Source organism: Mycobacterium sp. P2_H7 (assembly GCF_056403275.1).
This window is the reverse complement of the sequence record NZ_JBFUFU010000020.1, coordinates 1-90128: the sequence shown is the minus strand read 5'-3', so window position 1 is coordinate 90128 and position 90128 is coordinate 1. Positions and strand designations below refer to the sequence as shown.

Sequence of the window (90128 nt, the reverse complement as noted above, 5' to 3'; positions counted from 1 at the left end):
ACGGTGGTGTGTTGGCCGTGGGGGCGGCGGGCGACGTCGGCGTCCCAGCCGGCGTCGACGAGGCTCATGAACGCRTCCACRTTGGTGGGGAACGGAACGTCACCCTGGTGGTCGGCGATCAGTTTGTCGCGGTGGGATTGGTGTGCGGCCTCGAATTKCGCGGCGTCGATGCGGGGCAGCCGGATCCGGTAGGTGGTGTAGTTGTCTTCGACGGTCTTGCTGAATTCCGGCCCCCGATCGGGGCGGGAAGGCTGCTCGGGTTTCGGTGCCAGGCTGATCGCTTTGATCAGTTGGGTGACGGTCGCGGATTCGGCCAGTTCGGCGTAGTGCTCATCGGAGCCGTCGGCGCCGCGTTCGGCGATGACACCGACCTGATCCAGTGACAACCGGCCGTCCCGTAACCCGTCGGTGCAACGCGGCAGTTCGTCGAGTCGTCGGGCGACGGCGACCATGGTCTCGGCGTTACGGGTGGAGACCCCGGTTTTCCAGGCCACCAGTGCCGGTACCGATTTGGCGCCGGTCATACCGGCCAGGTCCTCGCGCTCCAACTGCGCGACGATCGCCACGATCTTGCCGTCGATGGCATTGCGCTGACCGCACAACTCGCTGAGCTCCCCGAACAGCACCTCAAGGCGCTCCTTGGGAGCCAAAGACGCTGTCGCGGTGGACATGCCAAAATTCTCGCAGAGTGGTACGACAAGTCCGGATGACCAGCCGTTCCGTCAGTGCAGATTGGGGCCGAGCTCAGTGAGCGGTGACGCGCTCGGACAGGTCGTCGTCGAGCGCAACCCGTACCAGCGCGGCCGCCAGATGGGCGGGGCGGCCGTCGGATAGTTCGAGCAACCTGGCGGGGTCCTCGGGTAGGCCGAGTCTCTGTGCGCCGGCGATTGCGCGATCATCGAAATATGGCTGTGCCCAAGGCCATACGCTCTGAACCTCACGAAGGAAGATGTCGGCGCCGGTCGGGCCGATACCGTCGAATTGCTTTAAGGCGCTGGATACGGCATGCGTGTCGTGACCCGATTCGTCGGCGAGCCGTCTCAGGTCTCCTGAATACGTCTCGCGGACCCGTGTAGCCAGCGCGGTCAGCCGGCTTGCAGAGCTTTCGTCGTATCGCGCGTAGCCGGCCCGCCCGAATGCCTCGATCAGCGTTTGTCGGTCTGTACGTAGCACCGCGGCGGGAGTACGTACGCCGCACCGGAAGACTTCGCCCGCTGCGGCCACTGCGACATCGGCGCCGATCGGCTTACTCGCGAGCATGGCCAAGACGAGCAACTGGAACAGCGGCTTGGGCTTATTCCGCAGCGTGATTCCCGCTCGGTCGGCGAACGTCCCTCCGACCTGCCTCAGCAGGCCAGAGACCGTGGCGGCGTCGTCTGCCATCTCGCTCGCGTACCCGGATTACTTGGGCGCCAACCCCGTCGCGTACGTGATGCCGCGCGTCACCCATGGGCGCAGCTGGCGTGCCGTGCGCACACCTTCGGCTCCGACGCGTATCCAGCCCCGGGTCTCGCGGCCGGCCATCACCATGGGCTCGACGTGCTCGCGGGCCACCAGGGCCGCAGTCTCCTCGAGCGGCACCCGAACCATCAGGCCACCGTGACCACTGGCGGCCACCGCCATATTGCCGTTCACCAGAAACGCCAGACCGCCGAACATCCGCTTCTCGTCGATGTTCGGGGTGGTGGCCAGGATCTCGCGAATCCGGTTGGCCAGATCCTCGTCGTAGGCCATGTCAGGTGAGGTCGATGCGGATGGTCAGCAGATCGCTGCCCACCACCCGGACCACCGCACTGTTGAGCTGCGGCAGACTGGCCAGCCGCGCACTCGCGTCATCGTCGGGCAGCAGATGCGCGGTGCCGGTACGCCAGCGCCCCTGTAGCCGGACACGAACTGCGGGATCGGCCTTGATGTTCTTCACGTAGTCGGATTCGGTGCCGTGTTCGGAGACCAGCCAGAAGGCGTCGTCGATGACGCGCCCGCCGACGGCAGTACGCCGCGGCTGGCCCGATTTGCGCCCCGTGGTTTCCAGCATGGTGACCGGGAGTCGCCTGCCGACGGGGTTGAGGACGTAGCGCTGAACGGTGTGCACGATGCGGCGTTTGAGGGTGGGCAGGTCGGGCACGTCAGGCCTCCTGGGTCGGTGTCCAACCCAGTCTAGGGCCCAGCCGTTGTGCCAGGTCCGCGATGATCTGCGAGTAGTCCTCGGGCTCGAACGAGAACGGCAGCGCGAACGTCGCCTCGTCGGCGCGGGCGAAGCCGGCATGTGCGGACAGCTGGTCGGCCAGTTCGTCGGACGTGCCGACGTAGTCGGGGGAGAAGAGCATTCCACGAGGGCCCTGCGGGGTCTTGGTGCGTTCGAACCGCGCCACGGCGTACTCCCGGTAGCGGCGGATCTGGTCGTCGGTGGCCGAATCGGTCGGGATGACCACCAATCCCTGCGACACTCTGGCTTTTTCGGGTTCGGGGTGGTGCGCACGGTAGGCGTCGATGTGTTCGGCCTGGATGGTCGCGAAGTCCCGAGACTCGGTGCCCTCGATACTCACGACGGAACTGGTCAGGTAGTTGATGCCTTGGGTGCCGGCCCAGATCGCCGACTCACGGCCGCCGCCGTACCAGACCCGGCCGGCCAGTCCTGCGGAGTGCGGTTGCACCGATCGGACGAACTGCTCGATACCCGTCACGCCCTCGAAGTCGCTGACCGGTTCGCCACGCAGCGCCCGCAGCAGCCGCAGCACCCGCTCCTTCGAGAAGTCCTGCACATCATGGGATTCCGGGTACAGGCCGGCCTTGTAGTGGTCATAGAGCATCGGGGTGCCCACCGACACCCCGGGGTTGATCCGCCCGCCGGACAGGATGTCTACGGTGGCCAGATCCTCGGCCAGGCGCACCGGGTTCTCCAGACCCAGTGGGATGACCGCGGTGCCCAACTCGATCCGGGAGGTGCGCTGGGTCGCGGCGGCCATGATGGCAACGGGCGAGGAGATGCCGGGTTGGAAGTGCCTGCAGCGCAACCACACGCTGTCATAGCCGAGATCCTCGGCGCGTTCGATCGTCTGCAGCGTCTCCTCGATACCGGGACCGGGGCTGTCCACGTCGAACCGACCGATGGTCAGGAACCCGAGCTTGCGTAGCGGCATGATTTCCTCCTCGCGAGCGTGCGCATTTGTACGCGACACACCGTGTCAGACCGTACAAACACGCACGCTCGCGAGGTTATGCCACTAGGCGGCTTGGGTGGCCGCGGCGACGGGCTCCAGCGCCAGCGCGACGATCTCGGCGACATCGGTCATCGGCCTGACCTCCAGCTCCGCCAGCACCTCGGCCGGAACCTCGTCCAGGTCGGGCTCGTTGCGTTGCGGGATGAAGACGGTCTTCAGCCCGGCCCGTTGCGCCGCAAGCAGTTTCTGCTTGACGCCGCCGATGGGCAGCACCCGGCCGTTGAGGGTGACCTCACCGGTCATGCCGACATCGCCGCGGACCTGGCGTCCGGTGGCCATGGAGACCAGTGCGGTCACCATCGTCACACCTGCCGACGGACCGTCCTTGGGCACCGCGCCCGCGGGCACGTGCACGTGGATCTGCCGGTCCAGCGCCTTCGGATCGACACCCAGCTGTTCGGCGTGGGCACGCACGTAGGACAGCGCGATCTGCGCGGACTCCTTCATGACGTCACCCAGCTGGCCCGTGAGCTTGAGCCCCGGCTCGGCGTCGACCGACCCGGCTTCGATGTAGAGCACATCGCCGCCCAGGCCGGTGACTGCCAGACCGGTCGCCACACCGGGCACCGCGGTGCGCTCGTCGGAGTCCGGTGTGAAGCGCGGACGGCCCAGGTACTCAACCAGATCCGGCTCGTCGATCTCCAACGGCTCAGCCGAGGCGGCCAGCTTCGTCGTGACCTTTCGCAACGCCTTGGCCAGCAGTCGCTCGAACTGCCGCACACCCGGTTCGCGGGTGTAGTCCGCCGCGATCTTGCGCAACGCAGCGTCGGTCAGCGTCACCTCCTCAGACGTCAACGCCGCACGTTCGGCCTGCCGGGGCAACAGGTAGTCGCGCGCGATGGCGACCTTGTCGTCCTCGGTGTAGCCGTCGATCTGGATAAGTTCCATGCGGTCCAGCAGGGCCGACGGGATGTTCTCGATGACGTTGGCCGTCGCCAGGAACACGACGTCGGACAGGTCCAGGTCCAGCTCCAGGTAGTGGTCGCGGAACGTGTGGTTCTGCGCCGGGTCCAGCACCTCGAGCAGCGCCGAGGACGGATCGCCACGGTAGTCCGAGCCCACCTTGTCGATCTCGTCGAGCAGCACCACGGGATTCATCGAGCCGGCCTCGCCGATGGCCCGCACGATGCGGCCCGGCAGCGCGCCGACGTAGGTGCGACGGTGTCCGCGGATCTCGGCCTCGTCGCGCACACCGCCCAGGGCGACGCGAACGAACTTGCGGCCCAATGCCCGTGCCACGGATTCACCCAGCGAGGTCTTACCGACACCGGGAGGGCCGGCCAGCACCATGACGGCGCCGGAACCGCGTCCACCGACGACGGACATGTTGCGCTGGGCGCGACGAGCGCGGACCGCGAGGTACTCGACGATGCGGTCCTTGACGTCGTCCAGACCGTGGTGGTCGGCGTCCAGGATCTCGCGGGCCGCTGTGAGGTCCGCGGAATCTTCGGTCGTCACGTTCCACGGCAGTTCCAGGACGGTGTCCAGCCAGGTGCGGATCCAGCCGCCCTCGGGGCTCTGATCGCTGGAGCGTTCCAGCTTGCCGACCTCGCGCAGCGCGGCTTCGCGCACCTTCTCCGGCAGGTCGGCGGCCTCGACTCTGGACCGGTAGTCAGCTTCTTCTCCAGACCCGTCGGGACCCAATTCGCCCAATTCCTTGCGGATGGCGTTGAGCTGCTGGCGCAGCAGGAATTCCTTCTGCTGCTTGTCCATTCCCTCGCGGACGTCTTCGGCGATCTTGTCGTTGACCTCGACCTCGGCCAGGTGTTCACCCGTCCAGTCGATGAGTTGACGCAACCGCGCGGTCACGTCCTCGGTCTCCAGCAGCTCCCGCCGCTGCACGTCGGTCAGGTACGAGGCGTATCCCGCGGTGTCGGCCAGCTGTGACGGATCGGTGATCTTGTTGACCACGTCCACAATCTGCCACGCCTCGCGGCGCTGCAGCATCGCCAGCACCAGCTTCTTGTATTCGGCAGCAAGGGTTTTGGTGTCCTCGGTGACGTCGGCCTCCGCGGCTTCTTCGACCTCGACCCAGAGCGCCGCACCGGGGCCGGTGGTGCCGGAGCCGATATGTGCGCGGCGCTCACCACGCACGACGGCAGCTGCGCCGCCACTGGGGGCGCGACCGACCTGCACGATGGACGCGATGACGCCGTAGGTGGGGTAGCGATCATCCAGGCGCGGCGCGATCAGCAACTTGCCGGACTGGCTTGCTTGCGCGGCATCGACCGCGGCGCGTGCGGCGTCGTCCAGTTCGATCGGCACGACCATGCCGGGCAGCACGATCGGCTCGCTGACGAACAACACCGGAACTGCAGTGGCTTCAGACATCCATCCTCCAAAGTTGAACCTGACCGACTCAACTCTGTGTGGCGGTCCTTTGTTCCCACCGCGACGCGGCTCTCTTGGCGATGACCACGGTGATCAGGATCAGCACACCGGTCAGGGCGAGTGATGCCACCGTGTTGACACCCTTCCCGACGTCGACAGACAGCGAAAAGATGATGCCCAGACTCAGGAACATGCCCAGCAGCAGGCCGACTCCCCATATCGCCGAGAGCAGAACATGCACACGGTGCTTGAACGCGTCCTCACCCGGTTCCGGCGGTTCTTCGGTGGATCGAACCCGCTCCGCCACCACCTGGGTCAGCGGCGTCCCGATCACACAGCTGCCCAGGAAGATGACCCCGCCGATACCTCCGACCAGGGTGTCGCCCACCATCAACAGCCGGGCATTCGACGTCGCGAGTCCGACGGCCAGGCTCAGGCCGAAGTTCAGCATCAGATAGCCGGCAAAGGGGTCGAGTCGGCGGGCCTTGATCGCGTCGTAAGCGACCTTGATCCCGGCCAGCACGGTGGCGGTGAGCAGCGCCACGTACTCGGAGAAGCCCAATGCGCGGAGGCCGTAATAGGCGCCCAACGCCGGCCCGATGTCGAGCAGCATCCCGCGCAGGACCGGTCGCATGGAATGTGCTTGCCCCGGATCTACTTCCCGTCGCTCCGCTTGCCCCGGCTCGGTCACTGCGCCGACGGTAGGTCGCGACCCTGGGAGGTCGCTGGCAGCGGGCTACCGGGCGCGGTCCAGCCAGCGCGCGATGCGCGGCTCGAAAATCGTCAGCAGGGTGGCGACGACGAGCCACAGCGCCGCGATCGCCAGGGTGGTGTGCCACGCGTCGCGGGAGAAGCCGTCGTCCTCCTCGTGGTGGAAGAAGGGAGCGATGATCCCGAACTGGATCGCCGGTGCGACGGCGATGCACAGCGCGAGACCGGTTGTGGCGCCGAAGGCTCCACGCAGAAGTAAGGCCCGCGGAGTGCGTACCGTCGGCGCGCCGTGATGGTGGGCCAGCAAGATGAGCAGCAGCATCACACCGATGACGACGGCGAGTACATCCCAGTCGCCGCCGCCGAAGATGAAGGCGACGGCGCCCGCAACCGTGGCCAGGGCGAGCGCACCCGGATCCACCCGTGCCCGGGCGCTCTCGTCGTCGACGGTCATGGCGTCACTGTAAAGCCGCGGTGGACGTTATTCACCTGTGAATCGCCGTGGGGCGGAATACCTGTCGGCCGCACCTCGTCATAGCCACCATGAGTAGAGCTGTGCAGTTCGATCACTATGGGGATGTCGAGGTTCTGCAGGTGCGGGACGTGCCGCGGCCGGTACCGGGTGACGGTGAAGTGCTCGTCGAGGTGAAGGCCGCGGGCATCAATCCGGGCGAGGTGATGATACGCAACGGCTTGGTGCACGAGCGCTGGCCGGCGACGTTCCCGTCGGGTCAGGGGAGCGACCTGGCGGGCGTCGTCGTTGCACAGGGGCCTGGCGTGAACGACTTCGCCGTCGGCGACGAGGTGCTCGGGTTCTCGCTGCGGCGCTCCAGTCACGCCCAGTACGTGACGGTGCCCGTCGATCAGCTCGCGATCAAGCCCGCGGGCGTGCCGTGGGAGGTGGCCGGATCGCTGTATGTGGCGGGCTCCACGGCCTATGCGGCGGTCGGGTCGGTGGGTCTGAACGCGGGGGACGTCGTGGTGATCGCCGGTGCGGCCGGCGGTGTCGGCACCATCGCGGTGCAGTTGGCCGCGCGCGCCGGCGCGACAGTCCTCGGTATCGCGGGACCGTCCAACGACGGGTGGCTGCGCGAGCACGGTGCGATCCCGGTCAACTACGGGGACGGACTGGCCGACCGGCTGCGGCAGGCGTCACCGTCCGGAGGGGTCGACGCGTTCCTCGATTTCTTCGGTGGCGGCTATGTGGCACTGGCCGTGGACGAACTGGGCGTCGCACGTGAACGGGTCGACACCGTCATCGATTTCGCCGCGATCGAGCAGTACGGCGTGCTGGGTGTGGGTAGCGCGGAGGCCACCACCGCGGCGGTGGTCGCCGAGCTCGCCGGCTTGGTTGCGGCCGGTGAGCTCGAGGTTCCCATCGCGAAGGTCTATCCCTTGAATGAGGTGCGCGCGGCGTATCGCGATCTGGAGGAACGCCATACCCGCGGCAAGCTGGTGCTGCGGCCGTGAGTGCAGCTGATCCACTGACGGGCAAGGTCGTTGCCATCACCGGCGCCAGTAGCGGGATCGGTGCGGCCACGGCGCGACACCTGGCGGGGCGCGGCGCCAATGTCGTCCTGGGTGCGCGCCGAGCCGATCTGCTGGTGGCCCTGCAGGATTCGTTGCGGGCCGAGGGTGCCGCTGTCATCCACAAAGTGGTCGATGTGACGCGACCCGAGGACGCCGAGCGACTGGTGGCCGCGGCCGTCAGCGAATTCGGCCGCCTCGATGTGTTGGTGAGTAACGCGGGTATCGCGTCGCTGGGCCCGGTGGCCGACGGTGATCTCGCGGCGTGGTCGGCGATGATCGAGGTGAATCTGCGCGGAGTGCTCAACGGGATCGCCGCTGCGACGCCGGTGTTCCGGCGGCAGGGGCACGGGGATTTCGTCACCATCGTCTCGACGGCGGGGCTGAAGATCGTGCCGAACATGGGGGTGTACGCCGCGACCAAGAACGCGGTACGCACGGTGCTGGAGGCGTTGCGCCAAGAATCGACCGACGGGGTCATCCGCACCACCAGTATCTCCCCGGGCTACGTGCGCACCGAACTCGGCGGCCCGGAAATCACTTCCGGTATGCCGGAATTCGCCATCGCCCCGGAGGCGGTGGCCCGGGCGGTGGCGTTCGCCATCGAGCAGCCACGCGACGTCGAGATCGGTGATCTGACCATCCGCCCGACGGTTCAGGGCTGACACACAAAAGCAGGGAGCCTGCCGCTCGGGGGGTTGCGGCAGGCTCCCTGTGGTTCTGTTGGTGCTAGGTGACGGACTGCGCCCCGAGCACGCGCTGGATGTCGGGCTTCATCATCTGAAGCTGCTGACCCCAGTACGCCCAGGTGTGCGTTCCGTTGGCCGGGAAGTTGAACACGCCGTTGTTACCGCCCGCAGCGATGTAGCGATCGCGGAAGGTGACGTTGGTGCGCAGCGTGAACCCTTCGAGGAACTGGGCTGCCATCAGGTTCTGTCCGGCCGTCCCGGAATCGAGATCCGACGGCGTACCGGTGCCGCAGTAGATCCAGATGCGAGTGTTGTTGGCGACCAACTGATTGATGTTGATCATCGGGTCGTTGCGCCGCCACGCCGGGTCTGACGACGGACCCCACATGCTCTCGGCGTTGAACCCGCCGGCGTCGTTCATCGCCAGCCCGATCAGCATCGGCCACCAACCCTCGGACGGGTTGAGGAAGCCCGACAGCGTGCCCGCGTAGATGAACTGCTGCGGATGGTAGATCGCGTAGGTCAGGGCAGCGCTGCCCGCCATCGACAGACCTACCACGGCGTTGCCGGTGCGCGACACGCCCTTGTTGGTCTCCAGGTAGGCAGGCAGTTCCTGGGTCAGGAACGTCTCCCACTTGTAGGTGTAGTTCTGGCCGTTGCCCTTCGACGGCTGGTACCAGTCGGTGTAGAAGCTGGACTGGCCGCCGACCGGCATGATGGTCGACAGACCCGACTGGTAGTACCACTCGAACGCCGGGGTGTTGATATCCCAACCGCTGTAGTCGTCCTGGGCACGCAGACCGTCGAGCAGGTAGACCGCATGCGGTCCGCCGCCCTGGAACTGGATGCGGATGTCGCGTCCCATCGCCGCCGACGGGACGTCGAGGTATTCGACGGGCAGACCCGGCCGCGAGAATGCTCCTGCTGTAGCCGAACCCCCCGCGAAGCCGATCAACCCGGGCAGTGCGACGACGGTCGCGGCGACCACCGCCGCCCGGCGGAGCCACTCTCCACGAATCTTTCTGATGAACTTCATAACGGCAACAAACCCACCTTTCATCACGAGATCTAAGCAATTGCCGCTGCTTATCTTCGTGAGAAAGTGAATCACGCGCCCCAAATGCCACACGTGTAACACGACGCGCGGCGATATCGCGGTTGGCTAACGATTGAGACTCGGGCCTGAGACCTCGTCGTGACTCGCCGTGACTTACTCCGACGAGGCGAGCGCCGCACGCGCGGCGCTGCGGCGCTCCTCGATGGCGCGGCCGATCTCCTGGAGCAGCAGTGGCTTTCGCGCCACCAGTTGCTCGATGTGAGCACGGTTGATCTGCAACACGGTGACCTCATCCAGCGCGTGAGCGCCGGCCACCACCGGCTCGCGGGTGAGTGCTGTCTGGCCGAGGAAGTCACCCGGCTCGGCTGTCCGGACGGTCACGATCGAACCGTCCGTGCGGACCGCGGTGAGCCGGGCCCGGCCCTTGACGATGAAGGTCATCTGGCTTGGAATCTGGCCGGGGGCCTGCAGCGTCTCATCGGCGCCGTAGCGGGTCAACCGGACGTAGGGCAGCACGTCACCGAACTCGCTCGCCTGCAGGCGCAGCGTCGACGCGACCACCTTCAGTGCCTCGTCGATCCGGTCCGGTACGGCGAAATCATCCTCGGCCTCGTCCAGGTGCAGGTCCGCTCGTCGGGTGGCGTACCAGATCCATCGTAGGAACGTGGCCCGGGCGGCGCCGTCGTCGGCGGGGGAGCGTAACGGGATGGTCGTCTTGTACTGAAGACCGCCCATGGCAACGGCTTTCGGCCGCGCGTCGGGCCGGAGCTGGGGGAGGTTGGCCGCCACCCGGGTCAGCACGGCGCACACCTCGTCGGGCGCGTCATCCAGGGCGAACACGCTGACCACCGAGATCGAGTGATCACCGGGCGGCCGGCTCTGATTGGTGAACGACGCAGCCGCCAGGACCGAGTTGGGCATGATCTGCATGCCGCTGCCGGTGTCGATATGCGTTGCGCGCCAGTTGACCTCGACCACCCGACCCCGCGCCGACGGGGTGTCCAGCCAGTCGCCGAGCTGGAAGGGCTGCTCGAACAGCAGCAGCAGGCCTGAGACGATCTGGCCCACCGAATTCTGCAAGGCAAGGCCGAGCACGATCGAGGTGATCCCGAGCGCAGTGAAAAGGCCGCCGACGTCGGCACCCCAGACGTAGGAGAAGATGATGGCCAGCCCTACCGCGATCACCGCGAATCGGGCGACGTCCAGGAAGATCGACGGAATCCTCTTGCGCCAGCTGCCTTCCGGCGCACCCTGGAACAGGGCGGCGTTGAAACCGGACAGCAGCAGCACCAGGATGACGAAGCCGAACACCGTGGCGATGACGCGAACCGGGGTGGCGTCGGCGTCCACCTCGTTGGCCTTGGTCAGCAACAGTAGCAACGCACCCAGTGGCAGGATGAAATTGCGCAGCAAGCCCACCGCGCGGGCCAGGGCGCTGCCGCGCCGGATCAGCGCGTTGCGGAGCTCGGTGAGGAACACCAGGGCAACCGGCAGGCCGACGGAGATCCCGATGGCCCAGAAGAACCACGCCGCGTCCAGCAGATCGGTCACGGTCTGCGCTCCGTGAGCCGCCACACCGGCTCCGAACCACTGGGGACGGCGATCTCGCCGGCGGCGACGAACAGGTTCGGATCGCTGACCGCGTCACGCACCCCCGCGGTCACATACACGCCCGGCTGCGACGTGCCGCTCTGCACCTGGTTGGCCAGATCGACTGTCGCGCCCCACATGTCGTAGGCCAGGCTGGACCGGCCGACCAGTCCGCTGGTCACGGTTCCGGTATCGATACCGGCCCGCAGTTGCAGATTGCTGCCCGTCTCGCCGTTATAGCGGTCGACGATGCGCTGCATCTCGATCGCGAAGTCGACCGTGCGCCGCACATTGTCGAGCCGGGGGACGTTGAGCCCACAACTGGCCAGGTAACCGTTGTGCAGGGTGCGCACCCGTTCCACCCCGAGACTCTCGGCCGCGGCGTCGAACTGGCGTACCAGGCGGTTGACGATGGCCAGCGAGGCATCCGAGCTGAGGTCTGCGGACAACTCGTCCAGGCCGGCGATGTCGGCGAAGATCACCGTGACGTCCTGATGGTCCTGGGCGATGGTCTCCTCGCCCTCCCGGTATCGGGCCACCACCTGTTCGGGCATCAGCGAGAGCAGCAGGCGGTCGTTCTCCCGGCGTTGCTCGTTGAGCAGATCCTCCTTGATCGCCAGGTTTCGGCTCATCCCGTTGAAAGCCACCGTGAGGTCACCGAATTCGTCCTTCGACTGGACCGGGACCGTGACCCCGTAGTCACCGGAGCTGATCTGCTGGGCGCCCGCCTCCAGCCGCCTGATGGGACGGATGAACAGCCGGGCCAGCAGCATGGCCGCGATGGACACCACGAAGATGATCGCGGCGGTGGACAACACCAGGGTGCGGGTGAACCTCGATACCGGGGCGAACGCCTCGGAGGTGTCGATCTTGGCGATCACGACCCAGTGCAGGCCGTTGATGTCGACCGGGGCGTACGCCTGCAGCGTTTCCTTGCCGAGGTAGTCGCGCGCGATCAAGGTGCCCTTCTGGCCACGCTGGGCCAACTTGGTGGCGTCGCTTCCGACGGGTTGCACCAGGGTGTTGCCGTCCTGGCGGATGGAGTCCTCTGCGATGTCAGGTGGGGTGCCCGCATTGATGACGTCGCGCTTGAACTTCTGGGGATCCTGGGTGAACAACCGTGAGTCCGAGCGCATCAGGTCGTCGGGACCGACAATGTAGGTCTCGCCGGTCTTGCCCATACCGGACTCTTCCCAGCGCTTGTCCATCGTCATCAGCCGGTTGATCTTGGAGATCGGGAACTGCAGGGCCAGCACGCCTTCGACGTGCCCGACATCGCCGACGGGCGACACCAGCCAGGCGGTGGGAGACGGCGCCGGCTGATAGTCGCCGAAGTCGGTGATGGCGACATAGTCAACGGCGTTGGACTGCATCGCCTTGAGATAGGCCTCGGTCAGATTGCCGCTGCGGTATGGGCCGTTGAGGACGTTGGTGCCCAGGTCGACGCCCTTGTAGGCGGTGTAGACGACGTTGCCCCGGGGGTCGATCAGCAGGGCATCCTCGAATTCGAACCGGGTGACGATCTCCCGGAAGAAGTCGTTGTAGCTCGCGTTGGCGGCCGACCATTGGCTGCCGTCGCGGGCGTCGTCGAACTCGATGGCCTTGTCGAAGTCGTCGAAGGGTGTCGTGTAGTTGGCCTGTAGGTACTTCTGCGCATTCGACGCCGGCATCAGCGCGGAGACGTCGACCACGTCGCCGGTCTGCTGGTCCTCGACCTTGGCGAATTGGTTGTTGTAGTAATTCGACAGCGCCTGTTGCTGTTGCGGGCTGATGGTGGCATTGGCCAGCTGATCGAATCCCGCGGTGAATGCCTGCAATGCCTGTGTGGTGGTGGACCCGCGCGAATAGATGACCAACGAATTCTTGAGGTCCGATATCTGGGTGGCCAGTTGCCGGGTCTGTGATTGCCGAATTTCGGTGAGCCGGTCGAATACCGAATTCCGCAGGGATTCTCGCCCGGACTGGTAGCCGATGACCCCGACCACGGCGGCCGACAGGATGCTGGTGGCCAGCAGCATCACCAGCAATTTGGACTGGATGCTGACACGGGACAGAAACCGGCGGCGACCCAATTTTGTGGGGAGCGCGGCGTCATCCGAATCGGAATGCGGCGGGCTTTCGGCTGTCGTCGTCATCGGTGGGAAAGCTTAGGCCCGTTGTTCACTCGGTCTCCTGCTGTTGGCAGATATTCACGACGGCTCGACGATGACCCATCCGTGCGGCGGGACCACCACATCTGCAACGAAATCCGGCGGTGGCGCACCCGAGCCGGCTGCGATGTGACCTGGCCGGGGCAGGGTGACAGGGAACGGTTCATTGCTGACGTTGAGTGCCACCGTCAGCTCGCCGTCGTCCGCGTGGGTGCGGTACACGTAGCCGGTATTGCTCACCTGGATCGCTTCGGTCCGCGCGGTGTGCAGCCATGCGTGCCGGCGCCGCAGCCCGATGAGGTACTGGTGCAGCGCCAGAACGTCGCTGTAACCGGTTGGGCGCTCGGAGAATTCGGGTCGGACCGCGTCGTCGCCGCCGACCCGTTCCTCCTTGACGGCCTGCCAACCCCATTCGTCGCCGGCGTAGATGCTCGGCGTGCCTCCGGTGGTCAGCAGCAGCACCAGGGCGTGTTCCAGATGGCGGGGTTCGTCGAGCTGGCTGGCTATCCGGGTGACATCGTGATTGCCGACGAAGGTGAGCGGCACGAAGGTGTCCAGGAATTCGCTGTGGCGCTGCAGCGCCCAGTCCAGCTCGTGGAAATTGCCGTCGTTGAGGCTGCTCCAGATCGCCTTCCACAACTCGTATTGCGTGACGGAGTCGAAACCGGCGGCCCGCACCTGCGCGGGGTAGTCGCCGTGGATCACCTCGCCGACGAACCACGCCTGCGGATGGCGGGCTCGGACGGCGGGCAGCACCGAAGCCCAGAACCGGTCCGGGACGGCGTAGGCGGCGTCCAACCGCCAGCCGTCGGCACCGCGGTCCAGCCAGTGCGCCATCACCTCGACGGTGTAGTTCACGACGTCGGGGTTGCCGTGGTTCAGCGCGATCAGTTCACCGTGGCCCTCGAAGGTGCCAAACCCGTCGCGCCCCTTGCGAAACCAGGCACTGTCGCCACCGTCGAGTGCGTTCCGGTAGCGCGGGAAGTCGGTGCCAACGTGATTGAAGACGCCGTCGAGCAGCACCCGCAAGCCGCGCCGGTGCGCCTCCTGCACGAGCAGGTCGAAATCGGCGTCGTCCCCGAGCCGGGGATCGATGCGGTAGTGGTCGGTGGTGTCGTAGCCGTGGGTGCGGGAGGCGAACACCGGGCCCAGCGCAATCCCGGAGCAACCGAGTTCCACCGCGTGGTCCAACCATTCGACGATCCGCAGGAGCCGGTGCTCGCCCGGCTGCGGTGCCGGCTCGGCGGGAAAGGCGCCGACGAATCCCAGCGGATAGATCTGCCACCAGATCGCGTGGGTCACCCACTCCGGATCGGTCACGGCCGGAACTTCGCTTCGTAGAGTGCGTGCATGCGTTCGGTCAGCTCGGCGGCCGGTCCGTCGGTGGCGATACCGGGGGCGACGGCGGTGATGGGCAGGGCCGCGACCGGTGAGGCCGGGGTGCCCCAATCCGCGCACCACTGGCTCAGCTGCGCCGACGACGCCGCGTACACGATGCGGCCGAGGCCGACCCAGGCGTGCGCGGCCGCACACATCGGACAATGCTCGCCGGAGGTGTAGACCGTCGCAGCGCTGCGCTGCGACGGGGTCAGGTGCTCGACGGCCCACCGCGCGATCGCAAACTCCGGATGCTGGGTGGCGTCGCCGCCCTTGACCCGGTTGCGGTCCTCGAACACGGTCTGGCCCGACTCGTCGACCAGGATCGATCCGAAGGGTTCGTCGCCGTCATCGAACGCCACCCCGGCGAGTTCGACGCAGCGGCCCAGATACTCGAGGTCGCGCGCACTGATGGCCACGCACCGGAGCCTACTCAACCTCGGCGCGACGCCCTACGCACAGATGTGGCTAGAACTGATGACATACCTGCGGGACGGTTTCGAACGCCGCCGCAGAACCCCAACACCAGGCGGCGTAGGCGGCTGCAACCGCGACACGATCGATATCCCGCTGGCTTCCGCCGGCCGAACGCACCGACTCGGTGACGGCGAACTTGATGATATCGACCAAAGCCGCCATCGGTTCGTCCGACCGGTGAGTGGATGTGGACATGGATACGGACACTGATCCCCCAAACGGCGAGGGGCCGTCGCGCAGTCGCCCCGTTGCGAAGCGCGAAACCCCTGCCTGCTCAACACCTTAGTCCTGTGTCCGGTGGTCGCGCTCGAGACGCGCCTTTAGTGGCAGCAGTCTTTCGCGGTTGTTACCACATCGAGACGGCACGCACACGACGCGTTAACCGGGACATCGGCGCGCGCCCGCGCGAGCTCGAGCTGTCGGCCGATGATGGTGGCCTCGGCGTCCCGGCCCAGCCGACGCAGGCATTCGTGGTAGCCGTGCAGGCTCCAGACGTTGCCGGGATGCTGGCAGGACCGGCGCAGGGTGTCGTCCAGCCCCAGGTCGGCCGCGTAGACGGCGGCGGCGTCCTCGACCCGGCCCTGTTCGAGCAGTAACGCGCCGTAGGCGTGCCGGGTCGGTTGCATCCAGCCCCACGGTTCGTCGTAGGGCAGGGCGTCATCGAGGGCGATCGCCGTCCGCAGATGGGTGAACGCCTCGTCGAAACGTCCCTCGCGGTAAGCGATTTCGCCGTCCAACATGGCGACGGCGATGGCCAGGATGTCGCGGCTGGTGTTGTTGAACAGATACCGGGTGTCCGGGACGGCCGCATACGCCGCTGCCAGAGCTTCCCGTTCGGCGTGGGCCTGGGGGAGCTGGCCTTTCGCGGCGTGAGCGACCCCGCGGCCGTAATGGATGGTGGCTGTGGTGGTGCAGTACAGCTGCGGATCGTCGGGCAGCGGTGTGGCGATCAGGTCGTCCCAGCGCCCGAAGCGCACCAGTACATGAACCGGCAACGGCACGAACGCCTCCAGCCAGTCGGCCATCGGTGGGGACTCGATGGCCAGCAGCTCCGGCGTCAACTGCCCGGACAATTCGTCGGCCGCCTCCAGGGCCACCCGGGACTGCCCCTCGAACATCGCCGAGTACACGACGAAATGCAGATCGTGGGCGCGGTACAGGGAGTAGAAGTTCAGCGGGCCCGCGCGCCGGACGAATTCGCGGTCGGCATGTACCGCGGCCCGGTTTGCCAGGATCGAGGCCCGGTAGTCACCGCACAGCACGTCGATGTGACTGGGCATGTGTTGCAGGTGGCCGGCGTCGGGTACCAGGCCCCGCAGCAGGTCGGCGGCGGGCAGCGCTTTTTCGGGGTGTGCCGACATCTCGCACGCGTGCAGGTAGAGGTGCAGGACCCCGGGATGGGACTGGCCGGCCGGGGTGGCGAGGGCGTCGTCGAGGATGCGGGTGGCTTCCAGGACCCGTGAACCGGGCGCGGGGTTGCCGGTGGCGCTGTCCCACAACGCCCACGCGGTGACGTTGAGCAGCGCGTCGGCGGCCAACGCGGCGACGTCGACATCATCGGGATGCTCCGCGGCGACGCGGGCCATCGCGTCGGCGTAGGCGATGTGCCCGGCCGCGAGGGCGTCGGTGTCCTGCGGGTCGGCGGTGAGGAACCGGGTGGCGAGCGCGTCGATCAGGGCCCGTTCCACCGCGGAGGCCCGCCCGCCGGCCGCGTGGGTCAGTTCGGCATGGGCCCGCGCCAGCGAGGTGGCCAGGTCGAGTGGATCGAACGCCTCCCATGCCTTGTTGTAGTTCGGGCCCACCGAGTAGGCGATGGCCCAGCGGGCGATGGCCAGATCGGGGTCGAGCTCCAGCGCGCGCTCGAAACAGTGCACCGCTTCTTCATGATTGAAGGCGTAGGCCCAGACCATGCCGCGGTCGAACCAGATTTGGACCGCGGGATCGGAGGTGTCGACTCGGCGGTGATAGGTGCCGAGGTCGTAGTACGGCTACTCAATGCGGCGGAAACTCCACAAATCACAGCGGTCGGAACTACCTCAGGCGGTGACCAGTTCCGGTGCGGCGGGTGCCGGGGTGCGTCGGTCGGCGAGTTCGCGCCGGGCCGTCGCGACCACCGCCAGCACGCAACCCGAGCCGGCCCACACCAGAAGTGTGACAAGGGGGGGTCAGCGCGCCGTGGCCGTCGAAATACTCGACACTGCGCAGCAGCGATACCCCGGAACCCTGCGGCACGATGTGGTTGAACGTGGTGTAGAAGCCGGTGAGCAGGGGCCGGCCGACGGGACCGGCGGCGGCGGCATTGCCGACGATGACGAGGAATGCCGTCAGCGTCATCGAGGCGACGGTGCCGAACGCCGCGGCCACTCCGGTCACCGCGCCGCCGACGGCCATGGCGTAGAGCCACAGCGCACCGAACACCTGCCACGGGTGTCCCGTCAGCGCGCCGAGTGCGGCGTCGACGTAGATCGTCACCACGCCGGCCAGCATCGCGGCGTACGCGGACAAGGTGAGGGTGCGCAGCGCCAGGGTGGAGGCCCGGCGCACCGGGCCGACCATCCGGCCGAACGCCGCAGCCCCGACCGACGCGCCGATCGAGACGAAGATGACGGCGTAGAACTCGACCGTGCCCGACGGGTCGCCCGGCGACGTCGGGGCGATATCGGCGACTGCCGGTGCCAGACCGGTTTTGCGGCCACGGCACGGCCCACGGTTTCGGCTGCGGCAGCGACGCTGCGCCCACCGCCGCCGGCGACATAGATGTTCAACGAGCCAGGGGAGTCGACGACGAAGGCGGCGTCGGCCGTGCGCTGCGACACCTGATCGCGTGCCGCCGCGGCGTCGGCCACCGCGGTGATGTCCAGGGACTGCTGCCCGCGCAGCGCGTCGGTGATCTGGGCCGGTGCGGCGACGGCCACCGACAGATGGTGCAGCGTCGGCTTGGCGAACGCGCCTGCGTTACTGGCGATCATGGCCAGCACCAGGATGGTGAAGGTGACCATGGCCAGTGCGACGTTGCGGACGTGGGTGCGGGTCAGTTGTGGTTCCTGCGCGGTGGGCGCGGGCGAATGGTGCTTGCCCATGGTCAGGGCCTTTCAGAGTTGGGGAGGGTGAGCAGCGCGTTGACGGTGTCGAACGCGGCGGCGACCCGGTCGCGGAGATCACGGGCGTCGGCGGGGGCGGGGTCGTCCATCCAGGAGCGCAGCACTTCCATGAAGCCGCCCAACAGGAATCGGGTCACGCCCTCGACGGTCAGGCCGGCAATCGGGGTCACCACGGCCATGCCCTGGGCGGCGATCTCGGCACAGGCCGGTGCCAGCTCGGCGCGGAACGCCGCGATGACGGGTTGCATGACGGCGCTGGGAATGACGTTGCGATACATGGCGCGGTGTTCACCGGCGAAGTCGAACAACCGCATGATGCGCACCCGCGGATCGCTGTCGGTATCCGCGGTGGCCTGTGCGAACGCCACCGTGAAGGCGGCCGCCACGGCGTCGTCGCGATCCCGGAAATGCTGATAGAACACCTGCCGGCTGACACCGGCGCGGCCCACGATGGTGGCCACGGTCAATTCGTCGACCGGGTGTTCATGGGCGAGGGCGAACGCCGCCTCGTGCAGGCGGGTGCGCACGCGCTCGGCGCGAGGGTCGACGCTGTGCGTACGTGGTGCCATGAGATCAGCGTAAACGGTTTCGTAGACAACTGACCACGAAAAGATAGGTTAGCTATGGCACCCCCGGACCTGGTGTGATGGCCGTCTCCGGCCTACGGTGGGCCCATGATCAGGTGTGTTCGGTTGTGGACCGGTGACGACGGTGGCTCGCACGTGGACGTGGGCACGCTGGACATGACGCCCGGCCGCAACGCCGATCTGGTGTCGGTGGCGATGTCGGCCGCGCATGTCACCGTCGAGGAGACCGCCGGTGGTGGATCACTGGCCTGGCACACCGCACCCGTGCGTCAACTGGTGGTGACGCTGGCGGGCACGCTGCGTTTCCGCACCCGCGACGACGAGGAGTTCACCCTCGCCCCCGGCGACGTACTCCTTGCCGAGGACACCACGGGCACAGGGCATCAGTGGGAACTCGTCGACACTGATCCGTGGCGCCGGATGTACGTCGTGCTGGCGCCCGGCACCGAGGTCCCGTTCGTCGCCGACTGACCCACCCCCTTGGGCGGCCGCGAACGTGAATTACCCGCCTATAGATCGCGAATTTATAGGCGGGTAGTTCACGTTCGCGCGGACCTGCCCGGCTAGTGGCCGGCGACGACGTCGGACTCGTCGACGACGACGGGGTCCTTCGAGCCGGGCAGCAGCGAGTACGCGGCGCAGACGATTCCGAAGAACAGGTAGCCCAGGGCCACTTGCGGATTGGCGGCCCAGGCCACCTCGGGGGCATGGATCAGGCCGATGAAGGACAGCGCGGCCCCGACGACAGAGGCGATGGCGGCGTACAGGAACTTCTTCTCCAGGATGAACGCCACCATGGTGCCCAGGATCAGGCCGACCAGCACCGCGCCCTCGCCGAGGGTCTGTAATCCGTCATAGACGACACCCGCGCCGTTGAGCTTTTCCAGGCCGACCGCCGACGCCGACGTGCCCGCGGCGTTGAGGGCGTTGTCGATCAGACCGCTGGCCCACTGCGCCAGGTTGGGCAGGATGGCGGCCACCACCGCGACCGCATGTAGCCGCGGCACCGCCTGGAATGCCTGCGCGCCGATCAGCAGGCCGATGTAGAGCAGGATCGGCACGATGGCCGGCACCGGCAACAACGCGTCCAGCACACCGAAAAGGCCCAGGAAGCAGAAGATTCCGATCACCACACCACTGGCCAGCGAGTACCCGGCCCGGCCGCCGGCGTCTTTCCACCCGGGGTGACCGATGTACACCGCAGGTGGGAACGGTGAGCCGAACGCCGACCCGATGACCGCGCCCGCACCGTCGGCGAGCAGCACGCTGCGCAGGTTGTAGTTGTCGCCGGCGGCCGCCGCGCTCTCCACGTTGCTCATCGCCTCGGTGAAGTTGTAGACGCCCAGCGGTATCGCGGTACCCAACAGCGGGGCCAGATGCGACAAGCCGGAGAACAAGAGATCCAGCCGTAGGTCGGGGATGCCGATCGCGATGTCCGAAACCGCTTGCCCGACATCGGGTGCGGACATGTAGCCACCGATCCAGCCGATGGCGGTGCCGACCAGCAGGGCGGCCAGACCGACCGGGATCCCGAACGGCAGCTTCATATCGGTGAAGAATCCGATGAGGATGATGGCCAGCACCGGCAGGCCTATCCAGGCCACTTCCCACATCTGCGCGGCGGGCCGCATCGAGATGAAGGTGATGGAGATGCCGGCCAGGGTGCCCAGCATCGCCGCGCGCGGGGTCAGCTTGCGGATGTAGGGCCCGACAAACGCGCCGATCATCACGATGACACCGATCATGAAGGCCCACGCCAGCCCGGATTCCCAGGCCAGCATGGCGTCCTTGGTGTTCAGGTACACCGGCAGCATGACGACGAACACGACGATGAACATGTGCGGCACGCTGGGTCCGTACGGCAGAGCCGTGACGTCCGTGCGGTTCTCGCGCCGGGCGAGCCTGCGGGCCAGGAAGGTGTAGTAGAGGTTGCCCAGGATCAGCGCCACGCCGAGCGCCGGCAGCACGGTGCCCAGCACGTCGCCGGGCGCCACGTTGATCACACCGATCATCAGCCCGGTGAGGGTCAGGACGTTCACCAGGATGTTGAATCCCAGCCCGAAGAATGCGTTGGTGTCGCCGCGCGTCCACCACGGGATGGAGAACGCAGGTTTCGGGGTGTCGGGGGCGGCCGGGGGATCGGAGACGTCGGTCGACATGGGTGGGTCCTCTCAGGCGGCGTTGGTCGTGAGTTGCTGCAGTGCGGGAATGACGGCGGCGGTGTCCGCCACCCACCCGAAAATGCCCCCCTGGGCCTTGATCATCTCCAGCCCCACCCGCTGGAAATCCGGGAAATACGAACCGACACAGTCGGATACCACCAGGCATTCGTAGCCACGGTCATTGGCCTCGCGTGTGGTGGTGTGCACGCACACTTCGGTGGTGACACCGGTGACCAGCAGTTGGGTGATACCCGCCTCGGTCAGCACGTCCTGGAGTGGGGTCGCGTAGAACGCACCCTTGCCGGGCTTGTCGATCACCACTTCGCCCTCGATCGGCGAGAGTTCGTCGACGATGTCGTGACCGTATTCACCGCGAATCAGGATGCGCCCGTACTTGCCAGGGTCGCCGATCCGTTTCGACGGCGCACCGCGAGACAGCTTGGCGGGCGGGCAATCCGAGAGATCGGGTTCGTGGCCCTCTCTGGTGTGGATCACCAGGATTCCCGCTTCACGCGCCGCGGCGATCAGCGCGGCCAGCGGTGGGACCACCTTGAGCAGTTGGTCGACGTCGTTGCCCAGGCTCTCGCCGAACCCGCCGGGCAGCAGGAAGTCGCGCTGCATGTCGATGACGATGAGCGCGGTGCGGTCGGGCACGAGCGAGAACGCCGACGGCTCGGCGGGGACGGTGACGGTCACACCTGCTCCTTCACGGACGAATCGGCCGCGGTGGCGGCGGGTCTGGGTTCATCGAGGATCTGAGCGGCCAGCGTCAGCGCGATGTCATCGGAGAGCGCATTGCCCAGCAGCATCGCGCTGTAGGGCCGGCCGTCGCTGGTGACGCCCAGCGGCACCGCGACTCCCAGCAGGTCGAGCAGATTCCCGAAATGCGTGTAGTGGCCCAGCATCGTGTTGCAGTCGATGGGTCGCTGCTGCACCTGCTCGACGGTGAAGGTGGTGCCGATGGTGGGTACCACCAGGATGTCCATGTCCTGCCAGAGCCGGCCCACCTCGGCCTTGAGTTCCTGCAGGCGCTGCAGGGCGGCGAACGCGTCCACCGCCGTGTAGGTCAGCCCGCTGCGGAAGATGTCCCGTACCACCGGATGGATCGAATCAGGCTGGGCGGCAAGGAAATCACCGAATTCGACCAGCCGCTCGGCCACCCACGGACCCTGATACAGCAGCGCGCCGGCCGCCAGGAACGGCTCCAGCGACACCTCGACGATGACGGCCTGGCGTTCCAGGTGCTCCCGGAAACCCAGGTGTGCGGCGCGCATGGCGTCGTCGCCGAAGAATTCCAGTTCGGCGACCGGAGGCAGGCCGACCCGGATGGGTTCGCCGTCGTGGCGCGGCCCGCGGTCCCGGGACCACGCGTCGGCGTCGTCGCGGCCGGCCATCACGTCGAAGACGCGGTCCACGTCGTCGATGCAGCCGGCCATCACGCTGAGGCAGTCCAGTGACTTGCACGCCGGCACCAGTCCGACGGTGCTGATCAGTCCGCGCGAGGGTTTGAAACCGACCACGCCGTTGAGGGCGGCAGGCACCCGGCCCGATCCGGCGGTGTCGGTGGCGACGGCGAACGGCACCTGCCCCAGGGCGACGGCCAGCGCGGAACCCGAGCTCGACCCGCCCGAGATCAGTTCGCCGCCGAAGACACTGCGCGGCACGGTGTACGGCGTTCGGGTGCCGTTGAGGCCGGTGGCGAACTGGTCCAGATTTGTCTTGCCGACATAGAGCGCCCCCGCGTCGAGCAGGCGCTGCACGGCGGGCGCGGTGTGGTCGGCGATGTAGGCGTAGTCCGGGCAGGACAGCGTGGTGGGCACGCCGGCCACATCGATGCTGTCCTTGACCCCGAACGGCACCCCGTACAGCGGCAAAGTCCTTGCCCCGGGCCGATTCTCGATCTCGGCGGCGGCGGCCAGCAGCTCGTCACGGGGCACCGTGGACAGCCAGGTGCCGTCGTCGCCGCGGGCGGCGATGGCGTCGGCCACCCGGGCCGCCGTCTTGACGGGGGAACCGGTGCCACCGGCATGCGAATCGAGGATCTCGGCTATCGACGGCCCGATCGACGGCCCGTCAGACGGTCCGCCGGAGGTCATTCCCCGGTCGCTGCGCTCCTGCCCGCCGGAGGTCATTCCCCGGTCGCTGCGCTCCTGCCCGCCGGAGGTCATTCCCCGGTCGCTGCGCTCCTGACCGCCGTATCCCATTCCCATGACTGTCGATTGTCGACAGAATGATGGCGATCGCGGTACGCGCGTGTGTCGATCGTGTTAGCGATGTTCGGCGAGGTCCTCAGGGAGATCCAGGTAGCGCAGATGTCCGTGATCCTCCAGTGCGGCGAGCACCGTCCCGGCATCGTTGGACTCGAGTGCGGTGAGAATGGCCCGGTGCCGGTCGACGCCGTCGCCGGCGCGGTGGTGGCGGGCCTCCTCGCGCAGGTTCATCGCCATCGGCAGCTGCAGTTTCAGCAGGATCGGCTCCAACGCGATGTCCAGTTGCCGGTTGGCCGCAAGCCCGACAACCGCGGCATGGAACCGGCGGTGGGCGTCATCGCGGTCCAGCATGTCCACCGCACGGGACATTTCGTCGAGGGCGCGGCGTACCGGCTCCAGGGCCGACGCCGGGTCGGCGAGCGGCATCGCGATCTCGATGGCGTGTCGCTCCAGCACCTGCCGTAGGTCGAACAGTTGCAGGATGTCGGTCGGTGACCAGTCGGTGACCCGCGATCCACGCCGGGGGAGATGCTCGACCAGACCTTGCTGCGCCAGCCGCCGCAACGCCTCGCGCAGCGGTGCCCGGCTGATCCCCAGATCGGCGCACAATTGCTCTTCGACGATCTTCTCACCGGCGCCCAAAGCCCCGCGCAGGATCGCGTCACGCAACCGGTCGCCCGCCACATCGACGAGCGTCGCGGGCAGTTCCTGCCGCGATCCGTCAACTCGGGGTGCCGCCATGCCACGCCATCGTAGGAACTTTTGCCTCCGGGTGCTGGCTGCGGCGGCATCGAGGTACTCGACACGGCACCTAGAACGTGTTCTAGTTCTTTCATGCTGGACTTCACCCTCGAGGACCTCAGTGCCGAGGACGTCGAGCGCCTACGCACCATCTACCGGCCGTTGACCGAGTCGGTGCGCGAATTGATCGACGCCACGATCCGCTCGTCGGCTGCACCAGATGTGGTGGCCGCGGCCAAGGCACAGATCGACGCTGCCACCGCGGCGCTGCGCAGCGACCAGCTCGACGGCCCGTTCGGGGTCCGGTTCACGGCGCACGGCGACCGGATGCCGTGGGGCAACGCGGTCATCGGGCTACGCAACCCGATCGCGCCACCCCTGACCGTGCACCACCACGACGACGGATCGGTGTTCGCGGATTTCACCCTGGGCGCGGCGTACGAGGGCCCGCCCGGACACGTGCACGGTGGCGTGGCCGCACTCCTGCTGGACCATGTGCTCGGCGAATCCGCCAGTCCGGCCGTCAGCCCCCGGCTCACCGGCACCATCAGCATCCGCTACCTGCGGCCCACGCCGCTGGGCGATCTGCACATCGAGGCACGGATCGTCCGGACCGAAGGGGTCAAGACGTTCGCGGTCGGGACGATCGCCGATGCGCAGGGTCCGACGGTGCAAGCCGAAGGCGTGTTCATCCGGCCGAAGTGGGCCAGGGACTAGCCGCAAGGTCCGCGGGACTGACGGCGGCGATGTCCACCACGACCCGGGTGATGGTGGCCAGTTCGGCGACCAGCACGCGGGCGGGGCCGTCCTCCGCGCGCAGCAGCGGTGCGGCGTCCCGGACCGCGACCGCGGCGGTGCCGAGTTGCTCGGCGTCCACCCGCCACGGTGCGGCCGGCGTCGCCGGATTGCCCATCAACGCTTTGACGTAACCGTCGATGGTGCTGACGAACTCGCGATTCAACGTGGGCGACGGGTGGGCCGGCAGCGTGGCCTCCAGGGTGGCGCAACTGGTGGTGACGGCATTGAGCGAGGCGCGAAATGCCCGCAGCCACCGGCGTATTGCGGGGTCATCGGTGCGGGTCGCGCCGGCGGCGGCCTCGAACGCGGTGCGTGCGCTGGCCGCCCGCTGCCAGGCGGCCGACAGTGCCTCGGCGGGGTGGTCGAGGTCGTGCACGAAGGCCTTGATCACCGCCGCGGCATAGTCGATTTCGGTCTTCAACAACTCGCCGGCGCGCTGCCGCAGCCGCACCAGCGCGTTGTCGGGCAACCCGACGTGCACGATCACCGACAGTGCGCCGCCGACCACCGTCGCGAACCAGCGCTGCTCGATGGTGGCGGCGTTGACACCGCCGCCCACGTCGAGCAGGAAGATGATGGCCGCCGCAAGCGCCGCACTGACCACCAGGTAGCCGAATCGTCCTGCCGAATACGCAATTCCGAGAAAGAACACGGCGAGCGCAGCAGATGCCAGGCCGCCGGGATGCAGCAGCACGGTGAACGCGGAGGCGCCCACGACGCCGATGGCGTTACCGGTGATCCGGCCGATGCACCGGGTGTAGGTGTGTGCGGTCTCGGGCCGCAGCACCATGAGGACCGTCACCGCGATCCAGTACCCGTGTTCGGCGCCGGAGGCCCGGCCCATCGCCACCCCTGCGGTGGCGGCGACCGCCAGCCGGACGGCGTGCCGGAGGATGGGTGAGCGCCAATTCAGCTGCGCCCGAATCAGACCGGCCGCGGCCGCCCAGGCGTGCGGGAGTCCCGGCCGTCGCAGCTGTGCGACCTGCTCGGGTTCGAACTGTCCCAGGCGCAGTTCGACCGCTTCGGCGAGCTGAAGCGAAAGTCGTTGGGCGACTGTCTGGGTGGCTCCACCGAGAGCGCCGGCTGCGGCATCCATCCGGGTCAGCGCGGGTCCGATGGCACGCCGCGGCGCGCGCCGGGCGATGAGTTCGAGGAGGTCGGCGGCGGCGTACAGGGCGTCCTCGGCGGCCTTGTCGCGCGGGCCTTCCCGGCCGAGTGCGGTCAGTGTCACCGCGATCCGCTCCGGCAGGCCGTACCACCCGCGGTAGGCCGGCGGCCTGCGGCGGGCCTGGGATTCGCTGAGCGTGAAGGTTTCCCGCAGCCGGATCAGTGGGTGTCGATCGACCTGGGCGTCCGGGTCGGTGGCCAGTCGCCGGGCGTCGGCGCCCAGGCAACGGTAGGCGTCGGTCAGTGCCGCCCGCTGGCCGCGCCAGCGACTTTGTGGCCACAGCGCGATCATCGCCGCCTGCGCCAGCCCACCGAGCAGGGCCAGGCCGCTCGCCGTCAGCACTGCGGCGGTACCGCCCGCGGTGGGCGAGGCGGTGACGAGTAGCACCGCGGCGCCCGCCGCCACCATCCCCGCGTTCGCGCTCAGCGCCCACTGCATGCCGGCCGCGAAGCACCACGCGGCGACCGCCACCAGGAACACCGGCGTCCAGGACGCGGTGAGTCCGCCGACGGCCACGGCCAGCGCCATCTCCACCGACACGGCGAGAACCAGCGGTATCCGGCTACGCGGACTGTCCTGCAGTGCCGTCGCCCCGGCCATCGCCGCCGCGCCCCCGGCCGCGATCGCCGTTCCCGGCGAACCGAGGTACAGCGCGACGGCCGCCACCGCCAGCACGCCCAGCAGGCTGCGCGCCACCGCGCCGAACTCGTACAGCGCCAACCCGAGGGACTTACCCTTCGCCACGCGTTCATTGTCGTATGCCTGGTGGCCCACCGGGCGTAACCGACGCAGTCGGCGGATTCGCGTCACGCGCGGTTGTTACTTTCTGATGGTGGAAAAGGTGATGGTGACGTTGCGGCGGGCCGACGCGGACGAGCAATGGTGCCGGCGACTGCGAACCAGGGTGGCCTCGGCGCTGTCGGAACTGGACCTGCCCGGGGTCACCGTCAACGTCAGGGACGATCAGGTGCGGGCGTCGCTGATGACGCTCACGACGCTGGATCCGCCCGTCGTCGCGGTGGTGAGTATCTGGACCCAGCAGTACTACGGTGCGGCCGTCACGGCGGCCCTCGACCTATTGGCCGCTGAATGTGATTGGCTGGCAGCGTATCTGGTCACCGAGTCGGTTCCGATGCCCGGACCTTCCGGGCCGCCGAGTGCGCGGACCCCGGGCTTGGCCAACGTGGCGTTGCTGCGTAGACCTGCCGATCTGGACCAGCAGACCTGGCTCGCGCGTTGGCATGTCGACCACACGCCGGTCGCGATCGCCACCCAGGCGACCTTCGGCTACACCCAGAACACGGTGGTGCGCGCACTCACCGAAGGCGCGCCCCGCATCGATGCGATCGTCGAGGAGCTGTTCCCGATCGAAGCGGTATCCGACCTGCACGCGTTCTTCGGTGCGGCCGACGACGCCGACCTGGGAGACCGGATGGGGCGGATGGCGGCCAGCGTCGCGCGGTTCGGCGCGGACCGCGATATCGACACCGTGCCCACCAGCCGCTACGTGCTGTGGGCCCCGGCGAATACGCTACAGCCGTGACATTGCTGATCTCCGATGACAACAGGGTCCGCACGCTGACCCTGAACCGGCCCGAAGCGCTCAACGCGTTCAGTGAAGCGCTGTACGACGCGACCACCGAGGCGCTGCTGGCCGCGGCCGACGACCCCGAGGTGTCCGTCGTGCTGCTGACCGGAGCCGGCCGAGCCTTCAGCGCGGGCAACGACCTGGTCGAGATGCAGAAGCTGGTCACCGACCCCGATTACCAGCCGGGCAAGTACGGCTTCCGCGGGATGATCGAAGCGCTGGCGGCGTTCCCGAAGCCGTTCATCTGCGCGGTCAACGGCGTCGGACTGGGTATCGGCACCACCATCCTGGGCTACGCCGATCTGGCGTTCATGTCCTCGACGGCGCGGCTGAAGTGCCCCTTCACCAGCTTGGGTGTGCCGCCCGAGGCGGCCTCGTCCTACCTGCTGCCGCGTCTGATCGGCAGGCAGAACGCGGCGTGGCTGCTGTTGTCGTCGGAGTGGATCGACGCCACCGAGGCGCAGCGGATGGGCCTGGTGTTCAAGGTGTGCGAACCCGAGGAGCTGTTGGCCGAGGCGCGTAGGCATGCCGATGTGCTGGCCTCACGTCCGCTGAACAGCCTGCTTGCGGTGAAGAAGACCATGCTGGAACCGATCCGGGTGGGTATGGCGGAGGCCAGCGAGCGGGAGAACGCACTGTTCGCCGAACTGCTCGGTCAGGCCGCCAACGTCGACGCGCTGGCGTCTTTCGTGGACAAGCGGGGCTAGGCCCTTCTGTCACACGCCGGTGTGCACCGAGCATTCGCGGGACGCCGCGAGCATGGCGCGCAGGGTCCGGCGGCACCGGCCGCAGTCGGAGCCGGCGCCGCACGCGTCGGCGATCTGCTTGGACGTGGTGGCACCCGCGGCGACGGCATCGTTGACCGCTTGGGTGGTGGCACCGGTACACAGGCAGACGAACATCGGGCTCAGACCCCCACCGTCATCAGATGGGCGAACTTGCCGACGAACAGGGACGGGTAGGCCCCGAAGCCGGCCCGCGACATCCACTCGGCCGCCGCATCGGGATGGTCGATCCAGCGGCGCGCGCTGGTTTCGTTCTCGATCTCCTGCAGGATCAGGACCTCGTGGCCGTCGTCGAACGCGTGGTACACCCAGATCTTGCGGACGCCGGACTCCCGAAACCGGTCCAGCGCACCGCGCAGTTTGTCCATCAGCTCCTCGACGCTGTCCACGGTGGTGACCACGCCGACGATCACCGCGGCGATGGCTTCCTCGTCGCCACCGGGCTCGGGGTCGAACAGGTCGATCTTCTCCACGACCTCGCCGGCGAAGATCGCGGGGATGTCGTCGACACCCGAAATGTCGAAAAGGTCGAAAATCGCCGGTGACCGTAAAACTTCCCGCACGGAATTCGGATGCGAGACGCCGATGGTCACCAGAATTCGTCCGGGCTCCCAGATCGACGTGTAAAGGACGACGTGGTGGGCGTCGATATTCGCCAGCGATTCCTGGCGCCCCTTCAATGAATTCCACATCGATTCGGGATCGTCGACCCGATAATCGGCGGCCAAGATGAGCGAATGTAAATGATATTCGCCCATTGCGCACCACCTTTGCCTCAATGCAGGGCCGGGTGTCCGGCGCGGTCCTCGGTAAGTTAGGTGAGTGTACCCTTAGTTAGGGCAGGCAGTCCATTCATGCACCGCTGACTAGGGTTAGCCTCACCTATAACCAGCGTGAACCGAGCCGAAGTCGGGTCGAAAACGCCGCCGAAGCCCTCGCTCCCGTACCTGTACTCGACTAGATTCAGGGGGTACGGATGTAGTGACACTTGACCAGCCCTCAAGGTGTTTTAGGAGCGACATGCAAGGCGATCCGGAAGTTCTGAAACTGCTCAACGAGCAGTTGACCAGCGAACTCACGGCGATCAACCAATACTTCCTGCATTCAAAGATGCAAGACAATTGGGGATTCACCGAATTGGCGCAACATACGCGCGAAGAATCCATTGAAGAAATGCATCACGCGGAATGGGTCACCGACCGAATTCTGCTCCTCGACGGGCTTCCGAATTATCAGCGGTTGTTCTCGCTGCGTGTCGGCCAGACGCTGCGTGAGCAGTTCGAGGCCGATCTCGCGATCGAGTACGAGGTGGTGGCGCGGCTGCGGCCGGGCGTCATCATGTGCCGCGAGAAGCAGGATGCCGTGTCGGCCAACCTCCTTGAGCGGATCCTCGGCGACGAGGAGAAGCACATCGACTACCTGGAGACGCAGCTCGAGCTCATGGAGAAGCTCGGCGAGGCGCTGTACTCGGCGCAGTGCGTCTCGCGTCCGCCCGGTGGCGGCGCGGACTGATCTTCGTTTCGACACGGCCGCCGGCTCGCAGGAGCCGGCGGCCGTCTCGCTCGAGAAACTAGAACGCGTTCCAATTTTGGCGCGTCGGGCGTACGGTGACTGTCATGAGCCGTATCGGAGACTTCGCCGACGATGATGCCGCCGCCTGGGTGCTCAAATCACCCGAGATCGGCGTGGCCATGGCCGGTTTCACCAACGCGGTCTACACGAAGAACCGGCTGCCGATGCGGGTCCGAGAGCTCGCCCGAATGGTGATCGCGCTGGACAACGAATGCGTGGTGTGCCAGAACACCCGCGATTCCGAGGGCATCGCCGCCGGCGTCGACGAGGACCTCTACGACCACGCTCACGACTGGCAGACCTGGCCCGGCTACAGCGCACAGGAGCGGGTCGCGGCCGAATTCGCCGAGCGGTTCGCGCGCGACCACACCGCCCTGCGCGACGACGAGGAATTCTGGGCACGCTGCTCGGCGGAGTTCGACGACGAGCTGCTGACCGACCTGGCGCTGTCCTGTGCCATGTGGCTGGGGATGGGCCGGATGCTGCGCACCCTGGACATCGGGCAGTCCTGCAAGATCACCCTCTGATCCGTCGCGGGGCGAGCGTAGCGACGGGAGAAGAGGTTTGGGAGCTGGAGCCGCCACCGCGGCGGCCGCCGCATTCGTCTGGCTCGGCATGGTGCTGGCCATCTCCTTCCTCGAAGCGCCGCTGAAGTTCCGCGCCCCCGGCGTCACGCTCCCCGTCGGGCTCGGCATCGGGCGCCTGGTGTTCCGAGCGCTCAACGCCGCCGAAGCGGCGCTCGCCTCCGTCATCGTCGTGGCACTGGCGGTGTCCCCGTCGCCGGTTGTCGTCGCCGCGGCCGCCGTCGCCATCGGCGCGCTGGTGGTGCAACTCGTAGCGGTGCGGCCGCGCCTCACGCGCCGCTCGGATGCGGTTCTGGCAGGGTCGGACACGCCGCGATCCGACGCGCACCACGCCTACGTCGGCCTCGAACTGGTCAAGGTGATCGCTCTGCTCGTCGCCGGTATCGCACTGTTGTCACGGTGAGCACGACGACCACCAGAAGCACGGCGAGCCACGGCCAACTTCCGTGCTGGTGCACCCAGCCGGCCAGGACGGACTGGATGCGTCCGGCGGCGGTGACCACCGGGTCGGTCACCGGTATCGCCGACCCGAACAGCCGGATCTCGTAGACGCCGTAGTAGGCCACGTAGGCGCCCACCAGGATCAGCAGCAGGCCGCTGATTCTGTTGACATAGGGCACAATTCGGCGCATCCGGTCCAGTACCGCGGAACTGGCGAACGCCACCGACACCGCCAGTGTCCCGACGATCAGCGCGAAGCCGCCCGCATAGGCCAGGTACACCAACGCCGTGCTCTGCACGGAGCCCGCCCGCGCCGCGCCGGCCGTCACCGCCAGGAACGGGCCCACCGTGCAGGACAGCGAGGCCAGGGCGAAACCGGCGCCGTAGCCGAACATGGAGCCCAGTCGCACCGACGGCGCCCATCGCGCGCCCGCGCCGAACGGTACTCCGACCCGACGCCCCACCAGGAGCCACAGGCCCAGGCCGAGCAACGTGGCACCGATGAACACCGTCACGTAGGGGAGATAACGCTGGATGGTGGAGGCCACCGACACGGCGAGCGTGCCGAACCCCGCGAACACCACCACCACACCCAGCGTCATCGCCGCCGTGGCGGCCACCGCCCTGGCGAGTGCTCGCCCCGGTGCGCCATCGCTGCGCACCACCAATGCCAGGTACGCCGGCAGCATGGCGAACCCGCACGGGTTCAGGGCGGCGACCAGTCCGGCACCGAACGCCAGACCGAGCAGATCGGCGTCCACTCAGCTCAGGGCGGCCACGCGGTCGGAGAGTTCCTGTTCGGACATCGCCGAGGTCGGGTTGTTGACGAATGACGTTGTGCCATCCGGCTTCACGAACAGGTAGGCCGGCTGCCACGGCACATTGAACCGCGACCAGATGGACCCGTCGGCGTCGTTGAGGTTGGTGAAGCCCAGGTTGTACTTCGAGACGAAACCCTGCATGGCCGACACATCGGAGCGCGCTGCCACGCCGACGAAGGTGACCCCGGGATGCGTCGCGGCGACATGACTGACGCTGGGCGCCTCCTGATTGCAGAACGGGCACCACGGTGTCCAGAACCAGAGCACGGCCGGGCGGCCCTGCAGGCTCGAGCCGTTGAACGGGCTGCCCGACAGGGTGGTTCCGGTGAATTGCAGACGGTCGTCGGCCAGGGCCGGGGGAGCGGTGACACCGGCGAGCAGCGCGGCTGCCATGACGATGAGCCAGAGGTGACGGATTCGGGAGGTCATACCGGTAGCACGTACCCGGTTGCGGTCCGGTTCAGTCAGATCTGCCCGGTGGCGTCGTAGATCCAGGACATGTCGGACCGGGCGAGGTCGTCCATCCACGTCGACGGCGCGAAGTTCACCAGCGCGCCCATGTCCCAGTAGTCCTTCCACAACGTGATCCGGTCGTTCTCCACCTGGTGCACGGTGACGAAACGCAGCACGGCGGTCTCGCCGGTCGGCCACTCCCAGGTCTCGGAATGCTCGTACATGACACTGCCGCCATCGGCGACCAACAGCCCGTCGTGATTGACGTAGGAGGCCAGCGGCTCCAGCCCGATCTTCAACCGTTTGACGATGTCCTCCGGGCCACGGGCGGACGCCGCGGGGCCGACCGGCATGTCGGCGTAGAGGCAGTCGTCGGCGAGGTGGGACTTGACCGCATCCCAGTCGCGCTCGGACAGCGCCTTCCACATCTGCCTGACGGTATCTTCAGCTGACACTGGACAATTCGCCTTTCTCCGTGCGCAGCGCGGGGGCCCGGTGCGCGGCACGCAGGAACCGTCCGGTGCGCCGCCTGCCGACGAGCTCGCTGTACTTGCCGCCGGCGAACACCGCGCGGCCACCGACGTACACGGCGCGCACGGTGTCGTCGTTGCGGTTCACCATGCGCGACAGCCCGCCGTACTGGTCGACGGGCTGTTCGGCGTAGGCCTCCAGGGCGGAGTCGAGCCGGGCCGGGTCGACGATGACGAGGTCGGCGCGATCCCCGATCCGCAGGTGGCCGGCGTCGAGGCGGTACCAGTCGGCCAGCTCACCGGTGAGCCGGTGCACGGCGGCCTCGATGGTCATGAACGGCCTGCCGGCCCTCTCGGCGTCGTGGACATGGCGCAGCAGCCGCAGACCCATGTTGTAGAAGGCCATGTTGCGCAGGTGCGCACCCGCGTCGGAGAAGCCGATCTGGATTCCCGGGTCCCGCGCAAGCTTTTTCAGCACGTCCGGACGGTGGTTGGAGATGGTGGTGCGCCAGCGCAGCTCGCGGCCGTGCTCGAGCACGAGGTCCAGGAACGCGTCTACGGGGTGCACGCCGCGGTTGGTGGCCACCTGACCGAAGGACCGGCCGACCACCGTCGGATCCGGGCACGCGACGATGTCGGCGTCGAAGAAGTCGCGTTGCCACACCCGGACACCGAACTTGTTCTCGTAGTCCTCGCGGAACTTCCGCCGGTACGCGGGATCACGCAGCAGCTCATCGCGTTCCGCCTCGTCGCGCAGATGCAGCGCCGCGGCGCCGGTGCCGAATTCTTCGAAGACCACGAGGTCGATGCCGTCGGCGTACACCTCGAACGGGACCGGGAGGTGCTGCCAGCGGAAATTGCCGCCCAGTGCGTTCACCGCCCGCGCCAGCGGGCCGAGGATCTTCACGGCGTAGGGGTTGGACTTCACGTCGGCGGCCGAGAGCAGGCTGGTCTTGAGCGGGTTGCGGAACAGGCCGAGCGACTGTGCCAGCTGTGATCCCAGATTGAGCGGGTTGGTGATGTCGGGACCCGACTGCAGAACGCGGCCGGTGCGCCGCAACAGCGATTTGAGCCTGCGCAGCTCGCGCGGTTTGGCATAGGTGGACGGCAGGGTGCGAGACCGGCAGACTTCGCCGTCGATCTTGTCGAAAAGCAGCTGCTGCGAGGACATTCCGACGAATCCGGCGTCCAGCGCCTCCGCGAGCATGCGTTCCATCTCGGCCTGCTCGCGCCGGGTCGGACGTTCGTTGCCGCGGGTGGCCCGGTCCAGGCCCATGACGGCGGTGCGCATGTCGGAATGCCCGAGGAAGGCCGCCACGTTCGGACCCAGCGGCAGCTTCTCCAGGGCCTCGACGTAGCCGTCGGCGCTGCTCCACGTCTTGTGCTCGTCGACGGCGGCGATGACGTGTTCGCGGGGGATCGCCTCGACGCGGCCGAACAGGTCCCCGGCATCCTCGCCGCCGACGTGAACGGTCGACAGCGAGCAGGAGCCGAGCATCACCGTGGTCACGCCGTGGCGCAGCGACTCTCCCAGTGCCGGGCCGCCGAGGATCTCGACGTCGTAGTGGGTGTGGATGTCGAGCATGCCGGGCAGCACCCAGGTGCCGTCCGCGTCGACGACATCGGGGCACCCGGCGGCATCGAGTTCGTCGGCGCTGATCGCCACGACATGGCCGTCGCGGATGCCGATGTTGCGGACCGCCGACGGGGCGCCCGTTCCGTCGAACCAGCGGCCGCCGCGGATGATCGTGTCAAAAGTGTTGCGGGTCACGTTCGTGCTCACCCCGCCATCAGAACAGCGCGGCGGGACGGGTGTCAACGAAAATCGTGAACAGATTCCTGAAATTGTCTACAAATCTCGTCGACCTGCGGTTATGGCGCGGACCACCCATCAGGGCAGCGGCCGTCGATGTCGGTGAACCCGTATTCGGCGGCCAGGGCGGCCGAGGTGACCGACCGCTGATTCCACCGCCGCCGTTGCGGGTCGGCGGCGATCGCCGCGACCCCGCGGCCCACGAATCGGGGGGACTCGGACTGGGCGAAACCAGGCGGTGCTGCGGGGTAGCCGTCGGCGCGTTCGATGTCCAGGGCGTGGTGCCAGTCCTTTTCGGACACGCCGTAGGCGTCGAGCATCATCTCCGAACGCAGCCAGCCGGGGGTGACGGCCACCGCGGTGGCGCCGAAGGCCGACAACTCGTGGCCCTGGCTGTAGGCCAACCGGTTCACGGCGACCTTGGCCATATCGTAGAACACCGACAGCCGGTAGTTCTCTGCATTGTATTCGGTTGTGCCGTCGGTGATTTCGACGACGAGACCACCGGGCCGGGTGACCAGTAGCGGGGTCAGACAGTGCGAGGTGATCAGGTGGGTGTCAATACCGAGGCGCAGAATGCGCAGCCCGTCATCGAGGTCGTGCTCCCACATCGGCCTGCCCCACGTCGACGGCGGACCCTTGAGCACCTCGGCGCCCCAGATGTCGTTGACCAGGATGTCGATGGCGCCGAACTCGTATCGGAGTCGCCTGGCCAGACCCTGAACCTGGGCGACATCGAGATGGTTCACCCGGATGGCCAGCCCGGTGCCGCCCAGCGCGGTCACCAGTTCGGCGGTCTCCTCGATGGTCTCGGGGCGCTCGTAGTCGGAATCCTCATTGCCCGCGACGCTGCTGCGACCGGTGCAGACGACGGTGGCGCCCGCCTCACCGAGCGCGGCGGCGATCCCGCGGCCGGCACCACGGGTTGCGCCGGCAACGACTGCAACCCGGCCACGCAAGGATCCAGCCGTCATCGACTGAGTATTGCCTGTCCAGAAACACGCCAGGGTGCTTTAACGAATCCGGTGCATACTCGCGAGGGTGACCCCGATGCAGCGCTACATCGCCGAAGAGATTGCCACCGACCACGTCGACGGGCTGATGTCCCGGCGCGAAGCGCTCCGCAGGCTCGCGCTGCTGGGCGTCGGTGCCGGCGCGGCCAGCGTGCTGATCGCGGCGTGCAGCGACAAGAAGGCAGAGACGCCGGCTTCGACGTCGACGACACCGTCCGGCACCTCCGCCGCCGTCGCCCCGCCGCCCGGCTCCGAGCACACGCTGCCGACCGCGCCGATCAACTGGACCGGTCCGCAGGGCGAGCTCGAGGCGGCGTGGAGTGAGGCGCCCGACCCCAAGGGTGGGGTGCTCATCGTGCACGAGAACAAGGGCCTCAACGACTGGACGCGATCGGTCGCCGGCCGGTTTGCGGGCAGCGGGTACTCGGCGCTGGCCATCGATCTGCTCTCGCCCCAGGGCGGGACCGGCAGCTTCACCGACCCCGCCGCCGCCACCGCCGCGCTGGGCAAGATCCCGGCCGCCGATCTGGTGGCCAACCTGAAGTCCGGGGTCGAGGAACTGGGCCGTCGCGTTCCCGGCCGCAAGCTGGCCGCGGTCGGCTTCTGCATGGGTGGCGGCCTGGTCTGGCAGACGCTCGCGGCCGGCGAACCACGGCTGGCCGCTGCCGTCCCGTTCTACGGCCCGACGCCGGAGAATGCCGACTTCGCAGGCTCCAAAGATGCTGCGGTGCTTGGGTTCTACGGTGCGCTCGACGACAGGGTGAACGCCACCCAGGCCACCGCGAAGGCGGCGCTGGAGAAGGCGGGCATGGTCCACCACCTGGTCACCGAACCCGACGCCAACCATGCGTTCTTCAATGACACCGGTGAGCGCTACAACGCTGCGGCCGCCGCGGATGCCTGGCAGCGGGTGCAGGACTGGTTTACGAAGTACCTCACCTGAGCAGGTCGTTCATGAGCCGTTAAGGGACTCGTCGGGTGGGCGTGTTCGTCAGCACACGGGCTGCCGATCTGATGGACACATGCGGGTTGTCCAGGTCGCGAACTTCTATGGCCCACGGTCGGGGGGCCTGCGGACCGCGGTGGACCGGCTCGGCGCCGAATACTGCGCGGCAGGTCATGAGGTGTTCCTCGTCGTGCCCGGCGCGCACCGGGATCGGCAGGTGCTGCCGTCGGGAGTCGTACGGCTGTCGCTGCCCGCGGCGCTCATCCCGTTCACCGGTGGGTATCGCGCGGTGCTGCCCGGCCCCGTGACCGCGCTGCTGGCCGAACTGTCGCCGGATGCCCTGGAGGTATCGGACCGGCTGACCCTGCGGTCGCTGGGCCCATGGGGGAGGCGCCATGGCGTCGCCACCGTGATGATCTCCCACGAACGGCTCGATCGCCTTGTCGGACAGGTTCTTCCGAGTCAGGCGGCCCGTGGGGTGGCCGATTTCGCGAACCGTCGCACCGCGTCGAACTACGACGCCGTGGTGTGCACCACCGGCTTCGCCCGTGCGGAGTTCGACCGGATCGGCGCCCGCAATGTCGTCACCGTCCCGCTCGGCGTCGATCTGGAGCAGTTCCATCCGAACAGGCGCAGTGCGCAGGTGCGCGGTCAATGGGCCGAGCCGGAGCAGACCCTGTTGGTGCACTGCGGCAGGCTCTCGGTCGAGAAGCACGCGCATCGCAGCATCGACACCCTTGTGGCGCTGCGTGATTCGGGTCTCGATGCGCGGCTGGTGGTGGTAGGGGAGGGTCCGCTCCGGGCCCGGCTGGAACGTCAGGCTGCGGGGCTGGCGGTCGATTTCACCGGCTACATCGGCTGCCGTGACACGGTGGCGGGCATCCTGGCTTCTGCGGATGTGGCACTGGCACCCGGACCCCACGAGACCTTCGGGCTCGCCGCGCTGGAGGCGTTGGCGTGCGGTACCCCGGCAGTCGTGTCGCGCACCTCGGCGCTGGCAGAAATCCTCACCGAGGACAGCGGCGCCACCGCGGACAACGATCCGGTGGCGATCGCCGACGCGGTGACGGGAGTCATCAGCCGTCCGGAACTGCTGCGCAGGCACAGCGCGCGACGCCGCGCCGAGCAGTTCACCTGGCCGCGTTCGGCCGCGGGCATGCTCGACGCGCTGGGTGCGGCCGCCGGGTAGTTTTACGGCCATGTCAGGCGGCACCGGAGGGCAGGAGCGTCGCGACCCGGGAGTTGTATCCGGAGGGCAGGAGCGTCGCGACCCGGGTGTTGTATCCGGTGTCGACGACACCGCACGTACCCGTACGTTGTGGTTCGCGCTGCTGCTCACCGTCACCAACGGGTTCCTGGACGCACACACGTACTACGCCCGCGGGCACGTGTTCGCCAACGTTCAGACCGGCAACGTCATCTTCTTCGCGCTGGACATCTCGGAGCAGCGCGTCGCCGCGGCGATGGCCCATGTGTGGCCGATCCTGGCCTTCATCGCGGGTGTGTCGGTGGCCGCGCACATCAAATCCGGTCGGGCGGAACGGTATATCCCGCACCCGCTGCGCTGGACGATGGGCGTCCAGGTGGTGGCGCTGGTGGTCATCGGATTCGTGCCGTCCTCGGTGCCGCACAGCTATGTCACCGTGCCGATCTCGTTCCTGGCAGCCGTGCAGATCGGCCTGTTCCGCAACATCGGGGATCTGGCTTATCTGCCGGTGGCGACCACCGGCAACCTGATGCGCTTCGTCGAGTCGGGTTACGACGGGTTGGTCGATCGCAAACCGGGGGCATTGAAGGCGTGGGGGATCTACGCGGCGCTCATCGGGGCGTTCGCGGCGGGAGCGGTACTCGGCGCCGTGCTCAGCCGGGCCTGGGACGTGCACGCCATCTGGGTGGCCGCCGGGATTCTCGCCGTGACGTTGGTGCTGTTCATTGTCGATCGGGACGCGATGCCGTGACATACGATCCACCGGTGAGACGTCGCGCTGCTTGTTACCTGCCGCTCCTGATCGCCGCGGGCCTCACCGGCGCGGGACCGGCTGCGGCCGCACCCGACCAGCCGGGCTGCGCCTACACCCTCGCGCAACCGGTGGTGACCCAGGTGTCGGGCACGCCGATGGTGACCAGCGCGGTCACGGTCGCGGCATGCAACCAGTCCAACTCGATGTTCCAGGTGGCCTGCCTGCAGGTGCAGGGTTCCGGCGCGGCGCCGCAATGCGCGTCGAAGGAGGGTCCGGTCGCCGCGGAGGTCTTCGCCCCGTACCGGCCCGGCGCGACCTATGTGGCCAGCGGTCGGGGCTGCTCCACGGCCGGCAGCCCGGCCTTCTCGGTGTGCAACTCCGTGGGGCCGGTGACCGTCACGTTGTGACGCGCCAGGTCCGGCAGGTCGGTGGGATCCCACCGGTATCCACATCCGCGGACGGTCCGCAAGGCCTCGGCGTAGCCGCCGAGTTTGGTGCGCAGGCGCCGGACATGGGTGTCCACCGTGCGGCCCGACATCTGAGGGTCGCGCCACACCTGCGCCATGAGCCGGCCCCGCGAGACCGGCTGACCGTGGTGGTCGGCCAGATGCCGCAACAGGTCGAACTCCCGGCGGGTCAGCCGTAGCGGCACGCCGTCGACGCAGGCGTCGTTGCGGCCGATGACCAGTCCGTTCGGGGGCATCGGTGCGCCGGCACCGCTGGGCCGGGCCGCGCCGACCTGCGCGGGCCGAACCCGCACACCGGGGATCGAGCGGGCGATGATCCGGCCGTATTCGTCGGCGAGTTGAGCCGTGCGGAGCGGAAGCTCGACGAAGCCGGCCGGCACGTCGAACGTCAGCACCACCTGCACCGTGGCGCCGCGTTCGGCCTGCGGCGCGGACGCGGCTTGGTACATCGTGACAATCTGTCCGCTGATCGGCGGCCCGTACAGGGTTTACCTCGCGATGTTCCCAAGTCAGAACGCGGGGACCACCTGACCGGCGTATGCGGAGGCGATGAATTCCCGGGTCGACGCGCTGTTCAGGGCCGTCGCGAGCACACCCATGTCGGGGTCGTCCGCAGTGCCGGGCGCCGCCACCAGGTACTCGGCATAGGCCGGGTCGGCGCGGTCGCAGTGCAGGGCGGTGGAGGTGTCGACGTTCGATTCCATGGCTTGGTTGCCGAACAGGAACACCACGTCGAAATCCTCGCGCGCCGACGGCAACGTCCAACTGGTCAGTTCCTTGAACACCAGACCACGCGGGTTGGCGCGCACATCGGCGACCGACGCCAGAGTCCCTGCCCCGGTGACGCATTCGATCAGACCCAACTGATCCAGCATCCGCAGTGACCGGTCGGCGTTGACCGGATCGGACGGCAGGGCCACCTCGGCGTAGTCGGCCACCGCGGCCACAGCGCCGAATCGCGTCGAGTACAGGCCGAACGGTTCAATGTGGACCGGTACCACCGGAACCAGTGCGTTACCGGTGCGCTCATTGAACTCCGAGAGAAACGGCAGGTACTGAAAGTAGTTGGCGTGTAGCCGTCCTGCGGCCAGCCAGTCGTTGGGTTCGTCGAACGAGTCGAACACCGTCACCTGAAGGTCGATCCCGTGGGCGGCGAGGTCCGCGCGGACGTTTTCCAGGATCTCGGCGTGCGGCACCGGCGTGGCGCCCACTCGCAGCGGGCGCAGACCCCTGGTGGCGAACGACCGGACCGAACTTGTCGACATGGTCGGCAACACTACTGATGACGCGGGCGTTCGCAAGGCTCCGAATGTGTCGGATTGTTACGGCCTTTGACGCAGGGTGACCGTAGCCGTGGCCGCGACGGCGGCAGCCGCTTACGTTCTCGCGCATGTCCGAAATCACTGCCCTACCTGAAGATCTCACCGGGGCTGCGCCCGCCGAACGGAAACTGCGCGGCAATCTGGGTGTGGCATCGATCGTGTTCATGGTGGTGGCCGCGGCCGCACCGCTGGGCGTCGTCGGCGGCGTCTTCCCGCTGGGGATCGCCAACGGCAACGGCGCCGGGTTCCCGGCGACCTTCATCGTCTCGACGGTCATCCTGCTGCTGTTCGCTGTCGGCTTCACGGCACTGACCCCGTTCGTCGAGGAGGCAGGTGCCTTCTTCTCGTATATCCGTCATTCCCTTGGCTTCTCGGTCGGCATCGGTTTCGGCTTCCTGGCGCTGGTCAGCTACGTCGCACTGGAGGCCGGGGTGTACGGCCTGCTCGGACCGGCCGGGGTCGGCGTCGTCTCACTGTTCGGCGGCCCCGCGATCCCGTGGTGGGCACTGGCGGCGATCGCGTTCGTGATCACGACGTTCCTGGGCTACCGCAACATCCAGTTGTCCAGCCGCGTGCTCGGTGTGCTGCTGACGGCTGAGATCGCGGTCATCCTCGTCCTCGACCTGGTCATCGTCGCGCGTGGCGGCGGTGACGACGGGCTGTCCACCGGTGTCGTCAATCCCGCCACGGTGTTCTCCGGATCGCTCGGAATCGGACTGCTGTTCGCGATGCTCAGCTACATCGGCTTCGAGGCCACGGCGATCTTCCGCGACGAGGCACGCGACCCGGAGCGCACCATTCCGCGCGCCACCTACGCCGCGCTGATCCTCATCGGGGCGTTCTACGCCGTCACCAGCTGGGCGCTGATCTCGGCGTGGGGCGATGACCAGGCCGTCGCCAAGGCAACGGATTCCGGGGGCACCTTCCTGTCCGACATCGCGCAGACCTACATCCGCACCGCGGGCAACGACATCATCACGGTGCTCTACTTCACCAGCCTGTTCGCCTGCATCCTGGCGTTCCACAACGTGGCCTCGCGCTATGTGTTCGCGCTGTCGCAGCACCGCGTGCTGCCGCAGTCGCTCGGTATTGCGCACGCCGAACACGGGTCACCGCACAAGGCGTCGCTGTGGATTTCGGGCGTCGTCGCGATCAGCATCGTGGCGGCCGTGTTGTTCCAACTCGATCCGGTCACACAGTTCTACACGTGGTTCGCGGCGGCCACCACGGTCGGTTTCGTGGTGCTGCTGATCGCCACCAGCGTGGCGGTGCTGGTGTTCTTCGCACGTGACCGTCGCGGCCACTCGCAGTGGCGGGTGCGAATCGCGCCGGCGATCGGCCTGGCCGGACTCGTGGGCACGCTGGGGCTGATCCTGACGAACCTGGAGGGGCTGGCCACCTCGAATGCGTTGGGCTGGGGCATCATCGGTCTGCTGGTGGTGTCGTTCGTCGTGGGGGCTGTCATCGGCCGTCGGGTCAGGGACTCCCCAGGGGTCGTCGTGACTCCCTGACCCGGTTGCGGGTAACGCCGTCGCGGCGGGTGTCGATATCCCAGTAGGAATGGCGGCCGACCGGCAGTGACCTGCTCCGCCTTCGATCTGCCTGTCGCCTGGTGCCGTCTTCCTGAAGGAAGAAGCACGCGACATGGTGGGGAGAGCACTGTGAAACTGGCCAAGATCGTGGCGAGCGCCATGATCGTCAGCAGTCTGGGAATGGGCGGCGCAACCCTCGGGGGCGCGGTGGCGACGGCACAACCCGGAAACGGCAACGGGCATGGCAACGGGCACGACGACGGACATGGCGGACGTGGCAACGACTGCCGGCCGTGGTGCAACGGACCCGGATTCGACAAGCACTGGGACAAGGGTGTGTGGTGGGCCGACAACCGCCACGACTGGTGGGATGACCGTCAGGGACCGCCGCCCTGGGGGTGGGGCCCGCCGCCCCCGTTCCAGTGGAACGGCGGCCCGCTCCCGCAGAACGTCAACTACTGGGGCTATAACGCGAGCCCGGTGTGGGACAACGGCTTCCGCCAGTGGGGCATCTGGCTTTTCGGGCTGTGGATCCCGATCTTCGGGGTGGGCTTCAACTGATCCGCCGACGTGGCCGGGCCGCACGACATAGTTTGTGCGGATGACCGATGATTTCGTCGACGACCAGGTGCGGGCCTATGAGCAGATCTCCGGACGGCCCGGCCTGTTCCTCTTCACCCAGATGCGGGCGCGGCTGCACACGCAGAGTGCATGAGCGCTCGCACAGACCCGCGTCAGCCCGTGCCGGTGGCCTCCGCTTCGGGCAGGTCGTGGCGGACCACCCGCACGTGGCCGTGGGGAAGGCACGCCGCGTAGCCGTGGTACTTGCCGTACAACTCCCAAGAGGTGTGCTGATCGTCGCTGTGGACGTCGATACCCTGGCCGCCGGAGAACCGCAGGTGCAGGCTGCCGTCGTCGTCCCAGTCGGCGTGGGTGCAGGTGGTTCCGGCGAAGTCGAAGAGCGGCTTCTGTTCGCGTCGCACCGCCAGCGGGTCGATCGAGAACACCTCGACGCGATCCCCGACGACAGGCGGCACCGTCAGCTCCATCGGCGCGGAGATGACGAGTTCGTTGTAATCCTCCAGGTTGAGCACCAGACCGTCGCGGAACATGATCCGCTGCAGGACGTGGCCCTGGATCCATTGTTCGGTCATCTCTTCACTGTGAGCGCCCGTCCGGCCGGACACAAGAGGTCAGGGCCTCGCGAAACGGGTCCGGGATGGGGCGTTTGGCCCAGTCGTCGGTCGACACCACGACGTAGGTGTTGCGACCTTGCACGGCGACCTGTTCGGCCTCGCCTGCGCCGGTCCGTAGGACGGAGAACGCGAGGGTGAAACTCGTGGTCCCGATCTGCTCGCACCGCACCGCGACCCGCACGGTGTCGCGCCACCGCACCGAAGCCAGGTAGTCGATGTCGCTGTGCACCACCTTGAAATCGAACCCGCGGGCCATCAGCCCCTCGTAGTCCACGGGCAACCGGTCCAGGAACGCCGTGCACGCCTCGTCGAACCACGTCAGGTAGTGGCCGTTGAACACCACGCCCTGTTGATCGACCTCGGCGTAGCGGGGCACGATCGGCAACGAGAACGGCTGGTCGGTCGGTGAACTCACCCGCTCACCTTGCCCGACGCGGTGACGCCATGGAAGCGTGGTCGCCGATGAGCACCCCGACCCTTGTCACCCTCGAAGACATCCGCGCCGCGGCGCAACGCCTGCGCGGCGGCATCGTGCGCACCCCGCTGGTCCCCGCCCCGTGGGGAGATCCGGACCGTCCGCTGTGGATCAAGCCGGAGAGCCTGCAGGTGATCGGCGCCTTCAAGGTGCGGGGCGCGCTCAATGCCGTCGGACGCATCGATGCGGCGGTCCGCGCGCGCGGTGTGGTGGCCTATTCGAGCGGCAACCACGCCCAGGCCGTCGCCTATGCGGCAGCCACATTCGGCATCGCCGCGCAGATCGTGATGCCGGCGGAGACGCCGGACATCAAGGTGCGTAAGACCCGCGCGCACGGCGCGGAGGTGGTGTTGTGCGGGGCGGGCGAGCGCGAGGCGGTGGCCGCCGAACTGGTCGAGCGCACCGGGGCGACGCTGGTTCCGCCGTTCGACCACCCCGATGTCATCGCGGGACAGGGCACCGTCGGGTTGGAGATCGCCGAGGACCTGCCCAATGTCGCCAATGTCCTCATCCCGGTCAGCGGGGGCGGGCTCGCCTCAGGCATCGGTACGGCGGTCAAAGCTCTGTGCCCGCAGGCGCAGATCTTCGGCGTGGAGCCCGAACTGGCCGCGGACACCGCCGCCGGTCTGCGGGCCGGGCACCGGGTGCCCATGCCGGTGGCCGACCGGAACCGGACCATCGCCGACGGTCTGCGGTCGGAGCCCTCGGCGCTGACCTTCGCTCATCTGCAGCGGGTTCTGACCGACGTTTTCACCGTCTCCGAAGAAGAAATACGCGCCGCGGTAAGGGAATTGGCGTTCAAAGCCCAGCTGGTGAGTGAGCCGAGCGGGGCGGTGGCGCTCGCCGCCTACCGCCGGCACCCGCTGCCGCCGGGGCCCACCGTGATCATCCTGTCCGGCGGCAATGTCGAGCCCGCGTTGCTGCGGGAGATCCTGTTCGAAGGGTCAGCCGGCGCCGAAGACCAGGGGCACTGACACGTCGCACCCTTGCTGGATGCAGTGCGTCCACGCGTCCTGTGCGGCAAGGGCTTTCAGTGTGCGCCGGGCACCGGACCAGCCGCACGAACAGCTCGCGGTGGAATGCCCGACACCGCGGCGATACACCGAGGCCAGGCCGGCTTGCACTGCTGACCCCGTGGGGCGGAGATCGAGAATCGAAGCGCTCACCAGCACCTCCTTGGGCGGGCAGATCGTGGCTCAATTCTCGCGCACGACAACGCCGAAAGCGGCCGGGGAAGGTCACGGGTTGGCACAGATCGGGTGGAGCACCCGTAACTGTCTCAGTGCACGCCGTCCATCTGCCTGCTGATCCACGGCGACACCGCGAACACGATGATGCCGACGACGATCGCCACGATGCCGAGGATTCCGAAGTAGGGCACCTCGCGGGCCGGGTCGTAATACTTGGCCAGCACACCCGACATCGAGGTGCCCAGACCGACGGAGAAGAAGTAGAGCGCCATCATCTGCGCGCGGAACGCCTCGGGCGCCAGTTTGGTGGTGACCGACAACCCGATCGGGGACAACAGCAGTTCCGAGATGGCGAACACCCCGAGGATGACCGCTATCAGCAGCGCGGGGACCGCCTCGATGCCGGCCAGCGGGACGAACAGCAGGAACGCCACGCCCATGCCGATGACGCCGTAGCTGAACTTGCGTGGCGTCGTGGGTGCCCGGTTGCCCAGCTTGGTCCAGAGCACCGCGAACACGGGTGAGAGCAGGATGATCCACACGGGTTCGATGGACCCGATCCAGCTCGACGGCGCCGTCCAGCCGAAGATCGACCAGTTCATCCTGTCGTCGGAGTAGACGGCGAGCACCGTGAAGATCTGCTGGAACAGCGACCAGAACACCGCATTGGCGACGAACAGCGGGATGAACGACCGGACCCGCACCTTCTCCTGCCCGGTGACTTTGGCGCTGGTGAGCATGATGGCGAAGTACGCGATGGACGCCAGGAGGATAACTCCGGTGGTGACCTGCGACAGGTTGGCCAGCGTCACCAGTTTGAGGGCCACCGCCGCGGCGACGACGACGATGACGGCCACGAAGACGCCCACGGTCTTCCCGATGGCGCTGCGGGGCAACGGGTTCGGCACATCGCGACCGTGCTCGCCGAGATTGCGGCGGAACGCCACGTACTGGGTGAGGCCGAGTGCCATCCCGATCGCGGCGGCGCCGAAGCCGTAGTGGAAGCCGATCCGGGTCTGCAGCAGACCCGTGATCAGCGGGCCGATGAAGGCGCCGAGGTTGATACCGAGATAGAACAGGGTGAATCCACCATCGGCGCGGGCGTCGCCCTTCTCATAGAGCGTGCCGAGCAGTGAGGATGCGTTGGCTTTGAGCGCTCCGGAGCCCAGGGCGACCAGCACCAGGCCCGCGCCGACTCCGCCGAGCCCCGGGAGCACCGCCAGCGCGATGTGCCCGAGCATCACGACGACGCCGCCGTAGAACACGGTGCGTTCCATGCCCAGCAGCCGGTCGGCGATCCACCCGCCCAGCACCGTGGACAGGTACACGAGACCGCCGTACGCGCCGACGATGCCGGTGGCGGTGGCCTTGGACATGCCCAGCCCGCCGTCGGTCGCCGAGTAGTAGAGGTAGTAGCCGAGGATGGTGAGCATCCCGTAGAACGAGAAGCGCTCCCACAACTCGACCCCGAACAGATTCGTCAGCCCGATCGGGTGCCCGAAAATCGTCCTGGTACCCGGCACCTGCTCCACCCCAGCCATAGACGTCACCCTGCCACGCTCGGTGCCGCCCGCACTGCCGTTCGGTCGGGGCCGGCTTCGGACTGGGCCCCGGCGGGGGCACCCGGGTAGTGTCAGCCCGATAACGAGACGATGACGACATCGACTCGGCGCGGGTCGCGCTCCACTGTGACCGGCTTTGTCCGAAGGGGTGCATGTGGACGCGGTGCTCGGATTGTCTATGACACCTACGTCGCTCGGCTTGGTGGTTGTCGGCGGCGACGAGCTGACCGACGGTGACGCCGCAGACCGCACCCCCGATGCCTTCTCGCTGCGGGTCGACGGTGCGGCGGACGTGCGGGAGGCCACTGAACAGGTCACGGCGGCGGTCGAGGCGATCTCCGCGGCACGCGGTCACCGACTGAAGTCGATCGGGGTGACCTGGAGCGACGAGGCCGGTGCCGACGCGTCCCGGTTGATGGACTCGCTCAGTGAGTCCGGTTTCGGCAATGTGGTGCCGATCCGCCTGCCGGAGGCTACCGAGGCGCTGGCCCGCGGCACGGCCGAGGTGATCGGCTACCGGACGACCGCGGTGTGCGTCGTCGAACCCGACACGGCGATCGCGTTGATCGTGCACACCGACAACGGTGCGGTGCAGACGGCGATCAACCACGGCATCGACAGCGACGAATCCCTGATCGGCTGGCTCAGCACGGTCTTCACCCGCGCCGACTGGCAGCCCGAGGCCCTGGTACTGGTGGGTTCGGCCGGTGATTTCGACGCGGTGCTCCCGCACCTGGAAGAGGCGCTGTCCGTGCCGGTTTTCGCGCCGGCCGAGGCGCAGCTGGCGTTGGCCCGCGGGGCCGCCCTGGCGTCGTCCCACAGCCTGTCCCAGCCGTTCGACGAGCTGGGGCTGCTGACCACCGGCTCGGGCCGGCATGCCGCCGCCACCCGTCGGGTATCGCCGACCGGGGCACTGAGCGGTGTGCTGGTGGCCGGCGTGGTCACCTTCGTGGTGTCGGCGTCGGTGGCGGTCGCAGCGGCGTTGTCCCCGGAGCAGGTGGTGGCGACGCCGCGCGCAGCCGTCGTGACCGCCGACATTCCCGAAGCGGCCGCCCCCAGGGCCATCCCACAGGCCCCGGCCGCTCCGGTTCCGGCGGCGCTGCCACCGGTCGAGGTGCCGCAGGCTCCGGTCGACGTGAGTGCTGAGCTGCCTGCCGCGGCGCCCGGAGATGTCGCCGACGCAGTACCGCCCGCGGAGGCGACCACCGATGTGCCCGCGGTGGCCCCGGTCGATACCGTGTCGCCGCTCGGCCCGGACCCGGCCTTGGTGGCCGCGATGCCGCCGCAGATGATCGTGCCGCCGGTGGTGGCACCGCCGGTCAAGAAGTCGCTATTCGAGCGCATCCGGGACCGGCTGCACCCCGGCGCGGACGACGATTACCCGGCCCCGGTGATCCTGGCGCCGCAGGGCTGACCAGCGCGCCGCGCCCTGGCTAACATTTGTCGGGCCGCAAACGAACTACGATGTAGTCCACTATCGCCGTTCTGGGTCTCCAGGGAGGATTGAGAGCTTGCGCGCAGCATTTAAGTATGTGCTTGTCATCGCTGGGATCGTCATGATGGCGACAACCTCGGCCGGGGTTTCGGGTGCGGCGGTTGCCGGTGCACCGAGCACGGTCGTGTCCGTATCGCCCAAAGCTGGCGAAGTCGTCGGGGTGGCGTACCCGGTGACCATGAACTTCGCCCGGCCGATCGCCGATCGCGGCGCGGTTGAGCACGGCATCAAGTTCAGTGGGTCCAAGATTCCCGCGGGATCCTTTGCCTGGCTTGACGACTCGACGGTCCGCTTCACCCCGAGCGACTACTGGCCGGCCCATTCGACCATCGCGATGTCGTTGGGCGGGTTCAAGGCGACGTTCGAGACCGGTGCCCAGGTGGTCGGGCTCGCCGACATCGACGCACACACTTTCACCGTCAGCATCGACGGCCAGGTGGTCCGGGAAATGCCGGCCTCGATGGGCAAGCCCAAGCACTCCACCCCGGTCGGGTCCTTCACGGCGCTGGAGAAGCAGAATCCGGTCATCATGGATTCGCGCACCATCGGTATCCCGCTGAGTGATCCGGAGGGCTACAAGCTCACCGTCAACTACGCCGTGCGGGTCACCTGGGGCGGGGTGTATGTGCACTCCGCACCCTGGTCGGTGGCCTCGCAGGGCAATTCCAACGTCAGCCACGGCTGCATCAACCTGAGCCCGGACAACGCGGCCTGGTACTACAACAACGTCAGCATCGGCGACCCGATCATCATTCAGGCCTGACGGGACCCACCGTGCAGGTTCTTCGCGGTCGGTGAGGTGGCGACGGCGGCCGGATCCGGGTAGGTGCCCAGGACCCGGTCGGCCGTGCCACTGCTGGTCACGGTGAACCAGTAGTGTTCGTTCTTGAAATGGTGGCGGCGGTGGTTGCGCCACACTGACCGGTAGAGCGCGGATTTCGGCTTGTAGTCGGTGTGTACGAGGTAGTGACACCACTCATAGCCGAGCCCCAGCAGGGCCATACCGACCAGAAACGTCAGGCCGCGGCCCAGTCCGGCACCGGTGGCGGGAATGACGAGCGTGCCGACGGCCGTCACCAGCGGCAGCACCCACAGCAGTGACTGCCACGGGATGAAGACCAGACCGATGTCGCGCGGATCGACATGATGCTCGCGATGCTTACGTGCCAACAGCGGGTCGACCGCGATACCCGCGATGCGGCGTGGCCGCCAGTGCAGGACAGTGACGTGAATGATCCACTCCAGGAACGGGAACAGCGCGAGCATCCCCAGCGGGACAAGGGCATCACCGATCTCCCAGTGGCCGAACAGGATTCGTGCGGCCAGCGCCGTGACCACAGTCGTACCGAGGATCCACGGCGTGGGGTGCCGGACGAACTCCCGGGCGGCCGCGCCGAGGGTGGCGCCGTGCCGGGTGGCGGTGGTGGTCATGACTGCGCCTCCAGCGCCGCGAGGGCATCCAGCAGGGCCGTGGTCGCCGGCTCGAGGAGATCACGCGCGGCCTGCGCGGCGCCCTCGGTATCCCCGGCGGTGACGGCGCCGGCGATGGCGCGGTAGGCGTCCGGCCGGCCGACCTCGGCGGCCATCAGGGTGGCCAGCGCGGGAAGTGCGGGCTCGTAGGTGGCGCGAAGGGTGTTGTACATCAGCCGCAGCGCGATGGAATCGGCGCCGTCGACCAGGTGATCCCAGAAGGTCAAAGCGTGCCGCTGTCGTTGCACGGCATCGGTTTCGGCGATCAACACAGCGATGGCCTCGTCGAGCAGACCGGCCAGTTCGGGACGGTGCCGGGCGGCGGCCAGTTCGGCGACCTTCGGGCCGTTGTGCAGCCGGGTTTCCAGGATGGACCGCACCACCGCGGGATCCAGTTCCCCATTGCGCACCAGCAGCCGGGGGAGCAAGTCCAGTCCGGCGTGCTTGCGGAAGTCGCGCACCGTGGTGGTGTCGCCCTGGCGGATCTCCACGAGCCCGGCGGCGGTCAGCTGTTTGAGCGCTTCGCGCACGGCGGGCCGGGACACCCCCAGCACCTCGGCCAGGCGGCGTTCGCTGGGTAGCGGATCGCCCGGCGCCATCTCGCCGCTGAGGACGTCGGTGATGATCTGGTCGAATACGTCCCCGGAGACCGACCTGCGATGAATGGGCTGTAATGCCATGGCCCGAGCATCACAGGTCGGCGGTCAGAGGTCAAGTGGTAAGACCAGTGCAATTTCAGTGACCGGGGACGCCCGTGTACTCCGGGTTGGGCGGCACCGCGAGCGCAATACCGATCCGGTTGGTCGCACCGATGAACGCGGCGATCGAGATGCCCTCCAGGATCAGCTGATCGTCGAGGCCCAGGTCGCGCAGCTGCTGGAGGTCCGCCTCGGTGATGGAACGGGGATCGTTGTTGATGGCCACCGCCAGGTCGGCCAGCGCGTGCTCGCGCTCGGTGAGCTCGTCGACATGGTGGTGGTCGATGGCCACCCGCTGCCCGAACGACCAGTCGCCGGCCACCTTGCCCAGCTTGTTGGCGTGATTGGTGTGGCAGTAGGCGCACCGGTTCTCACCGGAGACGACGGTCGCGATGACCTCGCGTTCGCGGGCGGTGAGCCCGCCGCGGCCGTCGGTGCCCAGCAGTGGCAGCAGGTAGCCGTTGAGGCGTTCCAGGTCGCCCTCGTTGAGTGACAGCGCGCGGAACCAGTTGGAGGTCAGGCCTTCGTCGCGTTGCTGCTTGGCGAAGAAGCCCCGCACGCCGGGGCTGGTGAGGTCGTCGAGTTCCGGCACCCGCAGTCGCGAGATGGCCGACGGGGTCAGGGCGGTATCAACGGTCGCAGTCATCTGTCCGACGATGCGCAGCCCGCGCCGATCCGGCAACGGTTTTGCGCCGCGCGACGAAAAACGTTGTCAGCGCAGGGCTTCGGCCGTCGCGTCATCGGCGGGCAGGAAGGCCTCGATGCTGAGCTCGGCGGCGGTCAGGTCGAGGGCGGTGCCGAAGGTGGTGACGGTGCTCAGAAATCGCAACACCGCGCCGTTGCCGCCGTCGAGTTCGAGTGGCACCACCACCCCGCCCAGTTCGGCCGCCCCGGACTGCCCGCCGGGATAGGACTCGATCTCGGCCAGCAGTGCCGAGGAATCCGGTGATGCGCTCACCGCTGCCTCGCGACGTAACCGGCCGATCACGTGGTGGCGCCATTGGGCCAGATTGCGGATCCGCGGCGCCAGGCCGTCGGGGTGCAGTGAGATGCGCAACGCGTTGGGCCGTTCCATCAGGTGCGGTGCCACCCCGTCGAGCAGCAGTGCGGTTCCGGCGTTCACCTGCAACACATTCCAGCCCCGGTCCACTGCCAGGCATGGGAAAGGGTTGTAGGCGGCCAAGACTCGCTCCACACCGGACCGCACCGCCGACATCCCGGGATCGTCGAGGGCGTGCTCGGTGTACACCGGCGCGAGCCCGGCGGCCAGCAGCAGCTGGTTCTGCTCACGCGCGGGCACGTCGAGTGCCGCGGCGAGTTTGAGCACCATCGACCGGCTGGGTGCCGACCGCCCGGTCTCGATGAAACTGACGTGCCGGGCCGACACGTCGGCCTCCAAAGCCAGGTCGAGCTGGCTGAGCCGGCGCCGCTGCCGCCAGGTCCGCATCAGCGTGCCGAACGGTGAGGCCTGAACATCCACGGTGGTCACGAGAGCCAGTGTCGGTCACCGGAGTGGGCGGCGCCATTACCTGTGCGGTAATTGCCGCACTTACCTGCGCGGCTCACGCTGGTGACATGACCGAGACGAGCATCCCGCGCTGGCTGACGTTCGTACTGCGATGCGACCGGGCCGGGTCCTCCTGGTACGTCGGTACCGGTTTCTTCTTCGCGCCACTGCTCGCGGTGGTGTCGCCCTGGCCCGCCCTCACCTCGGTGCTGTGGGCCGTCATCGCACTGACCGGACTGTGGCTGGGGTTGCTCGGCATCGCGATGGCGACGGGCCTGTCCATGGTTTTGCGGTCCGACACCGAAATCGGAGAAGACTACTGGCGCAGCATCATCGACTACCCGGATCCGACTACCAGGTCTGTTCGGAAGCCCGCACCAGAACCTCGTTGACGGCCACCCGGCGGTGGCGGGTCACCACGAACGTGACCGCCTCGGCGATATCGGACGGCAGCAGTTTGACCATGTCCTCGGTGCGTCGCTGCAGGGCCTCCCGGTCGGCCTCGGGCAGGTGATCGGTGATCTCGGTCTCGACCGTGCCGGGTTCGACAAGGCTGACGCGGACCCGCTGGCCGAGCACCTCCTGGCGGAGGGCGTCGGAAAACGCACCGATGCCGTGCTTGGTCAGCGAATACACCGCCGTGCCTGCCCGCGCCACGCGGCCGGCCGTCGAACTGATGTTGACGATGTCGGCCACCCCGCGGGGTGAGTCCGCCGCCGCGGCGATCAGGTGCGGCAGGCCGGCGCGGGTCACGTAGAGCAGCCCGGACACGTTCACCGAGATCATCTGGTCCCAGTCCGCCGGGTCGGCTTCGGCGGCCGGCCCGATACGCATCAGTCCGGCATTGTTCACCAGGATGTCGAGCCGACCTGCTTGTGCCACAACGGATTCCACCGCATCGGCAGCCTGCTTCGGATCGGACACGTCGGCCTCGACGGCCAGGGCCCGGCCGCCAGCGTCCTCGATGCGGGCTCGCAGGCCGTCCAGTCGGTCGCGGCGCCGGGCGAGCAGGGCCACCGTCGCCCCCTCGGCGGCCAGGGCCAGCGCGGTGGCTTCGCCGATTCCGCTACTGGCGCCGGTGACCAGTGCGACCGTGTTCCGCAATGCTGATGTCATGACGCCATCATCCGTTACTGATCAGTAGGCTCGGGGCGGACAGGGGGAGTTCCAGTGATCGAACCGAAGATCATCGAGATCCACGGCGTGCGGCAGGCCGTGTTGGACGCCGGCGAGGGCGACGAAGTCCTGCTGCTGATCCATGGCATGGCGGGCAGTGCACACAGCTGGCGGGCGGTGCTGCCGCAGCTGGCGAAGAAGTACCGGGTGATCGCGCCGGACCTGCTGGGCCACGGCCAGTCCGGGAAACCGCGCACCGACTATTCCCTGGGTGCGTTCGCGGTGGGCCTGCGGGATCTGCTCGACGAACTCGGCGTGTCCTCGGTGACGGTGGTCGGTCACTCGCTGGGCGGCGGGGTGGCGATGCAGTTCCTCTATCAGCATCCCGAGTACTGCCGCCGGCTGGCCCTGATCAGCAGCGGTGGCCTGGGCCCGGACGTGGGATGGATCCTGCGCCTGCTCGCCGCGCCGGGAGCGGAGTTCGTGATGCCGGTGATCGCGCCCGCACCCGTCCTACGGGCCGGAAACGCGGCGAAGTCGTGGCTCAGTTCGATGGGCTTGCGTTCGCCCCGTGGCGCGGAGATCTGGAACGCGTATTCGTCGTTCGCCGACCGCGCCACGCGCGAGGCCTTTATCCGCACCCTGCGCTCGGTCGTCGACTACCGGGGTCAGTCGGTGAGTGCGCTGAACCGGCTGAACCTGCGGGAAGAGCTGCCCGTCCTGGCCATCTGGGGCGAGGACGACGACATCATTCCGGTCGACCACGCCTACTCGGCGTTGCAGGCCCGCCCGGATTGCCGACTCGAGGTCCTACCCAACGTCGGGCATTTCCCTCCGGTCGAGGCGCCCGAGGCCGTCGTCGACCTGCTCGACGAGTTCCTGTCCACGACCGAACCCGCCGATCTGCGCCGGGTTGCCGACTACACCGCCGCCCTGGACGACCCCGAATAGTCGACCTGCCAGTGCTTGATGCCGTTGAGCCAACCCGAGCGCAGCCGTTCGGGTTCGGCCAGCGAGGTCAGGTCGGGCATCGCGTCGGCGATGGCGTTGAACATCAGGTCGATCGTCATCCGGGCCAGGTTGGCGCCGATACAGAAGTGGGCGCCGTTACCGCCGAACCCCACGTGCGGGTTGGGGTCGCGCAGGACGTTGAAGCTGTACGGATCGTCGAAGACGTCCTCGTCGAAGTTGGCTGAGCGGTAGAACATCACGACCCGCTGGCCCTTCTTGATCGGCACGCCTGCCAGCTCGGTGTCTTCGAGTGCGGTGCGCTGGAACGACGTGACCGGGGTCGCCCAGCGCACGATCTCGTCCGCGGCGGTGCCGGGCCGGTCGCGCTTGAACAACTCCCACTGATCGGGGAAATCGGTGAACGCCATCATCCCCTGGGTGATCGAGTTGCGGGTGGTCTCGTTGCCCGCGACAGCGAGCAGGATGACGAAGAATCCGAACTCGTCATCGGAGAGCTTGTGGCCCTCGACGTCGGCCTGCACCAGTTTGGTGACCAGGTCGTCGGTGGGGTTGGCGGATTTCTCGGCTGCCATCTGCATGCCGTAGGTGATGAGCTCCACCGAGGCGCTGATGGCGTCGTTGTTCGCGAACTCGGGATCCTGGTCGCCGACCATCTGATTGGACCAGTGGAACAGCTTCATCCGGTCCTCCTGCGGCACCCCCATCAGGCCCGCGATGGCCTGCAGGGGGAGCTCGCAGGACACCTGCTCGACGAAGTCACCGCGGCCCTCGGCGGCGGCCGCGGCCACGATCTGGCGGGCCCGCTCGGCGAGGTCAACACGCAGCTGTTCGACGGCCCGCGGCGTGAACGCCCGCGAGACGATCTTGCGCAGATGGGTGTGGTGCGGCGCGTCCATGTTGAGCAGCACGAACTTGCCGGAATCGATCTGGGCCTGCACGGTGCCGTCTGCGTAGCGCGGTAGCGCGGTCTTCTCCAGGCTGGAGAAGACGTCGCTGCGTCGCGAGACCTCCTTGACGTCCTTGTGTTTGGTCACCACCCAGAAACCGCCGTCACCGAACCCGCCCTTGTCGAGCGGTTGTTCGTTCCACCAGATCGGTGCCACCTTCCGCATCTGGGCGAGTTCGTCCACCGGCAGGCGCTCGGCGTAGATGTCGGGATCGGTGAAATCAAATCCGGCAGGCAGGTTCGGGCTCGGCATCGATGCACTCCCATGGCGACGGTGTGAAATGGTCCCCCTGTTCGCATTGCACACCACGTAACGGCCCGGTGTCTCGGACTCCGAGAAGGTGGCACCCCCTGACAGAACCGGATTCTCAGCTCAATCCCCTCCGCCCCAGACGGCACAGGTGTAACAATTTCGGTGCCCGCAGAGAACTACCCATAGATCAGTCACGTCATGGCCGTGGGGAAGGGGGCATCGATGGCGATCGATGTCAGAACGCAGATACTGACCGCACTCACAGGGGCGGTTGCCGCCCTCGTGCTGGCCGCGCCCGCCGCAGCCGACCCCGATGCGGCCGCCCCTGAGGTGCCCGCGTCGGACACCGCGCCGGCATACGCCGACGGTGTGCCGCACTTGGCCAGTCCCGACGCGCTGCCGCCGGGCTCGACGATGGATCCGAGCGTGATGGCCGGCGCCGAGTCCCCACGCGTCAGCTATCTCAAGGATCTGTGGCGCGCCGTGCAGAGCCAGGAGATCAGCGGCAAGGAAGCCCTGGTGCTCGGCATCGCGCAACGCGGCATGGATACCCCGAACCCGGTGCAGGCGGCTGGCCCGAACACGCCTCATACGCCCGGCGACGCGGCCCCGGCACCGGCACCGGCGGATCCCGCTACGCCCTGAGCGGTTCCACGGGGGCAATCCGCGCGGGTACGTGTTTGTGCCACGGCGTGCCGGCGTAGGCATCGTGCCAGTCGGTCGACGTCAGCGCATTCGGCGCCACACCCGGGACCACCGCAGCACCGTCGGCCCCGACGAAGTCCAGCCCGTACCCGTTGGGCAGGGACGCATGCCCGGGCAGCATCGCATCGCTGATCTCCACCGACGCTTCCGCGCGACCCGCCGAGGTGGTGATGGTGGCGCGGCCGCCGTCGAGCAGCCCAAGAGCCTGCGCGTCGTGCATGCTCACCCGCAGCGCCCCGTCGACGTCACGCTTGCGCCAGCTCGGATCCCGGATGATGTCGTTGGCGGTGAAGGCGCGGCGTTCGCCGGCAGAGAGCACGATGGGGAATTCGGCACTCGTCAGCTCCGACGGCCGTGCCGCCAACCCCGCCAGATCGTCGAGCAGCTCCGGGATGGTCAACGCGATCCGGTGGTCGGCGTGACCGATCAGCGCCCAGTCGTCGGCGTACTCGTGTTCGGTGAAGGTCACCCCGGACGGGCTGGAAAGGATCGCGGTGAACAGGGCGTTGCCGTCCGCGTGCCCGGCGCGGCGCACCGCCTCCGGGTAGGTCAGCGCCGCCTTCTGCGCCAGCCCCCACAGTCCGGCGGCGCCGGCCAATCCGTCGGGCAAGGTCGGTCCGAGGGTTTCGTAGAGGACGTAGGGCAGCACCCGGCCCAACCCCGGGTTCGCCCCGACCGCGGCGAAGAACGCCTGGGTGTAGGCCTCCAGCCCGTCGGCCGCCGCCCGGCGTAGCGGTTCCAGTTCGGCGTCGTCGACAACGCCGAGTGCGCGCACCAGGCGGGCCCAGATCTCCGGCTCGGGCAGGGTGCCTGCCGCCGGTTCCAGCAGGGGGTGGCGAAGGTGAAAGGTGTTGTGCGGGAACTCCAGATTGAAGAACGTCGCCTCGGCCTTCTCGAACTGGCTGGCCGCGGGCAACACGTAGTGCGCCAGCCGCGCGGTCTCGGTCATCGCGACGTCGACCACGACCAGCAGCTCCAGCGCGGACAACGCCTCGCGCACCGCGGACGAGTCGGCGACCGAATGTGCCGGGTTGCTGCTCTCGACGATCATCGCCCGGAACCGGTCGGGGTGATCGGTGAGGATCTCCTGGGCCACCACGTTCGACGGCACCAGCCCGGCGATGATCGGCGCTCCGGTGACCGGGGTACGCCCGACCCCGCCGGTGCCGAACAGTGGGGCGAAGGTCGAATGCAGATGCTGCCCACCGCGTTTGGCGAAGTTCCCGGTGAGGATCCACAGCATCTTGTTGAGATAGGAGCACAGCGTGCTGTTGGGCGCCTGCTGGATGCCGAGATCTTCGAACACCGACACACTCGACGCGGCGGCGATCCGTCGGGACGCGGCCCGCAGCAGGTCGCCGTCCACCCCGCAGCGTGCCGCATAATCGTCGACGTCCACCGCGGCGAGCGCCCGGCGCACCGGCTCGGCACCCGTCACGTGTTCGGCCAGAAATGTTTCGTCGCAGAGGTTTTCCTGGACCAGGACGGCTGACATGGCGGCCAGGCACCACGCGTCGGTGCCCGGGCGCACCCGCAGGTGGAAGTCGGCGAGTTTGGCGGTATCGGTGATCACAGGGTCGATCACGATCATCGAACGGCCGGGATCCTTCGCGATGTCTTGCAGGACGGTGCGGGCCCGGGGAAAGCTCTGCGACATCCACGGGTTCTTCCCGACGAACACCGACACCTCGGCATGTTCGAACTCGCCGCGGGTGTGGCCTCCGTAGAGTTGGCTGTCCACCCAGAATTCGCCGGTCTTCTCCTGCGCCAAGGCATTCGACCGGTATCGGGCGCCGAGTGCCTTGAGAAAGGCCCCGCTGTAGGCGCCGCCCAGGTGGTTGCCCTGTCCGCCGCCGCCGTAATAGAAGATCTTGTCCCCACCGACGGTGTCCCGGATCCGGGCGAACCCCTCGGCGATCTCGGCTATCGCTGTCTCCCAGTCGATCTCCTCGTACGTACCGTCGCGTCGGCGGCGCATCGGCGAGGTCAGCCGGGTCCGGTTGTTCTGATAGTGGTCGAGGCGCAGCGCCTTGTTGCACGTGTATCCCTGCGATGCAGGGTGGGATTTGTCGCCGCGGATCTTGGCCAGCGTGCGGCCTTCCAGTTGCACCATGATGCCGCAATTGCATTCGCAGAGAATGCATGCGCTCGGATGCCATTCGGTGGTCTCGGTCATGGTCGGGCCTTTCGTTCGCCTGAGGCGGCAGCCACGAGGGCGCGTAACTGCCGGTGGACGAGATCCAGTGCGGTCATCTCGCCGGTCGTGCGGGCCACCAGGACGGCGCCTTCGATGGAGGTAGTGGCGAGCATCGCGAGTTCGGCCGCGCGGTCGGGGGCGACACCGTCGGAGCGCAACAGGCCCTCGATCAGGCCGATCCACTTGTCGAACGCGGCGGCGGCGCGGGCGAGGACCTCGGTGTTGTCGGCCTCGACGGCCACGGCCACCACCGGGCAGCCTGCGCGGAACTTGCTGTCGTGCAATTGGTCTCGAAATCCCTCGACGACGATATCCAGCGCGTCCACCGCGGTGGCCGCAGCGGAGATCCGGCGCGCGATGTGCTCGGCGGCGAAGTCGACGGCCTCGCAGAGCAGTTGGGTGCGGCCACCGGGGAAGTGGTGGTAAGCCGAGCCGCGGGGCGCGCCGCTGTGTTCGAGAACGTCGGAGATGGCCGTCGAATGTGCGCCCCGTTCGCGGATGAGCAGTGCGGCGGAGACGATCATGCGGTCACGCGGGCTGGCCATGACGGCGAATCCTTCCGGACGATTATGTAGAGCATCATACATAGCGCGTCGCGTGGGAAGAGCCGATCGCGTTTTCGACGTGAGGGTCGCGATCTCGGCGCCGTCGCGACCCTCACGCAGAAAACGACGGGTGCGACGACCCGAAACGCACGAATCCCGCCGGTCCGGGAGAACGGAGGCCGGCGGGATTCGCGGGTTTCGGCGGGCAGGAGCGAAGCGACCCGGGGGATTGTCTCGGCGGGCAGGAGCGAAGCGACCCGGGGGATTGTCTCGGCGGGCGGGAGCGAAGCGACCCGGGGATTGTCTCGGCGGGCAGCTAGACGGAAGCTGCCTCGTTGATCTCGTTCAGCGTGCTCGTCGCCTCGAGATATTCCTGAACCCAGCGCTCGATGACGGCGGAGGTCTTCTCCACCTTGGTGAACTGGCCGACCACCTGGCCGATCGGGTTGAACGCGACGTCGACGGTCTCGTTCGGGTACTTGTGCGTGGCGGCCACGGCCATGCCGGACACCATGTACTGCAGCGGCATGCCGAGTGGCTGCGGGTTCTCCGGGTTTTCCCACGCCTCGGTCCAGTCGTTGCGCAGCATGCGGGCGGGCTTGCCCGTGAAGGACCGGCTGCGGACGGTGTCGCGGCTGCCGGCCTTGGCGTAGACCGCGTGCTGCACGGGGGTGTTCTCGGACTCCTCGACCATCACCCACTGCGAGCCGGTCCACGCCCCCTGCGCGCCGAGGGCGAGGGCCGCGGCGATCTGCTGACCGCTGCCGATCCCGCCGGCGGCCAGCACCGGGACCGGGGCGACCTCCTTGACGACCTGCGGCCACAGCACGATGGAGCCGACCTCGCCGCTGTGCCCGCCGGCCTCGCCGCCCTGGGCGATGATGATGTCCACGCCGGCGTCGGCGTGCTTACGGGCCTGCGACGGCGATCCGCAGAGCGCGGCGACCTTGCGGCCCTCGGCGTGAATGTGCTCGATCATGTCCTTGGGCGGGGTGCCCAGCGCATTGGCGATCAGCGTCATCTTGGGGTGCCGCAGCGCCACCTCGACCTGAGGGGTGGCCGTCGCCTCGGTCCAGCCGAGCAGCTGCAGCGCGTTGCTGTCACTGTCGTCCGTCGGTACCCCGTGGTCGGAAAGGATCTTCTTGGCGAAGTCCAGATGTTCTTGGGGGACAAGCGAATTCAGTGTGGTCTTGAGGTCGTCGGCGGACATGTTGGAATCCATGCCCTCGTACTTGTTGGGGATGACGATGTCCACACCGTACGGGTGGTCGCCGATGTGCTCGTCGATCCAGTTGAGCTCGATCTCGAGCTGTTCGGGGGTGAAGCCGACGGCGCCGAGCACGCCGAACCCGCCGGCCTTGCTGACTGCCACGACGACGTCGCGGCAGTGGGTAAAGGCGAAGATCGGCAGGTCGATGCCGAGTTGGTCACAGAGGGCGGTACGCATGCCTTCTCCTTGGGGACGATCGCGAGCGGACGACTGGAACGTGTTCTAGTTTAGGCGACGGCGCGGTACCCACGACAAGCCCCTGTCCGCCTTTTCTGACGCTTCAGGCCTCGACAGCGCGTGAGAATGGCATTACCGTTTTGCGCAAGTCTGATTAACAGTGGTGTTCGGGGGAATCGGGGGGTGACTGCCGGCCATGACGGACTGGCTGACGGGTTCGCTGGTACTGGTCTCGGACTACCGGGTACCGGACCCCGCTCAGGTGTGGCCGCTGTTACGACGCCGCGCCGACGCGCTCGCCGACCTCGGCGCCCACCACGTTCTGGTGTACACCTCGACCACCGATCCCGAGCGCGTTCTGGTCATCCTCGTCATCCACGCCCACGAACCGATCCTGGACCTGTTGCGGTCCCGGGTGTTCTTCGACTGGTTCGACGCGGTGGGGGTGCAGGACCTGCCCGCGGTCTTCGCCGGCGAACTGTTCGACCGCATCGACCTTGCAGGCGACCAGCTCGGCGGCCCTCCGCCGGTCATCGTGTCGATGGTGACCCCGGTGGCCGACATCGCCGAGCTGAGCGCACGGGTCCGCGAATCGTCGCCCGCGTTCCGTAACACCGGGGTGCGCCGGTTCTGGAGTTTCAAGGCCTTCGATGACCCCCATGAGGCGCTGATCCTGCAGGAGGTCGATGACGAGTCCAGTGCACGGCGCTGGCTGCACGACTCCGACGATGCGGCGGCCTGGCTGACCGAGGCCGGAGTCGGTGCCTATCCACCGGTGTTCATCGGGACGTTCCAGCACATGATGCAGCCGGGCGCCGCGCGCTGATGTTCGTCTGCCTGTGCAACGGGATCACCAGCCATGCGGTGGCCGACGCGGTCGACGCCGGCGCGTGCACCACCAACGAGGTGGCGGTGGCCTGTGGTGCCGGCGCCGACTGCGGACGGTGCCGGCGCACGGTGCGGGCCATCATCGATGCGCGTCGCGCCGCAGACGCGCGGCCCAGCGCCGAGTTTCGCCGGCACTGACCCGCAGCACCGGCCAGTCCCGTTCGGCGGCGGCCGCCGCCAGCCCGGGGCGCGGGTTCACCGCCCGCGGATGGCCCACGGCCTCCAGAACCGGCAGATCCTCGGTGCCGTCGGAGTAGCCGAAGCTCTGCGTCAGGTCGATGTCGTGGGCGGCGCTGAACTGCAGCACCGCTCGCGCCTTGTTCCTGCCCCAGATGATCGGTTTGACGATTCGACCCGTCAGCCTGCCGTGCTCATCGGTGTCGAAGTGATTGCACAGCACGTGGGTGATGCCGAGGTGGCGGGCCACCGGTTCGGCGTGCAAGGTCATGGCCGACGAACTCATCACGACGGTGTGGCCGCACTCCTGATGGGCCGCCACCACCCCGCGCATCACCGGGAACAGCCGGGAGATGGTGCGCCGCTGGAACAGATCCTCGCCGAGGTCGTCCAGTTCGGTCAGCTCGTCGCCCGCCAGATACCCCCCGGCGCGCTGCAGCAGCCGCTCGAACTCCATCCGGCCGAGCTTGTACCGCACCGACGCCTCGATGATCCCCGTCAGTTCACCGAAGCGGGCTTGACCGTGCCGGAAGCGGTGCCCCGCGTGCACCGTGGCGGTGAATCCGCGGACCAGGGTGCCGTCCAGGTCGAAGAATGCGCCCACCGACGGACCGGTGGGAGCGCTGCGGATTTCCTCCAGCGGATCGGGCACTACTCCATTCTGCGTACTGCGTGCGACAACAACCCCTTACCGGTGCCCAGCGGCAGGTCAAGGGTGGTCCGGATACCCGGCGCGGCGGCAATCACGTCCGGGATCGCGTTCACGATCCGCCCCGCGGCGGCCAGGATCGCCGCGTAGTTGTGGTCGCCGCGGCTGCTCGTCGGGCAGATGTCCACGACATAGGACGGCTCGCCGGTGATCTCCACGCGATAGGACCCACCGGGCTGCGCGGGCTGCGCCCAGTCCGGGCGAAGGTCCTCGCGCACGCGGGTGATGTGCTCGACGACGATGACCGGCTTGCCGCCGACCATGCCGTTGATCTCGAAACGCATGGCGGCCACGGTGCCCTTGGCGATCACGCCGGTGGCGACCTCGATGTCCTCCGGGGCGGGCTCGAGCTCGTAGCTCTCGGTGATCTCCTCGACCTCCACGCCCAGGCCTGCGGCCAGCATCTTGATCGCGGTGCCCCAGGCGGCACTGAGGATGCCGGGATAGAACAACATGCCGGGCTGATCCATCGGGTTGCCGAAGCCCATCACGATCGACATCACCTCGGCGCCGTCGTAGGTGGCGTAGTCAGCGATCTCCATGGTCTTGATATGTTCGATCCGCTGGCAGGTGCTCGCGATCGCGAACGGCACCAGGTCGGTGGCGAACCCGGGATCCACGCCGGTGATGTACACGCTCGCGTTGCCGGTGCGCGCAGCGTCCTCCACGCGGTCGATGGCTTTCTGTGGCATCGCACCCCACGGGAACTGCAGCCCACCGGGTGCCGAGCCGACCACGTTGATCCCGGCCGACAGCGCCGCCACCACGTCGCGGGTCGCCTCGACGGGGCGGGTGTCGCCCATGGCGCAGTACACCAGGCAGTCCGGCTTGGCCTCGAGCGCGCCGTCCATGCCCTGCGTCGCGACCACGCCTGTCACGACGTCGATACCGGCGAGCTCACCCGCGTCGACGCCGACCTTGTCCTCGGTCGAGGTGCCCACCGCAACCAGGTCGAACCGGGGGTCCTCGATGAGCTGGATCAGGGCCAGTCGGCCACAGTTTCCGGTGCCGACGAGCGCCACGCGAATGGCCATACGGGTCTCCTCCAGGTGTTTGGTCTAACGCAGTATGAGCGGTTGCCGGACAAATTGGAACAGGTTCTAATTTTGCCTCCCGGATGGGGTAGCCTCACGCCCCATGGGACGCGTGGACGGCAAGGTTGTACTGATCAGCGGCGGCGCTCAGGGGATGGGCGCGGCGCACGCCAAGGCCTTGGTGGCCGAGGGCGGCAAGGTCGTCATCGGAGACATTCTCGACGAGCCGGGACAGGCGCTGGCCGACGAACTCGGTGACGCGGCGCGCTATGTGCACCTCGACGTCACCCAGGCCGACCAGTGGGACGCCGCGGTCGCCGTCGCCAACGACGCCTTCGGCAGCCTGACCGGACTGGTGAACAACGCCGGCATCGTGGCGCTGGGCAAGATCGGCCATTTCGACATGGCCGAATGGCAGAAGGTCATCGACGTCAACCTGACGGGCACCTTCCTCGGCATGCAGGCGGTCGTCGCCTCGATGAAGGCCGCGGGCAACGGATCCATCATCAACGTCTCGTCGATCGAGGGGCTGCGCGGCGCCCCGATGGTGCACCCGTACGTCGCCTCCAAGTGGGCGGTGCGCGGCCTGGCCAAATCCGCGGCACTGGAACTCGGCAGGCGCAACATCCGGGTGAACTCACTGCACCCCGGCTTCATCCGCACCCCGATGACCGAGCATTTCCCTGCCGACATGGTGACCGCGCCGCTGGGCCGGCCCGGCCAGTCCGACGAGGTTGCCGCGTTCGTGGTGTTCCTGATCAGCGACGAGTCGTCGTTCGCCACCGGCTCGGAGTTCGTCGTCGACGGCGGACTGGTCACCGACGTCAACCACAAGGACAACATCTTCTGACGGTGTGACGTGCTCCTCAGGTAGCCGACCCGGCCGGTTGTCGGCGCGGCGGGCAGGCACAATGTGGTGTCGGCCGAGCGGCCGACACACTGAGCGCCAAGCGCATCGGAGGGAGCGGCACCATCGGGGCATCGAAGCGTCGTACTGCCCTGTTCAGTGTCGCCCTGTTGTTGATGGTGCTGGTGTTCGGCGCCGGAGATTTCGCGTCCTTCGCACGGCCGGAGCCCGCGGCCACCATCACTGAGCTCGCGCAGGGCTGGAAACTGGTGTCCGCGACGGGCCTGGCCGCCGACGGCCGGACCATCTCCACACCCGACTACCAGGACAGCGGTTGGCACTCCGTGGCCCGCATGCCGGCCACCGTGCTCGACGTGCTGCAGCAGGACGGCACGTACCCGGACCTCTACTACGGGACGAACCTGTTGGACAAGGTCCCGCAGGATCTCTACAAGCAGGACTGGTGGTACCGCACCACTTTCGACGCGCCGGCCGGCCACAGCAACTATCAGCTGCAGTTCCCGGGCATCAACTACCGCGCCGAGATCTGGCTCAACGGGCAGTTGGTCGCCGACAGCACGCAGATCGTCGGTATGTACACCGCCCACGACCTCGACGTCACCCGATGGATCCGGGGCGGGCCGAATGTGCTTGCGGTCAAGGTGATCCCGGAACGTGCCCTGCAGGACGTCGACGGTGTGGAGCTCGCCGACAGCTGGTGGGACTGGATCAACTGGCGTTACCTCGGCTACCAGGGGCCCGGTGCGAACCCGGCCGCCGGGAATTCCTTCATCCCGGACCGCAACGCCGGCATCTTCAAACCCGTCTACCTGCGCACCGCGGGCGCGGCCGAACTGGGCGACGCCACCGTCAACACCGAACTACCCCTGCCCAGAACGGATTCCGCGCGCCTGACGGTCTATGCCAATGTGCACAACTCCTCGGCGCGACGGGTCAACGGCGTGCTGCGGGCGACCATCAGCAGGCCGGGCCGACCGCAGATCACCGTCGAGCAGCCGGTCACGTTGTCACCGGGCGAACGCCGCGAAGTCACCTTCAGCCCGGCGCGGTTCACCGAGCTGACGGTGGACCATCCCGACCTGTGGTGGCCCTACACCATGGGCGATCCCAACCTGTACGACCTGAGAGTGGAGTTCCGCCAATACAACCGGGTCACCGACAGCAGCACCCAGCGGTTCGGGATCCGGACCATCGCCCAGCATCGCGACACCGACGAGCAGTTCCCCGAACTCGGTTCCGGTGGCAGTTTCTACCTGACGGTCAACGGCAGGGACTTCCTGGTGCGCGGCGCGGTGTACACCCCCGACCTGTTGTTCGACAACGACCCCGACCGTGAGGACGCCATCCTCCGGTACACCAAGGACCTGGGCCTGAACCTGCTGCGGCTGGAGTCCAAGATCCCCGGCGAGCGGCTGATCGAAAAGGCCGACGAACTGGGCATCCCGCTGATGGTCGGCTGGATGTGCTGCAACCAGTGGGAGAAGTGGGATCAGTGGGATGACGAGGACCGGGCCGTCGCCCTGGAGAGCCTGCGGTCCCAGATCCTGATGTTGCGCTCGCACCCGTCGGTCGCCATCTGGGCCAACGGCTCCGACGGCCTGCCGCCGGAGCCGCTGCGCGGCCAGTATCGCGCGGTGCTGCGGGACCTGCACTGGCAGAACGCCGTTGTCGACACCGTCTCCTCGTTCGGGCACGACGACGAGCACGGCAAGCCGCAATGGGACGGCATCCACATGGCCGGTCCGTACAGCTGGCGGCCCCCGAGCTACTGGTTCAGCGGCCGCTACGGCGCCACCCGTGGCTCCAACGCCGAGCAGGGCGACAACGAACACATCCCGCCACTGGCCAGCCTCAAGGAGTTCATCCCGCCCGACAAGCTCTGGCCGATCAACGACACCTGGTCCTTTCATGCAGGCTCCAATCCGGGCAACGCGAAACTTTCCAGCATTCGGCTGGCGATCCTGCGCCGCTACGGGCCGTCCGCGAGCGTCGAGGAGTTCACCCGCAAAGCTCAACTCGCGCATTATGAATCGACGCGCGCGCAGTTCGAGGCTTTCGCCGCCAACGGGTGGGCCAACCACAAGATGACCATCTACTGGATGCTCAACAGTCACTGGCCGTCGTTCTTCGGCAACATCTTCGACTACTACCTGCGCCCGGGCGGTGCCTACTACGGCGCGAAAGCCGGATTGCGCCCGCTGTCACTGGTCTTCGACTCCTACGCCACCGGCAACCACAGCACCGCCGACGTCAAGGTGGTCAACCAGACCGCGCACGACGTGTCCGATCTCCGTGCCCGCGTGCGGGTCTACGATCTGTCCGGCCGGGTCCGCGACGACCGCACCGTCGACGGTGTCGCCGTCGCCTCCGGAGGCGCGCACACCGTGCTGACCCTGCCGCGCGAAGTACGGGACTCCCGGGTGTTCTTCGTCCGCGCCGAGTTGCTCGACGCGGGCGGCACGGTGATATCGCAGAACGTGTACTGGCAATCCCAGCAGCCCGACGATGTCGGCGATCCCGCCAACGACACCGCCTTCGAGCTGAAGCAGACCGCCTGGGCCGACATGACCCCGTTGAATTCGCTGGCCAAGGCGCCGCTGCAGGTGAGCGCGAAACGGGTCGGGGACCGCGACGTCGCGATCCGGCTGCACAACCCCGGCAAGCAGGTCGCCTTCTTCGAACGGGCCGAGGTCACCGGCACCGCCGACGGCGACGAGATCCTGCCCATCGAGTACACCGACAACTATGTGACGGTGTTCCCCGGCGACACCGTGGACGTGCGGGCCACCGTCGTCGCTGCCGGTGAGCAGGGCAACTTCGTCCGGGTCACCGGATACAACAGCGCGCCCGTGGTGGTGCCGGTCGGCTGATGACGTGCGTGGGGCAGGATTGACCGCGAGCACGACAGGTACGCGGCACGCCAGGTTCAGGAGGACGACAGATGTCAGACGCGACAGCAGACGGCAACGCACGGGAGCAGCTCGCGGAGCTCACCGAACAGCACGGGTGGTCGCGCCGCGAAGTGGACCGCGTCGACGTGTACCTGCGTGGCGTGGCGCGGGTCCGGGTGATCTGGGCGGGCGATGACCTCAGCGGCGGCTCCCGCTACCAGGAGGACGTCATGGAGCAGTACTCCCGCGACCTCGGCACGGTGCAGGGCTGGTTGACCCGGTGAGTGTGCGCGCCGGAATCGTCGTCACCGGCACCGAGGTGCTGACCGGCCGGATCCAGGATCTCAACGGCCCGTGGATCGCCGACCGGCTGCTGGAACTCGGCGTCGAGCTGGCGCACATCACCATCTGCGGGGACCGTGCCGACGACGTCGAGGCGCAGCTGCGCTTCCTCGCCTCCGACGGCGTCGACCTCATCATCACCAGCGGCGGCCTCGGGCCCACCGCCGACGACCTGACCGTCGCCACGGTGGCCCGGTTCTGTGGGCGTGAACTGGTGCTCGACGCGGACCTTGAGGCGCGGATCGCCGCGATCCTGCGCAGGCTGATGTCCCGCCGACCCGGCACCACGGATTTCGACGCGGTCATGGCGGCCAACCGCAAACAGGCGCTGGTGCCCGCGGGGGCCGACATCCTCGAGCCCGAGGGCACCGCGCCCGGTGTGGTCGTCGAAGGCAGCGCCGACGGTGCACCCGTCGTCATTGTGCTGCCCGGTCCGCCGCGTGAACTGCAGCCGATGTGGGCGCGGGCCGTCGCCGCGCCGGCCGTGCAGCGGGCCATCGCGAGCCGCACCGAGTACCGGCAGGCCACCGTCCGGATGTTCGGCCTGGCCGAGTCCGGACTGGCAGAATCCTTGCGGGAAGCCGAAACTCACGTCCCGGGCTTCAACGGACTCGAGATCACCACCTGCCTGCGCCGCGGCGAGCTGGAGATCGTCACCCGCTACGAGCCCAAGGACGACGCCGCCTACCGTGCGTTGATCGACTTCCTGCGGGACCGCTATCCGCGTGAGCTCTTCTCCGAGGACGGCGCGCTGATCGACGAACAACTCGCGGCGCTGCTGACCGGGCGCACCATCGCCACTGCGGAGTCCTGCACGGCCGGCATGCTGGCCGCGCGGCTCGCCGACCGGGCCGGGTCCTCGGCGTACCTGACCGGTGGCGTGGTGTCGTACTCGAACGAGGCCAAGGTCGCGTTGCTCGGTGTGGACGACGCGCTGATCGCCGCCCACGGCGCGGTGTCCGAACCGGTCGCGATCGCGATGGCTCAGGGCGCGCTGCGCCGGTTCGACGCGGATACGGCCGTCGGGATCACCGGCATCGCGGGCCCGGGCGGTGGATCTGACGAGAAGCCGGTCGGCACCGTGTGTTTCAGCGTGGCGCTGGCCGGCCGTGAGCCGCTCACCACGACGCTGCGGCTGCCCGGCAACCGCAGCGACGTCCGCGAACGCGCCACCACGGTGGCGATGCATCTGCTGCGCCGGGAACTGCTCGGACTCGATTAGGACGCACGCCGTGGCGGTAGTCGTTATGTTCGAGAGATGGCATACCGGCTCGGCGATGCTGCGCTCGGCGCGCTGCTCGACCAGCTTCCGGTGCTGTCCGGCCAGTCGCGGCAGGTGGAAGATCTCCCGGGTGGGCTGACCAACCGCAACGTCAAGATCACCACGGCGCGCGGTGTGTATGTCGCGCGGTGTTCGGATGCCTCGGGGGCTCTGCTCGGTATCGACCGGGACGCCGAGTTCCACAACAGCGTCGCAGCGCACCGGGCAGGTGTGGGGGCGCCGGTGCTGGACTACCGCCCTGACCTCGGAATCCTGCTGATCGGCTACATCGACGGCGCATCGCTGCACGACGAAGATTTTGCGCGGCCGGGGCTGGTGGCGAAAGTGGCCGACAGCTGCAGGCAACTGCATGCCGGACCGCGGTTCTGCAATGACTTCGACATGTTCTCCCTCCAGCCCGGATATCTGAAAACGCTGGTGGACAACGGCTTCCGGATGCCTGAAGACTATCTGAACCATGCCGAACGGTTCGACGACATCCGGCGGGCGCTGCGGGCCACCGACACGGAGACGGTGCCGTGCAACAACGACCTGCTCGCCGCGAACTTCGTCGAGAACGCCGACCGTGTGTGGATCATCGACTACGAGTATTCGGGCAACAACGATCCCTGTTTCGAGCTGGGCAACATCTGGCGTGAATGCCGGCTCTCACTCGATCAGCTGGAAGAACTCGTCACCGCCTATTACGGCCGTCCGCTTCGGCACAAGCTGGCCCGCGCCCGCCTGCAGGGGACGGTGTCCCAGTACGGCTGGACCCTGTGGGGTTGTATCCAGAACGGCTCCAGTGCCCTGGATTTCGATTTCTGGGGCTGGGCCATGCAGCGCTACGACGCCGCCGTCGAGGAATTCACCGGCCCCGACTTCGCCCGGCTGCTCGACGATGTCGCCGCGACCGACTGACGAACGTGAGGACATGACAGATGACCAAGGCGTTACCGGACCGGGCTCGAGTGGTCATCGTCGGGGGTGGGGTGATCGGCACCAGCGTCGCCTATCACCTCACCAAACTCGGCTACACCGATCTGGTCCTGTTGGAGCAGGGACAGCTGTCCTGCGGAACCACCTGGCACGCTGCGGGTCTGGTGGGTCAGCTGCGTGCCTCCGAGAGTGGAACCCGGCTGGTGCAGTACTCGACGCAGCTCTACGCCGACCTGGAACGTGAGACCGGGCTGTCCGCAGGCTACAAGCGTTGCGGTGGTGTGACGGTCGCCCGCACCGAGGACCGGATGATCCAGCTGCGCCGCACCGCCGCCAACGCGGCGGCGTTCGACATGGAATGCGAAATGCTCACCCCCGAGCAGGCTTTGGAGCACTACCCGGTGATGCGGGTGGACGACCTGGCCGGAGCGATCTGGCTGCCGGGCGACGGTAAGGCCAACCCGACAGACCTGACGCTGGCGCTGGCGAAGGGGGCCAGGCTGCGCGGGGCGCGAGTGTTCGAGCGGGTGCGCGTCACCGGAGTCGATGTGCGTGACGGCGTGGCCACAGGGGTCCGCACCGACCGCGGCGACATCGAGGCCGAGATCGTCGTCAACTGCGCCGGCCAGTGGGCCAAACAGGTGGGCGCGCTGGCCGGGGTGAATGTCCCGCTGCATTCGGCCGAGCACTTCTACGTTGTCAGCGAGACCATCGATGGCGTGCACACCGATATGCCGATCCTGCGTGACCCGGACGGCTACACCTACTTCAAAGAGGAGGTCGGCGGCCTGGTGATCGGTGGGTTCGAGCCGGAAGCCAAGCCGTGGGTCAGCCCCGACGCCCTACCTCATCCGTTCGAATTCCAGCTGCTGGAAGAAGATTGGGACCATTTCCAGATTCTGATGGACAACGCGATGCTGCGGATACCGGCCCTGGAAGAGACCGGGATCAAGAAGTTCTACAACGGCCCGGAGAGTTTCACCCCGGACAATCAGTTCATCCTCGGCGAGGCTCCGGAATGCCGGAACTTCTTCGTGGCAGCCGGTTTCAACTCGGTGGGCATCGCCTCGGCCGGCGGAGCCGGTCGGGCGCTGGCCGAATGGATCGTCAGTGGGTCGCCGACCTCCGACCTCACCAGCGTGGACATCCGGCGCTTCGCGCCCTTCAACGGCAACACCCGCTGGCTGCACGACAGGGTGGGGGAGATCCTCGGCCTGCACTATGAGATTCCCTGGCCGAACCGGGAGTTGGCCACCGCCCGGCCGTTCCGGCGCTCACCGGTCCATCATCTGCTGGTGGAAGCGGGAGCCAACTTCGGCAGCAGAATGGGCTGGGAGCGCGTCAACTTCTTTGCACCACCCGGGGCGCAGCCGCACATCGAATACTCCTGGGGCAAACAGAACTGGCTGCCGTACTCGGCCGCCGAACAGGTCGCGACCCGCTCCGCGGTCACCGTTTTCGACCAGACGTCCTTCTCGAAGTACCTCATGGTGGGCGCAGGGGCGGAGCGGGCGTTGCAGTGGTTGTGCACCGCCGACGTCGGCGTCGATGTCGGCCGCACCGTCTACTCCGGCATGCTCAACCAGCGCGGCACCTACGAATCCGACGTGACGGTGACCAGGACGGCGGCGGACGAGTTCCTGATCGTGAGCAGCGCAGCGACCACCGAGCGCGATCAGGACCACATCCGCCGCAACCTCCCCGCCGGCGGCGGCGCACATCTCGTCGACATCACCTCGGCGCTGGCCGTTTTCGGTGTCATGGGACCGCGTTCGCGCGACCTCCTCGGGACGCTCACCGACGCCGACCTCTCCGATGCCGCTTTCCCGTTCGGCAGCAGCCGGCTCATCTCGCTGGGATATGCGACCGTACGGGCCACCCGCATCACCTATGTCGGCGAGTTGGGTTGGGAGCTCTACGTTCCCACCGAGTTCGCGGTCGGCGTGTACGAGGACCTGCTGGCGGCGGGGGAGCCGTTGGGCGTGGCACGTGCGGGCTATTACGCCATCGAGTCGATGCGCCTGGAGAAGGGCTATCGGGCGTTCGGCCGAGAACTGACCCCCGGCGACAGCCCGGTGGAAGCCGGTCAGCTGTTCACCTGCAAGCTGCGCACCGACATCGATTTCTTGGGCCGCGCCGCGGTCGAGCAGGCGCGGGCGCAGGGAACCCTGCGGCGGCTGGCCGGTTTCGCGGTGTCCTCGCCGGAACCGATGCTGTGGGGCGGCGAGCTGATCCGGCGCAACGGTGTGGTGGCGGGTCAGGTCAGCTCGGCGGCGTGGGGCGCGGCGATCGGATCATGCGTCGGGCTCGCGTATCTGCGTGCCGAGGACGGCCGCGTGATCGACAGCGAATGGGTCGACGCCGGAGAATACGAGGTGAACGTCGGGGGCACGGGCTATCCGCTCACGGTGTCGCGCCGTGCGCTGTACGACCCCGCTAACGCTCGAATTCGCTGATGACCTGTGAGGCCAACAGATCCAGCGTCCGGTCACTGCCGCGGTCGTGGGTGAACAGCACCACCTGGCCGAAGCCGAGGTCGCGCCAGTGCGCCAGCCGTTCGACGATCATCGGCGCCGTCCCGATCAGGCCACCCTCCTGCAGGCCGAAACCTGCTCCACCGAACCGCTTTTCGGCGAGTGCGCGAACTTCGGGCAGGGTGGCGTCATCGGGGGACAAGGCCATCACGGCCTCGACCGACATGACGATGGTGGCCGGATCCCGGCCGATGTCGGCGCACAGCGACCGCAGGACGGCGAGCTTGTGCTCCAGTTCGCCGAGCGCATAGGTCGGCACGTTCCACACGTCGGCGTAGCGGGCCACCAGCGGCAGCGTGTACTTCTCGCCGACCCCGCCGACGACGATCGGCGGGCGGGGCTGCTGCACGGGCCCGGGCCGGACCGGCATCTCGCTGATCTGATAGTGCTTGCCCGCGAAGTCGATCCGCCCGCCGGCGAACGCCTGGGTGAGAATCTCCAGGGTTTCACCGAGCCGCTGTGAGCGTTCGGCGAACGTGCCCCACTGCAGGCCGGTGCGCACGTGCTCATCCTCGATGGAGCCGCTGCCCAGACCCAGCTGCAACCGGCCCGCCGAGATCTGGTCCAGGGTGCTTGCCATCTTCGCCAGCACCGCCGGGTGCCGGAACTGGTTGCACAGCACCATATGCCCGACCCGCAGCCGTTCGGTCCTGGTGAGCAGCGCGGTCGCCAGCGTCCAGGCTTCCAGCGAGTCGATCTCGGGCACACCCGGCCCGTACAGGTGGTCATAGAGCCACAGCGAGCCGATGCCGAGCTCTTCGCAGCGCAGTGCCCGGTGCAGGACATCCGGATACGACATCCCCATCTGGGGGAGGTAGACGCCGATGTCCAATGTGGTCACGGGCGCAATGCGGCAGCCAGCCGGCGCCACTGCTCCCGCGGGAAGGCACTCGGATCGCTGTCGAGCACCTGCAGGCAGACGTGGTCGGCGCCGGCGTCGCGATGCTCGTTGACGCGAGCCAGGATCTTCTCCTCGTCGCCCCACACGATGATCGCGTCGAACAACCGGTCGCTGACATCGGCGATGTCCTCGGCGGTGAAGCCGGAGCGCAACAGGTTGTTGGCGTAGTTGGGCATCGCCAGATACGAACGCAGCCAGTCGGTGCCGATCTTTCTGGCCGCATCCGCATCGTCGGTCAGGATGGCGGTCTGCTCGGGCAGCAGCAGCGGACCCTGCCCGAGGGTTTCGCGGGCGGCGGCCGTGTGCGCGGGAGTCACCAGGTAGGGATGGGCTCCCCGGGACCGGGTGCCTGCCAGCTCCAGCATCTTGGGGCCGAGCGCGGCCAGTGCGCGCTCCGCGACCGGCACGGGCGGGTCCGCGGCGTCCAGGGCGTCGAGGAAGGCTTTGGTCGCCGCCAGGGGTTTGCGGTAGGCGCCCGGCTTTTTCGAGTCGATCAGCGGCGCGTGGCTGACCCCGATGCCGAGCAGCAGGCGCGGCCCGTACCGGGCGGTCAGCCGGGCGTGGGCGGTCGCGACGTCCTGCGGCTCGTGCATCCACAGGTTGAGGATGCCGGTCGCGATGACGGTGCGGGTGGTGGCGGCGAGCAGGTTCTCGATCGAATCGAACAGTGCTCCGCCCACATCGGGTATCCACAGTGCGGGGTAACCCAGTTCATCCAGCTCGGCGGCCGCCTCTGCGGCCTGGACCGGATCGCTGTAGCGCAGCTGCGCGCTCCAGATGCCGACGCCCGAAAGTTCCATCCGTGCAGTTCCTTTCGGTTATGTGCGACCGTCGCGGTCCCAGACCTCCAGCATCGTACGCAAGATCTCCTCGGCCCGTCCCAGCCCACCCAGGTGGCTCTCGCCGGGCAGCACCGTCATGCTTGCCTCGGGGAGCCTGGCCACGGAGTGCGCGCCGTGCTCGAACGGGACGATGTGGTCCTTGTCGCCGTGCCACCAGTGCACCGGGACCTTGACCTCGTCGAGGCGGAAACCCCAGTCCCGGACGAACACGACGATGTCGGCGAACGGGGCGGCGAGCTGTTTGCGTGTGCCGTTGAGCAGGTCGTCGAGGAACATGGCCTTGAACTCGGGGCGGCCCAGCAGGCGCCGGTCGCCCTCGGGCGAAATCCGGGCGTAGATCTCCAGGGCCGGTGAGGCCACCGGGCCGAGGAACTTGATCAAGGTGCCCGCCACCAACCGGATGGGCAGCCCGGCCACCTCCAGGATGGGGGCCACGTTCGAGCCGAGGTTCATCAGGCCGCTGGCGATCGCGTCCTCACCGATGTACGGGGCGACGCCACCGAGGATGCCTGCCACGACCACCCGCTCGGGCATCGCCGCCGCGGTGGCCAACGCGTACGGGCCGCCGCCGGACAAGCCGATGACGGCGAAGTCGTCGATACCCAGCGTGTCGGCGATGACGCGCAGGTCGTCGGCGAAGGCCAGCACGTTCGAATACTGATGCGGGGTCGACGATCCGATGCCCGGGCGGTCCACGCCGATCAGCCGGATGTGCTCCAGTTCGGCGTAGGCGCGGGCCTCGGCGGGAATCTGCCTGCGGGCGCCGGGCGTGCCATGCAGCCAGAAGATGGCCCGGCCCTGGGGGTCACCGAATTCGGCAAACCCGATCTGGCGGTCTGCACCGACCGCGATGTTGCCCTCGAGTTTCGGGCGCGCAATACGAGGAACCATGAACTGAGTGTGTCATGTGCCCCGGCGGAACCCAATCGTGGTCGGCATCACGCCTGGCGGGCGGCGCTTACGCGCCACAGCCTGCTGGCTGGAAGGGCGTCAAACCGACGCGCCGGTCCGGTGCCGCATTGTGATCAAATTCGCTGCACAACCGTTTTATACCTGGAACACACGGCCGACACAGCAAAAAACAAGGCTGACTTCGGAGACTCGTTTCACGGGCAACCGCCACGGTGAGCCCGGCGAAAGGGAGTTGACGATGAATCTCAAGCGAATGGCCGGCGTCTCGGCGCTGACGATAGGCATTGGAGTCAGCGGGTTGCTGGGCATGGGCACCGCGGCCGCCGATCCCGGACCTGGATGTGGCCCGCAGCAGGGCAACTGCGACAACCGCGGCGGCCACGACGACCGCGGCGGCCCCGGCGGGGGACAGCAGGACGACTGGGGCCACCGCGGTATGGATCAGGGCCGCCAGGACCACCAGCCGTTCAACTACAACGGGCAGCGCGTCAACCCGGTATTCGACGACAACCACCACGGGTGGGGCTTCTGGTTCCTGGGCCTGTGGATTCCGCTGTGACGGTGAGCGCGGCCGGAGCCCGGCGGGTCAAAGCGGTGGGCGCGCTGGCGGCGATCATCGCCACCGGCGGCCTCACCGTCGCGTGCAGCGGGGGTGACTCCGGTGGTACCGCCTCGACCACACCGACCACGACGACCACCACGTCGACGACCACCACGAGTGCGACGGTCTCCGACTCCGGCAGCGGCGGCGGCGGAGAGGCACCGCGGCATCACGAGGACGCCCCCGCGGGCACCGAGACGCAGGCCCCGGTGACCGAGACCCAGACCCAGGCCCCGGTGACCGAGACGGCGACGGAGACCGTCACCACCTCGGTGCAGGTTCCGCAGACCCACCAGGAGCGGTCGCAGCAGGGCAATCAGTCCCAGCAGCAGGGTGGTCCGTCCCAGCAGGGTGGCCAGCAGTCAGAGGGTGGGCACCAGTCCGGTCACTGACCGGATCCGGCCGGCGGGTGCCGATCCGCCCACGGGGCGGCCCCTTCGAGTTGGGCGGCCAGTCGCAGCAGGATCGTCTCGTCCGGGGCCATCAACTGCACACCGATCGGCAGGCCCGTCGATGTCTGGCCCAGCGGTAGTGAGATCGCCGCCCATCCCGTCACATTCGCCAGTGACGTCCAGCCCGTGGTGGCGAACTCCACGTCGAAGAACGCCCGCGTGGTACCCCGCGGCTGGTCCAGCAGCCCGTACGGCGGCGGCCCGGTGAGCAGCGTCGGGACCAGCAGCACATCGTGGGCGCTCAGGCCCGCCGCGAACAGGCGGGTCTGAGCGTGCACGGCCGAGATGGCCGAGGCATATTCGACTCCGGTGGTCCGGAATCCCTCGTGCACCATCACCCAGGTGCTCGGCTCGAATTCGTCTTCTCTGGGCGCGCGCCCCAGGTGCGCGGTGGCCAGGGCATGCAACTGCGCGTTGCTGACGGTGTGCAGCACCGCGACGGCGTCGGCGACGGCATCCGAATCTATCGACGGCGCACCGGTTTCGACGTGGTGACCGAGGTCTGCGAGCAAGGCTCCTGCCGACTCGACCGCCGCGACCACCTCGGGATCGGTCGGCGGCCCGGGAAACGGTGACGCCGTCGCGAGCAGGATTCGTTGCGGTTCCGGCGTCCGGCCGATCGCCGTCAGATACGACTGCACCGGAACCACAGCGCCGTACGGATCGCCGGGTGCGCCGCCGGCGACCACATCGAGCAGCGCGGCGCTGTCCCGCACGGTGCGGGTCAGCGCGTGCTCGTTGACCAGACCTTCCAGGCCGTGGCCCGCCCCCGGTGCGAAGGATGTCCGGCCGCGGCGCGGTTTGAGCCCGACCAGGCCGCAACACGACGCGGGCACCCGAATCGAGCCGGTGCCGTCGCCGCCCGACGCAGCGGGGACCACCCCGGCGGCCACCGCGGCCGCCGATCCGCCGCTCGAGCCGCCCGGGGTGATGTCCGGCGACCAGGGATTGGCGGTGCGGCCGAACAGCGTCGGCTCGGTGGTGCAGTGGTTACCCCATTCGGGGGTGTTGGTCTTGCCGAACACCACCAGGCCGGCGTCCAGGTAGCGCTGCACGATCCACGCCGACTCCTCCGCGACATGGGTCCGCAGCGCCCGCGAACCCATCGCCTCGGGTGCGCCGGCCAGGGATGCGCCAAGATCCTTGAGCAGGAAGGGAACTCCCGCGACCGGACCGGCGCCGCCGCCGCGCAAGGTGCCCGCGGCGTCCAGCGCGGCGGCCTGCTCGCGGCCCCGGTCGAACAGGTCGGTGATGACGGCATTGAGGTGCCGGGCCGATTCCAGCCGCAGGATCGCCGCATCGAGCAATTCGGCAGCCGAGACATCGCCGGCCGCCACCAGCGCCGCCTGGCCTATCGCGTCGACATCGGCCAGCTCACTCGCGGTGGGTTCGTCCATGGCCGCCATCCTGCGGTGCGCTTCGATGGGCGGCAACCGGGCCGCGTCTTCGGCCCAATCCGTTGCGGCGACCGGATAGGTTCGTAGCCACCGTGTTCAACGGGAACCGTGTTCAAGGAGGAACCCATGGCCGAGCCGGTCGACCCAGGCGCTGTCGCGCTGGCATTCTCGACGCACCGGTTCGAGGAGGCCCTCGTCCACCTGGCCAAGGACGTGCGGTGGACGATCGTCGGCTTCATGGTCCTGGAAGGGGCGGACGCCGTCATCAGGACCTGCCGTGACACCCGGGAGGGGCTGGCCGACACGGACACCAGCGTGGACCGGTGCGTGGTGGCCGCGCAGGGCGATGTCGTCGCGGTGGACATGTTCTCGCGTTACAGCGGGCCGAACGGGGTCACCGCGGTGGCGGGTTGCGACATCTTCGAATTCGCCGACAACCAGATCGCCGCCATCACCTCATATGCCGTGCAGGTCGATCCCGACAGCGCGGGTGCCCCGCCGCGCTGAGCCGATGTCAGAGCGGGATGACGCTCTCGCTGTTGAGAACGCGCCATGATCGCCGGCACCACGCAACGGCGCGCTGACGCAACCGCCACTCGGCCGACCTGACGTGATGTCCGGCCGCGCGCTGGGTCATGTGGCCGATGAACTCGGGATCCATGATCGCGTAGCCGCCGTCGATCCGTTCCCACAGGCCGGCCAGCCACAGTTCGAAAGCCGGTGTGGTGGAGTCCGGCACGATGCGCTCCAGCGCGATGTCGGCGATGAATTCCGGATGGACGGTGTTGACGCTGTGTGCCGCCGCCAGAACATGGAGGCGCAGGGCCTCACGGGTGATGTCGCGGCTCAGGTAGCGCGCGTACAAGGTCTCGACTTCGAGGGAGACCGCTCTGTCTCGCATGGCCTGACTATAGCGTTTACACGGCCGAAACATGAAAAAACGCTACAGCGGCCGTCCGACCACCCGTCGCCGGTAGGACGACGGGGTTTCTCCGCAGAACTGGGTGAAGCTGCGGGTGAAGGAGCTCAGGTTGTCGAATCCGACCGCCGAGGAGGTCGCTTGCACCGACTGGCCGGGGCCGGCCAGCAAGGCCATGGCCCGCAACATCCGGGCGTGCAGCAGATAGGTGCGCCACGAAAGTCCCAAGGTGTCGGAGAACAGACGGCGCAGGGTGCGTTCGGACACCGCCACCGCGCGGCTGACGTCTTCGACGGTCACCGATTCCAGGTGCTCCTTGGTGTAGGCCAGGGCGGCCGCCACGATCGGGTGCTCCGATGTCGGAAGGCTCAGCGGCGCCTCGTGATCGAGCGCCTCACTGACGACGTTGGCCAGGGTCGCGAAGAACCCATCGGAGATGGCTTCTTCCTCCGGTGCGCATGAGCGTCGTTCGATCGGCCAGCGCAGCGCGTAGATCATCATCTCCCGGATCAACGGGGATACCGCGATGATCCGGGCGCGGTCGCCGGGTTCGGCGATCATGGCCGGATCGAACATCACCGCAACGGTTTTCACGTCCGGATTCATCACCGCCTGGTGTTCCAGACCCGCCGGGATCCAGGCCGCCTGCTGGGGTGGCAGCAGGTAGTGCGCGGAATCGGTCTCCACCTCGACGACACCCGCCACGGCGTACTCGATCTGGTGAACCTCGTGAGAGTGCCAGCCGGTGATCAGACCGTCGCCCTCGTACAGGTAGCTGCCGGCGAGCGCGTGGCCGCCGCGGCGCAGTTCGATCACCGGGCGGGCCGGTTCGACTTTGGCCGAAACAGGTAAACCTCTGTCCGATAGCGCAGAGACGGTCACGACTTCCGAGGGTACTAGTTAGGTATGAAGACCGACGACCTGATTCTGGTGAGCATCGACGACCATGTCGTGGAACCGCCCGACATGTTCCTCAACCACGTACCGGCGAAGTACAAGTCGGAGGCACCGATCGTGGTGACCGATGACAAGGGCGTCGATCAGTGGATGTACCAGGGTCGCCCGCAGGGCGTCAGCGGTCTCAACGCGGTCGTGTCGTGGCCGGCGGAAGAGTGGGGCCGCGATCCGGCCGGTTTCGCCGAGATGCGCCCCGGCGTCTATGACGTGCACGAGCGGGTCCGCGACATGAACCGCAACGGCATCCTGGCGTCGATGTGCTTTCCGACGTTCACCGGGTTCTCCGCGCGCCATCTCAACATGACGCGCGAGGACATCACGCTGGTCATGGTGGCGGCGTACAACGACTGGCACATCGATGAATGGGCGGGCAGCTATCCCGACCGGTTCATCCCGATCGCCATCATGCCGACGTGGACGCCCGAGGGGATGTGCGCCGAGATCCGCCGGGTGGCGGCCAAGGGATGTCGTGCCGTCACGATGCCGGAACTGCCGCACCTGGAGGGTCTTCCGAGCTATCACGACGAGGACTACTGGGGCCCGGTGTTCCGCACGCTGTCCGAAGAGAACGTGGTGATGTGCCTGCACATCGGCACCGGCTTCGGCGCGATCAGCATGGCGCCCAACGCCCCGATCGACAACATGATCATCCTGGCCACCCAGGTGTCGGCGATGTGTGCTCAGGATCTGTTGTGGGGTCCGGCAATGCGCAACTACCCCGACCTGAAGTTCGCGTTCTCCGAGGGCGGCATCGGCTGGATCCCGTTCTATCTGGATCGCAGCGACCGGCACTACACCAACCAGAAGTGGCTGCGCCGCGACTTCGGGGACAAGATGCCCTCCGATGTCTTCCGTGAGCATTCGTTGGCCTGCTATGTGACCGACAAGACCTCGCTGAAGCTGCGGCACGAGATCGGCATCGACATCATCGCCTGGGAATGCGACTACCCGCACTCGGACTGCTTCTGGCCCGACGCCCCCGAGCAGGTGCTCGCCGAGCTGAACGCCGCCGGCGCCTCGGACTCCGACATCAACAAGATCACCTGGGAGAATTCCTGCCGGTTCTTCGGGTGGGATCCGTTCAAGCTGACACCGAAGGACCAGGCGACGGCAGGCGCGCTGCGGGCCAAGGCCACCGATGTCGACGTGTCGATCCGGCCCCGCGCGGAATGGGCCCGGCGCTACGAACAGAACCAACTAGCCAAGGCCTGATGCTGCACTAGGCTTGTCGCCATGACCGATCTGGACCGTGCCGCAGCCCGTCGTGACATCGCCGATGCCCTGGTGAAGGCGCTCGATCGCCGGCATGAGGTGCTCGACATCATCGTCGACGCCGAGAACCGTGACGCCGCCGTCGACGCCATCGCCACCCTGCTGGGCACCACCCACGCGGGTGGTGAGGCGGTGATCGGGCTGTCCTTCGATCAGGTCACCAAGGAATCGCGGCGGATCATCGCCGAGGAACTCGACGACCTCAACAGCCAGTTGACGTTCACGCTCAACGAGCGCCCCGCGTCCTCGGCGGAAACCCTTGTGCTGCGTTCCTTCTCGGGCGCGGAAGACGGCGACATCCTGGGTGTGCGCATCCAGGATCAGGGCAACTCGGGCGACGGGTCGGGCGCACCGGCGGGCAGCCTGGACGACGAGATCGCCGCGGCGCTGGCGCGCGTCGACGCCGAGGAGGCCGCCTGGTTCGTGGCCCTGGAAGGCGACGAGAAGGTCGGCCTGGTGCTCGGCGAACTCAACGGCCATGAGGTCGAGGTGCGGATCTGGATTCGTCCCGAGCATCGCAAGAAGGGCTACGGCACTGCGGCACTGCGCAAGTCGCGCTCGGAAATGGCGATCTACTTCCCGGCCGCACCCGTGGTGGTCCGCGCACCGAGCGCCTGAAGCTCAGCCGTCCTCGTGACGGCCGTCGTCCCATGCGGTGCGATCGGCGCTGATCTCGTGGTGGGTGCCGTCGGCGTCGGCTGACCAGGCGGTGCCCGCGCAGAGCAGATCGTGCGGCAGCGTCAGTTCGGTGGGTAGGACCGGCAGGCCGGGCACGACCGGCAGGGGCAGTGGCGGCGGCGGGGTGGCCGCCAGGACCGCCGGTGCGGAGGCGAGCATCGGAAGCACCGCTCCCGCAGCATCAATCGGCAGTGCCGCGGGCACGCCCACCCCGACCGGGACGGCCACCGCAGCCGCATCGACCGGGAGTGCGGCCGCCTCCACCGGGGCGGCTGCCGCGGGGGCGGCGTCCAGCGGTGCCACGTCCGCGGGAGCCAGGCTGACGGGGACCACATCGGCGGCGGGAACTTCCTCGACCGGCGGGGCCGGGACTGGCGGCGCGACCATCGGGGCAGCTTCCACCGGCGGGGCCGGCGGTGCGGGTGGCAGCACGGCGACTTCGGGCGCCGGCGCCACCGCCGCGACATTGGCGACCGGCAGGGCGTCGGGCACCGGAGCCGGGATGGCATCGGGAATGGGGGCGGCCGCTTCGATCAGCGGAGCCGCGGCCGGAAGTGGCGGTGCGCCAAGGGGAATGGGCACGCCGAGCGGAACCGGCGGGACAGCCGGCAGCACTGCAGGCAGCGCGGCCGCGGGCAGCGCAGCAGGTGCGGCGGCGGCCGCCGGTACCGCGTCGACGGCGGCCATCTCCGCGACCGGCAGGGCGGCGGGAACGGCCGCCGGTACCGCTGCTTCGGGAACGACGATCGCCGCGACAGGTACCGCGGGGACGACCTCGGGTGCCGGGGCCGGGACGGGCGGGAGGCTTTCCGGAATCACCACCGCGGCTTCGACCAGCGGCTCGGCCGGGGCTGCAGGGACCACCGGTGGTGCCGGCGGCGCAACGGCCCCCAACGCTTCGGGGATGATCTCCGGCGAGGCCGCGAGTTGCTGCACCATGTCCAGGCACGGGATGCCGGGACTACCCGCGGACTCCGCGTCGGCGATCGCCGCGGGATTGATCACCAGCATCGACCAGTAGAGGCCGGCGGCCGCCACCGCCGTGAACGCAGTGCGATTCGAGACGTGCGACATGGACTCCCGATTCTGCTTCCGGCGGCGACAAGCAAGAACCTATCGCGAAACGGAATTTGCACAAGTTGCTAATTTGACACATCTCGATCCGATACCAAGAAGTGTCAATTCCGTGACCGGACAAGCGTTTACGCAGTCGGAGCCGGGGGAGGGTCAGGCGGCGGTGGCCTTCTCCATCGCGGCCAACGAGTCCTCAAGGTGGGTCAGCAGCCGCTGTAGGTGCGGCACGCTGCGCCGGCAGCCCACCAGGCCGAAGTCGAGGTTGTCGGCGTTATTGGTCAGCGTGATGTTCAGTGCCTGGCCGTCCAACGCGATGGACAGGGGGTAGTTGCCATCCAGCCGGGCACCCCGCCAGTACATGGGCGTCCGGGCGCCGGGCACGTTCGAGATGACGATGTTGAACGGCGGCGGCGCGGACGCTGCGAAGCCGGGCAGCAGACCCAGTGCAATGCCCGACATCAGGAAGCCCGACAGCGCGAGGGCCTCCATTCGGGGGAGTTCGGAGAACACCTTCTTGTTGTCGCGCATGGAGGCGCTGATGGTCTCCAGACGTTGGAGTGGGTCGGCGATGTCGGTCGCCAGATTGCACAGGATGGTGCCCACCATGTTCCCGCCGGCGTCCTGCTCGTGCTCACCGCGCAGGCTCACCGGAACCATTGCCACCAGCGGGGTTTCGGGCAGCGCCTGGCGCTCGTCCAGATAGGCACGCAACGCCCCTGATGACATCGCCAGCACGACGTCGTTGACGGTGGTGCCGTCGACGGCGTCCTTGACCGCCTTGATGCGGGCCAGCGGCCAGGACTGCGCGGCGCAACGCCGCGCCCCGCCGATCGGCACGTTGAACATGGTCCTGGGCGCACCGAAGGGCAGCGTCAGTTGCTGTTCGACCAGCGCGGCCCGTGCGATGGCGAGCGCCGACGGCGCCAGCCCGGCCACCGCGCCGGCCGCACCGGTGGCCGTGCGCAGCAGTGACGACCCGCGCGGCGCGGGTGCGCGGGTCCGGGTACGCGGCCGCAGGGCCCAGGGCACCCGCACCTCGCGGTCGTCGGGGTCATCGGACAGGGTGCGGATCATCAGCCGTTGCGCCGACACCCCGTCGAGCAGGGAGTGGTGGATCTTGGTGTAGACGCCGAACCGGCCGTCGTCGAGGCCCTCGACCAGATAGGCCTCCCACAGCGGACGGTGCCGGTCCAGCAGCGTGCCGTGCAGCCGGGAGGTCAGTTCGAGCAGTTCGCGCACCCGGCCGGGACGCGGCAGACCAGACCGGCGGAGGTGGTAGTCGACGTCCACGTCGTCGTCGAAAGCCCAAGCCACATTGGTGATTCCGCCGAAAGCGCGGGCCGGGTGCTTGCGGAAGGTGGGCTGGAAGTCGTCGCACTTGGCGATCGACTCGTAGAGGTCGGTGACGAACTCCGGGCCCGCGCCGTCGGGCGGCCGGTACAACTGCAGTCCGGCCACATGCATCGGGTGCTCACGCGACTCGCCGAGCAGAAACATCGAGTCGGTCGGCGAGATGAGCTTCATACCGGTAGACGCTACCCATCGCGGCTGGGATGCGGGTGCGAGTGAAACAGCCCGGCGCGGAATTGCCTAGCCGGTCGGTGTCGCGCCCAGCACCCGTTGCAGATCGGGTTTCATGGCCTGGAGTTGCGAGCCCCAATAGCCCCAGCTGTGGGTGCCGTCGGCCGGGAAATTGAAGACACCGTTGTGGCCGCCGGCGGCGACGTACCGCTTCTGAAAGTCCTTGTTGGTGTTCAGCGTGATGTTCTCCAGGAACTGGGCGCTGTACAGACCGCCGAAGTCGGAACCGGTGTCGAGGCCGGATGGGGCGCCGTTGCCGCAGTACACCCACACGGCGGTGCCGTTGGCGGCCAAGGTCGCCACGTTGACCATCGGGTCGTTGCGCCGCCAGGCGGGGTCGGTGCTCTGTCCCCACATGTCGGTGGCCCGGTAGCCGCCGGCGTCCCGCATCGCCACACCGATCAGCGTGGGCCACAGTCCCAGTGACGGATTCACGAAGCCGGACAGCGAGCCGGCGAAGATGAACTGGGTGGGATGCCAGATCGCCAGCGTCAAGGCGGAACCGCCCGACATGGACAGCCCCACCACCGCGTTGCCGGTCGGGCTGATCCCGCGGTTGGCGGCAAGCCAGGTGGGCAGTTCCTGGGTCAGGAAGGTCTCCCATTTATAGGTCGTGGTGCCCGCGCTGCCCTTCGCCGGCTGGTACCAGTCGGTGTAGAAGCTGGACTGCCCGCCGACGGGCACCACCAGCGAGAGTCCGGAACGGTAGAACCAGTCGAAGACGGGGGTGTTGATATCCCAGCCGCTGAAGTCGTCCTGCGCCCGCAGCCCGTCCAACAGGTACACGGCGTGGGGTCCGCCGCCCTGGAAACCCACGGCAATATTGCGGCCCATCGCCGGGGAAGGCACCTGGAGCAGTTCGATCGGTCCGCCGGCGTTCGAGAACGCGGCCGCGGACGGTGCGGTGACGGTGACGGACCCGGCCAGCAGAGCTGCGGTCGCCACGAGTCCCAAAATGCGACGGAGCAGGGGCATGTACCGCAAGTTAGCAGCGCATCCCGCCGGGTCCGAGGTCCCGCGCGAGCCGTGATCACGTTGTGATGTAACGGTTTAACTCAGGCCACCAGGACGATGGTCAGCTCGTTGCCCGACCTTTCGACGTTCATCCCCGCCCGGCGGGCGATGGCGGCGACCTTGCCTGCATCGTCGGGATCAGACCGCCCCGAGGCCAGCGCCCGGGCGAGTTTGCCCTTGTGCGCCTTGTTGAAGTGGCTCACGACGGTGCGCTTGCCCGCGCTGTTCTCCGAGAGCACGTCGACCGTCACGGCACCCGGCAACCGGCCCAGCGCCGCATACGATCCCGACCGCAGGTCGACCACCAGTTCGGCGGCGGCGATCTCGGCCAGCGCCGGTTCCAGTGCGGGTCGCCAGCGGGCGGCCAAGGTGGGCCGGCCGGGCAGCTTGGAACCCGCCGACAGTCGGTAGGCGGGGATCAGGTCGTCGGCGCGCAGCAGCCCGAACAGCGCCGAACCCACCGCCAACCGCGCCCTGGCGCGCACCGCGGCGGCCCCGCGCAACGAGTCGACGTCCAGTGCGTCGTAGAGCACGCCGGTGTACCGGTCGATCGCGGGAAGGGTCGCCGACGTCAAAAGTACTGCGTTGCGGTCGATTTCGCTGTCCTGAGCGGCCGTGATCCCCAGTGCCTTTCGGCACACCTCGCGATTGTCGGTGAGGTCGACGAGTTCCCCGACCAGTGCCGCCCGTACCGGGTTCAGCGCGGGGGAGCCGAGCGCATCGATGTCCAGCGGTGGGCCGTCGCCCCCGCCGCGTTTCGTCTCCGACGGAGGTAACAGCACGATCACCGGACAGAGGGTAGCCGAGCGGCTGCCGTTGCCGACTCGGTCCACCGCCGATGGGCCGATGGTGCGGCCGAACTTTCGGCGGGAATGGCGATCGGCGGGTGCTCGCTGGAGTTAGCATTGGTTACACATTTGTAAGCACTGAAACCGTTGGCACTACTGGGCGTCAGGTGTTTTTCTGCAAAGTCCGAATCGGCGCCGACTGTTTTCTGAATCAACCACCAATGTCTTAGCTGTGCCGGCCGCCGGGTGCGTTGAATGGATAGCCGGACCGGCGTTTTCCGCCCATACGAACATATTGCGCGCATTTCCATTTCGTGCTTGACAGCGGTCCACACCGTGCCGAAGATCGGATTGGGGACGGATTTCGGTCGGTGCGACGGGAAATCGGTGGTGTGCATCGCCTCCCGAGCGGGGATAAGGTATCTCAATCGTTAACTGCTGCACATACTTGATCGCTTAACATCACAAACGCCGCAATCTTCGATTCCGGAAAAGGCACAGACCGTGGCTGGCTTTGGTCAGTCGCCAGGAATGACAGGAGAACTCCGGTGACCGCTCAGGAACTCGTGGATGCCAACACCGAGGACGATGACCGCGACGGCGGGCTGGCCGTCAATGTGCGTGTGGTCGTCCACCCGGATACCGACGACGAAACCCGCGGACTCGTCGTCGACGACTTCGGCGACGCAGCGGGCTATGCGGTATCCGTCGGAGACGACGTCATCGCCGACCCGGCGCGCCGATGGGCGGTCCAGCTCGACAGCGGCTCCCTGACGTTCGTCAACAGCGACGCGCTGCGTCCCGAATAGCAGTCAGGACTGCTCGGGTGCCTCGCCCAGCAGTTCGTTGAGGAAGCCGCCCGCCTCCCGCGCTGCCCGGTCGACGTCTCGCGCGTCGATGGCTTCCACCAGGCCACGATGCCGGATGTGGGCGGCGGCCTCGGTGTCATGTGTGGTGGTGGCGACGCTCGCGAGCACCACTTCTGTCAGCCCTCGGTAGAGCTCGGTCAGCACGGTGTTGTGTGCACTGCGCACGATCGCGAAATGCAGCTCGGCGTCGGCACGCACGAAATCGTCGACGGCCTGTTCACGCTGCAGTTCGTCCCGACGTGCCAACAGCTGCCAGAGCTCGGCGAGGTCGTCTTCGGTCCGTGCCGTCGCCGCCAGCCGGGCGCCCTCGACTTCCAGGCACCGGCGCACCTGCAGCACTTCGCGCAGTTCGGATCCACACAGCCGGCGTAACGCACCCGACACCTCACTGGTCGCCCGCACGTAGGTGCCGTCACCCTGCCGGACCTCGAGGATGCCGCCGTGCGCCAAGGCGCGGACCGCCTCCCGGACGGTGTTGCGCCCCACGCCGAGCGTCTCGGCCAACGCCGGCTCGGTGGGGATCTTGGTGCCGACGGGATACTCGCCCGCGGTCACCGAATCGCGTAGTTGGTCGATGACCTGGTCGACCAACCCGGTCCGACGTGTCGTGGCCAAAGGCACACAAAACCCCTTTCATCCAATCATGGGATGTATGGCATGCTAACTCCGGTGATCGACTCTCGCCACAGCAGCAACACAATCGACCGGCCGGCTGACGCCGGCGCCATCGAGGCGCGGCCGGCGGCCGGTGGACTGCTGTTGACGGTGGCTGTCGTACTCACTGCACTCAATCTTCGCCCCGCGATCACCAGTGTGGGTCCGTTGTTGGGCGATATGCGTGATTCGCTGGGCGCGTCCGCCATCTGGGCGGGCGTCCTCACCACGCTGCCCGGCCTGTGCTTCGCCACTGCCGGCCTGGCGGCGCCGCGGCTGGCGGCCAAGGTCGGCCTCGACCGCGCCATCACCGTCGCCTTGGTGGTCCTCAGCGCCGGACTCCTGCTGCGCGTCGTCGACGGTCAGGCGGTCGTCATCGGCGGCACGCTGGTCGCGACGGCGGGCATCGCGCTGATCAACGTGCTGATCCCGGTCGTCATCAAACGGTCGTTCGCCGCCCAGATCGGCGTGATGACCGGCATCTACACCGCGGCCCTGCAGGGTGGCGGCGCACTCGGATCGGCGCTGACCCCCGCCTTCGAGACCATCTCGGGCTGGCGCACCGCACTGGGCGCCTGGGCCGCGCTGGCGGCGCTCGCCCTGGCGCTGTGGCTCACGGCGACGAGTCGGCGCGGCGGGCGGACTGCCGCGGTGCCGTATCCGGCCGACGAGGCCGTCCCCGAGGCTCGGCCGTCCCTGATGCGCAGCCGACTGGCGTGGACCATCACGTTGTTCTTCGGCTGCCAGGCCTTCCTGGCCTACGTCGTGATGGGCTGGCTGCCCGCGGTCTTCATCGACGAGGGCATGAGTAAAGGTGCCGCCGGACTCCTGCTCGGGCTGATCTCGGTGCTGGCCGTGCCGGTGAGCATCGTGATCGCCCCGGCCGCGGCCCGCAGGCCCAGTCAGAGCGGCTGGATCGTCGGCCTCGGGGCGCTCGGCTTCGTCGGCGTGACCGGGCTGGCCGTGGCGCCGGACGTCGCGCCTCTGTTGTGGAGCGTGCTGCTCGGCCTCGGGATGAGCGTCTTCTCCCTGGCGTTGACCGTCATCGCGTTGCGGTCGCGCGATGCCACCGACACCGCCCGGCTGTCGGGCATGGTGCAGGGGATCGGCTACCTGCTGGCGGGCGTCGGCCCGTTCCTGTTCGGCCTGCTGCACGATCTGACGGGCGGCTGGACGGTGTCGTGGGGCATGGTGCTCGCCGTCTACGCCGTCCAACTGGTGACCGGCGCGCTGGCCGGCCGGAACCGGTACGTGTAACCGGCTCGGTCAGACCGGAATGGTGTCCGGCGCCGGCAGGTCCGCGGGAGCGGGCGGCAGGTCCGCGGGTGCCGGGGGTGCGAAGTCGACGGGCATCGGCGGGGGCATGTCCTGCGGAGCCGGCTGGACGAAGTCCGCGGTCACCGGTGCCGGGACGTCGGCAGGCGGAGGTGGCAGGAACTCGACCGGGGGCGGCGGGGCATCCACCGGCGCATCCGAATCGAGCGGTGCGCCGTCGGTCGGCATCGGCAGATACATGTGGTGGGTGAACTGTGGCTGGAACGCGCCACCGCCACCGACCCGCACGCCGCCGCCGCGCTCGCCTGAGGAGACCGCGGTGCCGTCGGGCAGGGTCACGGCGGTGTGACCGCCGTTCCAGCCGATCACCAGGGCGCCCGGCGCGGTGCCGTACTTGAAGCCGCGGGCCAGCAGGGCACGTTCTTCGTTCCCGGTGTGGAAACGGTCCCCGAAGACCGGGCGGTCGGTCGCAGCATTGCTGACCCAGGATGCCAGGCCCGAGCAATCCGTACCCGCCGGGCTGTCTCCACCCGGAATGTACGGCGTTCCCGAAACCTGGTTGACGAGCGCCAGTAGCGACGCAAGAGCAAACATGCGGACGGACACTAACAGAGCATTTTGTAAGGGAGCAAAACTCTGTGACTCCCTTCACAATTCGCAAAATCTATCGGCGATCTCACAAAGACGCTGGTGAACGGTGTTGACAGCGGCCGTTATTCACCCGTGATGGACACCTGCCGCGGACTTCTCGCAAAGGTGTTGTCGGCCAGTACTACTGCCTGACGTACGGCGCGTTCGAGTAAACGTCATCGTGAATCCCGTTGTCCTGGAGCGGTGCCCGGCCAAACACCCAAAAGTGCTGCGGGGAAAGAGAATTCGCTAGGACTCGCGATCCCGTTCGATCCTGGCAACCGGAGTGCGCGCGGATCCAGCGGCGGCCGACAGCGCCGCCGCCAACAGGTGGATGGCGGGTGCCGCGGACAGCAGGGCTGAGACGGATTCGGCGGGCAACTCGGCCAGAAGTTCCGCGACGCCGCCGGACAGCGCGTCGTCGATCGCGTGTTTGTCGGTGCGGGCCTGCGGAGTTGGGTGCAATACCGATATTCGCCGGTCATCATCGTGTGGCGATTTCGAGACCAGGCCGCGGTCGATCAGTGCCCGCACCGCCGCGCTGACGTTGCTCGATCGCATGGCCACCGCGGCCGCCACCTCGGACACGCTCAGTCCGGGTTGGTCCACCACCGCGCGCAGTACGGCGAGTTCGGAGGCGGGCAGGGGCTCGAGGCCGGCGAGGTGCGGGCCGAAGCGACTCAGTCGCCACGACAGGTCGTGCAGTCCGAGAGCCAGTTCCCGGGTCCGAGGGTCGGTCATCGAAGTGGTCTCCATCACTCCATATTACATATAGATGCATATATATGGTGAGATACATATCAAGCAATACTCAAATGGACGTGAGGCTCTTCTTGACCACATCAACTCGTGCTACCACCCCGGCGACGCTGATCGCCGTGCTGGCGCTGCTGTCGGCCGTCACACCACTGTCCATCGACATGTACCTGTCGGCATTCCCGGAGATGGCGGCCGAGTTCGGCACCTCGGCGTCGATGGTGCAGCTCACCCTCACCGCGCTGCTCATCGGGCTGGCGGTCGGTCAGCTGGTCATCGGACCGCTGTCGGATCGCTACGGCCGGCGCGTGCCCTTGCTGATCGGCACATCGGTCTGCCTGGTGGCGAGTCTGCTCTGCATCGTCAGCCCGACGGTGCAGGTGCTCATCGCGCTGCGGTTCGCCCAGGGTTTCGCCGGGGCCGCGGGCGTGGTGATCTCCCGCGCCATCGTGGCGGACCGGGCTGCCGGCGCCGCAGCCGCCCGACTGTTCGGTGTGCTGATGGTCATCGGTGCGCTGGCGCCGGTCATCGCGCCGGTTCTGGGAGGGTTCGTCGTCGCCGACTTCGGGTGGCGCGCCGTGTTCGCGGCGCTGGCCGCGTTGAACGCCGCGATGCTTCTCGGCGTTGTGTTCTGCGCACCCGAATCACTCCCGCGGGAACTGCGCCGGCCCGGGGGACTGGCCGCCTTGCGGTCGAGCACCCGCACGGTGCTGTCCAATCGGCGCTACCTGGGCTACACGCTGGCCCTGGCCTTCGTCTTCACGGCGCTGTTCTCCTATATCTCCGCATCACCGTTCGTGCTGCAGAACATCATCGGGCTGTCCCCGCGGACGTATTCACTGACGTTCGGCGGATGTGCCGTGGTGATGGCGCTGATGAGCGCGCTGTCGGCCAAGCTGGTGGGTCGCGTCGCACCGCGCACGCTGCTGCACGGCGGGGTGTCCGCCATGGTGGTCGTCACCGGTCTGCTGCTGGTCACTGTCACCGTGGGTGGCGTGGCGCCGCTGCCGACCGTCGCATTGATGGCCTGTTTCATGGCCTGCATGGGATTCATCGTTGCCAATGCGATGGCACTGGCCACCGCCGAGGTGCGCTACGCGGCGGGCACGGGTTCGGCCGTGCTGGGATTTCTGCAATACGCACTCGGCGCGGGCGTCTCGCCACTGGTCGGCCTGGCCGGTGAGCACAGCGCGGTACCCATGGGCATCGCCATGTTCTGCGCCGCGGTCCTGGCCGCCATCGCGCTGGTGGCCCTCACCCGCGGTCACCGGCCGGAAGCTGCCGCGGTCGCCGAACATGAGGTGGCCGCCGCGGCGCACTGATACTTAGTGCCAGTCCCAGACGGACATGTCGTTGGCGGGGTAGTTCTGGCAGATGTCGGTGGTGTGGGCGGCGACGCCTTTGTTGTTGAAGAACAGTTTGGCCCAGTTGGGCCAGCGCCAGGCCATGTTTTCGTAGAAGGCGTTGGTGGCGG

Annotated in this window: 95 protein-coding genes and 3 pseudogenes; 38 read left to right on the top strand and 60 right to left on the bottom strand. The window is 67.8% G+C overall.

Annotated elements, in window-relative coordinates:
• The 8 genes from AC1DY7_RS27165 to AC1DY7_RS27130 all read right to left on the bottom strand — a co-directional run.
• A partial coding sequence (locus AC1DY7_RS27165) for a DUF222 domain-containing protein (protein ID WP_477496851.1) occupies positions 1-671 on the bottom strand: 671 nt, incomplete at its 3' end.
• 73 nt (positions 672-744) lie between these two features.
• On the bottom strand, positions 745-1383 hold the full coding sequence (locus tag AC1DY7_RS27160; RefSeq protein ID WP_477496850.1) for an HhH-GDP family DNA glycosylase: 639 nt from the start codon (positions 1381-1383) through the stop codon (positions 745-747).
• 18 nt (positions 1384-1401) lie between these two features.
• Positions 1402-1734 (bottom strand): TfoX/Sxy family protein, encoded by a 333-nt coding sequence (locus AC1DY7_RS27155; RefSeq protein ID WP_477496849.1) that lies wholly within the window; start codon positions 1732-1734, stop codon positions 1402-1404.
• Between the two features lies 1 nt (position 1735).
• On the bottom strand, positions 1736-2125 hold the full coding sequence (locus AC1DY7_RS27150) for a nitroreductase/quinone reductase family protein (RefSeq protein ID WP_477496848.1): 390 nt from the start codon (positions 2123-2125) through the stop codon (positions 1736-1738).
• A 1-nt stretch (position 2126) separates the two neighbouring features.
• Positions 2127-3140 (bottom strand): LLM class flavin-dependent oxidoreductase, encoded by a 1014-nt coding sequence (locus tag AC1DY7_RS27145; RefSeq protein WP_477496847.1) that lies wholly within the window; start codon positions 3138-3140, stop codon positions 2127-2129.
• 84 nt (positions 3141-3224) lie between these two features.
• Positions 3225-5552 carry an endopeptidase La gene (gene lon, locus AC1DY7_RS27140; RefSeq protein WP_477496846.1) on the bottom strand — a complete coding sequence of 776 codons (2328 nt, stop codon included), beginning with the start codon at positions 5550-5552 and terminating at the stop codon, positions 3225-3227.
• A 28-nt stretch (positions 5553-5580) separates the two neighbouring features.
• A complete protein-coding gene (locus AC1DY7_RS27135) occupies positions 5581-6186 on the bottom strand; it encodes a VC0807 family protein (protein ID WP_477496845.1) in 606 nt (201 codons plus the stop codon).
• 102 nt (positions 6187-6288) lie between these two features.
• On the bottom strand, positions 6289-6717 hold the full coding sequence (locus AC1DY7_RS27130) for a hypothetical protein (protein ID WP_477496844.1): 429 nt from the start codon (positions 6715-6717) through the stop codon (positions 6289-6291).
• An 89-nt stretch (positions 6718-6806) separates the two neighbouring features.
• Here AC1DY7_RS27130 and AC1DY7_RS27125 point away from each other — a divergent pair, with 89 nt between their 5' ends.
• Positions 6807-7733, top strand: coding sequence for an NADP-dependent oxidoreductase (locus AC1DY7_RS27125; RefSeq protein ID WP_477496843.1), 927 nt, complete (start codon positions 6807-6809; stop codon positions 7731-7733).
• Positions 7730-8455, top strand: a complete 726-nt coding sequence (locus AC1DY7_RS27120) for an SDR family oxidoreductase (RefSeq protein WP_477496842.1) — start codon at positions 7730-7732, stop codon at positions 8453-8455. Before AC1DY7_RS27125 ends, AC1DY7_RS27120 begins: the two co-directional genes overlap by 4 nt.
• Positions 8456-8519: 64 nt before the next feature.
• Here AC1DY7_RS27120 and AC1DY7_RS27115 read toward each other — a convergent pair whose 3' ends face one another.
• From AC1DY7_RS27115 to AC1DY7_RS27075, 9 genes and pseudogenes are all read right to left on the bottom strand, one after another.
• A complete protein-coding gene (locus tag AC1DY7_RS27115) occupies positions 8520-9515 on the bottom strand; it encodes an esterase family protein (RefSeq protein ID WP_477496841.1) in 996 nt (331 codons plus the stop codon).
• A 174-nt stretch (positions 9516-9689) separates the two neighbouring features.
• Positions 9690-11087, bottom strand: a complete 1398-nt coding sequence (locus AC1DY7_RS27110) for a mechanosensitive ion channel domain-containing protein (RefSeq protein WP_477496840.1) — start codon at positions 11085-11087, stop codon at positions 9690-9692.
• Positions 11084-13261, bottom strand: coding sequence for an adenylate/guanylate cyclase domain-containing protein (locus tag AC1DY7_RS27105; RefSeq protein ID WP_477496839.1), 2178 nt, complete (start codon positions 13259-13261; stop codon positions 11084-11086). The genes AC1DY7_RS27110 and AC1DY7_RS27105 overlap by 4 nt, the downstream gene beginning before the upstream one ends.
• Before the next feature lie 54 nt (positions 13262-13315).
• Positions 13316-14596 carry an alpha-amylase family glycosyl hydrolase gene (locus AC1DY7_RS27100; protein WP_477496838.1) on the bottom strand — a complete coding sequence of 427 codons (1281 nt, stop codon included), beginning with the start codon at positions 14594-14596 and terminating at the stop codon, positions 13316-13318.
• Positions 14593-15072, bottom strand: coding sequence for a nucleoside deaminase (locus AC1DY7_RS27095; RefSeq protein ID WP_477496837.1), 480 nt, complete (start codon positions 15070-15072; stop codon positions 14593-14595). The genes AC1DY7_RS27100 and AC1DY7_RS27095 overlap by 4 nt, the downstream gene beginning before the upstream one ends.
• 49 nt (positions 15073-15121) lie before the next feature.
• Positions 15122-15325 (bottom strand): hypothetical protein, encoded by a 204-nt coding sequence (locus AC1DY7_RS27090; protein ID WP_477496836.1) that lies wholly within the window; start codon positions 15323-15325, stop codon positions 15122-15124.
• Positions 15326-15450: 125 nt separating this feature from the next.
• Positions 15451-17118, bottom strand: a pseudogene (locus AC1DY7_RS27085) (tetratricopeptide repeat protein); the annotation flags it as partial.
• A gap of 48 nt (positions 17119-17166) precedes the next feature.
• A pseudogene (locus AC1DY7_RS27080) lies at positions 17167-18210 on the bottom strand (hypothetical protein).
• 2 nt (positions 18211-18212) lie between these two features.
• Positions 18213-18800: a TetR/AcrR family transcriptional regulator gene (locus AC1DY7_RS27075; protein WP_477496835.1), complete on the bottom strand. Its 588-nt coding sequence runs from the start codon at positions 18798-18800 to the stop codon at positions 18213-18215.
• A 105-nt stretch (positions 18801-18905) separates the two neighbouring features.
• Here AC1DY7_RS27075 and AC1DY7_RS27070 point away from each other — a divergent pair, with 105 nt between their 5' ends.
• Complete coding sequence (locus AC1DY7_RS27070) at positions 18906-19289, top strand: cupin domain-containing protein (protein ID WP_477496834.1); 384 nt, start codon at positions 18906-18908, stop codon at positions 19287-19289.
• 92 nt (positions 19290-19381) lie between these two features.
• Here the strand turns inward: AC1DY7_RS27070 and AC1DY7_RS27065 are convergent, their stop codons facing one another.
• From AC1DY7_RS27065 to AC1DY7_RS27050, 4 genes are all read right to left on the bottom strand, one after another.
• Complete coding sequence (locus AC1DY7_RS27065) at positions 19382-20977, bottom strand: SulP family inorganic anion transporter (RefSeq protein WP_477496833.1); 1596 nt, start codon at positions 20975-20977, stop codon at positions 19382-19384.
• A gap of 12 nt (positions 20978-20989) precedes the next feature.
• Positions 20990-21676, bottom strand: coding sequence for a cysteine hydrolase family protein (locus AC1DY7_RS27060; RefSeq protein ID WP_477496832.1), 687 nt, complete (start codon positions 21674-21676; stop codon positions 20990-20992).
• A complete protein-coding gene (locus AC1DY7_RS27055; RefSeq protein ID WP_477496857.1) occupies positions 21673-23076 on the bottom strand; it encodes an allophanate hydrolase in 1404 nt (467 codons plus the stop codon). Before AC1DY7_RS27055 ends, AC1DY7_RS27060 begins: the two co-directional genes overlap by 4 nt.
• A gap of 171 nt (positions 23077-23247) precedes the next feature.
• Positions 23248-23931, bottom strand: a complete 684-nt coding sequence (locus tag AC1DY7_RS27050; protein WP_477496831.1) for a GntR family transcriptional regulator — start codon at positions 23929-23931, stop codon at positions 23248-23250.
• 93 nt (positions 23932-24024) lie between these two features.
• Here AC1DY7_RS27050 and AC1DY7_RS27045 point away from each other — a divergent pair, with 93 nt between their 5' ends.
• The gene (locus tag AC1DY7_RS27045; protein WP_477496830.1) at positions 24025-24648 is read left to right on the top strand and encodes a PaaI family thioesterase; all 624 of its coding nucleotides are present in this window, start codon (positions 24025-24027) and stop codon (positions 24646-24648) included.
• Here AC1DY7_RS27045 and AC1DY7_RS27040 read toward each other — a convergent pair.
• Positions 24620-26641, bottom strand: a complete 2022-nt coding sequence (locus AC1DY7_RS27040) for an FUSC family protein (RefSeq protein WP_477496829.1) — start codon at positions 26639-26641, stop codon at positions 24620-24622. The two genes, AC1DY7_RS27045 and AC1DY7_RS27040, sit on opposite strands and share 29 nt — an antisense overlap.
• An 88-nt stretch (positions 26642-26729) precedes the next feature.
• Between AC1DY7_RS27040 and AC1DY7_RS27035 the strand changes: the two genes are divergently transcribed.
• Together AC1DY7_RS27035 and AC1DY7_RS27030 are read left to right on the top strand one after the other, a co-directional pair.
• Positions 26730-27440: an EthD domain-containing protein gene (locus AC1DY7_RS27035; protein ID WP_477496828.1), complete on the top strand. Its 711-nt coding sequence runs from the start codon at positions 26730-26732 to the stop codon at positions 27438-27440.
• A complete protein-coding gene (locus AC1DY7_RS27030; RefSeq protein WP_477496827.1) occupies positions 27437-28192 on the top strand; it encodes an enoyl-CoA hydratase/isomerase family protein in 756 nt (251 codons plus the stop codon). Before AC1DY7_RS27035 ends, AC1DY7_RS27030 begins: the two co-directional genes overlap by 4 nt.
• A 9-nt stretch (positions 28193-28201) precedes the next feature.
• Here AC1DY7_RS27030 and AC1DY7_RS27025 read toward each other — a convergent pair whose 3' ends face one another.
• The gene (locus AC1DY7_RS27025; RefSeq protein ID WP_477496826.1) at positions 28202-28387 is read right to left on the bottom strand and encodes a (2Fe-2S)-binding protein; all 186 of its coding nucleotides are present in this window, start codon (positions 28385-28387) and stop codon (positions 28202-28204) included.
• Between the two features lie 5 nt (positions 28388-28392).
• Positions 28393-29028 carry a fatty-acid--CoA ligase gene (locus tag AC1DY7_RS27020; protein WP_477496825.1) on the bottom strand — a complete coding sequence of 212 codons (636 nt, stop codon included), beginning with the start codon at positions 29026-29028 and terminating at the stop codon, positions 28393-28395.
• A 262-nt stretch (positions 29029-29290) separates the two neighbouring features.
• Between AC1DY7_RS27020 and bfr the strand changes: the two genes are divergently transcribed.
• From bfr to AC1DY7_RS27005, 3 genes are all read left to right on the top strand, one after another.
• Entirely contained in the window at positions 29291-29782 is a 492-nt protein-coding gene (gene bfr / locus AC1DY7_RS27015) for a bacterioferritin (protein ID WP_477496824.1), read from the top strand.
• Positions 29783-29886: 104 nt separating this feature from the next.
• On the top strand, positions 29887-30369 hold the full coding sequence (locus tag AC1DY7_RS27010; RefSeq protein ID WP_477496823.1) for a carboxymuconolactone decarboxylase family protein: 483 nt from the start codon (positions 29887-29889) through the stop codon (positions 30367-30369).
• Between the two features lie 37 nt (positions 30370-30406).
• On the top strand, positions 30407-30829 hold the full coding sequence (locus AC1DY7_RS27005; protein ID WP_477496822.1) for a hypothetical protein: 423 nt from the start codon (positions 30407-30409) through the stop codon (positions 30827-30829).
• Here the strand turns inward: AC1DY7_RS27005 and AC1DY7_RS27000 are convergent.
• The 5 genes from AC1DY7_RS27000 to AC1DY7_RS26980 all read right to left on the bottom strand — a co-directional run bounded on the left by AC1DY7_RS27000 (position 30780) and on the right by AC1DY7_RS26980 (position 35398).
• A complete protein-coding gene (locus tag AC1DY7_RS27000) occupies positions 30780-31628 on the bottom strand; it encodes a cytochrome c biogenesis CcdA family protein (protein ID WP_477496821.1) in 849 nt (282 codons plus the stop codon). The genes AC1DY7_RS27005 and AC1DY7_RS27000 overlap by 50 nt on opposite strands.
• Positions 31629-32081, bottom strand: coding sequence for a protein disulfide oxidoreductase (locus AC1DY7_RS26995; RefSeq protein WP_477496856.1), 453 nt, complete (start codon positions 32079-32081; stop codon positions 31629-31631). It lies immediately after the preceding gene.
• 71 nt (positions 32082-32152) lie between these two features.
• Positions 32153-32569: a nuclear transport factor 2 family protein gene (locus AC1DY7_RS26990; RefSeq protein WP_477496820.1), complete on the bottom strand. Its 417-nt coding sequence runs from the start codon at positions 32567-32569 to the stop codon at positions 32153-32155.
• Positions 32570-32585: 16 nt separating this feature from the next.
• Positions 32586-34382: an N-acyl-D-amino-acid deacylase family protein gene (locus tag AC1DY7_RS26985; RefSeq protein ID WP_477496855.1), complete on the bottom strand. Its 1797-nt coding sequence runs from the start codon at positions 34380-34382 to the stop codon at positions 32586-32588.
• A gap of 101 nt (positions 34383-34483) precedes the next feature.
• On the bottom strand, positions 34484-35398 hold the full coding sequence (locus tag AC1DY7_RS26980; RefSeq protein ID WP_477496819.1) for an SDR family oxidoreductase: 915 nt from the start codon (positions 35396-35398) through the stop codon (positions 34484-34486).
• 67 nt (positions 35399-35465) lie between these two features.
• Here AC1DY7_RS26980 and AC1DY7_RS26975 point away from each other — a divergent pair, with 67 nt between their 5' ends.
• The 4 genes from AC1DY7_RS26975 (at position 35466) to AC1DY7_RS26960 (ending at position 38751) form a co-directional block, all read left to right on the top strand.
• The gene (locus tag AC1DY7_RS26975; RefSeq protein WP_477496818.1) at positions 35466-36380 is read left to right on the top strand and encodes a dienelactone hydrolase family protein; all 915 of its coding nucleotides are present in this window, start codon (positions 35466-35468) and stop codon (positions 36378-36380) included.
• Positions 36381-36459: 79 nt separating this feature from the next.
• A complete protein-coding gene (locus AC1DY7_RS26970) occupies positions 36460-37572 on the top strand; it encodes a glycosyltransferase (protein ID WP_477496817.1) in 1113 nt (370 codons plus the stop codon).
• Positions 37573-37582: 10 nt separating this feature from the next.
• Positions 37583-38341, top strand: a complete 759-nt coding sequence (locus AC1DY7_RS26965) for a YoaK family protein (RefSeq protein ID WP_477496816.1) — start codon at positions 37583-37585, stop codon at positions 38339-38341.
• Positions 38342-38355: 14 nt separating this feature from the next.
• Complete coding sequence (locus AC1DY7_RS26960) at positions 38356-38751, top strand: hypothetical protein (protein ID WP_477496815.1); 396 nt, start codon at positions 38356-38358, stop codon at positions 38749-38751.
• Here the strand turns inward: AC1DY7_RS26960 and AC1DY7_RS26955 are convergent.
• The gene (locus tag AC1DY7_RS26955) at positions 38661-39260 is read right to left on the bottom strand and encodes a helix-turn-helix domain-containing protein (protein ID WP_477496814.1); all 600 of its coding nucleotides are present in this window, start codon (positions 39258-39260) and stop codon (positions 38661-38663) included. The genes AC1DY7_RS26960 and AC1DY7_RS26955 overlap by 91 nt on opposite strands.
• Before the next feature lie 60 nt (positions 39261-39320).
• Positions 39321-40076, bottom strand: a complete 756-nt coding sequence (locus tag AC1DY7_RS26950) for a MetQ/NlpA family ABC transporter substrate-binding protein (protein ID WP_477496813.1) — start codon at positions 40074-40076, stop codon at positions 39321-39323.
• Between the two features lie 125 nt (positions 40077-40201).
• Between AC1DY7_RS26950 and AC1DY7_RS26945 the strand changes: the two genes are divergently transcribed.
• The 3 genes and pseudogenes from AC1DY7_RS26945 to AC1DY7_RS26935 form a co-directional block, all read left to right on the top strand.
• Positions 40202-41644: an APC family permease gene (locus AC1DY7_RS26945; RefSeq protein WP_477496812.1), complete on the top strand. Its 1443-nt coding sequence runs from the start codon at positions 40202-40204 to the stop codon at positions 41642-41644.
• Positions 41645-41794: 150 nt separating this feature from the next.
• Entirely contained in the window at positions 41795-42226 is a 432-nt protein-coding gene (locus AC1DY7_RS26940; protein WP_477496811.1) for a hypothetical protein, read from the top strand.
• A gap of 49 nt (positions 42227-42275) precedes the next feature.
• A pseudogene (locus tag AC1DY7_RS26935) lies at positions 42276-42380 on the top strand (class I SAM-dependent methyltransferase); the annotation flags it as partial.
• 19 nt (positions 42381-42399) lie between these two features.
• On the opposite strand, the gene AC1DY7_RS26930 reads toward AC1DY7_RS26935, so the two are convergent.
• Together AC1DY7_RS26930 and AC1DY7_RS26925 are read right to left on the bottom strand one after the other, a co-directional pair.
• On the bottom strand, positions 42400-42819 hold the full coding sequence (locus AC1DY7_RS26930) for a DUF6188 family protein (protein ID WP_477496810.1): 420 nt from the start codon (positions 42817-42819) through the stop codon (positions 42400-42402).
• A gap of 4 nt (positions 42820-42823) precedes the next feature.
• On the bottom strand, positions 42824-43276 hold the full coding sequence (locus tag AC1DY7_RS26925; RefSeq protein WP_477496809.1) for an acyl-CoA thioesterase: 453 nt from the start codon (positions 43274-43276) through the stop codon (positions 42824-42826).
• A gap of 47 nt (positions 43277-43323) precedes the next feature.
• Here AC1DY7_RS26925 and AC1DY7_RS26920 point away from each other — a divergent pair, with 47 nt between their 5' ends.
• Entirely contained in the window at positions 43324-44310 is a 987-nt protein-coding gene (locus tag AC1DY7_RS26920) for a threonine ammonia-lyase (protein ID WP_477496808.1), read from the top strand.
• Here the strand turns inward: AC1DY7_RS26920 and AC1DY7_RS26915 are convergent.
• Positions 44281-44502, bottom strand: coding sequence for a hypothetical protein (locus AC1DY7_RS26915; RefSeq protein ID WP_477496807.1), 222 nt, complete (start codon positions 44500-44502; stop codon positions 44281-44283). The two genes, AC1DY7_RS26920 and AC1DY7_RS26915, sit on opposite strands and share 30 nt — an antisense overlap.
• A gap of 113 nt (positions 44503-44615) precedes the next feature.
• Entirely contained in the window at positions 44616-46067 is a 1452-nt protein-coding gene (locus AC1DY7_RS26910; protein WP_477496806.1) for a peptide MFS transporter, read from the bottom strand.
• Between the two features lie 169 nt (positions 46068-46236).
• Here AC1DY7_RS26910 and AC1DY7_RS26905 point away from each other — a divergent pair, with 169 nt between their 5' ends.
• Together AC1DY7_RS26905 and AC1DY7_RS26900 are read left to right on the top strand one after the other, a co-directional pair.
• A complete protein-coding gene (locus AC1DY7_RS26905; protein ID WP_477496854.1) occupies positions 46237-47502 on the top strand; it encodes a DUF7159 family protein in 1266 nt (421 codons plus the stop codon).
• A gap of 142 nt (positions 47503-47644) precedes the next feature.
• The gene (locus tag AC1DY7_RS26900; RefSeq protein ID WP_477496853.1) at positions 47645-48346 is read left to right on the top strand and encodes a L,D-transpeptidase; all 702 of its coding nucleotides are present in this window, start codon (positions 47645-47647) and stop codon (positions 48344-48346) included.
• On the opposite strand, the gene AC1DY7_RS26895 is transcribed toward AC1DY7_RS26900, so the two are convergent.
• From AC1DY7_RS26895 to AC1DY7_RS26880, 4 genes are all read right to left on the bottom strand, one after another.
• On the bottom strand, positions 48337-49014 hold the full coding sequence (locus AC1DY7_RS26895; protein WP_477496805.1) for a sterol desaturase family protein: 678 nt from the start codon (positions 49012-49014) through the stop codon (positions 48337-48339). The two genes, AC1DY7_RS26900 and AC1DY7_RS26895, sit on opposite strands and share 10 nt — an antisense overlap.
• Positions 49011-49733, bottom strand: coding sequence for a FadR/GntR family transcriptional regulator (locus AC1DY7_RS26890; protein ID WP_477496804.1), 723 nt, complete (start codon positions 49731-49733; stop codon positions 49011-49013). The genes AC1DY7_RS26895 and AC1DY7_RS26890 overlap by 4 nt, the downstream gene beginning before the upstream one ends.
• A gap of 55 nt (positions 49734-49788) precedes the next feature.
• Positions 49789-50397, bottom strand: coding sequence for a peroxidase-related enzyme (locus AC1DY7_RS26885; RefSeq protein WP_477496803.1), 609 nt, complete (start codon positions 50395-50397; stop codon positions 49789-49791).
• A gap of 66 nt (positions 50398-50463) precedes the next feature.
• Entirely contained in the window at positions 50464-51240 is a 777-nt protein-coding gene (locus AC1DY7_RS26880) for a helix-turn-helix domain-containing protein (protein WP_477496802.1), read from the bottom strand.
• 86 nt (positions 51241-51326) lie between these two features.
• Between AC1DY7_RS26880 and AC1DY7_RS26875 the strand changes: the two genes are divergently transcribed.
• On the top strand, positions 51327-51650 hold the full coding sequence (locus tag AC1DY7_RS26875; protein ID WP_477496801.1) for a hypothetical protein: 324 nt from the start codon (positions 51327-51329) through the stop codon (positions 51648-51650).
• Here the strand turns inward: AC1DY7_RS26875 and AC1DY7_RS26870 are convergent.
• Positions 51610-52374, bottom strand: a complete 765-nt coding sequence (locus tag AC1DY7_RS26870) for an SDR family NAD(P)-dependent oxidoreductase (protein WP_477496800.1) — start codon at positions 52372-52374, stop codon at positions 51610-51612. The genes AC1DY7_RS26875 and AC1DY7_RS26870 overlap by 41 nt on opposite strands.
• A 54-nt stretch (positions 52375-52428) precedes the next feature.
• Between AC1DY7_RS26870 and AC1DY7_RS26865 the strand changes: the two genes are divergently transcribed.
• The gene (locus AC1DY7_RS26865) at positions 52429-53325 is read left to right on the top strand and encodes an alpha/beta fold hydrolase (RefSeq protein WP_477496799.1); all 897 of its coding nucleotides are present in this window, start codon (positions 52429-52431) and stop codon (positions 53323-53325) included.
• Here the strand turns inward: AC1DY7_RS26865 and AC1DY7_RS26860 are convergent.
• Positions 53295-54545 (bottom strand): cytochrome P450, encoded by a 1251-nt coding sequence (locus AC1DY7_RS26860; RefSeq protein ID WP_477496798.1) that lies wholly within the window; start codon positions 54543-54545, stop codon positions 53295-53297. The genes AC1DY7_RS26865 and AC1DY7_RS26860 overlap by 31 nt on opposite strands.
• A gap of 222 nt (positions 54546-54767) precedes the next feature.
• Here AC1DY7_RS26860 and AC1DY7_RS26855 point away from each other — a divergent pair, with 222 nt between their 5' ends.
• A complete protein-coding gene (locus tag AC1DY7_RS26855) occupies positions 54768-55190 on the top strand; it encodes a hypothetical protein (protein ID WP_477496797.1) in 423 nt (140 codons plus the stop codon).
• Here AC1DY7_RS26855 and AC1DY7_RS26850 read toward each other — a convergent pair.
• The 3 genes from AC1DY7_RS26850 to AC1DY7_RS26840 all read right to left on the bottom strand — a co-directional run bounded on the left by AC1DY7_RS26850 (position 55180) and on the right by AC1DY7_RS26840 (position 59439).
• Entirely contained in the window at positions 55180-57426 is a 2247-nt protein-coding gene (locus AC1DY7_RS26850; protein ID WP_477496796.1) for a molybdopterin-dependent oxidoreductase, read from the bottom strand. The two genes, AC1DY7_RS26855 and AC1DY7_RS26850, sit on opposite strands and share 11 nt — an antisense overlap.
• Positions 57423-57992, bottom strand: coding sequence for a TetR/AcrR family transcriptional regulator (locus AC1DY7_RS26845; RefSeq protein WP_477496795.1), 570 nt, complete (start codon positions 57990-57992; stop codon positions 57423-57425). Before AC1DY7_RS26845 ends, AC1DY7_RS26850 begins: the two co-directional genes overlap by 4 nt.
• A 316-nt stretch (positions 57993-58308) precedes the next feature.
• Positions 58309-59439 (bottom strand): nitronate monooxygenase, encoded by a 1131-nt coding sequence (locus AC1DY7_RS26840; RefSeq protein WP_477496794.1) that lies wholly within the window; start codon positions 59437-59439, stop codon positions 58309-58311.
• Positions 59440-59635: 196 nt separating this feature from the next.
• Here AC1DY7_RS26840 and AC1DY7_RS26835 point away from each other — a divergent pair, with 196 nt between their 5' ends.
• On the top strand, positions 59636-60265 hold the full coding sequence (locus AC1DY7_RS26835) for a fatty-acid--CoA ligase (protein ID WP_477496793.1): 630 nt from the start codon (positions 59636-59638) through the stop codon (positions 60263-60265).
• Positions 60265-60465 carry a (2Fe-2S)-binding protein gene (locus AC1DY7_RS26830; protein ID WP_477496792.1) on the top strand — a complete coding sequence of 67 codons (201 nt, stop codon included), beginning with the start codon at positions 60265-60267 and terminating at the stop codon, positions 60463-60465. The genes AC1DY7_RS26835 and AC1DY7_RS26830 overlap by 1 nt, the downstream gene beginning before the upstream one ends.
• On the opposite strand, the gene AC1DY7_RS26825 is transcribed toward AC1DY7_RS26830, so the two are convergent.
• Both AC1DY7_RS26825 and AC1DY7_RS26820 read right to left on the bottom strand, forming a co-directional pair.
• Positions 60407-61156 carry an HAD family hydrolase gene (locus AC1DY7_RS26825; RefSeq protein ID WP_477496791.1) on the bottom strand — a complete coding sequence of 250 codons (750 nt, stop codon included), beginning with the start codon at positions 61154-61156 and terminating at the stop codon, positions 60407-60409. The genes AC1DY7_RS26830 and AC1DY7_RS26825 overlap by 59 nt on opposite strands.
• The gene (locus tag AC1DY7_RS26820; RefSeq protein WP_477496790.1) at positions 61156-62247 is read right to left on the bottom strand and encodes an NAD(P)H-dependent amine dehydrogenase family protein; all 1092 of its coding nucleotides are present in this window, start codon (positions 62245-62247) and stop codon (positions 61156-61158) included. Before AC1DY7_RS26820 ends, AC1DY7_RS26825 begins: the two co-directional genes overlap by 1 nt.
• A gap of 103 nt (positions 62248-62350) precedes the next feature.
• Between AC1DY7_RS26820 and AC1DY7_RS26815 the strand changes: the two genes are divergently transcribed.
• The 6 genes from AC1DY7_RS26815 to AC1DY7_RS26790 all read left to right on the top strand — a co-directional run bounded on the left by AC1DY7_RS26815 (position 62351) and on the right by AC1DY7_RS26790 (position 71004).
• Positions 62351-63097, top strand: a complete 747-nt coding sequence (locus AC1DY7_RS26815) for a glucose 1-dehydrogenase (protein ID WP_477496789.1) — start codon at positions 62351-62353, stop codon at positions 63095-63097.
• A gap of 173 nt (positions 63098-63270) precedes the next feature.
• Positions 63271-65985, top strand: coding sequence for a glycosyl hydrolase 2 galactose-binding domain-containing protein (locus AC1DY7_RS26810; protein ID WP_477496852.1), 2715 nt, complete (start codon positions 63271-63273; stop codon positions 65983-65985).
• Positions 65986-66056: 71 nt separating this feature from the next.
• Positions 66057-66290, top strand: a complete 234-nt coding sequence (locus AC1DY7_RS26805; RefSeq protein ID WP_477496788.1) for a hypothetical protein — start codon at positions 66057-66059, stop codon at positions 66288-66290.
• Positions 66287-67570 carry a competence/damage-inducible protein A gene (locus AC1DY7_RS26800; RefSeq protein ID WP_477496787.1) on the top strand — a complete coding sequence of 428 codons (1284 nt, stop codon included), beginning with the start codon at positions 66287-66289 and terminating at the stop codon, positions 67568-67570. Before AC1DY7_RS26805 ends, AC1DY7_RS26800 begins: the two co-directional genes overlap by 4 nt.
• 36 nt (positions 67571-67606) lie before the next feature.
• Positions 67607-68530, top strand: a complete 924-nt coding sequence (locus tag AC1DY7_RS26795) for a choline/ethanolamine kinase family protein (protein ID WP_477496786.1) — start codon at positions 67607-67609, stop codon at positions 68528-68530.
• A 20-nt stretch (positions 68531-68550) separates the two neighbouring features.
• On the top strand, positions 68551-71004 hold the full coding sequence (locus AC1DY7_RS26790; protein ID WP_477496785.1) for a GcvT family protein: 2454 nt from the start codon (positions 68551-68553) through the stop codon (positions 71002-71004).
• On the opposite strand, the gene AC1DY7_RS26785 is transcribed toward AC1DY7_RS26790, so the two are convergent.
• Genes AC1DY7_RS26785 through AC1DY7_RS26775 form a run of 3 tightly spaced genes read right to left on the bottom strand, consistent with a single transcriptional unit; the run spans position 70985 to position 73716 of the window.
• Complete coding sequence (locus tag AC1DY7_RS26785; protein ID WP_477496784.1) at positions 70985-71923, bottom strand: LLM class flavin-dependent oxidoreductase; 939 nt, start codon at positions 71921-71923, stop codon at positions 70985-70987. The two genes, AC1DY7_RS26790 and AC1DY7_RS26785, sit on opposite strands and share 20 nt — an antisense overlap.
• Positions 71920-72783 (bottom strand): LLM class F420-dependent oxidoreductase, encoded by an 864-nt coding sequence (locus AC1DY7_RS26780; protein WP_477496783.1) that lies wholly within the window; start codon positions 72781-72783, stop codon positions 71920-71922. The genes AC1DY7_RS26785 and AC1DY7_RS26780 overlap by 4 nt, the downstream gene beginning before the upstream one ends.
• A gap of 18 nt (positions 72784-72801) precedes the next feature.
• Positions 72802-73716, bottom strand: coding sequence for an alpha/beta fold hydrolase (locus AC1DY7_RS26775; RefSeq protein WP_477496782.1), 915 nt, complete (start codon positions 73714-73716; stop codon positions 72802-72804).
• Positions 73717-73975: 259 nt separating this feature from the next.
• On the opposite strand from AC1DY7_RS26775, the gene AC1DY7_RS26770 reads away from it, so the two are divergent.
• Positions 73976-74296 carry a hypothetical protein gene (locus AC1DY7_RS26770; protein ID WP_477496781.1) on the top strand — a complete coding sequence of 107 codons (321 nt, stop codon included), beginning with the start codon at positions 73976-73978 and terminating at the stop codon, positions 74294-74296.
• A gap of 2 nt (positions 74297-74298) precedes the next feature.
• Positions 74299-74730 (top strand): hypothetical protein, encoded by a 432-nt coding sequence (locus AC1DY7_RS26765; protein WP_477496780.1) that lies wholly within the window; start codon positions 74299-74301, stop codon positions 74728-74730.
• Here the strand turns inward: AC1DY7_RS26765 and AC1DY7_RS26760 are convergent.
• A complete protein-coding gene (locus AC1DY7_RS26760) occupies positions 74724-76187 on the bottom strand; it encodes an amidase (protein WP_477496779.1) in 1464 nt (487 codons plus the stop codon). The genes AC1DY7_RS26765 and AC1DY7_RS26760 overlap by 7 nt on opposite strands.
• A gap of 126 nt (positions 76188-76313) precedes the next feature.
• Here AC1DY7_RS26760 and AC1DY7_RS26755 point away from each other — a divergent pair, with 126 nt between their 5' ends.
• Positions 76314-76694: a nuclear transport factor 2 family protein gene (locus AC1DY7_RS26755; protein ID WP_477496778.1), complete on the top strand. Its 381-nt coding sequence runs from the start codon at positions 76314-76316 to the stop codon at positions 76692-76694.
• A 7-nt stretch (positions 76695-76701) separates the two neighbouring features.
• Here the strand turns inward: AC1DY7_RS26755 and AC1DY7_RS26750 are convergent, their stop codons facing one another.
• Together AC1DY7_RS26750 and AC1DY7_RS26745 are read right to left on the bottom strand one after the other, a co-directional pair.
• Entirely contained in the window at positions 76702-77088 is a 387-nt protein-coding gene (locus AC1DY7_RS26750) for a hypothetical protein (RefSeq protein WP_477496777.1), read from the bottom strand.
• A gap of 42 nt (positions 77089-77130) precedes the next feature.
• On the bottom strand, positions 77131-77988 hold the full coding sequence (locus AC1DY7_RS26745; RefSeq protein WP_477496776.1) for an AraC family transcriptional regulator: 858 nt from the start codon (positions 77986-77988) through the stop codon (positions 77131-77133).
• 24 nt (positions 77989-78012) lie between these two features.
• On the opposite strand from AC1DY7_RS26745, the gene AC1DY7_RS26740 reads away from it, so the two are divergent.
• Together AC1DY7_RS26740 and AC1DY7_RS26735 are read left to right on the top strand one after the other, a co-directional pair.
• Positions 78013-79275 (top strand): amidohydrolase family protein, encoded by a 1263-nt coding sequence (locus AC1DY7_RS26740; protein WP_477496775.1) that lies wholly within the window; start codon positions 78013-78015, stop codon positions 79273-79275.
• 21 nt (positions 79276-79296) lie between these two features.
• Positions 79297-79953: a GNAT family N-acetyltransferase gene (locus AC1DY7_RS26735; RefSeq protein ID WP_477496774.1), complete on the top strand. Its 657-nt coding sequence runs from the start codon at positions 79297-79299 to the stop codon at positions 79951-79953.
• A gap of 3 nt (positions 79954-79956) precedes the next feature.
• On the opposite strand, the gene AC1DY7_RS26730 is transcribed toward AC1DY7_RS26735, so the two are convergent.
• The 4 genes from AC1DY7_RS26730 to yaaA form a co-directional block, all read right to left on the bottom strand.
• A complete protein-coding gene (locus AC1DY7_RS26730) occupies positions 79957-81087 on the bottom strand; it encodes a hypothetical protein (protein WP_477496773.1) in 1131 nt (376 codons plus the stop codon).
• A 153-nt stretch (positions 81088-81240) separates the two neighbouring features.
• Positions 81241-82611 carry a WS/DGAT/MGAT family O-acyltransferase gene (locus AC1DY7_RS26725; protein ID WP_477496772.1) on the bottom strand — a complete coding sequence of 457 codons (1371 nt, stop codon included), beginning with the start codon at positions 82609-82611 and terminating at the stop codon, positions 81241-81243.
• A gap of 66 nt (positions 82612-82677) precedes the next feature.
• Entirely contained in the window at positions 82678-83643 is a 966-nt protein-coding gene (locus AC1DY7_RS26720) for an esterase family protein (RefSeq protein WP_477496771.1), read from the bottom strand.
• Positions 83644-83723: 80 nt separating this feature from the next.
• Positions 83724-84470: a peroxide stress protein YaaA gene (yaaA, locus tag AC1DY7_RS26715; RefSeq protein WP_477496770.1), complete on the bottom strand. Its 747-nt coding sequence runs from the start codon at positions 84468-84470 to the stop codon at positions 83724-83726.
• 548 nt (positions 84471-85018) lie between these two features.
• On the opposite strand from yaaA, the gene AC1DY7_RS26710 reads away from it, so the two are divergent.
• Positions 85019-85279, top strand: coding sequence for a hypothetical protein (locus tag AC1DY7_RS26710; RefSeq protein WP_477496769.1), 261 nt, complete (start codon positions 85019-85021; stop codon positions 85277-85279).
• A 3-nt stretch (positions 85280-85282) separates the two neighbouring features.
• On the opposite strand, the gene AC1DY7_RS26705 is transcribed toward AC1DY7_RS26710, so the two are convergent.
• Positions 85283-85960, bottom strand: a complete 678-nt coding sequence (locus tag AC1DY7_RS26705) for a FadR/GntR family transcriptional regulator (RefSeq protein WP_477496768.1) — start codon at positions 85958-85960, stop codon at positions 85283-85285.
• A 48-nt stretch (positions 85961-86008) separates the two neighbouring features.
• Between AC1DY7_RS26705 and AC1DY7_RS26700 the strand changes: the two genes are divergently transcribed.
• Positions 86009-87250 carry a CynX/NimT family MFS transporter gene (locus AC1DY7_RS26700; RefSeq protein ID WP_477496767.1) on the top strand — a complete coding sequence of 414 codons (1242 nt, stop codon included), beginning with the start codon at positions 86009-86011 and terminating at the stop codon, positions 87248-87250.
• Positions 87251-87259: 9 nt separating this feature from the next.
• Here AC1DY7_RS26700 and AC1DY7_RS26695 read toward each other — a convergent pair whose 3' ends face one another.
• Both AC1DY7_RS26695 and AC1DY7_RS26690 read right to left on the bottom strand, forming a co-directional pair.
• A complete protein-coding gene (locus AC1DY7_RS26695; RefSeq protein WP_477496766.1) occupies positions 87260-87862 on the bottom strand; it encodes a peptidoglycan endopeptidase in 603 nt (200 codons plus the stop codon).
• Between the two features lie 285 nt (positions 87863-88147).
• Positions 88148-88654: a MarR family winged helix-turn-helix transcriptional regulator gene (locus AC1DY7_RS26690; protein WP_477496765.1), complete on the bottom strand. Its 507-nt coding sequence runs from the start codon at positions 88652-88654 to the stop codon at positions 88148-88150.
• Positions 88655-88719: 65 nt separating this feature from the next.
• On the opposite strand from AC1DY7_RS26690, the gene AC1DY7_RS26685 reads away from it, so the two are divergent.
• On the top strand, positions 88720-89976 hold the full coding sequence (locus tag AC1DY7_RS26685) for a multidrug effflux MFS transporter (RefSeq protein WP_477496764.1): 1257 nt from the start codon (positions 88720-88722) through the stop codon (positions 89974-89976).
• Positions 89977-89979: 3 nt separating this feature from the next.
• Here the strand turns inward: AC1DY7_RS26685 and AC1DY7_RS26680 are convergent.
• The coding region (locus AC1DY7_RS26680; RefSeq protein ID WP_477493959.1) for a DUF5078 domain-containing protein at positions 89980-90128 on the bottom strand (149 nt) is incomplete at its 5' end.

Bases quoted from the DNA above. Each gene is read 5' to 3' on its own strand.
- AC1DY7_RS27160 (WP_477496850.1), bottom strand. From the start codon at position 1,383: ATGGCAGACGACGCCGCCACGGTCTCTGGCCTGCTGAGGCAGGTCGGA.
- AC1DY7_RS27155 (WP_477496849.1), bottom strand. From the start codon at position 1,734: ATGGCCTACGACGAGGATCTGGCCAACCGGATTCGCGAGATCCTGGCC.
- AC1DY7_RS27145 (WP_477496847.1), bottom strand. From the start codon at position 3,140: ATGCCGCTACGCAAGCTCGGGTTCCTGACCATCGGTCGGTTCGACGTG.
- lon (WP_477496846.1), bottom strand. From the start codon at position 5,552: ATGTCTGAAGCCACTGCAGTTCCGGTGTTGTTCGTCAGCGAGCCGATC.
- AC1DY7_RS27135 (WP_477496845.1), bottom strand. From the start codon at position 6,186: ATGCGACCGGTCCTGCGCGGGATGCTGCTCGACATCGGGCCGGCGTTG.
- AC1DY7_RS27130 (WP_477496844.1), bottom strand. From the start codon at position 6,717: ATGACCGTCGACGACGAGAGCGCCCGGGCACGGGTGGATCCGGGTGCG.
- AC1DY7_RS27125 (WP_477496843.1), top strand. From the start codon at position 6,807: ATGAGTAGAGCTGTGCAGTTCGATCACTATGGGGATGTCGAGGTTCTG.
- AC1DY7_RS27115 (WP_477496841.1), bottom strand. From the start codon at position 9,515: ATGAAGTTCATCAGAAAGATTCGTGGAGAGTGGCTCCGCCGGGCGGCG.
- AC1DY7_RS27105 (WP_477496839.1), bottom strand. From the start codon at position 13,261: ATGACGACGACAGCCGAAAGCCCGCCGCATTCCGATTCGGATGACGCC.
- AC1DY7_RS27090 (WP_477496836.1), bottom strand. From the start codon at position 15,325: ATGTCCACATCCACTCACCGGTCGGACGAACCGATGGCGGCTTTGGTC.
- AC1DY7_RS27075 (WP_477496835.1), bottom strand. From the start codon at position 18,800: ATGGCACCACGTACGCACAGCGTCGACCCTCGCGCCGAGCGCGTGCGC.
- AC1DY7_RS27070 (WP_477496834.1), top strand. From the start codon at position 18,906: ATGATCAGGTGTGTTCGGTTGTGGACCGGTGACGACGGTGGCTCGCAC.
- AC1DY7_RS27065 (WP_477496833.1), bottom strand. From the start codon at position 20,977: ATGTCGACCGACGTCTCCGATCCCCCGGCCGCCCCCGACACCCCGAAA.
- AC1DY7_RS27055 (WP_477496857.1), bottom strand. From the start codon at position 23,076: ATGACCTCCGGCGGACCGTCTGACGGGCCGTCGATCGGGCCGTCGATA.
- AC1DY7_RS27050 (WP_477496831.1), bottom strand. From the start codon at position 23,931: ATGGCGGCACCCCGAGTTGACGGATCGCGGCAGGAACTGCCCGCGACG.
- AC1DY7_RS27045 (WP_477496830.1), top strand. From the start codon at position 24,025: ATGCTGGACTTCACCCTCGAGGACCTCAGTGCCGAGGACGTCGAGCGC.
- AC1DY7_RS27025 (WP_477496826.1), bottom strand. From the start codon at position 28,387: ATGTTCGTCTGCCTGTGTACCGGTGCCACCACCCAAGCGGTCAACGAT.
- AC1DY7_RS27020 (WP_477496825.1), bottom strand. From the start codon at position 29,028: ATGGGCGAATATCATTTACATTCGCTCATCTTGGCCGCCGATTATCGG.
- bfr (WP_477496824.1), top strand. From the start codon at position 29,291: ATGCAAGGCGATCCGGAAGTTCTGAAACTGCTCAACGAGCAGTTGACC.
- AC1DY7_RS27010 (WP_477496823.1), top strand. From the start codon at position 29,887: ATGAGCCGTATCGGAGACTTCGCCGACGATGATGCCGCCGCCTGGGTG.
- AC1DY7_RS26995 (WP_477496856.1), bottom strand. From the start codon at position 32,081: ATGGCAGCCGCGCTGCTCGCCGGTGTCACCGCTCCCCCGGCCCTGGCC.
- AC1DY7_RS26990 (WP_477496820.1), bottom strand. From the start codon at position 32,569: ATGTGGAAGGCGCTGTCCGAGCGCGACTGGGATGCGGTCAAGTCCCAC.
- AC1DY7_RS26980 (WP_477496819.1), bottom strand. From the start codon at position 35,398: ATGACGGCTGGATCCTTGCGTGGCCGGGTTGCAGTCGTTGCCGGCGCA.
- AC1DY7_RS26970 (WP_477496817.1), top strand. From the start codon at position 36,460: ATGCGGGTTGTCCAGGTCGCGAACTTCTATGGCCCACGGTCGGGGGGC.
- AC1DY7_RS26965 (WP_477496816.1), top strand. From the start codon at position 37,583: ATGTCAGGCGGCACCGGAGGGCAGGAGCGTCGCGACCCGGGAGTTGTA.
- AC1DY7_RS26955 (WP_477496814.1), bottom strand. From the start codon at position 39,260: ATGTACCAAGCCGCGTCCGCGCCGCAGGCCGAACGCGGCGCCACGGTG.
- AC1DY7_RS26950 (WP_477496813.1), bottom strand. From the start codon at position 40,076: ATGTCGACAAGTTCGGTCCGGTCGTTCGCCACCAGGGGTCTGCGCCCG.
- AC1DY7_RS26945 (WP_477496812.1), top strand. From the start codon at position 40,202: ATGTCCGAAATCACTGCCCTACCTGAAGATCTCACCGGGGCTGCGCCC.
- AC1DY7_RS26930 (WP_477496810.1), bottom strand. From the start codon at position 42,819: ATGACCGAACAATGGATCCAGGGCCACGTCCTGCAGCGGATCATGTTC.
- AC1DY7_RS26920 (WP_477496808.1), top strand. From the start codon at position 43,324: ATGAGCACCCCGACCCTTGTCACCCTCGAAGACATCCGCGCCGCGGCG.
- AC1DY7_RS26910 (WP_477496806.1), bottom strand. From the start codon at position 46,067: ATGGCTGGGGTGGAGCAGGTGCCGGGTACCAGGACGATTTTCGGGCAC.
- AC1DY7_RS26900 (WP_477496853.1), top strand. From the start codon at position 47,645: ATGATGGCGACAACCTCGGCCGGGGTTTCGGGTGCGGCGGTTGCCGGT.
- AC1DY7_RS26895 (WP_477496805.1), bottom strand. From the start codon at position 49,014: ATGACCACCACCGCCACCCGGCACGGCGCCACCCTCGGCGCGGCCGCC.
- AC1DY7_RS26890 (WP_477496804.1), bottom strand. From the start codon at position 49,733: ATGGCATTACAGCCCATTCATCGCAGGTCGGTCTCCGGGGACGTATTC.
- AC1DY7_RS26885 (WP_477496803.1), bottom strand. From the start codon at position 50,397: ATGACTGCGACCGTTGATACCGCCCTGACCCCGTCGGCCATCTCGCGA.
- AC1DY7_RS26875 (WP_477496801.1), top strand. From the start codon at position 51,327: ATGACCGAGACGAGCATCCCGCGCTGGCTGACGTTCGTACTGCGATGC.
- AC1DY7_RS26870 (WP_477496800.1), bottom strand. From the start codon at position 52,374: ATGACATCAGCATTGCGGAACACGGTCGCACTGGTCACCGGCGCCAGT.
- AC1DY7_RS26860 (WP_477496798.1), bottom strand. From the start codon at position 54,545: ATGCCGAGCCCGAACCTGCCTGCCGGATTTGATTTCACCGATCCCGAC.
- AC1DY7_RS26855 (WP_477496797.1), top strand. From the start codon at position 54,768: ATGGCGATCGATGTCAGAACGCAGATACTGACCGCACTCACAGGGGCG.
- AC1DY7_RS26850 (WP_477496796.1), bottom strand. From the start codon at position 57,426: ATGACCGAGACCACCGAATGGCATCCGAGCGCATGCATTCTCTGCGAA.
- AC1DY7_RS26845 (WP_477496795.1), bottom strand. From the start codon at position 57,992: ATGGCCAGCCCGCGTGACCGCATGATCGTCTCCGCCGCACTGCTCATC.
- AC1DY7_RS26840 (WP_477496794.1), bottom strand. From the start codon at position 59,439: ATGCGTACCGCCCTCTGTGACCAACTCGGCATCGACCTGCCGATCTTC.
- AC1DY7_RS26835 (WP_477496793.1), top strand. From the start codon at position 59,636: ATGACGGACTGGCTGACGGGTTCGCTGGTACTGGTCTCGGACTACCGG.
- AC1DY7_RS26830 (WP_477496792.1), top strand. From the start codon at position 60,265: ATGTTCGTCTGCCTGTGCAACGGGATCACCAGCCATGCGGTGGCCGAC.
- AC1DY7_RS26820 (WP_477496790.1), bottom strand. From the start codon at position 62,247: ATGGCCATTCGCGTGGCGCTCGTCGGCACCGGAAACTGTGGCCGACTG.
- AC1DY7_RS26815 (WP_477496789.1), top strand. From the start codon at position 62,351: ATGGGACGCGTGGACGGCAAGGTTGTACTGATCAGCGGCGGCGCTCAG.
- AC1DY7_RS26810 (WP_477496852.1), top strand. From the start codon at position 63,271: ATGGTGCTGGTGTTCGGCGCCGGAGATTTCGCGTCCTTCGCACGGCCG.
- AC1DY7_RS26805 (WP_477496788.1), top strand. From the start codon at position 66,057: ATGTCAGACGCGACAGCAGACGGCAACGCACGGGAGCAGCTCGCGGAG.
- AC1DY7_RS26795 (WP_477496786.1), top strand. From the start codon at position 67,607: ATGGCATACCGGCTCGGCGATGCTGCGCTCGGCGCGCTGCTCGACCAG.
- AC1DY7_RS26790 (WP_477496785.1), top strand. From the start codon at position 68,551: ATGACCAAGGCGTTACCGGACCGGGCTCGAGTGGTCATCGTCGGGGGT.
- AC1DY7_RS26780 (WP_477496783.1), bottom strand. From the start codon at position 72,783: ATGGAACTTTCGGGCGTCGGCATCTGGAGCGCGCAGCTGCGCTACAGC.
- AC1DY7_RS26775 (WP_477496782.1), bottom strand. From the start codon at position 73,716: ATGGTTCCTCGTATTGCGCGCCCGAAACTCGAGGGCAACATCGCGGTC.
- AC1DY7_RS26770 (WP_477496781.1), top strand. From the start codon at position 73,976: ATGAATCTCAAGCGAATGGCCGGCGTCTCGGCGCTGACGATAGGCATT.
- AC1DY7_RS26760 (WP_477496779.1), bottom strand. From the start codon at position 76,187: ATGGACGAACCCACCGCGAGTGAGCTGGCCGATGTCGACGCGATAGGC.
- AC1DY7_RS26755 (WP_477496778.1), top strand. From the start codon at position 76,314: ATGGCCGAGCCGGTCGACCCAGGCGCTGTCGCGCTGGCATTCTCGACG.
- AC1DY7_RS26750 (WP_477496777.1), bottom strand. From the start codon at position 77,088: ATGCGAGACAGAGCGGTCTCCCTCGAAGTCGAGACCTTGTACGCGCGC.
- AC1DY7_RS26740 (WP_477496775.1), top strand. From the start codon at position 78,013: ATGAAGACCGACGACCTGATTCTGGTGAGCATCGACGACCATGTCGTG.
- AC1DY7_RS26735 (WP_477496774.1), top strand. From the start codon at position 79,297: ATGACCGATCTGGACCGTGCCGCAGCCCGTCGTGACATCGCCGATGCC.
- AC1DY7_RS26730 (WP_477496773.1), bottom strand. From the start codon at position 81,087: ATGTCGCACGTCTCGAATCGCACTGCGTTCACGGCGGTGGCGGCCGCC.
- AC1DY7_RS26725 (WP_477496772.1), bottom strand. From the start codon at position 82,611: ATGAAGCTCATCTCGCCGACCGACTCGATGTTTCTGCTCGGCGAGTCG.
- AC1DY7_RS26720 (WP_477496771.1), bottom strand. From the start codon at position 83,643: ATGCCCCTGCTCCGTCGCATTTTGGGACTCGTGGCGACCGCAGCTCTG.
- AC1DY7_RS26695 (WP_477496766.1), bottom strand. From the start codon at position 87,862: ATGTTTGCTCTTGCGTCGCTACTGGCGCTCGTCAACCAGGTTTCGGGA.
- AC1DY7_RS26690 (WP_477496765.1), bottom strand. From the start codon at position 88,654: ATGGAGACCACTTCGATGACCGACCCTCGGACCCGGGAACTGGCTCTC.